Genomic DNA, 115343 nt, shown 5'->3' with positions numbered 1-115343 from the left:
CAACTGATGCTTACGGCCAGTTTTGGGCTTCAGTTCCAACAAACTAAACCGTGATGTCGGATAACGCCCAATTTCAACCGGACATTCGACTTTCGCTAATGCACGGTAATAAGTAATTGCTGATTGTGCTTCCCTATCCGTATCAGCAAACTTATCCGCAATTTTATCCAACTCTTCCATTAATGCGTAGTCAATAATATCTTGCCCTTCGACATAACCACGCACAACCGCATGATAGGTTTTTTGTATCTGCTGGTATTCAAATTGTTGAGAAAGTGTTCTTGCCACTTCGCTTGACAGTCCCATCAACAAAACGCCCGATGTCGGTCTATCCAACCGATGAACAGGAAAAACATACTGCCCCAGTTGATCACGTAATGTCTGCATGACAAACACGGTTTCATGACGAGCCAACCAGCTACGATGAACCAACCAGCCCGCAGGTTTATTCACAGCAACAATGTGTTCATCCTGATAAATAATCTCCAGCATATCAACTATTCCGTGTCACTATTCTGGGTAAAATGTTCCTGTACAAATAGCTTGTCCAATTCGCGCAGGTGCTCAAGCAACGGCAAATAATGTTTGGTTTCTTCCTTATATACCTCTTCAAAATAAGGGGCGATAACAAACACCGTCGGTAGACAGGCTTTCTGTTCAATCAAAGCACACATTCTCGGAATAAGCACCCACTGGAGCCACTCTTCAGCAGCCATAGTATCAATTGAAAAAGGTTCTGTGCTTTCAAACGCTTCTGGTTTAGGAGGATAGCTCTGCCATAAACCAACGGTTTTCATAGTGGCTTCAATAAGCTGTAATTTATGTAGAATTTGTTTCTCGATACTCATAGTTTTTATCTTATCTTAGTTGTGCTGATGACTGCTGTTCTGATGACAGAAGTTGCCATCACGTCATTAGACCGTAAGAGTACCATTGTTCAATTTCAGCGGAAAATTTGTGGCAAGATAAAGTGTCATAACAAGATAAAATGTCATAATAAGAGGGGGAGACAAAATCTCCCCCTCTTATTTGATTGTCATAGCAATCCTGCTAAATTAGTCGCTTCCTGCTCATTCCCTGACAAAATACGTCCCTGTCAGTTATTCCTTAAAAGATCATTATACTGATAGTATCCGACAAACCTGCCTATACTTTATTCGTCCCTGAGCCACCTTCCTGATGGTTCGGTTCCTTAATGATTTTTTTGCTATGATTCCTAACGGAACAACAAAAGGATCTATTATTCGGTGGCCCGAAACAAGCTATCTGAATCAGCAGAAGAAGAACATTATAAGAAAGATATCGTGATAATAATTTGCATATTATTGATATAAAATAAAAATAATATTTATCAAAGATATTCATTATATGATTATGAGATATATCTTACATTCTATGTAAGATATATCTCACAAAAGATTAAACCGATATCTGCATCTACAAAACTGTCACAGGACTGATACTGTCACAGGGCTGATAGTAGAAAGAAAGGTCGCTAAATCAGTAGATATGATGGTTCGTTCATGGCTGCCAAACTGTTCAAGTATCACCTGCCCCGTCAGATTACATACAGAAACCAGTTGCATCTCTGTATCCGTTGTTCCGATAAATGCCGTAGGTGGAAGTTTCAGCCGTTTCTGCGTCACAAGATGGCCTATCAGATTTTCCTGCAATCGGATGAAGTCATCTTCACTCCATACCTGAATCAAATTGAGAAATTGCTCCTCAAGGTTGACAGTCATATCACCAGCAAACTGCGTGACATAGTAATCATGGATTGAGTCTTGCAAACGGATCTCCAGCGCATTTTCTACCTTACTGAGTTTTTCCCGGACAGAAAATGGCTTGGGAAGCCAGTGTACTACATTATCTCCCGTCCGTTCGATACAAGGTGAAGGTACACCATACAGCTCGCTGCTGGCGGGCGGTAACCCTGTTTCTTTCTGCCACAGTTCAACATAGCGTTTGGTAAAGTCAGAAAGTGTCTCTGTTACATTGAAGGTCATATGATTATTTCTTCCATTTTTCAGTCCAATACTGCTGTTTTATCCATTCCTATACGTTTTTCAACGAAATAACAACTATACCCAATAGATTTCTGGCGGCATCACTTCCATAAAGTAATAGTATGAAAAATAATACTATTTATCCGTCATTCCGCACCTAATTCAGGAATAAACCGCTTTATATTGTGAGCCTAATAAACTCAATAGCTCATGGTGGTAAGATTGCATTCCTGTCACCATTTTATGTTCTTGAAATTCAAAGGGGCTGATCCCTTCAAAGGCCAGAAACACTCAACGCGCGGTGGGGGATTGTGTCGGTTTGTTTTTCATATCAGGGAAAAACGGCATACTTTGTTTCAATTCATGGCGAATTTTATGCTCCAGTGCTGCATAGACCATGAGACAATCTGTCATCACCATTAACAGCGCTTCTATCCGTTGCAAATTGAGTGCGCCTATGATGTTGAAGCGGGTACGGCTGCCTGTAGTTTCGACCACTTGACATGCTCTCTTCCGCGTTTCATCCAACCATAACTTAATTTTGTGGTCTGAGTAGGATGCCTGGCATCAATAAACAAAATAGGCTCATGTTGGCCACATTCAGCTTTCAGCGCGTTGTAGGTCTCAACAAACTGTTACTGTTTATCCGCATCGAAGTTATGAGGCGTCCCCATCGGCATCTTGTTTGTAGCTGAACCCCTGACGGTAGAGCCATTTTGTCATCCCGGCCACAGTGAAAGTCACCTACCAGTGCGTCTAGACACAAGCAACAATTTGCGCGGTATTCAGGACAATCCCTTGTGAGATCTTTCAGTTCTCCTGCCGATATTGAAGCCATTTACCGCTTCAATCGTAATCAATCTGTTTCTCTTCAGGCCATTGCTAACGCAGGTTTTGCTGCCATAGAGGCACACGCTAATGCCTATGATTGCCTACTGGCCTTAGAAGACACCACGTCTCTGGCATTTTTCCCCATAACATCATGGTGTCTGATTAAGAGACAGGAATTCAACGGATTTCTAAAACATTATTTAATGCTTTGCACCCAACTCTGCATCCGGTGAAGCGGAATTGCCATGCCGACAACGCGGCAGGAGAATAAATCTATCACAGTTGCCAGATAGCACCAGCCGTCATGAATTCGAATATACGTAATATCACTACACCACTGAAGATTCGGGGTTTCGGGCGAAAACTGCTGCTTTAACAGGTGGGGGAGGCCGGCGCCGCTTCCCCTACCGAACGAAGATGTACTCCCGAAATTCAGTGCATCGGCATCAATTCAAGAGTGTGTTTTTGGCCTAATGTTAGATGAATCTCCATAAGAATTAAGCATGTTTTGAATGAAGAATCAAACATTGTCAATGACGATTGATATATTAATACGGTGCCTTTATGCATGTGTTTAAATTACATCTATAAAAATAAAATTCATTTAATATCAATAAAATAATGTATGTAGCCTCTTCGAAATGAGCGAAAACCTATACATATTTAGACAACTAAGTAATAGTTAAATTAAATACATGGTTAGTAAAACTCAATTTATGATTTAAATAAAATCGCTTTATATTTAAATATTATATGTGATATGTTAATTTTTAATTTACAACAATTAGTTAGTTTTTTATCGAAAAAATAAAAAAACAAGAAATTACTCTGCTATACAAAGTAATTTATACGCTAAACCAATATGAATTTAATTCTATAAAAAAATTTACTTATGTTATTTAAAGTGACAAATACAACTAAAATTAATTTTTTAATTTAATTGTTTTAAAAAGAGATGAGACAATGGAAAAAGTTATTGTTCTAGATATCATTGGGATTGGCTTTGGTCCTTCAAATATATCTTTAGCTATAGTATTAGAAGAAGAGTTTCCAAATTTAAAAGCAATATTTTTCGAGCAAGAAGAAACTTCACAATGGCAAGCGGGGCTTTTATTAGATAATTCCGACATACAAAATCACCCACTGAGGGATTTAGCAACCCCACGTAATCCAAGAAGTTACTATTCATTCACCAATTATTTATTTGAAAAAGGAAGGTTATTCGAACATCTGAATTTAGGGCTTCATTTTCCATATCGATATGAATATAAAGATTATATTAAATGGGCTGCCGATCACTTTGAACATCAGGTAAAGTATGCAACCAGAGTAATCTCAATTGAAATCCTCCGCCATGAAATCACAGGGGAAGATATCATTGAAGTAACAACCGATAAAAACGGAAAATACAGATGTAAAAACCTCATTATAGGAACGGGGAGGACACCTTACATTCCAGATATTTTATCAAGACTGGAAAGTTCTTATATTATTCATGGAGTTAAATTTAACAAAGTCATTAATCAAATAGAAAAAGGCGAAATAAAAAGCATTGCCGTTGTTGGCGGCAGCCAGTCAGCTATTGAGATATTAGTCTACTTATCAGAACGATTCCCTCATCTGAAGATTCATGGCATTTCCAGAAAGTATGGCTATCGGCTAAAAGATACTTCACCTTTCACCGGAGAAGTATATTTCCCAGAGTTTATTGATATTTTTTATAACAGTACAAGGGAGAATAAGCAACGGATTAAAAATGATTTAAATCTGACAAACTATGCAGCTTCCGATGCGGATGTATTAGATACCCTCTATCGGAATATTTATCGGGATAAATATTTTGGTGATAAAAAAATAACGATACATAATTCTGTTGATTTAAAAAATGCTACGATTGTTGACGGAAAAGTGCAAATAGTTTTGAAGAATGCATATGAAGATGAGAAAACACAAATAATCACTGTTGACTTAGTCGTTTCTGCGACAGGTTTCCGCGATATTGGCGTCGAAGAAAATCAGGAAAAATACCCCAAAATTTTACAATTGATAAAATCACATTTATTTAATACTGAATCGGATGAAATAAAAATAAATCGAGATTATCGGATAGGTTTTACCGAAGAGAAAAAACTCAATATATACCTTAATGGATTATGTGAAACCTCTCATGGTATGGGAGATGCAGGCTCTATCAGTCTAAATGCCTTTTCAAAATGGTAGGAGTATCAAAGAAACTCAGTCCAATTTTTGCGAATTTTGATTTTCCACAAACAAAAAAGCAAAAAGAAGGACTGAGTTATGCCTATCCTACCACCAATCTCCCGTAATGAACGGCGCCTGATGAAAAAAACGGCACAAAAAACACGTAATAAACAGTACAGCATTCGCATTCTGGCCATTCTTATGGCTTATCAGGGAAAATCGGTCTGCCAAATCGCTGAAGCGCTTTGCGCCGCAGAATCTTCCGTATGGCGCTGGATAAAACGTTTCAAAACTGACGGCTGGATAGGGTTACAAAGTCAGCCTGCGGGACGTCCTCGCCGATGGAACTTAACCTGCCTCCTTCCTTTAATCACCTATTTGTTGACGCTTTCTCCCCAGCAGTTCAAATATATCCGCTCTCGTTGGAGTCTTGAACTTTTTGTCATACAAATCAAAAAAATAGCTAATGTGAAAATTTCAATCAGTACACTTTACCGGTTCTTTTGTCAAAATAAGATCGTTTGGCGGCGGGCTGCCCCGACATTAAACCTGCCTGATCCGGAGTATGAAGAGAAAATGGTGCGTATTAATCAGGCATTATTGCAGGCTTCAAGCGAAAATCCGGTGTTTTATGAAGATGAAGTGGATATCCACTTTAACCCCAAGATGGGTTCAGACTGGTGTTTCAGGGGCCAGCAAAAACGGATTATTACTCCGGGCCAAAATCAAAAATATTACTTTGCGGGTTGTTATCATGTCCAAACCCGAGAAATCGTTTATACCGGTTACGGAAGAAAAAACTCTCAATTATTTATCAATATGTTAGAAAAGTTAAAAGCCCATTATCGTCACGCAAAAACACTGACAATTATTTTAGACAACTACAGAATCCATACCAGTCGGCTAGTTGAAGATTGGTTGTCACAAAATCCAACGGTAACGCTGTTATTTCTTCCGGTATATTCGCCTTGGTTGAATAAAATAGAACGGTTATGGCATTCATTGCATGAAACGGTCACACGAAATCATTGTTGCCAGTACATGTGGCAATTGATCAAAAAAATTAAGATCTTTTTGAATACAGCCTCAGCAAGTAGCTGGAAAGGAATAGGAAATATGGAAGTCTCATAATTATGAAAAGGTATTTAGTTTCATTAAGATCTCAGGAAATTATTAAATCTATTGTACGTCACAAAGGCTAACCAGAATCATTACCAATATTTGATAAAACAGGTCAATAAAAATGGAAAAAATAATCATTAAAACAGATATTCCTGGGCCAAGATCAAAACTCGCTTTACAAAAACAGGCTCAGTGGGAATCAGATGCAATATATTATCCGAAAAAGTTACCCATCGCTTTAGACAGAGCCAGTGGTCCTTACGTACAGGATGTTGATGGCAACGTATTTATCGATTTTCTGTTAGGAGCTGGCTCATTGCCATTGGGGCATTCCCATCCAGAGTTAGTTGATGAAACTTATCAGCAGGCGAAAAAATTATGTCTTGGTTTAGATTTTCCTACCCCTATAAAAGAAGCGTTTACGGAAGCACATTTTAGTATGTTGCCTGAAAAACTACGTGAATCGCATAAGCTGCATTTTTGCGGGCCTACAGGCGCTGATGCTATAGAGGCGGCAATTAAATTAGCAAAAGCATCAACGGGCCATCAGGAAATTATCAGTTTCAGAGGCGGATATCATGGTTGTACGATCGGCGCTTTATCGCTGACAGGTAATCGGCAGATGAAGAAAATTTTTTCGGGGTTAATGCCGGGAGTACATTTTTTTCCGTTCGGTTCAGAATCACAATCTCTATCCAGTTGGGTGATGAACTCACAGCAGATTGATGCAGGACTATTTCTGGAAACGGCATTAAGAGATGCAAATTCAGGTCTTGGAAATATTGCCGCTATTATTCTGGAGTTAGTGCAGGGGGAAGGTGGCCTTTACGTTGCTGAAAAATCTTTTGTATCTAAAGTTTATCAACTAACAAGAGAATTCAACATTCCTCTGATTATTGATGAAGTTCAGACGGGATGCGGCAGAACCGGAACCTGGTATGCGTTTGAGCAATATAATATAGAACCTGATATTTTTGTCACATCGAAAGGTACTAGTGGAATAGGGCTTCCTTCAGCATTAATGTTTTATAAAAAAACGCTTAAAAATTGGGTAGCAGGAAATCATATCGGTACATTCAGAGGAAACCAACTTGCATTTAGTGCCGGTGTAAAAGCGATTCAAATAATTAAGAAGGAAAATATCTTAGATAATGTGAAAAAAATGTCTTCAATTATCATTGAAAAATTGAAAACATTGAAAATTAATTTCCCATTCCTTGGTGAAATTCGCGGAAAAGGTCTGATGTTAGGGGTGGAGATATTAGATCCCGAATTGAAACAGGCCGACGGAAAAGGTGCCAGAGAGATACAAAAACTCGCACTGCAAAATGGGCTTATTACCGAACTCGGTGGCCGTGGTGATACTGTGCTTCGGTTATTACCGCCATTAAACATTAATATCAAAACCCTGGATGAAGCACTGCAAATTCTTGAGAAAACATTTACTTCTTATAATAAATTAACTCACAAAAAGGGATAATGTCATGACCGTCTTACGAAAAATGAACTGGAATGAATTAAAACACGAATATGATCTTGACGGTTCAAGACTATTGCCTTGGGAAGGTTTACAATCTCCATTTGGTGGTGCCTGGTGTATTGTGCGGGCAGGGACAACTAGCCGCTTGCATGCACACGATGAATTTGAAATGTTTATTGCAATAGAGGGAACAGCTCAGATCAAAGTGGGTAATGATATTTATATGGCAAGTAAAGGTGATCTGATCCGCATTCCATTAGATTTTGAGCATCATGTCATTAATAACAGTAATCAGGATTTCCACTTTTATTCAATATGGTGGAGTCAGGATAGTGCGTCAAAATTTTTGGCAGAAATGAAGGTATAATATGTCATGAATAGCTTTATAGTCACTATAACACCGCCAACACCTAATGGAGATCTCCATGTAGGACATATAGCAGGGCCATTTTTAAATGCAGATATTTTTTCCAGAGCACAAAAAATACAAGGGGCAAAAAGTTATCTTATTTCATATTCAGATGATTACCAATCCTATCTTGAAAGAAAAGCATTGGAAACAGGCCATTCAGCTTCAAAATTAGCAAAAGAAAATGCGAGAAAAATTAATGAATCATTAAAATTAATTGATATCAATTTAGATAATTGGCTTGAATCATATGAAAATCAATATTTCATCAATGAGGTCAGTAAGATATTTGAAAATGCAAGAAATAAAAACTTAATTGCATTCAAAAAAAGTCTTGAACCTTATTGTAGTGATTCGGAAAGATGGGGTTATGAAGCATTTGCAAGAGGCGAATGTAACCATTGTGGGCACAGTTCTGACGCAAGTCAGTGTGAATCTTGTGCCATGCCGCCTGATGCACAGGAAATGAGAAATCTGAAAAATGTGTTTACTGGAAAAGAGGTGATTTTCAAAGAAATACAAAGAGCATACTTCCTGCTGTCAAAAATACAGAATGCATTAAAGGAACGTATTTTGTCCTCTCCAATGAGAAAATCATTGAGAGAGTGGGTTGAAAATATATTTCGTAAGGGTTTAAAAGATTGGGGAATTTCCAGGCCCTATGAATCCGGATTACTGTTAAATTCCAATGAAGAACACCGTGTCCATACATGGTTTATGGGATTAGCTGGGTACTTGGCAACCTTAAAAGAATTATCGCAATTGCGTCACTCTCAGGAACAGATAGAAAATAATATAAATGATACTGATGGTATTTATGATCTGATAAAAGATGAAAATACTTATATGGTGCATTTTCTGGGCATGGATTGCTCATACAGCCATGTGATCGGATATACAGCGCTAGCAATGTCCAATCCTGATTTCAAATATAAAAATGCTTACTATACCAATGCATTTTTGAAATTAGGTGATGAGGATTTTTCCACAAGCAGGGGGAATGCTATTTGGATTAGGGATTTGGCAAATAAAGCATGTCCAGACAGTATTCGTCTATACATATCACTCATATCGCCGGAGGAAACGACGGAAAAATTCGATATAGAGAGCTTTTGGGTATGGAGGAGAGATGTATTTATTAATGTTATAGTCAGAATGGTATTGCAAATTCAGGAAAAATTAATACTGCCAGAAAAAAAATACCATGTATTTAACTCTCTTAATTATGAGGGCATCGTAAAAAAATGGAAAGAGTACTCATCTGTTAATCATTTTTCGGCAAAGAAAATCGCGAATCTGTTAATGGATACAATCAAATTAATTAACAAACAGTTGGAAAAAGGATCTATAGATATAAAGCTGGTTACATTGTTTGCATTGATTTCTGAACCAGTTATACCACGATTATCTTCTAAGCTAAAAAAGATGATGTCCATTAAAGATATTGAAGAGTTCTATTCTTTATTGAAAGCAAGTTAATCTGAGATAAAAAATGAATAAACCCATAAATATAATAATCGTGGGCGGTGGAATTATCGGGGCTACTATTGCTGCAACCTTTGTACAGGACAGGCATAACATTTCGCTTATCGACATGGGGGCCGTTGGAAACAATGGCTCCACCAGATATTCAGGTGCATTGTTCCGTGTTCACGATCCAGATATTGAAATTGCGAAACTGACAAAAAGAAGTGTTGATTTAATGAAATCCACTTATGTAGGAGCAATATTTTCTCATTCATTGAATAAATCAGGGATTATTTATGCGGTAAGAAAAAACAAGGACAACCTTGATTTAATAAACAGAAGCATTAATCAATTTTCTGACGCATCATATCCGATGAATATTATTGATTCTGATAAAGCATTTGAATTTACCAATGGCATTTATTCAAAAAATATTACCAGAGAGATTTTATTTGAGTCTAAAGGTGGATATGGTGATATAAGAAAAACCACACGAGATTTAGCATATTATATTAAAAAAGAAGGAAATTTAGTTCTTGAAAACACCAGGGTTTTAAAAATAGGCAGCCACGTCGGTTCCGCATTTGTTGATTTGGGGGGTGAAAAAATAGAGGCAGATTATGTAATCCTTGCTACAGGAGCCTGGGCAAAACAATTATCTGATAATTTACTAATTGACACAAAAAGTATTCCACTTGGAAATATTAAAGCGCCGAATAGTACTTGTATACCAGTTATTGATACACAATCGGGAACACATCTTGTTCCTCTCAGTGGTAATTTTTATCAAGCAGGTTCAAAAGTGAGGCACTCAGCAATCACGCCAGAACAATTAGGTGATTTTACTGAGGAGGCAAAAACAGATGTACGCGAAAGACTCGGAAAATTTGGTATCGATTGTGATAACACAAACATCATATCAATTGTTTCGGGTTATGATTCCTATACTCCAGATGGCAGGCCAATTATAGATTTTGTCGATTCTCATAAGCGCTTATTTACGGCAACTGGGTTTTGTGGGATTGGTTACAAAATTGCTCTTGCAGTGGCGGAACTAACAGTAAATCAAATCTATTTGAATAACTGCTTGAATGATTCTTTTATTGGCATGAAAGATAAAAATATATTTTCGCTCAGCCGATTCACAGAGTTATAGGAGTAAAAAATAATGGCAAAATTTCGTTGTGCTATTTCAGCTATTTTGGATGAAAAAAAATCTGTACATACTAAGACGGTATTTCGGGCTTTAGATGTATTTAAAGAATCGTTTACATCAGATGAGATTGAATTCATTTTATGTGAAGACTTTGGTTCTCAAGATGGAGGTGCTAAAGTAGCACAATATATTGTTAGGCAGGGAATTGATTGTGTTATCGGACACTATTCAAGCAATTCTGCTCTAGGGGCAGTAGATATTTATGCTGAAAATAATATTCCGTTGTTGCTCCCTGCCGCAACTGACGATTCTCTGACAAGAGGGAGAGAAAACACTTTCAGGATTCCACCTAGTAACAAAAATATTGTCAATACGCTTTGCTCTTTTTTAAAAATTAGGGGCATACGGATATCCGAAGTCATTGCAGACGCTAATTTATATTGTGAAAATTACAAAGAAAAAATAAAAATCACCATTGAGAGAGAATTCGATGAAGGATATCAATATAACATTGATGCCTTAATATATATAGGCACTGCTGATAAAACAGAAAGTTTTATCTTTGATAGAGAGAAAAATAATGACATAAGAATATTTATTATTACTGATGACGCTGCCAATCAATATTTAAAACTTCCTGATAATATTGCTTCTGAAAAAGTAATGGGTATAGGCCTGTCGCCTCTTCAGTTAACGAATCCATCATCAAGCTATTTGTTGAAATACAAAAGGAAATATAATGAAAACCCCGGTGTTTTCTTCAAGGAAACATTAATTGCTTTGGAGATTGTTAATTATCTGAAAAATAAAAATGATAATTTATTGACAATCTTAAATAATGAAATCATTCCCACCACATTAGGCACGGTTAGCTTCACTAAAGGGGAAAATAAAGAAAACAATCTATGCTTATGGATTAATAGGAGAAACAAATCAATACCGGATACACTTTTTCATTTTAAAACAAGGGATTAATATGAAATACAATTCAAATTTTGTCGATATAATAAATATTGGTGCTGGACCTGCTGGCTTAGCATTCGCTTGTATGTTTGATGAAGAAATTAAAAAAAATAAAATAAATTTCATTGGGAAATTTATTTGTTTGGAAAAATATAGAAATAGTGAATGGCATCCGAATCTACTGTTGCAAAATACAGATATTAATCATCATGTTTATCGTGATCTTGTTACCCCACGTAATCCACAAAGTCCGTATAGTTTTGCGATGTATTTAAAGGAAAATAACAGACTATTTAAATTTGGCTTATTAGGTAGGCCAGCAAGCCGTGTTGAATGGTCAGATTATATGAAATGGGCGGCTCAAAAACTAAGCAAATATATAGAATACAATAGGGTGGTTGATTATATTCAGCCTGTTTTAAAAGAAGGAGTCTTAACCAGCATGATAATTGGCGGTAATGGTTTTGAATTTGAAACTAGAAAAATAATACTATCGAATGGTTCAACACCATATATTCCAACGGTATTTAATAAATTTATCGGTGATAGGATTTTTCATACCTCTTCTTACCTTAAAAATTTACAAAATATGAAGCACAACTTGCCGAAACGATGGCTGGTATTGGGGTCGGGACAAAGTGCTGGGGAAGTTGTGATGGATTTAATCGGGAAACATTCTGATATTCATGTTACTTCATTACACCGTTCTATCGGATTTAAAATTGCTCAACAGGGGCAATTTCCAAACTTAGCTTTTTTACCAGAATATACAGATTATTACCGAACTCTGTCTCCGAATAAAAAAGTCGCATTTTTCCAAGACATCAAAGGGACAAACTATTCTGGAATTGATGTGGATGAAAGTCAGCAACTGTACTCGGCGATTTATGAAGATGAGATATTGGGTAGAGAAAGGATCACAATGGAAGTCAATTCGGAAATTAATTCTTTAGACTACATAAATAATGAATATGTTATGGTGATCCAAGATAAATTTACCGGTGTGAAAAAGAGCCTTTTCTTCGATGCTTGTGTCATTGGTACAGGGTACTTTCAGCCAAAAATTCCGGCACTACTTAATCACATGGAAGCATTTTTGGAAAAAGATTACAATGGTGATCTGTTAATTGATGATGAATATCGGATAGCCCTTTCTGGCAAGCCAGATGTTTTTATCTATATTAATGGGTTATCAGAACGCACACATGGTATCAGTAATGCGCAGTCATTTTCTGCTGTAGCATTGCGGGCAGAACAGATCTATCAATCAATAGAGAAACATAATGTTCTTCCTGATAACTATTTTATTTAATGATTAAAAGAAGGTAGATATGAATGAAAATACCAGAGGAAATACCTCTATAAAAAATTCTGTTATTGACTCTTTTTTTCCTGATCCTCATGTGAGGGCTAAAATAATTAATTACGTCAATGAATCGATTAATCATCACCTGATAAATTTAGATGAGGCAAAAGTCAGTCCTGTTTTATCTAAAAATGAGATTAGTGAAATAATATCAAAATATGATTTTAGTAAAGAGACCACACCGGAAGTTGTATTGAGTGACATCTTTGAATTACTGAATAATGGCATCGTGCATGTTACAAGCCCAAATTATTTTGGGCTGTTTAATCCAACCTCTTCTTTTTGGGGAGGTATTGCTGAAACCATAACTTCAATATATAACCCGCAACTGGCAGCATGGAGCCATGCTCCTGCTTGTGTTGATATTGAAAATAAAATAATTAACTATTTTGGTATTACAGTCGGTTATAATGCCAACGAGGTAAACGGTGCCTTTACCTATGGTGGTGCTGAAGCTAATTTCACTTCCCTTATTTGTGCATTAGTTAAAAAATTCCCAAACTATACAAGTACAGGTTTATCAGGAATAAATGGTAATCCGGTGTTCTACATTTCGAGTGATAGCCACTTAGCATGGCTTAAAATCGCGGTTCAAGCAGGTTTAGGAAAAAATTCGGTACGACTTATCGCTGTAGATAGAAATGGAAAAATGGATATTCAGGAATTAAAATTTGCGATTAAAAAAGATAAATCGAATGGAGAACAACCATTTTTTGTCTCTGCTACCGCAGGAACGACAAATGCAGGAACTATTGATCCGCTTGATGATATTGCTGATATTTGTAAAGAATATGATTTATATTACCATGTTGATGCAGCATGGGCCGGGGCAATATTATTCAGCGATAACTATAAACATCTTTTAAAAGGCATTGAGCACAGTGATTCAATAACAATAGATGCCCACAAATGGTTAGCTGCTCCTATGGGGACCGGTATGTTTATTTCTTCCTGTCCGGGTGTTCTTAATACAGCTTTTGCTGTCTCAACAAATTATATGCCGGGCAAACATGAAGATAATCTTGATCCATATACTAATTCTGTTCAGTGGTCACGTAAATTTAATGGCTTGAAGCTATTCATCCCTATGGCAATATTGAGCCATGCTGGGTTCAGAAACATGATTGAATATCAAATTAATTTAGGAAAATATCTCAAGCAACAATTGATCAACGATAATTGGGAAATCATTAATCTTTCAGAGTTGCCTATTGCATGTTTTACCGATAGAGATGGCTACGATCCAGAAAAAATTCTGGAAGCTATTTTAATAGAAAATAATCATTGGCTATCAATAACCAGTTATGCAGGTAGAAAAACATTACGCGCGTGCATCACCAGCTTTCGGACAACTAAAGAGAATATTGACAAACTCATTTCCAGCTTAAACCAAGCAAGGCAATTCGAAAGAGTGAAATGAATGGTGTGATGGGTAAAACTGTACTGATCTTGTGGGTGAAAGTCTCACCGTAGAAAGGATAAACCAGACCACTACATAGCGAGTCTTGTGTTTTCGGAGGTAACAAAGGAGGTGAAGCGCAGACAGCGAAACATTCGAGCCGAAACCAAAGGGTGAACGTGATAGCACTGACATACATCTAATTGTATGTGTGCTGATAGTTTCGTCCAGCTAGCAGGTAGCAGCTTCTGAAGGATCATACTAGCAAATATCCTTTCAGGAGCACACACCGGAGCCGCAGGCGTCGACAAGTTTGTAGAGAACAATGTGGAATCCAGTAAATCCTAATATTTATCAAAGGATTGAGTATTTCAGGCACAAGTGCTAAACACAAGAACGCATCCCAACCCTTTAGCCCTCGGCACAGTGCAGGAATTGAGAGATAGTGGGCAATGAGGTTATTATTGGTGCAGGCGCAAAAATTTTAGGAAATATAAATATTGGAGATAATGTACTTATCGCAGCAGGGGCTATTGTAGTAACAGATATTCCCCCATTTACTACGGCGGTAGGTATCCCTGCAAGAATATTAAAATCACATAGAAACTCGATTCAGTAATAATTAAATGAAGAATTAAATACAAATTAGTGCCTTGTCCTTTGGCACTATTTCTTTACAAGATATTTGCTTCTTCTTTTATCCAATCAATAAATGCCTTAACTTCTAAGCGATTTATTGCTTCCGGTAAAGTTACTGCATAATAGGCAAATTGGGAAGGCCAGGGCCTATCAATAACTTGAATTAACCGACCGGCACGGATTTCCTCTTCAGCATATTCTTGCGCTATCAGAGCAATTCCCTGACCGGCAACAGCGGCGCGGATCAGCAAAACATCGTCCTCAAAACAAGATCCTCGTTCAGCGCGCTCATCAACAGGAGTACCTAGTGCGCTTAGCCACAAACGCCAGTCTGAACGATTGGAATCTTGCAATAACGGATAATTAAGACAATCTAATGGTTCATTAATTGGTTGGTTTTCTTTTATTAATGAATGACTTGCTACGGGTATTAAAATTGGAACCATTAACTGCGCAACATATAATTCAGGGTAATTTCCAAGCCCGTGGCGAAGTGCTATATCAATTTTGTCCCGTTTTAAATCGCTTAAATTAGGTGATGTCCGGATTTTTATTTCAATTTGCGGGTATTGTTTCTTAAAATTACCTAGACGTGGAACAAGCCAGCAAGCTGCAAATGTGGATATGGTATCTATTGTCAACGTTTGCCTTGATTTAGACTTTTCTAATTTAGTATAAGCCGTTTCAAGATGTTCGAATGCACTAAGTAGTAATGGATAAACATTTTCTCCAGCCTCGGTCATTCGCACACCATGTCTTTCACGTGTAAATAGTTCAATACCTACTCGTTTTTCCAGCAATCGAATTTGCTGGCTGATAGCACCTGGAGTGACATTTAAGGAATGTGCGGCTGCCTTGATGCTCTTGCTTTGACCAACTTCAACAAAAGCGCGCAACGCAAGCAATGGGAGTGATTTGGCCATAATTTAATTTTTCTAAACTCTTGAGGTAAAAAATATCGTTTCACGTTTTCAATAAAAACGTGGATTATTCAACAATAATAACATCGAAGGTACTACTAATAATATTTAATTTCAAGGCTAATTCAAATGATTATCACGTATAAAATATTTTATTTTTAATACTGAATAGATTTACAAATAAGATCTTTTCATTATTTAAAAAATTTCAAATTGAAACTAATTTATTTGAGATAATTACCAGTATGACATCAGAGCAAAAAAAGCGATAACTGCTATAGTTTTTATAGCATATATCCTAATTTAAGGTTACTCACATTTTACCATAACCTATGCTCAGCCAAGCAGGAAAATTCAATGATTAGCTTGTATACAGATAGCTCTCCTAACGGATTTAAAATTACGATTGCTCTGGAGGAGTTTAATCTTCCTTATATATTAAAACATGTTCAGATCGATAAAGGTGAAAATTTATTGCCCGAATTTTTACAACTTAATCCTCACGGCCGTATACCTGTTTTAACGGATAGTGACACAAATACGACTATTTTCGAATCTGCGGCAATTCTTCTTTATCTAGCGAATAAGACGGATAAATTACTCCCTTATGAATTCAATGCCCGTTGGCAGGCGATTCAATGGTTGATTTTTCATGCGTCCAGCGTTGGGCCTATTATTGGGCAAAGAGTTTATTTTGAGATTTTTGATTCTGCTAAAAATACAGAGGCTACAGAACGATACAAAAAACTCACTGATCAAGCTTTTGCAACAATGAATAATCATTTAGCAAAAAATGCATATTTTGGAGGAAAAGAGTACTCAATAGCGGATATAGCCAATTTTGGCTGGACCCATATAGCACGCATTATCGATTTTGATTTTCATCACCATAAGCACCTAAGCGAATGGCATGACAGAATAGCAACCAGACCAGCAGTGCAGCGTGGAATTTCAATTCCTGAACCTGCTACTGGCCCCTAAAATAGAATATGGAAAAAGAAAAATGAACCAAATGACATCTGTGCATTCAAATACGGCACATAGTGCGCCATCACATCTTTTCTCTGACCATGCCGGTTATCAACGAATGTTTCGTCAGAATGAACTGACAATTGGGGTTTTTATGCCTCAGAGATTCTATCAAGGAAATATGCAGGTATTAGAAGGCCAATCAGATTTAGTGAGTCAGGCTGATAAATACGGATTTGCAGCAGTGTGGGTCCGTGATGTGCCTTTATTCGATCCTTCATTTGGCGATGCTGGTCAGCTTTTCGATCCATTCACATATTTAGCGTTTCTTAGTGCGAAAACAAAATCTATCGCTTTAGTGACAGGAAGCGCAATTTTCTCGTTACGCCACCCGCTCGATCTTGCTAAGGCCGCCACCACGATTGACAGGCTTTCTGGCGGGCGTTTAGTCCTTGGGATAGCATCTGGTGACAGGCCGATTGAATTCCCAGCATATGGAATCGAATATGACCAACGTGGCAAACGTTTTGCCGAAGCTGTCATTTATTTTCGTCAGTTAATGAAGGAAGGTTATCTCAACATTCATTCTCTTCTCGGTAATTTTGATGGAGCTGAATTTCTTCCCAAACCTACTTTTGGCGCAATCCCACTTATTGTGACTGGTTCTTCACGTCAACCTTTGGATTGGATAGCAGAGCATGCCGATGGTTGGCTAACATATCCTGAATCAACTTATAACAAATCAGGCCCATTAAGGTTAGCTGAAAAAATTAAGGCTTGGAGGCGTTTGATTCCTAACAACGAATTTCGCCCACATATGACAAATGAGTGGATTGATTTAGCCGATGATCCAAATTACCCAAGAACGCCATTACGTGGTGGTTACATACTAAAAACGGGACGAAATGGCCTTATTGCATTGCTGGAAGAATGGAAGGATGCCGGCGTAAACCATGCTGCAATAGGAGTACATTTTTCGGAAAGACCGGCACCAGAAGTACTGCAAGAACTGGCTGAATATGTGCTCCCATATTTCCCTTCTCACACAGAAATACAGCCCGCTAAAGTAAACTGGTAAACGAATTACGAGTGAATACAAAAGATAATAGGATAGAACTATACCGCATTTGAGCAATCAGGCATTGGGATTAAGTGGAAGCAGTCGCGCCGGAACGAAACAGGCGATCTCTGATATCACATTTCAGTATGTTTATCAGAAGGCACTTGAACATGATGCTGGATTTGCTATCACACTGAAGCTAGCCCGCTTGCTGGAGTCACGTTCTCAGGAAGCGGTGCAATGTGGTACTTCATTGAAAAGCTGGCGGAAACAGTTAGCGTAAATTCGATTTTAAAAAGACTTATCGTTGTGGGGTAAATTAGTGACCCCACAACGCCTTTCTCTTGTTTCACTTCTTACTTGTCCCTAGGGGCTGTTGACGTTTTGTGAAGGGAATTTGAACGGCATGATGATCTGGTATCCTTGTTTTCGCCAAAAAACCGTTACCTTGAGAACCTCATGCCGAGAACTATGTTACCAGCTCTTTTGTGGAATAAGCTATTTTTATTCATGCAACAAAATGGACTTGTCTACAACAAAGAAGAACACTGACTCACTCTCGAAGGCATCCTTTACCGTATGAAAACAGGTATTCCATGGCGTGAATTGCCTGATGAATTTGGCAAATGGAACACGGTCTTTAGACGTTTTAATGCTTGGTCAAAAAAAGGCATTTTTGGTTTTTTATTCAAAATGCCGATAAGGGTTACGATAGCGAAGCCTTCAGGGAAGCCATCAAACGAGAAGGGGCGACACCGGTCATTCCGTACCGGAAAAACAGCCGAAAATCGGATAAGCAGATTGATAACGGTTTATACCGTTATCGTCATTTAGTGGAAAATGAGTTTGCGAGAATCAAACATTTTCGTGCAATAGCAACAAGATACGATAAATTAGTACAAAATTACGCCAGTATGTTGACACTGGCGTTTATCATCGTCTGGCTACCCATGTGGACAGAATGAATAATGAATGCAAAACGTCAACAAGCCCTAATAAAAATAATTCTAATAAATGAATATCTTATATTATCAGAAAAGCGTTTTGTTTTTGTAATGACGATCATTAATATGAAAAAGGCTTCAGGATATTGTGATGCAAGGAGAATATCGGCATCGGTTGGTGGCTTTAGTGAGCAGGATAATGAAACGATTGAGGTGAAGGAAGGTTTTGACGGTTTTAGTAATTTATTGAAAAAAGAAAGGTTTTTGGGTTCAAAAAATAATCAATAAGAAAACATTTCCAACTGGATAATTTGGGTTCAGAATGGTATGAAATGTCACCATTCATGAAATGTTAATAAAAAATGGCTTATTGCCATTATTTCAGCTTTCAATTTCGGCGTACTGCGTTTATTATGCGCGCTTCGTAATTTCAACCGGCGCCACTGGCTTTGAGCTTCAGCGGAGAAATGATGTCTCCTGCTAGCTGACACAGTCTTTTCCCGTGGCGGTTCTATCTGCATTATTCCAAGGGATAGATGATAGCATAAATGACTGAGAATACCTCTCTGATACCGCTCGTTGAACTAAAAGCCTTGAGTAAGGGCTTCGACGGCAAACAAGTTATTTCACAGCTCGATCTGACAATCAATGATGGCGAGTTCTTGACCATTCTTGGGCCATCCGGTTGTGGCAAAACCACAGTACTTCGTCTGATTGCCGGGCTGGAAGATGCCGACAGCGGCAAAATTTTACTGGAAGGGCAGGATATTACCGATATTCCGGCGGAGCATCGTCACGTTAATACGGTCTTCCAGAGTTATGCCCTGTTCCCCCACATGACCGTATTTGAAAATGTTGCCTTTGGGCTACGTATGCAAAAAACACCGGAAAAAGAGATTGCTCCGCGTGTTGAAGAAGCATTACGCATGGTTCAGCTTGAAGAGTTTGCTCAGCGTAAACCTGCTCAGCTTTCCGGCGGGCAGCAGCAACGTGTGGCGATTGCCCGTGCGGTTGTTAACAAACCGAAGGTTCTTCTGCTGGATGAATCGCTGTCGGCGCTCGATTATAAGCTGCGTAAGCAGATGCAGAACGAGTTGAAAGCGCTCCAGCGTAAACTGGGTATCACCTTTATTTTCGTGACGCATGATCAGGAAGAAGCGCTGGTGATGTCTGACCGTATTGTGGTTATGCGTGATGGACGTATTGAACAGGATGGCACACCCAGAGAGATCTATGAAGAGCCGAAGAATCTGTTTGTTGCCCGTTTTATTGGTGAAATCAATATCTTTGATGCCAAAGTGTTGCATCGTGTTGATGAGCAACGCATACGCGCTGACGTGGAAGGCCATGAATGTGACATCTTCACGCCTCTGTCAGTAACTGCCGGACAAACGTTGAAGGTACTGCTACGCCCGGAAGATTTGCGTGTAGAGGAGATCAACAATGGTGAGCAGGTATCAGGTCTGATTGGTTATGTCCGTGAACGTAACTACAAAGGCATGACGCTGGATTCCGTGGTTGAGATGGAAAACGGCAAAATGGTTATGGTGAGTGAGTTCTTCAATGAAGATGATCCCGATGTTGACCATTCCTTGAATCAGAAGATTGCTGTCACTTGGGTAGAAAGCTGGGAGGTTGTGCTGGTCGATGAAGAAGACGCGTAAACTATTCCAGAATATTGTCATTACAGGCATGGTTTTTTGGCTGATGCTGTTTGTTTTTCTGCCGAATTTGATGATTATCGGAACCAGCTTTCTGACTCGTGATGATGCTAATCTGGTGCAGATGGTTTTTTCGCTGGATAACTATACCCGCTTGTTCGATCCGCTATACGCCGAGGTGCTGATACACTCGCTGAATATGGCTATCGTTGCAACGTTGTGTTGTCTGGTGATTGGTTATCCATTTGCCTTTTTTATGGCGCGGATGCCGAAAAAGCTGCGCCCGCTGCTATTGTTCCTGCTTATCCTGCCATTCTGGACGAATTCTTTAATTCGTATTTATGGTTTGAAGATGTTTCTCAGTACCCGCGGTTATATGAATGATTTTCTGCTGTGGACTGGGATTATCGATAAACCGCTGCGCCTTATGTATACCCCCGAAGCTGTGGTGTTGGGTCTGGTTTATATTCTACTGCCATTTATGGTGATGCCTCTCTATTCCAGCATTGAGAAGCTGGATAAATCTTGTCTGGAAGCGGCACGTGATCTGGGAGCAGGGAAATTGCCGACTTTTGTCCGCATCATCATACCGCTGACTATGCCGGGTATTATTGCTGGCTGCCTGTTAGTGCTGCTGCCTGCGATGGGGCTGTTCTATGTGGCTGATCTGATGGGGGGGGCGAAAAACCTGTTGATCGGTAATGTGATTAAAAGTCAGTTCCTCAACATTCGCGACTGGCCGTTTGGTGCGGCAACCAGTATTTGTCTGACGCTGGTTATGGGGTTGATGTTATGGATTTACTATCGTGCGGCTAAGCTGCTGAACAAGAAGGTGGAACTGGAATGATCGGACGCCTGTTGCGCGGTGGTTTTATGACCATCGTTTACGCTTACCTGTATATCCCGATTATTATTCTGCTGGTAAGTTCGTTTAACCAGTCACGCTTTGGCATTAGTTGGCAGGGGTTCACGACAGAGTGGTACAGTCTGTTATTCAGTAATGACAGCCTGTTGCAAGCCGCAGGGCATTCTCTGACAATGGCGATTGTTTCTGCCACATTTGCCACAATGATTGGTTCATTAACCGCGGTTGCCCTGTATCGTTATTCATTCCGTGGCAAAAAGTTTGTTAGCGGTATGCTGTTTGTGGTGATGATGTCGCCGGATATTGTGATGGCGATTTCGTTGCTGGTGCTGTTCATGCTGCTGGGCGTTTCACTGGGATTCTGGTCACTCCTGTTTTCTCACATCACTTTTTGTTTACCGTTTGTGGTGGTAACTGTCTATTCTCGTCTGAAAGATTTTGATGTCAAAATGCTGGAAGCAGCCCGCGATTTGGGAGCAAGTGAACTGACTATCCTGCGTAAGATCATCCTGCCGCTGGCGATGCCGGCAGTCATGGCGGGATGGTTGCTGAGTTTTACCCTGTCGATGGATGATGTAGTTGTTTCTTCATTTGTGACGGGGCCGAGTTATGAAATCCTGCCGCTTAAGATTTATTCAATGGTAAAAGTGGGAGTTTCACCGGAAGTAAACGCATTAGCTGCTATTTTATTGGCTATGTCACTGGTATTAGTGCTGATTAGCCAATTTGTGATGCGTGATCGTACAGGGAAGTCTTAACTTTAATTTAAGCGTAGTCACAAGTTGGCTGCGCTCTTACTTCACTAATAACCTCATTTTTATCCCAATTAACCAGAATTTCTTTCCCAATCTCCAATTTAACAAGGAATAAGTGGCTTTACCCCATGAAATGACGCTCTTATAATAGCCATTTTTTTGGGGTAGGTTCATGTCGAACCTGCTATATACGGTAATAACGCGATAATTACGCACCAACTGCGGGGAAACACTACATGAAAAACAGCATGAAAAAGTGGTTCTATCTGTTAGCCGCTGGGATGATGGCATTAAGCATTGGTTCGGTGAATGCTGCTGTCGCTGATGATGGCAAAACACTCTATTTCTACAACTGGACTGAATATGTTCCGCCTGGTCTGCTCAACCAGTTCACTAAAGAAACTGGGATCAAGGTGATTTATTCCACCTATGAATCTAATGAGAGTATGTATACCAAGCTGAAGACTTATAAAGATGGGGCTTATGATTTAGTTGTGCCATCCACTTATTTTATCTCCAAAATGAGTAAAGAAGGGATGTTGCAAAAAATCGATACAAGCAAACTCAGCAACTTCCATAATCTTGATCCTAATCTGCTGCATAAGTCTTTTGATCCGAAAAACGAATATTCCATCCCTTATATTTGGGGAGCGACTGCTATTGGTGTCAACAGCGACAGTATCGATCCCAAAACCATTACTTCCTGGGCTGATTTCTGGAAGCCTGAGTATAAAAATAGTTTGGTATTGACGGATGATGCTCGTGAAGTTTTCCAGATCGCGCTGTTAAAACTGGGCTACTCCGGTAATACAACCGATCCGAAAGAAATTGAGGCGGCGTATAATGAACTGCAAAAGCTAATGCCCAATGTACTGGCATTCAATTCTGATAACCCTGCTAATCCTTTTATGGAAGGTGAAGTTGATGTCGGCATGATGTGGACAGGTTCTGCTTATGTTGCGCGTCAGGCTGGAACACCTATCGATATTATCTGGCCGAAAGAAGGCGGAATTTTTTGGATGGATAGTCTAGCTATTCCGGCAAATGCTAAGAATGTCGATGGCGCGATGAAGCTGATTAACTTCCTGCTGCGCCCTGAGATTGCGGCGCAGGTTGCCGAAAAAATTGGCTACCCGACACCCAATCTGGCTGCGAAGAAACTGCTGCCAGCGGCTGTGTCAGGGGATAAGTCACTGTATCCTGATGAAGCAGTGATCCAAAAAGGGGAATGGCAGAGCGACGTTGGCAATGCTAATGTCCTGTATGAAAACTATTTCCAAAAACTGAAAGCGGGTCAGTGATCTGAGATTTAATGAGAATGAAAGGGAGTGTCTGGCTCCCTTTTTAATTCTTGAGAATTACTGTTTAAAGACCTAGTTAACCTGAATTCTGGATAAGAAATTGACGAGAGGCCTGTTCCAGGAGCAAAGTTTTGGTGAAAGCCTAAAACGACTCCGGGGAGGAACAGGCCATGGACAAGTTAGTTGAAATTTTCTGCGATGTCGACGACTTTTGTCGTCTTTTCATCCCCCAGTGGGCGCAGTTTTGTCTCGATAACGGATACCGCCTGCGCCGCAGACAAGGCCGCATGTATCCCAGTGAAATCATGACAATTTTAATCCTCTTTCAGCGGTCGCATTACCGTGATTTTAAAAACTTTTATTTGGAGCATATCTGGCAATACCATCACCGCGACTTCCCCTCCTTGCTCAGTTATACCCGTTTTATCAGCGTTGCCCCGTCCGTTTTGGTCCCCTTATCCAGTTATCTGACTCAATTAAAAGGAAAACCGACAGGCATTGCTTTTATCGACTCCACGAGTTTGCGCGTTTGTCATAACATCCGTATTCCTCGTCATAAGGTCTTTCAGGGCATAGCGCAACGCGGAAAAACCTCAATGGGATGGTTCTATGGGTTCAAATTACACCTGATTATTAACCATCTGGGCGAAATTTTAGCGCTTAAAGTGACCCCGGGTAATGTGGATGATAGGGAGCCTGTACGCGAATTATCAAAAGATCTCACGGGTTCTCTTTACGGCGACAAAGGATATCTGAGTCAGGAATTGGCGGATGATTTAGCTAAAACGGATATCACCTTTATCACGAAAAAGCGCCGCAACATGAAAGCGCTTGCACTGGCTGAGTGGGATAAGGTTATGCTTAAAAAGCGTTTTATCATTGAAACGATTAATGGACAATTAAAAAACGGCTCTCAATTAGAACATTCTCGTCACCGAAGTATAACCGGTTTTTTGTTAACCATTTTAACGGGATTGATTGCTTACTGCCTTAAAGAGAAAAAGCCATCACTGAAAATTTTCTACTCAGAAGAAGATATTTCAGTAATAGCTTAAGCGGAATTGGGGTTAGTTACGATGCCAGTTAATGAAGCTTTCCAAGAGGTAATAGTCTCTGTTTTGAGGAAGTAATATTGGCTGTTTTGCAAAATTCCAGAAAAGTTGCTTAACCATCGGGCCACCATTAATACTTTCTGAAACCAGTAACTGCATATTATCGTCAATACTGATAGACCCCATATCGAATGCAGAATGGTGTAATGAACATAAGGCAAGCCCGTTGTTTATGGTACATGGTCCACCATATTGCTTCCATTTGATGTGTGCGGCTTCCAGACCAACAGGTGTATCGTCATGCCGTAGGTTGTAGCCACATATTGCACACTCGTAGTTATAGACGCGCAGTATCTGCTGACGGAAATGGGGATCACGCAGTCGCCAGAAAAGTAAGGTGGGATAGTGATTTTTACGTCTTGGACCAAAATGATTAAGGAGATTCAGTAATGGCTGGTGGATCTCCTCTCCATAATCAAACAGTCGTTCATGGCCTTTCTGGTATTGAGAGAGGACATACAACAACAATAACGGCTTATGTGGGGCACGTTGATCCCCTTTGCGCCATACAGAAAGGTTTGAGATCGCAACTTGTAGTTCTTTGATTGTAGGCATGTAAGTTGTTTGATTAAGGGATAAAGGTATAGGTATAAAGGTATTGCGATCATGCTCGCAAAAGTGGTGAAGGGCAAGGTGTTAGTTGAATGAGTAATACTATCTGGTATTCGATGGAACTAAGACAAATCAAGCAATGTATATCTCATTTCCTGAGCAGGGAATAAACTTCCACCGTATAGACAAAGGCTGGTTTTGACCAGCCTTATTATTTAGATTCGCTACTTTTTCAATTCAAAGCCCTGCGCGCGTATCAATTGGTTCATTGATTTCAAATCAGCCATTAGATCATCGACATTGTTACTCAACAAATTTTGGTGCATTTCACTAAACGCAACACTCATTTCCTGCAAGCTCTGTATGGTCAATAAATTAGCTTCTTGGAATTGAGAGCTGCTAGCCTGATGTTGTTTGAGTGTTGCGAAAGATTCCACGGCATTCTTAATCATAGGTAAGTAGCGGTTAAGAAATGTTGTTCCCTGTGGGATATCCCGTTCATCTTCTTTCATACAATCAATGATTGCTCGAGTTTTTTCTTCTATTTTCCCAAGATATGGCCACATTTCGTCCGAAACATTAGGCTGGTAGGCCATGATTAAAGCTAATTGATGATAATATTCTCTAAACGCATCTGATGTATTTTCTTTTTCCTGCTCATGGTTTTTGACGATTGTTTTTCTTGTAGTCTCTTCTGCTGCACTTTTTATCTCATCCTCAACTTTTTTTATTTCTTCATTGAGTTTTCTTTGCTCAAAATTACAGGCTACAAAAAGTAGAGCAGCATAAGTGATACAGAACCAGATTGGAAATAGTTGAAAATATTGTATCAATGCTGATACGAGTATAAGACATCCTATTATCAATAGAACAAACCGCCCACCTTTTACTGATTGCTTACCAATAGATTTGATAAGCAACATAGCAAGACCTGTAAGTAGAATGAACAAAGGTAATAAGTTAGCAAACGTACACAATATTAACAGTAATACGATAATGAAAGATTGCCGAACATTGGAACTATGCTCATTACGAGGAGGCCAAAGAGCAACCATGCCAATATAATTAGAGAGAACAATGAGTCCTTTAATAGATGAGCTATGAATCCCTTCCCAAAGTTTCCAATTCGTTGTTATACCAATGACTATAGAGCTAGTAAACAGCCCTATAAAATGAATTAACAAACGCTTAATAAATGCTTTTATGGTATCCACAATAAAGCCATTCCTTAAAAGCCTTCCCGTAAGAGGAAAGCTCTTATTTAAAAAATTAACACGTCTTTATGAACAAGCCGATTATTGATATTTCGTCACTGCGGTATTTAAACGCTGGCGTAGATTTTCTTCCATATTGGCAAGTTCAACCTCCACCTGAGCACGCTTGCTTTTCGCATCAGAAGCAATGCGCATAGTCTCTTCAATTGTATTGACCAGACGGTCTTGTACTTCACGTAAGGTTTCCGCATCAATAATGGAACGTTCAACTTCTGTCGCTACGGCAATACTGTTCTGTTGCAGAATTTCGGCATTTTTGCGCAGTAATTCATTAGTGGTATCGCTAACTTCTTTCTGCAATTTGGCTGCCTTGCCTTGTGCATTCAGAGACAATTGCAATACTAACTGACTCTTCCAGATTGGCAGAGTAGTCAGGATACTGCTTTGGATTTTTTCAGCCAGTTGCTGGTTATTGCTTTGTACAATACGGATTTGCGGGGCAGTCTGAACCGCTACAGCTTTTGACAGTTCCAAGTCATGAATACGGCGTTCAAAGCGGGTGATGTTTTCCATCAGATCTTTCACACTCTGTGCATCCATCATATCTTTGGACATTTCTGCTTTCATGCGCAGTTCAGGCAGAAGTTCGTTTTTTACCTGTTCCAGCTTCTGTTTACCGGCTTCAACATAGAGTGCAATGTCTTTATAAAAACCCAAATTGCGGGTATAGAGCTGTTCCAGTACATTAATATCCCGAACCAGCGTAGTCATTGCATTATCAAGATGGACGGTAATTGCATCCACCTGTTGAGTTAAAGTTCTGCTATCAATAACTGCGCGCTCTGCTTTTTTGAACAGGCCACCAATCAGAGGAAGGTTTCTAAAAAAACTACTTGTTTTTTCTTCTTCAGTCAGTGCACCATTCTCACGTACAAACATGACCAGATCAGATAATTTCTTACCGACAGCGCCGGCTTCTTTTGAACGAACATTCTCCAGTAAAGAATCAGCAAAGCGGGCAATTTCACCCATAGGTTTAGCGCCATAGCTAATGACCGCAGTTGGTTGGAAAATATCAATTTTCTCTATCAGAGCGTTGACTTTTTCCTGATCAAACCGATCCGCGAGTTGGGTAGAGTTGGTTTGGCGATCGAACGATGGTATAGGCATAGATTCCGTATTCATGAAGTAGTCCAATTGTAAAATGAATGTATATCCGTTGTTTTTCAAGTGGTAGCTTTGTGGGCGGGTTAAGTTCCTTTACCATCGCGCTATATCTTGAAATCCATAGGGCATAACTAGGTATAATATAAAGAATATTATACGATTTTCTCTGTTTGTTTAAAACCAATTCACTTAAGAATATGATATTTCGATTTAATAGATAAACATAATAATTTTTTGATTTAAAATTTGGGGGCCATTTCAGGGGTTATTGATGTTAAAGTTATTTTTAGTCAGATGATTGTTCTTGGAGAGTCCTGTGCTTAGTCTTTAGCTTTGGTTTTTTGTGGTAATCCTTCACAGTATTTATCCGTTTAAATAAAATATATACCAAGCTCCATTTTGGCTTGTTTTAATCGTTGGTCGAGACGTGAATACATTATGGAGATTCGGGCACATCATTCTTTTATTTTTATTACTTCCATTTAATCAATAGATTTATCCGGTAGAAATAAAACTGAACTGATATCAGTTTTAAATTTTATGATTCAATGAAGTTGGTTTAAGGAGTATTATTGCTAAATACAGCATAATTAGAAAGCTGTTTTTATGAGTCTTCAAAATGATAATTGATGTTTATATCAAAATTGTAATCGCATCATTCAACGCTATACTCCAAACTACAAGAGTTGATTTCGGGTTAAATACTCTAACCAGAGGATACATATTATGAAAAGCTTGAAGTTATCAGTTGCAGCATTACTGGTGTTGTTTTCAAGTGCAGTAATTGCGGCGCCCACGGTATCAACAGATCACACTGCCAAAACTGGCACAACAGTGGAAAAGAGTGTCAAAACAACCAAAAATAAAATGAGTTCGTTAGAAAAGAAAGCAGGTGAAAACAGCAAGAAATCAACGAAGAAAGGAAAAACTAAAGCTAAAAAAGGTGTGAATACTGCCCTTTGTAAAGACGGAACTTATAGTAAGAGTAAATCGCGTAAAGGTGCATGCTCACGCCACGGTGGTGTAGCCAAATGGTTATAGTTTTCCGATGACTTTTCATTATGTCTAATTAGGGGGCTTAGGCCCCCTAATTACTTTCCAATAAGAATCTCTTTTTTAAATTTTTACGCTTCATATATCCGTTATTGTGAGAGTAATATTATTTTTAATATTGTGTCCTTATTTATTTAATCTAACTATTAAAACATGATTAACCACTAAAATAGATAACTAAAAATAGATAAAATTATATCTAATGATTCACATAACTAAATTAATTTCTGTATTGATAATTTAAGATGGGTGCGAAATGATTTTTTCATTAAAAATAAATAAGTTAATCATAATATCGTGAATCAAATATTCTTTATTTTAGATAAAAATAGTCGAAAAATATGTGATGAATAACACTATTTGCCAGATAAAATCCCAATAATTATTACACTTATTTACGGTATTAAGTAAAAAATATAGATTATTATCAGTAACGTGCTAATATTCGTTACGTAATTAACCTTACGAAGCACGAATAAAGATAGCTATATATTGATTGCTTTGTTAATATTCGTGTGTTTTTTATCCAGAGTAATAAAACGAGGAGAAGCAAATGCCCTCTCGAATGATGATGAGGACAACTGCGGTCTTCGCTTTCTTTCTCTCTTTAATCTTTACTGGATTGAGCAATGCTTCAACCAATAGCTCAAAAGTGAAAGAGTATTCTCACAGTGGCATAAAGTATCATTTGCCTGATTTGCGAAAATACCCTTCAGGTATACCCAGGAAGAAAGCGTTTTTAGATATTGTTGTCCCTGTAATTGATAAGCATAATCAACAGATTATGCAAGACCGCACATGGCTCCTGTCGCACTATAAATCACATAAATGGTCTGCACAGGATATCAGACGATTGCAGAGGATCTGCATGGATTACAAAATGACTTGTACCTCACCAAAACGGGTCGATTGGCATAATTTGTTAAGTAGGGTTGATATTATTCCGACCCATTTTGTTGTTACTCAGGCTGCCGCAGAATCAGGATGGGGAACATCAAAACTGGTGCAGAAAAACAATAACCTGTTTGGAATGCGTTGTCGCTCATGCGGCAAAGCTAAAGGGAAAATTAAAGGTTATTCAGTTTATGATTCGATTGAAGACTCTGTTGTCGCCTATATGAAGAATATGAATACGCATCGTGCTTATGAGTCACTGCGTACTTCACGTGCAAGGCAGAGAATAGCACAGGTGCCACTTAATACCAGCAAACTGATCGATCATCTTAAAGGTTATTCCGAATTAGGTGCTGGTTATAATCGTTATTTACATAAAGTATTTAATGGCAATAAGGAATTGATTTCACAAGTACAGGAATACGGGAAGTGATTGCCAATAAATACGAGTAAATATGGTTATTCTTTAATAATCCGCACTGTATTAATTACAATGTGGATTATTTTTTTATCATGATAGTCTAAAAAACCGTTAGCACATCATAGCATCGCGAAATAGATCATGCCGACAATTGCTCCTGTTGTACCTAAAATAGTTTCCATGATTGTCCATGTTTTTAAGGTCTGTCCTTCTGTTGCCCCGGTAAATTTACCGAACAACCAGAAACCAGAATCATTGACATGGCTGAAGATCAATGAGCCACCAGCGATACATACAGAGAGTGCTGCCATTTGTGCACCGGAATAACCCAATTCACCGATAACAGGCAGTATCAGGCCGACAGTGGTCAGGCAGGCAACAGTGGCTGAACCTTGTATCACACGTACAGCACCAGCCAGAATAAAACATGCCAATGCGATTGGCAGGCCGGCACCGACCAATGCGTTACCCAACGCAGGCCCTACACCGGAATCAATCAACACTTGCTTGAAGACACCACCCGCCCCTGTAACCAGTAAGATAATTCCCGCTGGTTGGATTGCCGCAGAGCAGACATCCATTACTTTTTCTTTGCTCATGCCACGACGAATTGCCAGGCCATAAATCGCCACCAGGCAAGCAATTAAAATCGCGGTGAAAGGATGACCGATAAATTCCAGCCACTGATACAGTACAGATTGTTTATCAACAAAACGGGCGCCAATAGTTTTCAATCCGACTAATACTAATGGAAATAGCACCAGCACCAGACTGAACGCAAAAGAAGGCATCTGGTTCTTACCAATGCTTGGTGTGCCCAGATCTTTGGGTAAATCCAGAGTGACATACTTGCTGATGAAATTACCGTATGCGGGGCCAGCCAGTAACATACCGGGAATTGCCGCACTCAGGCCAATCAGGATCATCCAGCCAAAATCCGCACCCATTTGAGACGCCAGCATCATTGGCGTTGGCCCCGGCACCAGAAATGCCGCCGCTGCTGCCACCCCGGCAAACAATGGAACTGCCAGTTTTACCACATTACCGCCAGTCCGACGTGCAACAGCAAAAACCACGCCGATCAACAGTACAATCGCTACATCAAAAAACAGGGGTAATGCACAGATAAGGCCTGCAATGCCTAGCGCATAATTAGCCCGTTTTTCACCGAAGCTGCCCAGTAACTTCACGGCGATTTGATCTAGTGCGCCTGTTTCATGCAGGATTTTGCCAAACATGGCCCCTAATGCGACTACAATAGCAAGGAAGCCCAATGTGCCTGACATACCGTTTTGCATAGTTTGAGCGATTTTTTCTAATGGCATCCCGGAAAAAATACCGGCTCCCATTGAAACCAACATCAAGGCGATAAAGGCGTGCATTCGGGCCTTCATCACCAAAAATAGCAGCAGAAGAACAGAGCCGACGGCTGTCAGCACCAGCGTTAATGTACTCATTAAGGCGCCTCAGTAATATGGTGGATTGTTCTAATTGTGTTTTTAATTACTTCATCAAGAGCTGGTTTGATATCAATAACATGAACATCTTTTTCGTCCCTCGTCGGTTCTTCTAATGCCTCGAATTGGGAGATCAGCATTTGTGGTTTGAAAAAATGACCTTTACGTGCTTTCAGACGGCCTTCAATTAATTCAAAATCCCCCTGCATATACAGGAATGACAAGTTCTTGTTACCGTTACGTAGGATATCGCGGTAGCGTTTTTTCAGGGCAGAACATACCAGCAAAGAGATGTTATTGGTACGTTGCATGGCAAAAATGGCATCATTAAGCGCTTCCAGCCATGGTTGACGATCATCATCATTCAAGGCATGGCCTTCTGCCATCTTCTTGATATTGGCGCGGGGATGAAGGAAATCTCCATCTAAAAATGCAGCATCCAGTTTACGGGTAATACCATTGGCAACGGCAGATTTACCACTGCCGGATACCCCCATCAATATAAAAACATGGTTTGGCTGCCGGGTATCGTTCATCATCAAACTCCTTTATGCAGATTTTGTCACTTGGTCATCCTTGTGATTGAACTGCAATATTTTCTTTGTGAAATATTATCTGTGAAATGTTACCGGTAACTATTTATTAGAAACATTATCAGTAGCAAAGGATAGGGAGCAATTAATCAAGATTGCTAAAAAAGGAAAATGTGAGGACTATCGCAATTGAAGAAGGGAAAATATCATTTTAAGCTACAAAAATTAAACACTTTCACCTAATGAAAGTGTAAATCCAACGTCAATAAGGGTTCGCTCTGGTTTTTCGCCCTTCAGGCGGGTAAGCAATGCTTCTGCTGCCTTGCGTCCCATTTGGTTACGGGGAGTCAGTACGCTGGCAAGTTTGGGAGTCATTACCTGGCCGACATCATGTCCATGGAAACCCGCTACAGCGATGTCTCCCGGTACTTTGATCCCCTGACGCTGACATTCAAATATTGCTCCAATCGCGATATCGTCATTGGTACAAAACAGGCCGTCGACATCTGGATATTTCAGGTAAGTTTCCTGTAAGAGTTGGGCACCCAATGAGTAAGATGAGCTGGCAGACGTCATCATTTTTCTTGGTTGTAACCCTGCATTACGCATTGCCATTTCATATCCTTCCAAACGGATCAATGCCCTTTCATCTTGTCGGGCGCCGAGGTAGACAACATTCTGGCAACCACGTCCAAGCATGGATTCTGTCATCTGACGTGCTGCTTCAAAATTATCAATACCAACAGCGACATCAAGGCAGGGCGATACACTGTCCATCAGTTCTACAACGGGGATACCCGTGGTTTCCAATACTTTCAGGGTCTTGGGAGTATGTGTTCGTTCGGCCAAGATCAGTCCATCAATATTATAGGAAAGCAGGGAGAGCAGACGCTCTTCTTCTTTCTGTGCTGAGTAGCCGTAATGCGCGAGCATAGTCTGATAGCCATGACAATCTGTCACATGTTCAATACCGCGGATAACTTCGGCGAATACCTGATTGGTTAATGAAGGAAGCAATACCCCGATTGTCCGGCTGGTGGAATTGGAAAGAATATCCGGTACACGATTAGGAATGTAGCCCAGTTGATCCAAAGCCGCAGCAATCCGTTTCCCTAAGGCTTCGGAAACCTGATTTGGATGACGTAAGAAACGGCTGACCGTCATTTTTGTGACTCCAACGAGGTCTGCAACATCTTGTAAAACGGGGCGTTTTTTCTTCATTTTCAATGCGGTGCAATCAATATGAGAGGAGTAAGCTAATCAAGTGTGGTTTTAACACGTTTAGACACCAAAATAATACGATTTTTAGCAAAAAATTCTGGTTGACTCACATTCCATGGAGACTGCACTTATTCGTCAACTGCCATAAAATTTTTTCTGATATAGATATCAGGAACAGTTACTTACTCCGATCCAGTTAATTTATCGAGAGCATATAGAAATTATCAGAGTAAAAAAATAATCAGCCTGAAATTATTTATACAAAAGTCACTCATTAAAATATTTTCTATAATTTATTAATTTGTAAGCATTTTTTGATAATGGTGCATAAGGTGGATCATGCTAGTCTGCCGAGTCTTTCATTTTTCTTTGAGTGTATTATGACCTTAACTAACTTCAGTAAATTGTTAGCTGCTACATTCTGCCTTGCAACTTCATACAGTTATGCAGGAAATGAGCGCCCACTGTTTTCATTGACGATGACTGAATCTGGTGTACCGCAAACGAATAGCGATGGTAGTTTGTCCCACTCTGCAAAATCAGAATCGCATGTTCTGCCGATTTGGAGGGATAAAGCTCAAGCCAAAGGCTATGATCTTCCTGAGCCATTTGGTGTCAGTTATGGTTATATGAACCTGCGCCAGGATGTTATTGTGGATAGTATTAAGTTTGAATTTACTAATCCAAAGGTGAATGAGAACTGGAAAGATAAGATCATTGTTAATGCAGGTGATACACGTAGCAAAAATGAAACCCAATTATTGAAGCTGGATACATGGGTTCTTCCTTTCCTAAATGTATATGGTGTTTATGGAAAGACTAAAGGCAAATCTAATACAAACCTGGACAATATTTTTGTTTTTGATGATACCGATACTTATAAAAATATTCCTTTCGAGCTAAATTTTAAAGGAAAAAGCTATGGCGGAGGTGCAACATTTGCTGGTGGATATAATCAATTCTTTGCCACTTTAGATGCTAACTATACACGTACTAATCTGGATGTTTTAGACGGTGATATTAGTGCTTTTGTTGTCACACCACGTGTCGGTTATGAGTTTGTTTTCAACCCCTTATTTACTGGTCAGGGAAATAGTAAAGTTCAGGTATGGGTTGGTGCTATGTATCAGGATATCACTCAGCGTTTTAAAGGAGATGTAAGCAACCTCAATTTACCATCTGAAATTGAATTCTTATTTAATATGCTTAAATACCAGTCAGATGTTAAATTCGACGTCAAACAACATCTTGCCCATAAATGGAATAACACTGTCGGTGCTCGTTTCGAAGTTACCCGTAATTTCAATATATTATCTGAAGTTGGCTTTGGTAACCGAAACAGCTTCTACATTTCTGGTGAGTTCCGTTTTTAATGTTGGTCCTTAAGACGATCAAAAGGCTGGTAATATCCAGCCTTCTTATTTTTATAGTCACATCAGCTTATGCGGATATCTTGCCTGATCGGCAAAAAATTGATGGCTGGCTTGAAGAGTTAGGCGGCAGTAATCAATTCGATGCCAGCAAGAAAATTGACTGGGGTGTATTGCCTGGTCCTTTTTATACACCTGAAATGGGCGTGGGGATTGGTGTGGCGGTGGTCGGGCTTTATCGCCCTGACAGTAACGATCATATCAGTCAGAATTCTTCTCTGGGGCTCAGTGGTTTTGGCTCATCCACGGGCGCATTTGGCCTGAATTTCACCAATTATAATTTTCTTGCTAATGATCAGTGGCGGTTATTTATTTCTGGTACGCTCAATAACATCCCTACCTATTATTGGGGGCAAGGTTATCGTGCTGGGAAAGAGAATCGCAATAAAGAAAGCTATCGCTCGCAGGAGTTTGATATTCGCCCCCATGTGCTTTATCGCGTTGCGGATGCAACCTACATGGGATTAGGCTGGAATTTCTCATCCGTCAATGCCAGTGACACCGATGCCAAGGCGAAGAAATATTTTGCACAGTCCGTTGGTGGTCCTTCTGTCATAAGTTCTGGTGTAAGTGCATATTTCAGTTATGACACACGGGATTTTCTGCCTAACCCTCAACATGGTCAAACTGTTGAGCTTATTTATACTTATTTTTCCCCTGAATTAGGGGCAGATCATCATTTTCATATCACTCAATTACAATTTTCGACTTATCACCAGCTATCTGAAAAAACTGTGCTAGCCTTTGATAATTATGCCCGTTTTAGTGCAGGTGATGTACCGTGGAACCAATTATCCCTGTTGGGGAATAGTCGGCGTATGCGTGGCTACTATGAAGGGCGTTATCGCGACAAAAACATCTTCACCACTCAATTGGAATTAAGGCATAAGCTGGACTGGCGCCACGGTATTGTTGGTTGGATAGGTACGGGAACATTGAGTGATACCCCTTCAAAATTGGGTGACAGGCATTGGCTCCCTTCAATTGGTGTGGGCTATCGTTTTGAGTTTAAACCACGTATGAACGTCAGGTTAGATTTTGGTATCGGAAAAGACAGTATCGGGTTCTATTTTCAGGTTGGAGAAGCATTTTGAAGCATTGGGTAACATTGTTTCTAGCAACATTGTGTTTAAGTTTTCTGTTGATAGCATGCCAAAGTAAATCAGCCCCTATTACACCTATTGAGCCGATGCTCAGAAGTGACACATATGAACAGACGGAAAATGATTGGCCAGTTCTGAGTCCTCTTGAACCTCCTGAGGGGTTAAGAGCGTGCTGTGTATTCGGTTACAACCTTAAAGCAGAGGCATTGGGGGTCTCTATGCCTCTCTATAGCATCGACAATATTGTTGAAGCTGAAAAACTGGGAGAGCATCACTATAACGATAGTATTTTGGGAGCGAGTGCTGCGTTATTAGGGATCAGTAATGAAAAAATCGGTTTGCTATATACCGAGAAAGGCGGGTTTATTGATATTTCTCATGTAAGGGATACCGCAGACTATACCCTTTATTTCTTTAGCCAGATTTATGCTCACCTTGGGCAAGAGTGGGTGCTGACACTGGATAATGAGCTTGCGGCGCGTAAGATCCACTTTTTTGCATTTACACCGCCAGAAGATCCCGCTGAACGTTATACGTTGAGTGCTTATCTGGCTGCAAAACTGGCCTTTCAGTTAGCTGCCTGGCATGAAATTGCCCAATGGTACGGCTATCAGTCTATTCCCGGATTCTCAGAAGCTGTTTCGGCGTTTTCCCCGGAAGACCTCTATTCCAATCTGTTGGGCGCGAGATTGGCACTGACGCTGATTTTGCACGGTCAGGCATCTTCCGTAAGTCAGTTTTCTGCTGCCATCGCAAATATTTTACCAATCGCATTACATGAACTGGGTGCTTACAATAGATCAGGCACAAAAGAGATGTTTGATAAGGTTGATGGTATATGGTGGAACAGTTATCAGCGTATTCCCCAAAAATTTCTGCTGCTGCGCAGGAACTATGAAACCCAGGATGATCGCTATCCATTAATGCCATTTGATAAAGAGAAGTCTGCTTTGCGTCTCTCTTTGCCTGAATATTATCAACATTTTTCGCTGGATAAGTTGGCTGAATTCCAGTTATGGCCAACAGATAAGATGAAAAACTTACCTGTGCCACAACGCTATTGGACAGTGAAAGATTTTCCCATGCTGGCGGAAAAAGCTGAAAAGCAGGACACGAAGCAGTTGTTGAATAATAAATAGCTGTTTGTGTCTTATCCCCCTCGGCTAGATAAAATTAAATACTATTTAAGGTTAAGTACTAATTCTCAGGCGCTGTAATGCCTAAAAGCCAATTTTGGACAACCTCAAGACGGGGATTGAGCAGGAGTGTAGTTTAACTACGCTCCTGCTATATCAATTATGCTGACAAGACAATTTTCAATGCCCTTTCTTGCGCTGCATTATTAAATACGTCATAAGCGGTTTCTATTTCATTCAATGGATAATAATGAGTGACCAGCTTTTCAGGTGCGATTCGGCCGGATTGAACGCTTTTCAGTAGCATGGGAGTACTGCTTGTATTGACTAGCCCAGTGGTAATAGTGATGTTTTTGATCCAGAGATTTTCAAGATGTAAATTGACAGATTTACCGTGGACTCCCACATTAGCAATAAATCCACCCGCTGCAATGATGTCCTGACACATTTTGAAAGTTACAGGGATACCCACACACTCAATGGCAACGTCTACTCCAAGACCATTAGTCAGCTTGTTGATAATTTCTGCTACGTTTTGTCGTGTCGGATTGATAATTGTGTTAGCGCCGAGCTGCTGAGCGACGCGAAGACGGTTATCATCAGTATCGATCATGATGATCTGTGCCGGAGAGTAAAATTGTGATGCCAGCAGTGCTGATAGTCCGACAGGCCCCGCGCCAATCAAAGCGATAGTATTTCCGGGCTGAACTCTGCCATTAATAACACCAATTTCAAAGCCTGTTGGCAGGATGTCACTCAGCATTAAGGCAGCTTCTTCATCGACACCATCTGGCAGGAGATGAAGACTATTATCAGCATGGGGAATACGTACTTTTTCTGCCTGTGTACCATCAATTTTATGCCCCAGGATCCAGCCACCATCTTCACAGTGGGCATAAAGCTGACGTTTACAATGAAGACAACTACCGCAGACGGTGATGCAGGAAATAATCACCTTATCACCGACCTTAATGTTGCGGACTGATTCTCCAACTGACTCAACGATCCCAATGCCTTCATGTCCTAATGTCCGGCCTTGCTCGACAGTAGGAACGTCTCCTTTAAGGATATGCAGATCTGTGCCACAGATTGTTGTTTTGACGATGCGGATGATAGCATCTGTTGGTTCGATAAGTTGGGGTGGCGCTTTTTCTTCCCAGAGTTTTTTTCCGGCTCCGTGATAAACAAGTGCTTTCATATAACCCCCTTCACAGGTGATGGTTGTCACTTACGTTATTAGTTGTTTGAAGTTTAGCAGATAGATAACGTTCTTGATCTTCGGGGCGTTTCCTGAGCCAAACACATACAGGTTGGCCCTTGGTGTTATCTTTGGACGGAGTGAAACAGGACAGAAACAGCCCCTTGTTGGGGCTGTATGTATCACTCGTCTTGTTGTTGTTCTTCTTTAGCTGCCTGGAGTTTCTCTTTATCTGTCATTTCCTGTTTCTTTTTCAGTTTTTGCCAGATGCGGCTTTCCTGACCTCGCCAGAGACGTTGGATGTTATCATGGTGCCGCATAAGTATCAGACATGAAAGCATTGCGACAGGAAAGGTGAATTCTGGTTTGAACCACCAGACGTAGAAAGGCACGACGAGAGCACCGATGATTGCGCCTAATGAGGAGTAGCCGCTCAATAATACGGTCAGCGCCCATGTCCCGGCAACCAACCCCATTAAATCCCAGCCAATGGCCGCAATAGAGCCGAATGCGGTGGCAACACCTTTGCCTCCTTTGAAATGGAAAAATATTGGGTAAATATGTCCTAAACAGGCAGCGATGGCGATAATGCCTAAATAAAAAGGTTGAATGTCGAGTTTATATGCCAGCCAAACAGGGATCATGCCTTTCAGTACATCGCAGATCAATACTGCCAGCGCGGCAGCTTTGCCGCCAATACGCAGTACATTTGTTGCTCCCGGATTACCGGAACCATGCTGGCGGGGATCGGGTAATCCTGCCAGACGACAGATCAATATCGCGCTGGATATAGAGCCACACAGATACGCGAAGATGATCATACCAAGCGCGATAGCACTCATAAGATATCTCCAATGAATAAAGGTCGTTTTCTTTACTATAACAATGGATAATACGCACATTTAGCCGGAAGTGGTATCCGGTGAACCGAAAAACGGAGAAACGGCGTGATGGATATCGTATTTATTGAACAATTAAGCGTCATTACTACCATTGGCGTATATGATTGGGAACAAACAATTAAGCAAAAGCTGGTGTTTGATATCGAAATAGGTTGGGACAATAAACGTGCAGCTTCCAGTGATGATGTTGAGCATTGTCTGGACTATGCCAAAATCAGTGAAGCAGTGATCCAGCATGTGGAAAATCAGCGATTTGCTTTAGTTGAACGTGTGGCAGAAGAAGTGGCCAATATTTTGCTGGAGCAGTTTAAGGCGCCGTGGGTCAGAATTAAAGTCAGTAAACCAGGCGCAGTAGTACAAGCAAAAAGTGTCGGTGTCATGATTGAACGCAGAGCGAGTTAATGCTGATTTTGTTGCCAGTTGGTAATGGCGAGTTGGCGTTGTCGTTCTAACTCTGTACGGATTTCAGCCCCCTGAAAACCACGGGCAATGATCTGCTGAACATTAACCTGACTGGCAATCGCAAAAGCTTCCCGCAAATATTTTTCAGGTGGATAAACAGATGTTTTTAGCCCTGTACAGGCAAAGGCATCGGCTTTGCTACAGATAACTAATTGCTCGATACGTTGAGGTTTTCGCCATGCGTCAATGGCATTGAACAGTATTAGCAATTTTTCTGCCGGTAACTGCTCGGCAGTGTGTACCCAATTGTAATATTGCGCCACGATACCAGCAAGGTCACGTACTGAATTAGGTACGCGTAACCGTTCGCACATTTGCTTAATCTGTTTGTTTCCGGTGTGAGTGCAAAGTGAAGCGAAGCGGATATCGATATCAGTACTTAGTTGAGTGGACATTTGCAGGATATTCAGAGAATGAACCCCCATATCCTTCGTCATGGAAGTCACACCAAACAGATTATCGATTTCAGGGAAAAGAAGCACCAAAGCACCACAGTCACGTAAGACCTGGAAATAAACGTGTGGAGATTGTGAGGCGAGTGCTTTTTCAGTCTCCCGCCAAACCCGTTCAGGTGTTAACGATGATAATTCACCGCTCGCTGTCATTTCAGAGATCAGCGCTTGTGTTTCTTTAGCAATGGAAAAGCCTAAATGAGCAAATCGGGCAGCAAAACGTGCCAGACGCAGTACACGTAGTGGGTCTTCTGAAAATGCTTCCGAAACATGACGCAAGATACGATATTTAAGATCTTCTATACCGTGATAAGGGTCGATCAATTCACCTTCAGGAGTCTGTGCAATGGCATTAATGGTCAGATCCCGACGTAACAGATCTTCTTCCAAAGTAACATCGGGAGCCGAGTAACAGGTAAAGCCGGTATACCCCTGACCGGATTTTCTCTCTGTCCGTGCCAGTGCATACTCTTCATGAGTCTTGGGATGCAGAAAAACTGGAAAATCTTTTCCAACCTGTTGGTATCCCTGAGATAACAGTTCTTCCGGGTTGCCACCAACGACAACCCAGTCTCTTTCTGTAATCGGCAGATCCAGCAGTTGATCACGAACGGCACCACCCACCAAATAAACTTTCACTCTTGTGTCCTTAAACTTACCGCCTTTAAATCAGCTCATCCAACGATCTTTGCGTTTACGACGTGGAACGATATGTGGCAGTACAAGACCCAACAGTAAGCCAATACCTGCAACTGCACCACCATACATGAACCACTGCAAAATAATGGCTCTTTGCTTATCATCCAGTTGTAAGTTGGCAATTTCGACTTTTTTCTCCGCTACAGTCAGCTTGCTCTGGAGCTTCTCATTCTCTGTTTTTAAATCATTGATGATTTTATCGCTGGCCGCCACTTTGTTCTGCATCTCTGCGGTGCGTTGATTCCAGCTATTATCAATATTAGCTAATTGTTCAGTCAGAGTTTTGATCTTCTGCTCCATGGAGGGAATGCGTTCACGCAGGCTGGGAATAGCGCTGAGCTCACTGGTTAAGATCCAGCTTGTACGCCCTTTACTATCTCTTATTTGTGAATAGCCATTCTCTGATTTTGGATTGACCAGAACAACCTCAGCACCGGCATTCAATGAACCCATAATGCGATGTTGATTACTGGGGCCGCTGCGAATATAAGCTGATAATTCATCAGAGACATAACGTTTTTCCTCAGCATACACGGATAATGAAAGTGTAAGACCGAGTAATAAAATAAGTAATCGATGTAATTTTTGCATTCTGTCTTCTACTGTTTTTGGTGTATGGGTTACAAACTGATAGGGTTGCAAACTGATAGTAAAGAGTAAAGTTTGCGGGTGCAATCAGTAAACCAGAATGAATCCTCATTTAACTGACCGAATACAGACATTGTTAGTGTTTTTTTGGCGGAGTAATACGATTACTTGGCGATATCACACAATGATTGTTGAGATAACACACAGTTGTGGTTTATTTTTCCTGTTCCTGAAAAAAGTTGTGGTTAGGGTTAAATATGATCCGCCCTGGGTTAATTGAGAGAGAAAAAATATGCGTTCTGTAGAGGTAGAGTTGAAACTGTCTGTAAAACCCGAAGCGATATTGGCAATTCGCAACCAGTTGTTTCAGCTTCCTAATCATTACTCTTCACCACAACATTTAACTAATATTTACTTTGAAACACAGAATAATCAATTGCGCTGTTGGGATATGGGATTGCGTATCCGTGGTTTCGATGAACAGTATGAAATGACTATCAAAACAGCGGGGCGAGTTATCGGAGGTCTCCATCAGCGGCCGGAATTTAATGTTCCTCTTCAGCAGCCAAAACTGGATTTAGCCCGCTTTCCTGCTGAAATCTGGCCTGAGAATACTGACCTTACCCGATTGCAGGCTCAATTGACTGCGCTGTTCAGTACAAATTTTTGCCGTGAAAAATGGGTTGTGAATTATGGTCAGAGTGAAATTGAAGTTGCGCTGGATCAGGGGGAAATCCGGGCTGGAGAGAGAACCTCGCCAATTTGTGAGTTTGAACTGGAGTTGAAAACAGGCAGTGTGTCAGATGTGTTGTCATTAGCAGAGGAACTGGCAACACAGGATGGTTTGCGGCTGGCGAACAAGAGTAAAGCTGCGCGGGGGTATGCTCTTGCCAGTAATAGATCTCCTGCCAAGTTGGTGGAAGGAAAGGCATCTGAAACACTCGAATGGCAGCAACCCTTATCTGTTCTTCTTGCCGGAATTCTGGAGCAGTGGCAGGCGCAGGAAGAAGAGTGGCTGGCAGGAATAGCCGCGGGAAAAACAGGATTAAAACAGACTCTGCAATGGGTAAAACTTCTGACTGAAAAGCAGGGAGAAATGACTCCGGCACTGGGTTTATTATCTGAATTAAAAGAGGCGCTTTCTACAGGTGATGCAGAAGTATTGTGTTACAGCGCAAAATGGCTGCAATGCAAACTGGCGTTGACTCAGTGGTTGATGGCTCAATAACAATTAAAAAAGGGAAACCTGACTTATGTTGCCACTCTCATCAATTTTAACTCACCGATTACAACAGGTTATTGCGAACTTCCAGCAAGCGACAGAAACAACAGAAGTTTTTGCACCTCATGAACAGACAGTATTGGTACTGAGTGATTTTGTTGCAGAAAACATACTGTCACGTCCTGCATGGTTGGTTGAAATTCGTCAGAATCCCCCTCAGCCTGATGAGTGGCAACACTACGCAGATTGGTTGAATCAGTCTCTGTCAGTGGTTGGTGATGAAAATTCACTGATGCGGGCTCTGCGTCTTTTTCGCCACAAGATGCTGGTGAGAATTGCATGGCTGCAAGCGCTGCAAATAAGCACGACAGAGCAAACGCTGCAACAGTTAAGTGTGTTAGCTGAAAGCCTGATTATCGCTGCCCGCGATTGGTTGTATCGGCATTGTTGTCAGGATTGGGGAACACCGACTGATCAAGCGGGTGTAGCACAGCCGTTGTTGATCCTCGGCATGGGGAAACTGGGAGGAGGAGAACTTAATTTTTCCTCTGATATCGATCTGATTTTTGCGTATCCAGAAAATGGTGTGACACAAGGTGGTCGCCGTGAGATGGATAACTCCCAGTTTTTTACCCGATTGGGGCAGAAACTTATCAAGGTATTGGATCAACAGACGGTGGATGGTTTTGTTTATCGTGTTGATATGCGATTGCGTCCGTTTGGTGACAGTGGGCCGTTGGTGTTCAGCTTTCCGGCGCTGGAGGATTATTATCAGGAACAGGGACGGGACTGGGAACGTTATGCCTTGATAAAAGCCCGGATTTTAGGGCCTGATGATCAGGCATATTGTTATGAATTACGCCAGATGTTGAGGCCATTTATATTTCGTCGTTACATTGATTTCAGCGTGATCCAATCTTTACGCAATATGAAAGGCATGATTGAGCGGGAAGTGCGCCGACGGGGTTTAAAAGACAATATTAAACTGGGGGCAGGAGGGATCCGGGAAATTGAATTTATCACGCAGGTATTTCAATTGATCCGTGGAGGTCGAGAACCAAGCCTGCAATCTTGCTCATTATTGCTGACACTGAAATCCATCGAAACATTGGCGTTATTGACTCCAGAACAGGTCAGGCAACTGGAAGAAAGTTACCTGTTTTTGCGTCGGTTGGAGAATCTGCTGCAATCCATTCGTGATCAACAGACACAAACTTTACCGGAAAATGAGCTGGACCGTGCCCGTTTATCCTGGGGCATGGGATTTGCTGACTGGAATGATTTAGTAGTGGAAGCAGCGAAAAAAATGTCTGCCGTCCGGGACATTTTTCAGCACCTGATAGGAGATGAAGCGGAAGAAAATAATGAGGAAGCTGCACATGTACCGTTTAAAAGTTTATGGCAGGAAAGCCTGAACAGGGATGAGCTGATGGCGCTTGTTCCTCATCTGAATGCGTCTGAAGCCCAGAAAATGCTCGATATGGTTGCATTGTTACGTCACGACATCAGTAAGCGCACCATTGGCCCACGGGGGCGTGATGTGCTGGATCATTTGATGCCGCGCCTTTTGGTAAAGATCGCTACAAAGAAAATGGGGGCAAGGGAAGATACAAATACTGTGCTGGAGCGGATTATTCCTTTGCTGCTCAGTATTGTCAGCCGAACAACTTATCTGGAGTTGATGCTGGAATCAGAACAGGTGATGACCCACGTTATCCGTCTGTGTGCTGCTTCTCCGATGATTGCCAGCCAGCTTAGCCGTCATCCTTTATTATTAGATGAATTACTCGATCCTACGTCGTTGTACGAGCCTTTGCCTCTGGAGGCTTATCGGGATGAACTGTATCAATATTTATTGCGCGTCCCTGAAGATGATGAGGAGCAATTGCTGGAGGCGTTGAGGCAATTCAAACAGGCGCAATTATTGCGGATAGCCGCAGAAGACATAGCAGGAGCCTTGCCGATTATGAAAGTCAGTGATCACCTGACTTATCTGGCAGAAGCGATTATTGGTGCGGTAGTCCAACAGGCCTGGCATCAGATGGTAAAACGTTATGGTGTACCAACACATTTATCTCAGCGTCAGGGGCTTGGTTTTGCCATTATTGGTTATGGTAAATTGGGCGGTTGGGAACTGGGTTATGGTTCTGATTTGGATCTGGTATTTTTACTGGATTGTCCGATGGGTGTAATGACTGATGGCGCTCGTTCCATTGATGCCCGTCAATTCTATTTGCGTCTTGCTCAGCGCATTATTCACTTGTTCAGTACCCGAACGGCTTCGGGCGTATTGTATGAAGTCGATGCCCGTTTGCGTCCGTCCGGTGAATCAGGGATGTTGGTCAGTACCCTTGAGGCTTTTGATGATTATCAGAAAAACGAAGCGTGGACATGGGAGCATCAGGCATTGATTCGGGCCCGTATGGTATTTGGCGATGAAAAAATGCGGGCGGATTTTGAACGCATTCGTCGGGAAACATTATGTATGCCGCGTGATCCTGATCTACTGCGTCAACAGGTACGTGAGATGCGCGAAAAAATGTACCGACATTTGGGAAGTCATCAACATGACCAGTTTGATATTAAAGCCGATCCCGGTGGGATCACCGATATTGAATTTATCGCTCAATATCAGGTACTGCGTTATGCACAAGAAAATGCCAAATTGACCCGCTGGTCTGATAATGTTCGCATTTTTGAACTCATGGCTGAACACAATATTATGGATGAACAGGAAGCAGTGGCATTAACACAGGCTTATATCAGCTTGCGCAATGAACTGCATCATCTTACTTTGCAGGCGTTATCCAATCGTGTCTCTGTTGAACGTTTCAGCCAGCAGAAAACACTGGTGCACAATAGCTGGCAGAAGTGGCTTGGTGCTAATCGGGCAGAATAAGCCAGAGAGAAATAGGCTTTTTCTGAGGTTCTTGCTGGTATTTAGGTTGGTTATGGTAATATCCGCAACAATTTATTTTGAGATTTGGAGCATGGGATGAACGTAGCACTCCCTGATTTTCACCGCGCAGGTGTTTTGGTTGTTGGCGATGTCATGTTAGATCGTTATTGGTACGGCCCAACCAGCCGCATTTCACCGGAAGCTCCGGTTCCTGTCGTTAAGGTCGATACCATTGAAGAGCGTCCGGGAGGAGCGGCTAACGTCGCCATGAATATCGCGTCACTGGGTGCCCATTCACATTTGGTGGGATTGACGGGTATTGATGATGCAGCACGGGCATTGAACGAAAAACTCAGCAGCGTGAAAGTTCAGTGTGATTTTGTTTCTGTGGCAACGCATCCAACCATCACGAAGCTACGTATTTTATCCCGTAATCAGCAACTGATCCGTCTGGATTTTGAAGAAGGGTTCCAGAACGTAGACGCACAGCCAATGTTGGAAAAAATCCAGCAATCCTTACCAAATATCGGAGCACTGGTGCTTTCAGATTATGCTAAGGGAGCGTTGAATCAGGTTCAGGCAATGATCAAATTGGCGAATGAAGCAGATGTTCCTGTTTTGATCGACCCCAAAGGCAACGATTTTGAACGTTACCGTGGTGCAACATTGCTGACACCGAATATGTCAGAATTTGAAGCCGTGGTTGGTCATTGCAAAGATGATGACGATCTGGTGCAGAAAGGCACGCAACTGTTGCAAGATCTGGAACTGAAAGCCCTGTTGATCACCCGCTCTGAACGAGGCATGAGCCTGCTATGTGTGGGGCAACCACCGCTGCATTTGCCAACGCAGGCACAAGAAGTTTTTGATGTAACGGGGGCGGGTGACACCGTGATTGGTGTTTTGGCAGCGGCAATCGCAGCAGGAAAACCATTGGCGGAGGCCTGTTATCTTGCTAATGCAGCCGCCGGGGTCGTGGTTGGAAAATTGGGAACATCTACTGTTTCTCAGGTAGAGCTAGAAAACGCAGTACGTGGTCGTGCAGAAACGGGCTTTGGGGTGATGAGTGAATCACGTTTGAAAGATGTCGTCGAACAGGCGCGACAGCGCGGTGAACGTATCGTGATGACTAATGGTTGTTTTGATATTCTCCATGCGGGGCATGTATCTTATTTGTCCAATGCCCGTAAACTGGGCGATCGTCTGATCGTGGCGGTGAACAGTGATGCGTCAACCAAGCGCCTGAAAGGGGAAACACGGCCAGTGAATCCACTGGAACAACGGATGCTCGTATTGTCTGCGCTGGAATCGGTGGATTGGGTCGTGGCATTTGAAGAAGATACACCACAGCGCTTAATTGCGGGAATTTTGCCTGATATCCTGGTCAAAGGCGGGGATTATAAGCCAGAAGAGATTGCCGGTAGCAAAGAAGTCTGGGCGGCTGGTGGAGAAGTGAAGGTATTAAACTTTGAAGATGGGATCTCAACGACCAATATCATCAAAATAATTAAAAATCAGTAAGTTTACCTGCATCATAATGCCGTTATGTTCCTTGCGTGATTTAACTTGTGACATAAACGGCATTGCCTGAATGAGCAGGAGAATTGTCTCTTGTCGCAATTCTCCTTAATACCGTTATTCCGCTTTCTTTTCAGCACTTGGTTGTTGGCTTTCAAGACGGGCTTCCAGTTCACTCAGGCGCTGTTCCATACTAACCAATTTTTCACGGGTACGCAGTAATACCTGAGTCTGGATATCAAACTCTTCACGATTGACGAGATCCAGTTTACTCAGTTGGGATTGCAATATAGTACGCAATTTTTTCTCTACATCATCACTGAACTCTTTTACGCCTTTCGGCATAGCACTGTGGATCTGGCGGGCAATTTGTTCAATTTTTTTGGGATCGAGCATGATGATCATCCTTTTAATGGCTGCGCTGTTTAAATGACAGGGCTGTTAAATGAATAACAAAACTGTGTGTTGTTGCTATTTTAATACCTGATGACAAAAGCACAATTGATTGAGAGATCAGTTTTATATTTGCTTTTGTCGATTGCTCTGATGAATTATAAACGTTATAGTCAAATTGTTTATCTCAGGGCAGGGTGAAAGTCCCTACCGGCGGTAAAGTGAAATGACTTCTGGTGATTTCATGAAGCCCGCGAGCGCTCTGTTTGTCATTATCCTTTTTTGATAGAAACGTGTTGTCAAAAATTGGTTGTCAGAAACTAATGAGGATAAAAACAGAGGTCAGCAGATCCAGTGTGATTCTGGAGCCGACGGTGATAGTCCGGATGGGAGAGAATAACAGTATCAACCGGGCGCTTGCGCTCGTCTGTTGTTTTTATTGCTGTATTTTTAAGCAATATCAACTCCTCAAAATCGCCCTGATTCTGGTAATCCATACATTTTAAAAGAGGTTTTTTTACCATGAATCAGACGCTACTTTCTTCTTATGGTACTCCATTTGAACGTATCGAACGTGCGATAGCTGCTTTGCGTGCAGGCCATGGCGTAATGGTGCTGGATGATGAAAATCGTGAAAATGAAGGTGATATGATTTTCGTTGCCGAAACGATGACCGTGGAACAAATGGCATTAACTATCCGTCATGGCAGTGGGATTGTGTGCCTTTGTATGACGGAAAAACGCCGTCAGCAATTGCAGTTACCTATGATGGTCGAAAACAACTCCAGCCAATATCAGACAGCTTTCACTGTCACTATTGAAGCTGCACAGGGAGTAACAACCGGCGTTTCTGCCGCAGATCGTATTACAACCATTCGTGCAGCCATAGCAGATGACGCGCAACCAAATGATCTGAATCGCCCTGGGCATGTTTTCCCTCTGCGGGCACAGAATGGCGGGGTGTTAGCTCGCCGTGGTCATACCGAAGCGACGATTGATTTGGTGAAACTTGCGGGTTTCAGACCAGCAGGGGTGTTGTGTGAACTGACAAATGATGATGGCTCAATGGCCAGAGCGCCTGAGGTTATTGAGTTTGCAAAACAGCACGATATGCCAGTGGTCACCATCGACGATCTGGTTGATTATCGTATTAAGATGGAAAAAGCGGTTAGCTGACTCAGCATAGTTGTTTTTTTCTACTGAAATTTTCTTCCATTAGCATGGAATACCCCATAATCCTCAATACACAGGCAATAAAACTGCAAATTGAAGGATGAAGGGTAAAAATAGTTCGGCATAAAGGACCGGACGGGGTAGAATATATCAGTTACATCGCATGTACGCTTGTAAGGCCGCAGTCCACACCCTGTGGCCTTTCAGTATTTTTGAAGTGCTCCATTATTTTTTGATTGGTCACATTCAAGGAAGAAGCTTCATAATCTTGCCATAATTTTTTTGTCATTATCATAACTATCATGTTTGATTTGCCGCATGAGGGACGAAAATGAGTCTCCTGAGAATACCCGCATTATTCATTGGTCATGGTAGTCCAGTGAATGCCATTGAAGACAACTGTTATTCACATGCCTGGTTCGAATTGGGACAAAAGTTACCCAGACCAAGAGCAATTCTGGTGATTTCTGCGCATTGGTATACAGACGGTACTGTTGTGACGGCAATGGCCCAACCAAGAACTATCCATGATTTTGGCAACTTCCCCAGAGAATTACATGAGAAACAGTATTCAGCGAAAGGTTTTCCTGAACTGGCTGTATTAGTACAGGATATTCTTGAACCCATTGAGGTCGAAACTGATTTTGAAGAATGGGGATTAGATCACGGCGCCTGGGGAATATTAGCTAAAATGTATCCTGATGCGGATATTCCTGTTATCCAACTGAGTATAGATCGTAATCAATCCACTTCTTTCTATTATGAGATGGGTAAGAAATTATCTATGCTCCGTGATGAAGGCGTTATGATCATAGGAAGTGGGAATGTCGTGCATAACCAGCTTGCAGAACAGATGGGAGCTGAGCCTTATTCGTGGGCTCTGTCTTTTGAACAGTTTGTGCGCGAGAATTTGACCAGCCTTGAGGAACCACATCCTTTATTGCAGGCCCTGGACAGGGAAGATGGTAAGTTATCTCACCCGACATCAGAACATTTTCTGCCACTTTTCTATGTGTTGGGAACATGGGATAAAAAAGAGCCAATTTCAACGCCTGTTGAAGGTATTGAAGACGGCTCTTTGAGTATGTTGACAATCCAATTCGGATAAATAACTTAATCCAGAATAATGTGCGGGTAGAAACGGGACAGATCTTGTGTGATTAATTCACGATCTTCACGAATACAGATACCCGCCGCTTGATCATTGACTAACCAGCTACCTACCAGCGCATGACTATCGCCGAATTTCGGCAAGGAATGGAACTGCTGAACGATCATACCTTCTTCACCATATGGACCATCGGCATTGGCAATTTCCCGGCCATTTTCGATAATACGAATATTGGCCCCTTCACGGGAGAAGAAAGGCTTAATTACATAGCTGTTCATCTCTGCTGGACGTTCATCGGCAAAATAAGCAGGCAACAGATTGGGGTGATCCGGGAACATCTTCCACAACATTGGCAGTAACGCTTTGTTGGAAATAATGCTTTTCCATGCAGGTTCCAGCCAACGGACGCCCGCATCAGCCAGTTTGGTCGAGAAGATTTCACGCAGCATGAATTCCCATGGATACAACTTAAACAGATTGCTGATCACTTGATCCTGCAAATCCGTAAACTGCCCTTTTTCACCAAGACCAATATCTTCAATAAACAGGAATTCCGTTGCAATGCCCGCTTCTGAAGCACAATCCTGTAGATATTGGATTGTGCCACGATCTTCTTCGCTATCCTGACAACACGCCATATGCAGCAGGCCAAACCCGTGTTTTTCACGTAACTGTTCAAAACGCTCAATCAGTTTTTCTTGCAAGCTATTGAACTGATCTGCATTTGAGGGCAGATTGCCGGCATTCATCTGGTCTTCCAACCAGATCCATTGGAAGAAAGCAGATTCATACAGCGATGTCGGGGTATCTGCATTGTTTTCCAGCAATTTTGGTGGATTCTGGCCATCATAGACTAAATCCAGGCGGGAATAGAGTGAAGGTTGGCTGGTTACCCATGAAGTACGGACAAATTCCCAACAATGCTTAGGGATCTGAAATTTTGTCAGTAGTTCTTCACTGTTGACGACTTTTTCCACAACCTGCAAACACATCTGATGCAGTTCTTCGGTGACGCCTTCAATTTCTTCAATCTGGTTCAGACTGAATTGATAATAAGCCTCTTCACTCCAGTAGGGCTGGCCATACATGGTGTGGAAATTGAAACCATATTCTGTTGCTTTTTCGCGCCAGTCCGGGCGCTCATTAATATTAATGCGTTTCATCTTTATTTAATCACTCACCTTGACTTAACCGCCCATTGAACGGGAAGAGCTGGAGCTTGAACCAGCAGATGAACGCTGCATACTGGATTGTTTTGCTACTGTATCACCGAACCCACCACGCGTAATGGTCGTTGTGGTTGCTGGTTTTGGTGCCATTGCTGTTTTGGGTACAGACATGGTACGACCGCCAGCCGTAGCCGGGCCATAACTCTTACCTGTTGCATCTACAAACTTGCCATTAGCTGGACTACTGGCAGATTTTGATGAGAACAGCGGTTGTGAAGGAGCTGAGTTACCGCCCATCAAACGACCCATCATGTAACCTGCCATCAACGGCATCCAGAAGCTACCGCTGCTGCTTTGTGCCTGAGCCTGATTACCAACACCTGCCTGTGCAGGGGCCTGAGTACATTGTTGTTCACCAAACTCAGCCACACAGTCTTCACGGGTTGCATATTTCGGTGCCGTTTTTTCTGCTTCTTTCAGAGCATTGTTATAAGCGATAGTGCATTGTTCACTTTGAGAAGGATTTGCCTTGGAACACTCATCGGCATTGGTATAAAGCGATACCGTTTCATCGTTCTGTTCACAGGCAGAAAGCATGAAAACCGCACTGACAGCGAGTGCCACAGGTGCAAGACGATAATTTCGCCATGCTTTACGAAAATTATCACGGTTAATCTCTTTTGTCCGTTTCATTGTCATAGGGGGCATCCATCTTAAAGGTATCAGATTAAGAGCGAATCCCACCAATGATGCGCAATGGGACAGCTCCTAGGGATCTTATTAAAAAATAGCCCACACAACGGCGGGCTGCTTTATTAGTATAGCGTCTTTAATATAACGTTTTTTAATTGAAAACGATAGCGCATTAATTCATCGAATTGATGGCGTTTTCATCTCTTTAATAATACTGCTAGCGGAAGTTGGAACCTGTGCACCTAACAGGTTATTCAGTGCCGCCAGATCCTCTTCATTTAAAGTACCGCGGGCCTGCTTATTAATTAACAGATTGAGCAGATAATCATAACGTGCTTTAGAGAGAATCCGCTTTGTCTCGTACAGCTTAGAGGTGGAATTCAGTACATCAACGATGGTACGGGTTCCTACATGATAACCTGCCTCTGTGGAGTGTAATGAGCTTTCGGCAGAGAGCACAGCTTGTTTGTTAGCTTCAATACTACTGATAGAGGCTGCAATATTATTGGTAGAAGAACGTACATCCTGAATTACTTTGCGGTAAGTATTTTCCAGTTCTTGGCTACTGGCGACAAAATCATATTTGGCCTGTTCAACTTGAGAACTGGTTGCTCCGCCACTATAAAGTGGCAGATTTAAGGTTACACCGACAGAATTGCTTCCAGAATATTGATTGTTGTATGCTCCGTTACGGTAATGTTTATTACTGACCCCTGTACTTGCCGATAATTTGATGGTTGGCATATAGCCGGTTTGTGCGTCTTTAATTTGCTCGCGTTTCAAATCTTGCGTCAAACGTGCGGATAACAAGCTCAGATTGTGAGCTTCAGCTTCTTTTAGTATAACTTCGGCCGGTTCAGGCTTATTTGTCTTGAAGCGTTCAATATTTAATGCAGCCAACTGTGGATAATAAACACCGGTAATCAGACGTAATTTTTCCAGAGAATTGTCCAGGTTGTTACGATCAGAAACTTCCTGTGCCAGAATGCTGTCATATTGGGCACGGGAGTTCTGCACGTCAGTAATGGCAGCCAGCCCTACATTGAAGCGTTGAGTTATTTGATCTAATTGTCGATACAGTGAGGCTTTCTGGGCGTCGGTATAGGTCAGAGAATCAATCTTATTCAGAACATCAAAATAGGCACTGGCAGTATCCAGAATTAATTGCTGCTGGGTTTTTTGGTAAGTAATATCGGCAATTCCTGCATTCTTTTCAGCCTGACTCAGCTTGTTCCATGTGGACATATTGAAAATTGTCTGGCTCAGAGTTAACTGCGCATTAGGACCATAGTTTTCTTGTTTGTCATTGCGAAAATTTTTGTCATAGTTAACTCCCGCCCCCAGTTCTAATTGAGGTAACAAAGGACTACGGGCTATATTAATTCCTTCAAAAACCGAATTGCGGTCAGCCAGTGCCTTAAGCAATTCAGGATTAGTTTCTTTTGCTTGTTTGTAAATTTGCAATAGATCTTCTGCATGGCTTGAGGTACTGAAACCTACCAAATTTATAGCGATAAAAAGAGATAGCAATTTTTTCATTTGCGTTCCTTGTTGTGCAGCTATTTTGCCTAAGTTGCCTCTGCATAAAAAACAATATTACAGATTCTAGCAGAGAATACTTGCAGGATAGGGTGGCTGTTTGTGCCATATTGCCTTATTTTCTGGTCTGTTTGTATCTTCAAAATGAATTTATTTAGACCAATATGACAAAATACATTTTAATAATAGGTTAATAAAAGGATAACAATCAGGAGTCTTTATGCGTGAAGATTTTGCCTCACAGCTTGTTCCTACAAAACCACGTACTTTTACGAAACAAGATGTTGAAGTTATTTCCCGCAAGCCGCTCTACCGTGGTTTTTTTAAAATGACGGAATATCAATTCAGACACCGTCTGTTTTGTGGAGGATGGAGTGAAACCATTAAACGTGAAGTGTTTGAGCGAGGTCATGCAGGCATTTTGTTACCTTATGATCCGATACGTGATGAAGTGGTTCTGATTGAACAAATCCGCATTCCGGCAATTGAAACCAGTCAAACACCGTGGTTGCTGGAAGTGATTGCAGGCATGATCGAAGAAGGGGAAATTGCCGAACAGGTTGTTCGCCGTGAGGCGATGGAGGAAGCGGGTATTGAGGTCAAACGTTGTCAACCGGCATTGAGTTATCTTTCAAGTCCCGGAGGAACAACCGAGCGTATGCATATTTTTGTTGGGGAGGTCGATTCTTCTACTGCTTTTGGTATTCATGGTCTGGAAGATGAAAATGAAGATATCCGGGTGCTGGCTGTCAGTCGCGAACAGGCTTACCAATGGGTAGAGGAGGGAATTATCGATAATGCGGCTTCAGTTATTGCAATACAGTGGCTGACGTTGCACCATGAAAAACTTAAAAAAGCGTGGTTGGAGAGATAATCTCTAATTTGCCTTGGGAAACGTGAAGTGTGCCCCAGTCAGCAGATCTTATGTGAAAAAGCACGTTAGAATAATCCCCTATGATCGACAGGAAAAGGAAACCATTTGGAAAGCCTGCTTGAAATACCTGTGGCAAAAGGCGCCACAGCAAGAATATTGCAAATCACCGACATGCACCTTTTCGCCAATAAAGGTGACTCACTGCTAGGCGTTAATACCTACCGCAGTTATCATGCTGTGCTGGATGCGATCCTTGAGCAGAATCTCGATATCGATTTGGTAGTTGCTACAGGTGATTTGGTTCAGGATCAAACTACCGGTGCTTATCAACATTTTGTTGAAGGCGTTGCCCGTTTGCCTGCCCCTTGCGTTTGGTTGCCTGGTAATCATGATTATCAACCTGCGATGGTTGATGTCTTGACAGCCGCGGAGCTCCCTCTTTCTAAGCAAATATTCATTGGTCAGCACTGGCAATTGATCATGCTGGATAGTCAAGTGCAGGGAGTTCCACACGGTGAATTAACGGATTATCAGCTTGAGTGGATGACAAAATGTCTGGATGAGCACAGTGATCGTTACGCGATGGTCATGTTGCACCACCATCCTGTACCATCGGGTTGCACCTGGTTGGATCAACACTGTTTACGTAATGCTCCTGCATTAGCAGAATTCTTGAAAGATAAACCGCAGGTGAAAACAATACTGTGTGGGCATATTCATCAGGAGCTGGATGATATGTGGAATGGTATTCGTGTTATGGCGACGCCATCAACGTGTGTGCAATTTAAACCACATTGTACTAATTTTATGCTTGATACAGTGGCCCCGGGTTGGCGTTATCTTGAATTGTCTGTGACTGGCGAGGGAGAAGCGAAATTACAAACGCAGCTTCACAGGCTCAAGAGTAATGAATTTTGCCCGGATTTAGATTCGGACGGGTATTAATGTCAACATTACTTTATCTACATGGTTTTAACAGTTCACCACAATCAGAGAAAGCCAATACGCTGAAAACATGGCTGCACCAACAGCATCCTGAAATAGATATGTTGGTGCCACAATTACCTCCTTATCCTGAAGATGCAGCCGCCTTGTTGGAAGAACTGGTAATAAGTCGTGCCGGAGAACACATTGGTTTGGTCGGTTCTTCACTCGGTGGCTATTTGGCTATTTGGCTTTCACAATGTTTTGGCCTGCCAGCCGTAGTCGTCAATCCTGCGGTTCGTCCATTCGATATTCTTCAGGATTATCTGGGGGAAAATATGAACCCCTATACTAAAGAGCGGTATACTCTTGAACAAAGCCACATCTATGATCTCAAAGTGATGCACATTGACCCGTTGGAGTCACCGGATCTTATCTGGTTATTGCAACAAACCGGGGACGAAGTGCTGGATTACCGTCAGGCGGTTGCATATCTGATGCAGTGCAGGCAGACGGTCGAATCAGGTGGGAATCATGCTTTTATTGGTTTCGAATACTATTTCCCTCAAATCATTGACTTCTTGGGGCTAACCAGTGGCGATAGTAAAAAAATTGCCAAAAACAAGTAAGTGACTGGTATTATCAACAGTATCTACCCAATGGATTTTCGGGTGAGGCCGCAACCCATAAATCGGTAACCCGGGAAACGCAGGGTAATCAATACTGATTGACCCTCTTTAAATCATGAAGCAACCGACAGAATTACAACATGACTCAATCTAGTTATAACGCAGAGGCCATTGAAGTCCTCAGTGGCCTGGAGCCAGTTCGTCGTCGTCCAGGAATGTATACCGACACAGCCCGCCCGAATCATCTGGCACAGGAAGTGATCGATAATAGTGTGGACGAAGCGTTAGCTGGTCACGCGAAGCATATTGAAGTGATCCTCCACAGCGATCAGTCTCTGGAAGTGATAGATGATGGCCGTGGTATGCCGGTTGATATCCATCCTGAAGAAAAAGTATCAGCAGTTGAGTTGATCCTGACCCGCCTACATGCAGGTGGTAAATTTTCCAATAAAAACTACCAATTTTCCGGTGGATTGCATGGCGTGGGGATTTCAGTAGTTAATGCCCTGTCCAAACGAGTCGAAGTGACCGTTCGTCGTGATAGCCAGGTTCATCAGATCGCTTTTGAAAATGGCGATAAGGTGCAGGAGCTGGAAGTTATCGGGAGCTGCGGAAAACGTAATACAGGCACTAGTGTTCATTTCTGGCCGGATGAAAGTTATTTCGATACTCCTCGCTTCTCGACTTCGCGCTTGACCCACCTTCTGAAAGCGAAGGCGGTCTTGTGTCCGGGCGTGGAGATTGTCTTTAAGGACAAACTGGCAGGAACAGCACAAAAATGGTGTTATGCCGATGGCCTGACAGATTACTTGCTGGAAGCCGTCAATGGGCTGGTGACATTACCGCAATCGCCATTTGTGGGCACTCTCAGCGGTGAAACCGAAGCGGTTGACTGGGCATTGCTCTGGCTGCCGGAAGGTGGCGAATTGTTGGGAGAAAGCTATGTTAACCTGATCCCGACGATACAAGGTGGAACCCATGTTAATGGCTTGCGTCAAGGGTTGTTGGATGCAATGCGTGAGTTCTGTGAATTCCGCAATATACTGCCTCGCGGTGTTAAACTTTCCGCAGATGATATCTGGGATCGCTGTGCCTACGTGTTATCCCTCAAAATGCAGGATCCACAATTTGCCGGACAGACCAAAGAGCGTTTATCATCGCGCCAGTCTGCGGCCTTTGTTTCCGGTGTTGTCAAAGATGCTTTCAGTCTGTGGTTGAACCAGCATATTCAGGAAGCTGAACAATTGGCTGAAATGGCAATTGCCAGTGCACAGCGCCGTATGCGTGCAGCAAAGAAAGTCGTGCGTAAAAAACTGACTAATGGCCCTGCACTGCCGGGTAAACTGGCAGACTGTACGTCACAGGATCTGAATGTCACCGAACTGTTTTTGGTGGAAGGGGATTCCGCAGGCGGTTCTGCCAAACAAGCTCGTGATCGTGAGTTTCAGGCGATTATGCCTCTGCGTGGTAAGATCCTGAACACATGGGAAGTCTCTTCAGATGAGGTACTGGCTTCACAGGAAGTGCATGATATTTCCGTAGCCATCGGTATTGATCCTGACAGTGAAGATGTCAGCCAACTACGTTACGGTAAAATTTGTATTCTGGCGGATGCGGATTCTGATGGCTTGCATATTGCAACACTTTTGTGCGCCTTGTTTGTCCGCCATTTCCCGACATTAGTAAAACGTGGTCATGTTTATATGGCAATGCCACCATTGTATCGCATTGATCTTGGTAAAGAGGTGCACTATGCGCTGGATGAAGGTGAAAAGAGCGCGATATTAGACCGCCTGAGCCGCAAGCGTGGCAAACCGAATGTTCAGCGCTTCAAAGGGTTAGGTGAAATGAACCCAATGCAATTACGTGAAACCACATTAGACCCCAATACTCGCCGTCTGGTGCAATTGACTATCAACGATGAGAATTATCAGGAAACCCTCTCCGTTATGGATATGCTTCTGGCGAAAAAACGCTCGGAAGATCGCCGTAATTGGTTGCAAGAAAAGGGTGATGCCATCGAGATTGAGTTATAGCGCAACCCAGTTATAACGCATTTAGTTATCACACTGCTTGGTTATGACACAGTTTGTATAACACAAATTAGGTGTAACCAACATTGGGTGTAACTAACAGAAGCATAGCGCACGGTAGTCAAGACAGATTCTGAGGAAATTAATACATGAGTGAGATAACTCACGATGGTGTAGAGCGTCAACCACTCCACACATTCACTGAAAACGCCTATTTGAACTATTCCATGTACGTCATCATGGACAGGGCGCTGCCTTTTATCGGTGATGGCTTAAAGCCTGTTCAGCGCCGTATTGTCTATGCGATGTCAGAACTTGGGCTGAATAACAGTGCAAAATTCAAAAAATCGGCCCGTACTGTTGGTGATGTACTGGGTAAATACCATCCACATGGAGATGGTGCCTGTTATGAAGCAATGGTCTTGATGGCGCAGCCTTTCTCCTACCGTTATCCATTGGTGGATGGTCAGGGGAACTGGGGGGCTCCAGATGATCCAAAATCTTTTGCAGCGATGCGTTATACCGAATCCCGCCTGTCTAAGTATGCAGAATTACTGCTGAGTGAACTTGGCCACGGTACGGTAGATTGGGTGCCAAACTTTGATGGTACGTTGCAGGAACCCAAAATGCTGCCTGCACGCCTGCCGAATATCCTGTTAAACGGAACTACGGGTATTGCTGTTGGTATGGCGACCGATATACCTCCACACAATACGCGTGAAGTAGCAAACGCGCTGATCGCTATGTTGGATAAACCTGAATGTTCACTTGATGAAGTCATGGAGTATGTGAAGGGACCGGATTATCCAACAGAAGCGGAAATCATCACTTCAAAAGAAGATATCCGTAAAATCTACAAAAATGGCCGCGGTTCAATACGTATGCGTGCCGTGTGGTCAAAAGAAGAGGGCAATGTTGTTATTACTGCTCTGCCACATCAAGTATCCGGTGCGAAAGTGTTGGAACAGATTGCAAGCCAGATGCGTTCAAAGAAACTGCCGATGGTAGATGATCTACGTGATGAATCCGATCATGAAAACCCGATACGTTTGGTGATTGTGCCAAGAACGAATCGTGTGGATGTTGAGCAGGTCATGAATCATCTGTTTGCAACTACCGATCTGGAAAAAAGCTATCGTGTTAACCTCAACATGATTGGTCTGGATAATCGTCCAAGTGTAAAAGGTCTGGTCGAAATCCTCAGTGAGTGGTTGGTTTTCCGGCGTGAAACGGTGCGTAACCGCCTGAATCATCGTCTGGAAAAAGTACTTAAGCGTCTGCACATTCTGGAAGGTTTGCTGACAGCGTATCTCAACATTGATGAAGTTATCCATATCATCCGTAGTGAAGATGAACCAAAACCAGTACTGATGCAGCGTTTTGGATTAACGGAAACACAGGCAGAAGCGATTCTGGAGCTGAAACTGCGTCATTTGGCGAAGCTGGAAGAAGTTAAAATCCGTGGTGAGCAGGATGGGCTGGCAAAAGAGCGGGATAAACTTCAGGCTATCCTTGGTTCTGAGCGTAAGCTGAATACCCTGCTGAAAAAAGAAATTATTGCGGATGCGGCAAACTATGGCGACGAGCGCCGTTCTCCGCTGAAAGAGCGTTCAGAAGCAAAGGCCATGAGCGATCACGATATCCTGCCATCTGAGCCGATCACTGTTGTCATGTCCCAAATGGGTTGGGTACGTAGTGCGAAAGGGCATGAAATCGATCCTGCGGGTTTGAATTACAAATCCGGTGACAGCTTCCGTAGTGCTGTGCGTGGTAAGAGTAATCAGCCAGTGGTCTTTATTGATAGTACGGGGCGTAGTTATTCCGTTGACCCATTGGACTTGCCATCTGCCAGAGGGCAGGGGGAACCTTTGACCGGCAAACTGGCATTACCGGCAGGGGCGTCTGTTGAACATCTGCTAATGGCGAAAGACGATCAGAGATTTTTGATGGCATCTGATGCAGGTTATGGCTTCATCTGTACTTCCAATGACCTGATTGCTAAAAACAGGGCGGGGAAGGCACTGATTACGTTGCCACAGAATGCTAAGGTCATGCCACCATTGGAGATCATCAATGAGCAGGATGATATGTTACTGGCGATCACTAAGGCAGGTCGTATGTTGATGTTCCCGGTCGCAGATCTTCCACAGCTTTCAAAAGGCAAAGGTAACAAAATTGTTTCCATTACCGCCTCTCAGGCCGCTTCAGGAGAAGATATGTTGAGCTGGTTGCTGGTATTGTCTCCGAAATCCTCAATTACACTTTATTTCGGTAAACGCAAATTGCAGCTTCACCCAGAGGATTTGCAGAAATTCCGGGCAGAGAGAGGACGCAAAGGAACTTCACTGCCACGCGGATTACAGCGTGTTGAACGTGTAGAAGTGTTGAGTGTGTAATAAATAAAAACATCTTAAATAACCTTAATAGCGGGTCAGCGTGGCGCTGGCCTGCCTTGCTACAGGAAACCGCAAGAGAAAACTATGTTAACCATTATTCGTGGGATCATTGTTATTTTATTCACCATTTTGATCTGTATATTTGGTGGAATTTACTGTTTATTTAGTCCGCGCGATCCGCGACATGTGATGACCTTTGGCCGGGCATTTGGCAAGCTACACAAAATATTCGGTATCACATTGATAGAGCGTATTCCTGAAGATTCTTCTCAATATGGTGCGAGCATCTATATTGGTAATCACCAGAATAACTACGACATGATCACTATGTCGAATGCTGTACAGCCACGCACGGTGACTGTTGGTAAGAAGAGTCTGCTCTTTATCCCTTTCTTTGGTCAGTTGTACTGGCTGACGGGGAATATCCTGATTGACAGGGAAAACCGGACAAAAGCGCACGGAACAATTTCACAAGTTGTGGATCAGATCAAAAAGAATCGAGTTTCTGTCTGGATGTTCCCGGAAGGTACTCGCAGTCGTGGGCGTGGTTTACTGCCGTTTAAAACCGGTGCTTTTCATGCGGCCATTGCGGCTGGTGTACCGATTGTGCCTGTTTGCGTCTCCTCAACCCATGACAGAATAAAACTCAATCGTTGGAATAATGGTGTTGTTATTGTTGAGATGTTGCCTCCCATTGATACGGCAAAATATACCAAAGAGCAGGTGCGTGAATTGGCTGAATATTGCCGCCAAATGATGCAAGCCAAGATTGAAGAGCTGGATAAAGAAGTAGACGAACTTAACAAACGTAGTCAGTTGAATTAAAAATAAATATTCTAGCATTACAGCCCCTTTCTTTCTGGTTTGGGGATGAATTCTGACTATAAGTTTAAGATAGTTTTAGAATTTATCCCCTATTCGCGATATGATTGTTTTTTAATAAGTTAACGTTTTTATTAAATGCAATTGATAACGCATAATCAATAGAACGTAATTCGACAGAATAATAAATCCTAATATCCCCACATTGGGGAGTTCATTCACTTACCACCGCGATGTAACTCGAAATTTATTGAGTGTGCATAAGCAATCAATTTGGGATGCTATTCTTTCTTGTCGTGGAGATTATTCCTGCCGTGGAGAAAATATGTCACTGAGTCGGCGCCAATTTATTCAGGCATCTGGTTTGGCAATGTGTTTAGGGGCGCTCCCTTTTGCGGTTCGAGCTAATAAAGATCAACAAACGGCATTGCCTGTTCCCCCTTTGCTGGAGCCCCGTAGCGGACAGCCTCTGTTTTTGGCTCTACAGAAATCCAACTGGTCTTTTGATGGAAAAAATAAGGCTTCGGTATGGGGTATCAATGGGCTTTACTTGGGGCCGACTATTCGTGTCCGTAAAGGAGATAACGTTAAGCTGATATATAGCAACCGCTTGCCAGAGCCTGTTTCAATGACGGTGAGTGGGTTGCAAGTCCCCGGAACATTAATGGGTGGAGCAACACGTTTGATCCCCTCTAACGGAAATTGGTCGCCCGTCATTCCCATTGAGCAGCCGGCAGCGACATGCTGGTATCACGCGAATACACCACACCGAATGGCGAGACAGGTTTATGCAGGACTAGCGGGAATGTGGTTGGTAGACGATGAAAGCAGCCGTAACTTACCTTTGCCTAAACATTATGGGGTTGATGATTTCCCCATTATTCTGCAAGACAAACGGTTGGACAATTTTGGTACTCCCCGGTATGACAAAGCCTCTGCCGCTCAGGGCTTTCTTGGTGATACATTAGTTGTTAATGGTGTGGAAGATCCTTTTATTGAAGTTGCCAAGGGCTGGATCAGACTGCGTTTATTGAATGCAGCCAATGCTCGCCGCTTCCAATTGCAACTCAGTGATGGTAGCCCTTTTTATATGGTTGCGACCGATCAGGGCCTGCTGCCTGCGCCAGTTGCAGTGCAGACGCTTTTTCTTGCACCGGGAGAACGTCGTGAAGTACTGGTGGATATGTCAAAAGTGGATAGCGTGGTTATTAGCGCAGGTGAATCTGCTGGCATGATTGATCGCCTGAAAGGGCTATTTGAACCCTCCAACAAATTACGTTCAACGAATGTTCTGACAATTAAATCGGGGGGATTATTACCTTTGGTCACGGAAGCGTTACCCGCTCAGCTTGTAGTGGATATGGCGGAAATTAATACTTCGATTCGCAATCGGCAGATCGTTTTAGGGGATAAAACACAAGGGATCAATGGCGCATTATTACATTCAGGCCGTATCGATATAACCAGCCACCAGGGGGCGTGGGAACGTTGGGTAGTCACTACCTCGGTTCCACAACCTTTCCATATTGAAGGTGCCAGATTTAAGGTCATCAACCACAACGGTATGCGGCCAGAGCCTCAGGATTATGGCTGGAAAGATACTGTCTGGGTTGATGGCAGAACAGAGTTGCTGGTAAATATGATGCAGCCATCGTATGAACATTACCCTTTTATGTATTACAGCCAGATATTGGAAATGGCGGATCATGGGGTGGCAGGGCAATTGGTTGTTAGTCCGGCGGGGATGTAAGGTCTCTTATGAGACCTTTTTTACGGTTGTTAGCATGTCTGATTTGAAGGAGAAATAAAGAAAACGGGTATTAATAATAATCAGTAAACTGTATTATCCAAATCTTTCTTATGAAAATATTTTCGGTTTAGATAAATAAATACGGCTGTAACACTAATAATAACAATATTTATCACTTACACGGTTAAGATTAATATCTATCAATAAATGTTCTCTGTATCTGCTTATTGAATTATACACTTAAATAAGTAATATAATTTTTAAGCTGAGTTGCCAATTTTTATATTTTATACTGCTTACTAATATGTTTAGAATACCCGCGGCAAAAACATATAGGTTCAATATATCCATTAATAAAATAAACGATTATCTGTAAGGAGAAACTATTCATAATTATAGATAACCCTATAATGATATATAAAGATCATGAAAATAAAAATAGTTAATATTCTACAAACGAGAAATTATATTCTAACCACTCATTAACAATAGGAAAGGATTTTATGATCACAATAAATATAAATACAAACGGTGTTAATGGTATTACAATTACAAATAGTAATAATGAACCTACTCCAGTACCGGCAACTTATGGTCCAAATACACCAGCATCAGAACCCACTACAGTCAGTAATTATAGTGATATAACCATAGAACCACATTCTTCTGTACAGGCAACAAGAATTGATACGCCTATTATTCCTGAAGCACGTCCCGATTACTATGTAGCCAACTCCGGCCCTGCACCAACAGTTAGGGCTGTTTTTTATTGGTCTCATTCTTTCACATCAGAATGGTTCGAATCTTCTTCTATCACAGTGAACGCAGGAGAGGATGGAATATTAAAAGCACCTGGTAACTCTTTATATTACAGCAAAGTCGTAATTTATAATGACACAGATAAGCGAGCCTTTGTTACTGGATATAATAAATAATGATATAAAATCTATTTATAATCAATGGATTTTAATTTGAGAAATATCCAATTAATTTATTGTTTAACTACAGATTAATTAAGGTATTAAGGTAAAATAATATTATGAATACCACACCTATTACTATATCTACAAATGAAACATCGCCTTTACTGACTGACGTAATGCCCATGGATCTTTATGCAGTGTCCACGCCTGATTATGAATGGGATATGTCGTCAATCATAAAGGATGCTATTATTGGTGGTATAGGATTTATTCCAGGTCCGGGCCCGGCATTATCCTTCCTGTTAGGACTATTTTGGCCTCAACAAAAAGACAATACTTGGGAGCAAATTCTCCAAAAAGTAGAGCAGATGATAGAGGATGCTGTTCTGCAAACCATTAAAGGAATACTTAATGGAGAAGTACAAGAGATCAAAGGGAAAATGGAACATGTAGAATCTATGCTGAAAAACTCGCCTGGGAGTCAGGAAAGTCATGATGCATATATGTTCCTGGCAAGATATCTGGTGAGTATAGATGAAAGATTCAAATCTTTTGATAATAGAACAAATTACCAGATTCTCCCAATGTATACTAACACTATTATGTTACAGATCCCTTATTGGAAAATGGGAATAGAGAAGAAAAAAGATATTGGGCTGACAGATATTGAAGTTAATGAATTAAAAGAACTTATCGACAAATTAGTGGGTAAGGCCAAGAACTATATTCATACGATGTATACTAATGAATATAACGATGCTATAAACACATCAACAGCAGGGAGTGTCACTAATAATTTATTATCTGTAAGAGGATATTGTTTATTACACGGTTTAGAGTGTATTGAATTAATTGAGCATATACAGAATAATAGCCTTGAAAGTGGTTTCTATCCTAAAACTATCAGTTATTCGACTGTGTTTGATCGTCCGACTAACAAAATGAGAATTCAGGCTCTTACAGAAGACGATGCAATGCAGGAGCCTTTCAAGCCATCTTTAATTAATGGGAAATACAATAAAATACAATCCATAATTGGATATGTACAAAGAATTGGGAATGCACCTAGAGTTGGTGGTATTAAAATTACATTTACCAACGGCTCATATTATACACTTGGTACGGTGACCTCAGAAACGAATTCGATTGAACTAAATGATAGTGTGATCGAAAGCTTGGAAGTATGGGGAAATGGTGCTGTTGATGAGGCATTATTTAAGTTAAGTGATGGGCGTTTATTACGTATTGGTGAGCGTTACGCGAAAAAATACAGAAAATATGCTGTTGATCATCACTATATTGCGGGGATTTACTTGGCCAGCGATGAGCCTTCACTTGCTGGTCAAGCCGCAGGTATTGCCGTTTCATATCATATGATGGCTGACAAAAAATAATATTTGCTAATAGAATTAGAATACTAGTTTGGTTGTAATTTATTGTTAATTTCAAGTTGTTGTTTAGTTGCAAAGAATCCCCCTGGTCACATAGTGATTGATGTGACCAGAGGTAATCTTTTCTACTCTAAACAAAGGTAATTGACTTTATTGTTGTTGCGTTGCAATCTGAAATCTATTAGACGTATAGGCTAATTATTTGTTCTGAATAAATTGCTAATCTTATCGACTGTCACAACCCCTTTCCGTATAGTGTCCACAGTTTTTATACTACATGCCTGTAAGGTGACTTAATGAATATCAGCTTGATTGCTGCGATGGCTATGGATCGAGTTATTGGTATGGAAAATACCATGCCGTGGACTCTGCCGGGCGATTTAGCCTGGTTTAAACGTAATACACTGGGAAAACCAATCGTAATGGGAAGGGTAACTTATGAATCGATTGGTCGTCCTTTACCGGGGCGGCTGAACATCATAATCAGCCGTCAGCCAGCCAGTGACGATCGCGTAACTTGGGTAAGCTCAGTCGAAGAAGCATTGGCCGCGGCAGGTGATGTTGAGGAAGTGATGGTGGTAGGCGGAGGTAAAATTTATGAACAATTTATTCCTCTGGCTAACCGCATGTATCTGACACATATTGATGCAGAAGTGATTGGTGATACTCATTTCCCTGATTATGAACCAGATGAATGGAACTCGATCTTTACCGAATACCATGACGCAGATGAACATAACTCACATGGCTACTGTTTTGAGATTCTAGAACGGCGCAAGTGATCTTATTTGCCAATCAGATTTGAGATACGGAGTGTCAAAAGACACTCCGGCATTACCTAAATATCACGAATCTAATCAATCTGAAGCTATAACTAAGGCGGGTTGGCTAAAATATTGCTTATCTTCCCAACGCAAAAGAGTCAGTTTGCCTCCCCAGCAACAACCTGTATCCAAAGCATAGATACCAGCAGGCGTGCCCTGACCTTCCAGCGCTGCCCAGTGACCGAACGCAATGGAATAATCCTCAGGGATATTGCGTGGTAATTCAAACCAGGGTTTCAGTGGAGCAGGCGCATTTTCAGGTTTGGACTTGCAAATCATATCTAGCTGGCCATTCGGGAAACAATAGCGCATCCGTGTTAATACGTTAGTACTGTAGCGCAACCGTGCTAATCCACTTAATTTGGGTGACCAGCTATTGGGTATATCACCATACATAGCGTTAAGAAACAGGGGATAACTGTCACTGCGCAGAATCACTTCTACTTCACGGGCACACATTTTGGCTGTATCCAGATCCCATTGCGGGGTTAGCCCTGCATGTGTCATGACCAACTTCAGTTCATCATCGATCTGTAATACCGGCTGTTTTCTGAGCCAATTAACTAACTCATCGACATCTGGAGCAGCAAGCAACTCATCCAATTGATCTTTGGGTTTATTGCGGCTGATCTTGTTATACACAGCCAGCAAATGCAGATCATGATTGCCTAAAACCAGCTTAACGGCGGAACCAAGCTGTTTAACATAGCGCAGAACAGCCAGTGAATCAGGGCCACGGGCGACTAAATCCCCCGTTAGCCACAACGTATCTTTGTCAGGATGAAAATCGACCTGTTGTAAGAGCGCAATCAGCTCACGATAACAGCCGTGAATATCGCCGATAAGGTATGTAGCCATAGTTAATTTATCAGTGTTGGAATAGCCAATCGGAACACCGGAATAATCGCACGAAACGGATGGCCACTGTGATCAATCATCTCATAGTAACCTTCCATGGTCCCCAAAGGGGTTTCAAGAACAGTTCCGCTGTTATAGCGATATTCCGTTCCGGGTGGGATTACAGGTTGTTTTCCCACAACCCCTTCCCCCTGAACTTCTGTTTGGTGACCATTACTGTTGGTAATACGCCAGTAACGACTAATGAGTTGCACCGGGGAATGCCCAAGATTGCGAATTGATATTGTATAAGCAAACACAAAACGTTGTCGTTCCGGCTCTGATTGGCTTTCTACGTAAGTGCTTTGAACTTGAATATAAACTCTTGGTTCGTTGAGCATAGCTGCCTCCTGTTACTGCAACGGATGTTCGGTAATTAGACCGTTTCAGGTTGAGACGATAACCAGTTAGCCATCTTACAGTATTGTTCGACCGAAATATTTTCAGCGCGTGTGCTCGGATCGATTCCCAACTCAGATAGCTGTTCAACTGAAAATAGGTCACTCAGGCTATTACGGATAGTTTTGCGTCGTTGATTAAATGCTTGGGTGGTGATCCGGGCTAACTTGCGAATATCCTGAACCGGATAAGGTATAAACTTATGAGGGATTAATCGCACGATGGCTGAATCGACTTTCGGAGCCGGGGTAAATGCTGTAGGTGGTACTTCAAGAACAGGGATTATGTGGCAGTAGTACTGCGCCATTACACTTAAACGCCCGTAGGCTTTACTACCAGGCCCTGCAACAAGACGATTCACCACTTCTTTTTGCAACATAAAATTCATATCAGCGATAGCATCAGTATAGCTGAAAAGATGAAACATCAACGGAGTAGAGATGTTATAGGGCAAGTTACCAAATACACGCAGAGGCTGTCCTTGCGCTTTAGCAATCTGACCAAAATCAACGGTCATGGCATCTTGCTGAATAATAGTCAGCTTGTCTTTCAATTTGGGATGGACGTGTAGACGAGCCGCCAGATCACGGTCAAGTTCGACGACAGTCAATTTATCCATACGCTCGCCAACCGGTTCGGTCAGGGCTCCCAGACCCGGCCCAATCTCTACCATAGCCTGTTCAGGCTGTGGATCCATAGCATCGACAATGCTATCAATAATAAATTGATCGGTTAAGAAATTTTGCCCAAAGCGTTTACGGGCATGATGCCCTTGGTGGACTTTATTATTCATTACTGTTTTGTATCATTTTAATTGCTAGATTCAATGCGGTGATAAAACTTCCCACATCAGCTTGACCTGTCCCCGCCAGCTCCAATGCTGTGCCATGATCGACAGAAGTTCGGATGAATGGCAGCCCCAAAGTGATATTCACGGCTTTGCCAAAACCCTGGTATTTTAACACGGGCAGCCCCTGATCGTGATACATAGAAAGCACAGCGTCAGCATGATCCAGATATTTTGCCTGAAACAAGGTATCAGCAGGCAATGGGCCTTCCAGCCAAATACCTTCTTTCCTTAAGCTGTCTAATGCCGGAATAATTACATCTATTTCTTCACGCCCCATATGCCCACCTTCACCAGCGTGAGGATTTAAGCCACAAACATAAATATGAGGGCGCTGTATACCGAATTTGGTCTTCAGGTCATGGTTGAGGATAGTCACTACTTCCCGCAGAGAATCAAAGGTAATCGCTTTAGGAACGTCCAAAATGGGCAAATGTGTTGTCGCTAGTGCTACCCGTAATTCTTCTGTTGCCAACATCATAACGACTTTTGAACATTGGCTAAGATCAGCAAAAAATTCAGTATGCCCGGTGAAGGCTATCCCTGCATCATTGATAACGCCTTTATGAACAGGGCCTGTTACCAGTGCTGAAAAATCACCGTTCAAGCAACCATCGCAGGCTTTTTCCAGTGTTTCTGTGACATAACTACCATTTTCTCGGTTTAATTCGCCAGCGATAGCCGGAGTATGGAGAGAAACGGGCAGAATCGTCAGTGTTCCGGCAGCCTGTGAGGAAGATGGGTGTTCAGGAGAATAAGGTTGTAATTGCAGTGGAAGATTTAGTTGCCTGGCACGAGAAAGCATAAGCTCAGGATCGGCGCACACAACCAGTTGGATAGGCCATTCAAATTGTGCAAGGGCAATAACTAAATCAGGACCAACCCCGGCTGGTTCGCCGGGGGTAATAATAATGGGTTTATTATTGTGCATCGCTACCATCTAAAATTTTCACATAAGCGGAGGCGCGTAATTCCTGAAGCCAGGTTTGCGCTTCTTCACTGAATTTACGGTTGAATAGTAATCGGTAGGCGCGATCTTTTTGTGCAGCATCAGTTTTGTCTACTTTGCGGGTATCCAGCAATTGGATCAAATGCCAGCCGAAAGAAGAGTGAACGGGTTGGCTGATTTCACCTTTCTGGAGTTTAACCAAAGCATCGCGGAAAGCAGGGGCATAGGTACTTGGTAAATTCCAGCCTAGTTCACCGCCACGCAGGGCAGAACTCGGATCTTCAGAATACTCTTTTGCTGCTTTTTCGAAGGTAATTTTGCCGCTTAAGATCTCTTCCCGGATCTGTCTCAATTTATCGCGGGCCTGATCATCATTCATAACAGGTGATGTTTTTAGCAGGATATGACGAGCATTAACTTCAGTAACTGCAACGGATGCACTGCCGCCACGGATATCATTAACTTTCAGAATGTGAAAACCAACACCGGAACGGATTGGACCAATCACCTGTCCTCTCTGAGCTGACTGGAGTTTTTCAGCAAATAGTGACGGCAGCTCTTGTAATTTGCTCCAGCCCATATTGCCGCCTTTTAAGGCTTGTGTATCGCTGGAGTAGGTGATAGCCAGTTTACCGAAATCGCTGCCATTTTTAAGTTCAGACAAGATTTTGTTTACAGTAGCTTCTGCTTTTTCGACCTGAGCAGGCGTCGGATTTTCTGGCAGAGGGATCAAAATCTGGCTGATATTCAATTCAGTATTCTGATGATCATGGCTACTGAGCTGATTAGCTATAGAGTCAACTTCTTGTGGCAGGATAGAAACACGACGGCGTACTTCGTTGTTACGCACTTCTGCAATCAGCATCTCTTTGCGGATTTGATTGCGGTAGGTATCGAAATTCATGCCGTCCGCAGCCAGACGTTGTTTCAGTTGAGCAACGCTCAGATGATTCTGCGCAGCAATATTTTCGATAGCAGAATCCACATCCTTCTCAGGGACAGAGAGCTGCATCCGTGCTGCCATTTGCAGAATGATGTCATCCATAATCAGACGTTCAAGGATCTGGTGACGCAATGTTTTCGCATCTGGCATTTGTTGACCAGCTTGTTTTGCGTTGATTTTAACGGATTCTAAAAGGTTGTTGACGTCACTTTCCAGTACGACATCGTTATTAACAATGGCAGCAACCTTATTGAGTTCTTGCGGAGCTGCAACTGCGGCAGTGTTCATTGCAAACATCAACCCGAGAATAATCGTTCTCCAGTTCTTCATATGTTTCCCATCATATCAATCCCGCCATAAGGCGGGGTTATTGTGTTTACATTGTGTTTAATTGGTATCAGAAAGCACGTTGATAAGGCAAAATACCTTGTTGCAGCATCTTCAGGCTACCTAAACTGTAATTATTGCTTAAGCCACGGAGTTCAACATTGAGTGACCATTTGTTGTCATATTCACTTTGGTTGTTTTTCCAGTTTACGATCTTACGCTCGTAACCGACATTCACAGCCCAACAACAGGTACTATATTGCATGCCAACCATCTTGCTGGCAGGTTGCTTTTCTTTGGTATCGTAGTAATACGCTCCCACGAGCGCCCAACGATCACCTAACGGCCAACTTCCTACCATACCTACCTGAGAAATGCCTTGCTGGTATGCCGGAGCACTTCTAAGGGTGGCCTGGATATAATCGCGATCAACAAAGCGATAGTTTAATTGTATCAGACGGTCAGCGTCACGTCGGTACTCCACTACCGAATTACCCATTGCGACTTTGCTCAGGCGGGTATCATACTGAACTCCACCTTTGAATCCCCATGATGAGCTGATCTTCCATTCAACATCACCGGCCCAGGTTGTAGACCCTGTTCTTTTCTTAGTACCAACGGTACTTTGGTTTGTCTGAGTAGGCTCTATATCTTCAACACGCGGAGCTTCAAAGTAATAGATTTGACCTACAGACAAGCTAAAACGTTCAACTAAATCTTCATCATAGATGCGGGTAGTGATACCGCTTGTAAACTGATTGGCTGATGAAATGCGATCCAGACCACTGTAAAAACGGTCACGGAACAAGCCAGTATAGTTGGCTTGCAGCAAAGAAGAATCGTAGTTGTAAATGTTATTCTGGCTCTTATAAGGAACGTAGAGATACTGGATGCGCGGTTCCAGTGTCTGGGTATAAGCCGGATTAAAAGACATGGCGCGTTCAAATACCATCTTCGCATCTGATTTAAATTGTGGCAGAACGCGATTTGCTGATTTTTCTAATTGAGAATTTTTTTGAGCAGCAGGAATATCCTGCTGATAATAGGTTGCCATCAACTTAACTTCATTATTGAGGCTCGCCCAGTGATTGGAAAGCGGCAGATTAATGGATGGCTCCAGATGCCAGCGAACTGCGTTTGGCTGATCTTTACCTACGCTGGTAAATTTAGCAAATTGCGCATAAGTGCGGAAATCAAATGGCCCCAAATCATTCTTATAATAATTCAGATCCAACTGAGGTGTCGCACGGTAAGCTTTTCTGCCATCACTGACGGTAAAAATTTGAAATTGCTTGGTTGTTAAGGTTGCATTCCAGTTCTGTTGCGCATAACCAATACTGAATTTTTGTGTCGCATAGCCATCAGTACTAGTACCGTATTGAGAGGTGAAATCAGTAAAATAATGAGGATCGCTGACCTTAGTATATTCGGCACTGAAACGCCAAACCTGGTTCATGACACCGCTGTGGTTCCAGTAGAATAACCAGCGGTTGTTGCTATCCCGTTCAGGTCTGAGATTGAATTTTTTATCATCTGCATACAGGCGGTCATTACCAATCCAATCCAATGCGACAGTTCCCAAACCTGCTTTTGTTAAGTAACGGAATTCATTATTAAATTTAAGCCCACGTTTGCTGATCAGATGTGGAGTAATGGTAGCATCATAATTAGGGGCAATGTTCCAGTAGTAGGGTAACAAGAACTGGATGCCGTTTTTATTGGAAAAACTGGCATTAGGGATCAAAAAACCAGAGCGGCGTTTATCACCAATCGGCAGTTGCAGGTAAGGGGTATAAAACACGGGGACATTGGCGATTCTGAATCGGGCATTCCAAATCTCTGCCACTTCTTCCTGACGATCCAGAATGACTTCTGAACCTACAACGCTCCAGCTATCATTACCCGGTAGACAGGAAGTGAACACTCCATTATTTAAAATGGTATAGCGGTTTTCATTGCGTAGCATCATCTTATCAGCGTTGCCACGCCCCTGACGACCGACCATTTGGTACTTGCCTTGTTCCACGTCTGTGTCTTTAGTGGTTAAGTTAGACCAGGCCCGTGGCCCTTTCAGGATAATTTGGGGGTCATCATATCTGACATTCCCTGTGGCGGTAATAGTCCGTACCGGAATTGAATCTTCTGTTTGTTCGAATCTGACTTTGTCGGCTGTCAGCGTTTTGTTGCCTTGTTGGATATTTACATTGCCGACAAATTCAACCGCAGTGGGATATTCACCATGTGTATCATCAGACTGAATATGAATCGGGAGTTTATTAGGGTCCCCTGTAATAATGGGTTTGTCATAAACAGGGACGCCCAGCATACACTGTGCTGCAAGGTCAGCGTGTGCTTGCTGACTGTAAAGTGCTGCCCATACCATAGTGGCTAGCAAAGTGGGGTAACTTTTATTCATAGATGCTTATGCGGTTCCATCATCAGTGGCATCACGCCGACAAACGCTGAGAGACTAACGCACTTGATAGATATGCGCCAGAGTAAAGTTAAATTTCACTAATCTTGCTGTTAGGCACAGAGCTTAATGAATAGTATGATAATGATGAACAGTATGATAATGCAAAATTTCGCTCAGGGCATTGAGGAATTGAAGAGTATATGCAGTATTGGGGAAAATTATTAGGGTTAATATTTGGTATTGCGTCTGGTGCCGGCTTCTGGGGCATTGTTATTGGGATATTGCTAGGGCACATTCTTGACAAAATCAGAATACGCAATCAGGGAACGCCAGCCAAAAATCCATCCCGACAAGCGCTGTTTTTCCGTAGTACCTTTCAGATATTAGGGCATCTGACCAAATCGAAAGGTCGGGTGACTGAAACGGATATCCAGCTAGCCAGTCAGCTTATGGATAGAATGCAACTGCATGGTGAGGCACGAATTGCAGCACAGCGGGCATTTCGTGAAGGTAAACATCCTGAATTTCCACTGCGTGAGACATTGAAACAACTTCGTCGAGCCTGCTTTGGACGCTTTGATCTGGTCAGAATGTTTCTCGAAATTCAGCTTCAGGCAGCATTTGCTGATGGCGAGCTGCATCCGAATGAAAGAAGAGTGCTGTTTGTGATCGCGGAAGAACTGGGAATTTCCCGCATTCAATTTGAACAATTTCTTGCCATGATGGAAGGGGGGCGCCATTTCGGTGGACAATACCAGCAGCATGGTCATTATCAGGGGCCTGGTCAACAACGGGCGACGTTGGAAGATGCGTGTAAGGTGTTGGGTGTTAAGCAAAATGATGATGCTACAACGATTAAACGGGCTTATCGGAAACTGATGAGTGAACACCATCCCGATAAGCTGGTGGCAAAAGGTTTACCACCAGAAATGATGGAAATTGCCAAACAAAAAGCACAGTCTATTCAATCCGCTTACGATTTGATTAAAAAAGAAAAAGGCTTCAAATAATAGTAATTGCCAACAAAAAATAAATAGTAGTAATTAATGAAACGTAGTAATTGCAGATAAATAGTCGCAATCAGAAGTCTGCCTTACACTCAAAATGCATTGGAGAGCCGTAGGCCGGATGAGTGATCGATAACTCCTGAGCATGTAATTGCAGGCGGGGTGCCAGTTCCCTGGCCTGCTGATGGGCATAGAACCGATCTCCCAGAATGGGATTTCCCAGTGCCAACATATGTACGCGAAGCTGATGGGAGCGTCCGGTGATAGGAGCCAGCCTGACGCGGGTTGCCTGAGCTTCATATTCAAGTACCTGATATTCTGTCTGTGCCGATTTTCCCGTTTCAAAGCAGACTTTTTGTTTTGGTCGGTTTGGCCAGTCGCAGATCAGCGGTAAATCAACCAACCCTTGTTCCTGTTCCAATTTCCCCCAAATGCGTGCGATATAGACTTTTTTCGGTTCACGCTCACGGAATTGCCGTTTGAGTTCACGCTCTGCCGCTTTGGTTAATGCGACCACCATGACACCACTGGTTGCCATATCCAATCGGTGAACAGATTCCGCGGTTGGAAATTCAGCCTGGATCCTCGTCATGATACTGTCTTTGTGCTCTTCTGCTTTACCCGGCACAGAAAGCAATCCGCTCGGTTTATTGACAACCATAATGTGTTCATCTTGATAAAGCACATGTAACCAAGGGTCAGTCGGGGGATTATAAGACTCCAGCATAGTAGCTCCAATGGATTCGGAAAAAATTTGCTCAGAAAAATAACGGGGCGCATTCTAGCAGTATATGATTGAGGGTGTGAGATCAAAATAACGTACATTGATCAAGATAAAACGGATAAGACAAAAGTAAGTAAAAAAACCAAGGGATATCTCTTTGAGAATATCCCTTAGTTGCCAGATAAGTGTTATTGATAACGACTTATTGATGAGCAGTGATTGATCGTCAGTTGCCAGTCAATAGTGATTTACTGGTGAGAAACTATGACCAAGCGGATAGCATCCAGACGCCAGTTTGCCTGATCAAGGTTTAGCAGTAAATGTTTATGCTCAGACTCAATCGCTTCCAGCTCATCATCACGGATGTTCGGGTTAACCGCTTTTAATGCTTCCAGACGTGACAACTCAGCGGACAATACTTCATCAGCTTCTTTTTTCGCTTTTTCGATCAATTCACGCGCTTGTTGCTCAATCAAGGGTTCAGATTGCTGCAAGATAGCATGGACTTCTTTTTGGACTGCATTAACCAACTTGCTGGCATTATGGCGGTTAATGGCATTCAACTGACGGTTGAAACCTTCAAACTCTACCTGAGAAGCCAGATTGGTGCCTTTCAGATCCATCAACAAGCGTAATGGTGTTGGTGGCAGGAAGCGGGTTAATTGCAGGTGTTTCGGTGCCTGAGCTTCGACAACATAAATTAACTCAACCAACAGGGTGCCGACTGGCAGTGCTTTGTTTTTCAGAATAGAAACAGCACAGCTTCCGGTATCTCCTGACAGAATAAGATCCAAACCATTACGGATGATTGGGTGTTCCCAGCTTAGGAATTGCGTATCTTCACGGGACAGTGCTTTTTCACGATCAAATGTGACAGAACAACCATCCTGCGGTAACCCTGGGAAATCAGGCACCAACATGTGATCAGATGGATTGAGGACGATAATATTATCGTTGCGGTCTTCCTGATTAATACCAATAATATCAAACAGATTCAGAGCAAAATTCACCAGATCGGTATTATTATCCTGTGCGGCAATAACTTCAGCCAGTTTTTGCCCTTGTTCGCCACCGTTGGAATTCATCTCCAGCAAACGGTCACGGCCTTGCTCCAATTGTTGTCTGAGTTTCTCGTGGTGTTCGCGACATTCGGTAATAAATTCCTGGAAGCCTGTTTGCTCATTGGGTTTGGCAAGGAAGTTCAATAGCGTTTCATAATATTTGTCATAGATGGAACGACCTGTCGGACAAGTATGTTCAAAAGCATCCAGACCTTCGTGATACCAGCTTAGCAGGACAGATTGCGCGGTGCTTTCCAGATAAGGAACGCTGATCTTGATATTGCGGCTTTGACCAATACGATCCAGACGACCGATACGTTGTTCCAGCAAATCAGGATTGAAAGGCAGATCGAACATCACGAGCTGATTAGCGAACTGGAAGTTACGGCCTTCGGAACCGATTTCAGAACAGAGCAACACTTGTGCTCCTTCTTCTTCAGAAGCGAAGTAAGCAGCGGCACGGTCGCGCTCCAGCAGGGAGAGTCCTTCATGAAATACTGCACTGCGGATACCTTCACGCTCACGCAGAACCTGTTCTAATTGCAGAGCGGTTTGTGCTTTGGCGCAGATCACCAGCACTTTTTCATCGCGATTTGCCAGCAGGAAGCCAAGCAGCCATTCCACACGAGGGTCAAAGTTCCACCAGGTCGCGTTTTCGCCTTCAAACTCCTGATAGATCCGCTCAGGATAGAGCATATCTTTGGCGCGGGCTTCTACCGATTTTTTTGCTCCCATAATTTCAGATACTTTAATGGCAGTCTGATATTGGGCTGGCAATGGCAGCTTAATTTCGTGCAGTTCACGGTGCGGGAAGCCTTTCACACCACCACGGGTATTACGAAACAGCAGCCGGCTGGTGCCGTGGCGATCCATCAACATAGAGATCAATTCACGGCGGGCGTTCTCACTCTCTTCATCTTGATTACTGTTAGCCGCTTTCAGCAGAGGTTCAATATCTTGTTCACTGATCAGTTCAACAATCAGGTTTTGCTGGTCATTGCCCAGTGTCTCGCCGGATAGTAACAGAGTTACCGCATCAGCAACTGGGCGGTACTTTTGTTGTTCATCGATAAAAGCCTGATAATCGTGAAAACGATTCGGATCGAGGAGACGCAAACGGGCAAAATGGCTTTCCTGCCCCAATTGCTCTGGAGTGGCGGTCAGCAGCAGTACAGATGGAATTTGCTCTGACAATTGCTCGATAACATGATATTCACGGCTTGGCGCTTGCTCACTCCATGCCAGATGATGGGCCTCATCTACGACCAGCAAATCCCAGCTTGCTTCCAGCAGATGTTCAAACCGCTGTTTGTTGCGGCGAACAAAATCCAGAGAGCAGATAACCAATTGTTCTGTTTCAAATGGATTATCGCTATCGTGCAGGGCTTCGGCATAACGATCATCATCAAATAGGGAGAAACGCAGATTGAAACGGCGCAGCATTTCCACCAGCCATTGATGCTGGAGGCTGTCTGGCACGATGATCAATACACGTTCTGCACGGCCAGCCATCAACTGTTGATGAATAATCATCCCGGCTTCGATGGTTTTACCCAAGCCGACCTCATCTGCCAATAATACGCGGGGAGCGTGACGCTTGCCGACTTCGTTGGCAATATGTAACTGATGAGGAATCAAGCTGGCGCGAATACCACGCAGTCCACTCTCTGCCAGACGAAATTGTTCGCTTTGATGCTTACGGGCACGGAAGCGCAACGCAAAGCGATCCATTCGGTCAATCTGACCGGCAAACAGGCGATCTTGTGGCTTGTTAAACGTCAGTTTACTATCCAGCAACACTTCCCGCAGGCTGACATTTTCTTCTTCAGTATCTAAACGAGTACCGACATAGATCAGCAGGCCATTCTCTTGCTGAATTTCATCGATCTTGAGTTTCCAGCCTTCGTGACTGGTCACGGTATCACCTGCATTAAACATAACACGGGTAATAGGGGAATCATTGCGTGAGTAGAGGCGGTTTTCTCCGCTGGCTGGAAAAAGCAGCGTTACCATGCGCGCGTCAAGCGCCACGACTGTACCTAATCCAAGTTCGCTTTCTGTATCGCTTATCCAGCGTTGACCAAGAGTAAATGGCATAAATTTTGGCTCAGTTTTCTGTTAGATAATGTTATTTATGGTTGCAGGGTGGCTGCTTTTGTTGGATATCGATCATCATTGGTTATCGATAGGGTTAGTTTTTATGACTAGCTTTTCTGACTCGTTTCAGTGACACCTTTCATCACTTTTTTCGGAAAAAATAGGTCATAAAAGGGTCATTTCCCTTTAGAGGGACGTTATGTTAATTCAAGCTGAGCAAGTCGTCACCTGCAAAAATATCAATTAATCAAAAGACAGGTTCATTTGCCCCGCCAACAGCGTTATAAAATCATCCTGAAGAAATGGCAAGATAGCATTAGCAATCGGCATAACCTGTTTATTGATGTAGTGTTCATAATCTGGCGGTGAAGTCAGGTTTTCCAGTGGTTGAGGCCCGGATTGCGTGATGATATAGCTGATCCAACCGCCATTTTGATACTGCAATGGGCGATTTTTCCGCTGATTATACTCATCAGCCAGACGTGCTGCCCTGACATGAGGAGGAACATTGCGCTGATAGTAGCCAGCTTTCGACGTAGCCGTTTTCGATAAATCAGTCGCTTATCAAATTCACCTGCTAATGTGCGGGCGACATAATCACGAATATAATCCTGATAAGGTTGCTGATGAAAAATCAGGGAATACAGCTCTTGCTGGAATGTTTGTGCTAATAGCGTCCAGTCGCTTCTTACTGTTTCCAATCCTTTGAATACTATCTTGTTGCCACTCAAACCCGCATAACGTTTTTTACTGCCTTCCTCTGTGCCCCTTACTGTCGGCATAAGAAAACGCCGATAGTGAGTTTCAAATTCCAGTTCCAGTGTGCTTTCAAGATTGAGTTGGGTTCTGAGATGATCTTTCCACCACTGATTGACAAACTGTGTCAGCGAGTGACCAATCAGGCTGGCCTCTTTTTCGGAATGAGGGCGTTTCAGCCAGACAAACGTGGAATCCGTATCACCATAAATAACCTGATACCCTTGTGACTCAATCAAGTCGCGGGTTTGGTGCATAATCTGGTGCCCTCGCATCGTAATGGATGATGTCAGGCGTGAATCAAAAAAGTGGCAGCCTGAGGCTCCGAGTACACCATAGAAAGCATTCATAATAATTTTCAGTGCCTGAGCCAGTGGGGCATTCTGCTGTTTTTTTGCTTTATCACGCGCATACCAGATTTGCGTGACAATATCAGGCAGACAGTGCTGTGTACGGGAAAAAAACGCTTGCCGGAAACCGGGCACAGAATGTTTATTATCTGGATGGGCAAGACCTTCGACCATCCCGACGGGATCGATAAGGAAAGTACGGATAATGGAAGGGTAAAGGCTCTTGTAATCCAATACCAGCACCGAATCATACAAGCCCGGAAATGAATCCATCACAAAACCACCCGGACTGTGATCCGTGAAATCCGTTGGCTGAACAGGAGCGACATAGCCAATACGGTGCATTTTCGGCAGATAGAGATGGGTGAATGCGGCAACAGAACCTCCGGCCCGATCCGCAGCCAATCCTGTGACCGTTGCTCGTTCCAGTAAGAATGCGATAAGGTCTGCTTTCTCAAAAATGCGGTTGACCAGAATACAGTCCTGCAAATTGTAATGGGCGAGAGCCGGTTTATCTTCCTGAAAGCGACGGTTAATTTCATCCATCCGATCATAAGGGCTATCAATCGCTTTCCCTTCTCCCAATAACTCCTGAGCAACATATTCAAGACTAAATGAGGGAAAATTCCAGGTGGCTGTTTTCAGTGCATCAATACCATCGATGATTAAACGGCCTTCTGTTGATGCAAAAAAGTGTCCAGACTTAAAACTGTGCTCGCGCCATTCCAGCAAGCTACCACCTCGACCAAATCGCAGAGGAATGTTATAGCGTTCGCTGTGTTGCTGTAGCACCTTTAAATCAAATTGGATCAGGTTCCAACCGATAATGGCATCGGGATCGTAAACTTTTAGCCATTCATTCAGTTTTTCCAACAATTGTGGGCGGCTGGCAACATACTCCAGATTGAAATCCAGTTCTCGCTTTTCACCATTTTCCGGTCCTAGCATAAACACGGTTTTCTCACCACAGCCTGCTAAACCGATAGAATACAATTCTCCATGCTGGCTGGTTTCGATATCCAGAGAAACCCATTTCAAGTTGGGACGATAATCAGGATTCGGTTTCATCTGATAGCTCCCGTCTGGCTTTTGGTGAAACCAGACAGGCGCGGTAATAAAGCGTTCCATCATAAAACGATCCGGAGGTCGGATATCAGTTTCGTAAAGTGGTATTCCCTGCTCCCTGAAGACTTTCTCCCAATGTTGTAATTGACGATATTGCGAACAATACAAGCCGGAGACAGCTTGGCGATTAAAATCTTTCAGTGGTAATGTCTTGAACTCACAAGATCGCTCTTGAGTCAGCAGAGGCTGCGCTTTATGCAAATCACGTTGAGGGATAAAAGCGATGGCTTTTTGGTGAGGAATGATAACACGTCGGCTACCTTTATCTGTGGCTAACCAATACACCAATTCAATACCGGATGGTGTGTCTTTCCAATGACGGGATAGGATGAAGCCTTGTTCAACAGGATATATCTGCATAATATTTTGGTGTTAAGGCAATAACCTGAATTAAGGAAGTCGTGGCACACATAATCAATTATATTATCCCCAAAATCTCTGCTTCAGGCACTTCGCCCTTCACCAGTTTCTCCGTTGCTCCATCATAATGAATGGCTCCATCCACAATCAGCAGAGTGCGTGACGCTATTTTGGCAGCGTCATCAAGATTATGAGACACCATCAGCAAAGTGAGTTTTCGGTCACGACATACCTGATCCAGCAATTCCAGCATTTCATTACGTAAAGCAGGGTCAAGTGCTGAAAAAGGCTCATCCAGTAGTAAAACAGGTTGCTGGCGTACTAAACAGCGAGCCAGGGCTGCGCGTTGGCGCTGTCCACCGGAAAGCTGGACGGGCAGGCGATTCAAATATTCTGTCAGTGAGACTTGCGATGCAATTTGTTGCAACGTTTGTCGTTGTTGGACATTCAATTTAAGGCCGGGGTGTAATCCCAAACCAATATTTTGCTCAATGGTTAAATGGGAAAACAGGTTATTTTCTTGAAATAGCATGGATACCGGACGTTTGGAAGGCGCTGTATTTGTATGATTCTCCTTATCTAACCAGATATCACCACTCTTTGCGAATTGAAAGCCAGCCATTAAACTTAATAACGTGCTTTTGCCCGCCCCGCTAGGACCGAGGATAGCAATACGTTCACCGGCTTCGGCATTGAAGTCGAAACGCATAGCAATCTGCTCATAGGTATAAGTCACATTTTCAAGTTTAATCATGGCGTCGACCCGGTAATCGTTCAAGAACACTAAATAAAATAAAACAGAGAAGTAGTAGCAGGAATGCGGTCACAGCACCATCTTGACTGCGATATGCCCCGATTTGTTGATAAAGGTAGAAGGGCAGGGTACGGAAATTCTCGTCTCCAAATAATGCGACAACACCAAAATCCCCGACTGACAGCACACTGGCGAAAGCCAGTGCCTGCGCTAATGGGATTTTCAGTGCTTTAAGCTCAATCCAACGTAGGCGGTGGAGGCCCTGAATATTGAGAGAGAAGCATAGCGGATTATAGCGTTCAGCCAGATCACGCATTGGATTATCCAGCACTTTTAAAGCATAAGGAATTGCCATCAACGCATTGGTCAGGATAATCAGTTCATAAGGGGAATCCGGCAACCCAATAGTATTATTCAGCAGAATAAAAAAACCTGTCGCAAGGACAATACCGGGCATAGCAAGAATCAATAATCCACTGCTTTCCATTGCTTGTCCCCAACGGGATAAATGACGCAGGCGTAACTCACGGCTGCTCCATAACAGCATCATAGTCAGTAAAACACATAAGAAACCCGCACCTAGCGCGATAATGATGGAGGTTATGAAAGCCCGCCACAAAACGGGTTTACTGAGAACATCAAACACGGCACTGTTCAAACCATCCACAATGACGGCCAGCAAAGGCGGGAGCAAAAACAGTAATGCTGTGGTGATAAGCAATCCGTCACATAGTTTTTTTAGCCATGAATCCTGTGGATTACGCCATTGTTGTTGATGACCGTGCCCCACCGAAAGAACCCCTTTGAGCTTTTGGCTCAGCAAAACCAGACCAAGACAGCAAAAGAGCTGGATCAGCGCGAGCAGAGCAGCTTGACCGAGATCATAGTCATATTTAATCGCCTGATAAATAGCGAGTTCAATTGTTGTTGCAGAAGGACCTCCTCCTAATGCCAGTACCGCAGCAAAACTGGCAAAGCATAGCATGAAAATCAGTGCTGCCGTTGGCAAGATCTGACGGCGTAGATAAGGCCATTCGACAAAGCGAAAATGTTGCCATTCATTCATACCAAGCTGCGCTGCAAGTTGCCGTTGTTCTATTGCGATACCTTCCAGCGACTGAAGCAGTAATCGTGTTGCCATTGGCATATTAAAGAAAATATGCGCCAACAAAATACCTTGCAGGCCGTAAGGGGTAAAACGGTATTCAATTCCTATCCATTGGCAAAGATTAGCCAGCCAGCCAATACGCCCATAAACCGTCAGTATGCCAAACAGGGCGACTAAAACAGGAAGTACCAGCGTCATGGCGCATAGACGTAAAAAAAGCGTTCTGCCCGGAAAATGACGGCGATAGAGCGCCCTTGCCAGAAATATTGCAGGTATGACTGAGAATAAAGCAGACAAAAACGCCTGCCAGAAAGTAAAGCGAATGACATGCCATAGATAGTTGTCACTCAAAAATGTCTGCCAGTGGCTTTCAGGCGCGTTAAACCAAAGTGCCCCGAAAGCTGACAAAGCAATGAGAAGCAGCAAGCCGGAGGCAATTACCCCCGGCAGTAACCAACCCGCAATTAACGGCTTACAGCACTTTGCCATGTACGGATCCATTGTGTACGGTGTTTTGCTACTTCATCTGCATTGAATTGCAGTGATTTCGCAGGCACGGGCAGTTGCTTGAAAACTTCTGGCAGAGGTATGTCAATCACGGGATACATCCACTGGGTGGTCGGAATAGTTTGCTGAAATGCGGGTGAAACCATGAATTGCATGAATCTCTGTGCCAGTTCAGGCTGTTTGCTGGAAGCCAACTGGGCAGCGACTTCAATTTGTAAATAGTGCCCCTCATTGAATACAGCAGCAGCGTAATTATCTTTTTTCTCGGTTACGATGTGATAACCCGGTGATGTAGTATAGCTAAGCACCATATCCCCTTCACCTTTCAGAAATAATCCATAAGCCTCACTCCAGCCTTTGGTGACAGTCAGTGTTTTTTTGGCGATTTTCTGCCACTCCTGTGCAGCATTATCACCATAGATATCCTGTATCCAGAGTAAAAAACCTAACCCAGGAGTACTGGTGCGTGGATCCTGATAAATAATCTTCCAATTCTGGCGGCTGTTAATAAGCTCTTCCATGCTTTTAGGGGGATTAGGCAAGGTATTTTTGTTGTAAATAAAGGCAAAATAACCGAAATCGTAAGGGATAAAGGTGTTGTTATTCCATGTGACAGGCAATTTTAATTTTGTCGTATCAATACGGCTTGCAGTGAATAATCCAGTCTGTTGAGCAGCTTGGAGCAGGTTATTATCTAACCCCAGAACAATATCTGCCGATGCTTTTTTGCCTTCCATTCTTATACGGTTCAGCAAAGATACACCATCTTCCAGGGCGACGAGTTTCAATTCACAATCACATTCCGCTTCAAAAGCTTTTTTAATAATAGGGCCAGGGCCCCACTCAGAAGCGAATGAATCATAAGTGTAAACGGTTAATATGGGCTTTGCTTGTGCTGCCTGAGCAAAAGCACATGCAGAGAACGATAATGCACTTATCGCAATAAATCGCGCGATAAATCGGAAAAATAAATGCTTAAACACTTTGCTCTCCTGTAGTTATCAATAATCGTTATTAAAAATAGTTATTAACAGTAGCTATTAGCGCTCATAATTAAATGCGTTATCAGCAAATTGGTAAAAGATTTGAGAAAGTGCCAGATAAAATGACTATTTATAGAATAGCAACTCAAATCCCTACGCCAGTATCAGCCGGATCAGGTTCTACGGGTTTGTTCTCAGCGATGTTGCCCCGGCAACAATCGCACCCCGTTGAGATGACTGTATTGTAGAGACTTCGGTTGTGACTGCAAAGTCCCATCATAGAGGTTTACCGCTTAAGATGAGTGTGAAACAATTAGCTATCTTTTCAAATTCGTTTTATCGAGAGGTAGTCTGGTGATCGATGATGATGGCTACCGCCCGAATGTAGGAATTGTAATTTGTAATCGTCAAGGGCAGGTTCTGTGGGCCCGTCGTTATGGGCAGCATTCCTGGCAGTTTCCTCAAGGGGGCATCAATCCAGGGGAATCACCAGAACAAGCGATGTATCGTGAGTTGTTCGAAGAAGTTGGTTTAAATCGCAAAGACGTACGGGTTCTTGCCTCCACCCGTAGCTGGTTGCGTTACAAATTACCCAAGCGTTTGGTGCGTTGGGATACAAAGCCCGTTTGTATTGGGCAAAAGCAACGCTGGTTTTTATTGCAGTTGCTTTGTAATGAAACAGATATTAATGTGCAGCGCAGTAGTACACCAGAGTTTGATGGATGGCGTTGGGTGAGCTATTGGTATCCTGTCAGACAAGTTGTTTCTTTTAAACGAGATGTATACCGCCGTGTGATGAAAGAATTTTCTTCCATTGTGATGCCAATGCAGGAATCTACTTCACAACCCTATTCAACCTATATATATCGTCGTAGAAGAAGTTAGATAATTAAATTAGGTAATCGTTATGCTCATGCGCTTACGGGAAATAGTTGAAAAAGTTGCGATGGCAACAAATTTATCGGAAGCGCTTGGAGTATTAGTCAATGAAACCTGTTTAGCAATGAACACGGATGTTTGTTCTATTTATCTGGCAGACCATCAGCGTTGTTGCTATTACCTGATGGCTACTAAGGGGTTGAAAAAGCCAGAAAAACGCGTGATCAGCCTCTCCTTTAATGAAGGCGTTGTGGGTGAAGTTGGGCGTTTGTCGGAATTAATCAACCTTGCTGATGTGCGTGATCATCCTAGTTTCAAATATATTCCTCAAGTAGAAGAAGAAAATCTGCGGGCCTTTTTAGGGGCTCCAATTATTTATCGTCGCCAATTGCAAGGGATTTTGGTCGTTCAACAAAATGAACGCCGATTATTTGATGAAAGTGAAGAGTCCTTTATGGTGACACTTGCTATGCAATTGGCTGCGATCCTTGCTCAAGCGCAGACCCGCGGGCTGTTTGGTCAGTATCGCCAGACACGTATCAAGGCCCTGGCGGTTTCCGATGGCATTGTCATGGCTCAGGGATGGCAGGATTGTTCTCAGCCATCGCTCGAACAAGTATTTGAAGCATCAACACTGAATTATCAGGCTGAACGTTCTCGTTTGACCCAAGCCCTTGAACTGGCAACCACAGAATGTCGTCGAATAAGCAAACGATTTACCGCCAGTTCACAAAAAGAAAGTGCGGCTATTTTTGATCTCTATTCCCATTTACTGAACGATCCCAAACTTAAACAGGATCTGTTTCATTCCGTTGATAGCGGCTTTATCGCAGAATGGGCAGTTAAGACCGTGATTGAGAAATACGCAGAACAATTCGCCAGCCTGCAAGATGCTTATATGCGGGAAAGAGCCGCTGATTTACGCGCACTTGGGCAACGGGTATTGTTCCATCTGGATGATTCTTTTACTGGCAACAGCCAGTGGCCTGAACATTTCATTCTGGTTGCTGATGAACTCAGTGCCAATTTACTGGCCGAAATACCACAGGATAAGCTGGCTGGTGTCATTGTACGGGATGGGGCAACGCACTCTCATTCCGCAATATTGGTCAGGGCAATGGGAATACCTGCGATTATGGGCGCAGACATTCAACCAGAACTACTGCATAACCGGATGTTGATTCTGGATGGTTATCGCGGAGAATTTTTTATTGAACCAGAGCCACTGGTTGTTCAGGAATATCGCCAACTTATTGAAGAAGAGCAGATGCTTAGCGAATTGGCTGAAGGCGAATTGCAACAAAAAGCACGTCTTAAGAACGGGGAAAGAGTATTGGTTCAGCTCAATGCGGGTTTGAGCTTGAAATATGAGCAACAGATGGGCGATAGTATCGACGGTGTCGGGTTGTATCGTACTGAGTTCCCTTTTATGCTGCATAGTGGTTTTCCATCCGAAGATGAACAGAAAAACCGCTACCAAGAAATGCTCGCACTTTTTCCTGATAAGTCAGTCGTATTACGGACGTTGGATGTTGGCGCTGACAAAAACCTTCCTTATATGCCAATCAACGAAGAAAACCCTTGTCTTGGCTGGCGGGGAATTCGCATAACCCTGGATCAACCGGAAATATTTTTGATTCAGCTCAGAGCCATGCTGAAAGCCAATGTACAGACGGAAAACCTGAAAATATTGCTGCCGATGGTGAGCAGTATTGAAGAGATTGATGAAGCCAGGAAGTTGATCGACAGGGCAAAAGCAGAAGTTGAACGATCAGTGGCGACAACTATTGCGATGCCACAAGTCGGGATCATGGTAGAAGTTCCTTCCCTGATACTGCTGCTGCCACAATTGAAGAAACGGGTTGATTTTATCTCTATCGGTACAAACGACTTAACCCAGTATTTACTTGCGGTGGATCGTAATAATACACATGTCGCTTCTCTGTATGACAACCTACATCCGGCAGTAATCAGAGCCTTAAAACAGATTATTGATGAAAGCCGGCGTATTGGCTTACCCGTTAGTGTTTGTGGTGAAATGGCCGGTTTGCCAATGGGGGCGCTGATTCTGATAGGTCTTGGTTATCGTAGCCTAAGTATGAGTGGTCGAAGTATTCCGCGTATCAAGTACTTGCTGCATCATTTAGATTCGGACGAACTCAATCATTTTGTTAAAGAAATATTGGAGGCGGAAACCAGCCAACAGGTGAGAGAGATTTCCTCTGTATTTATGGAAACCCACGGTCTTGGTGGGTTGGTGCGTGGTGGCATTTAAGCACCCATGCTATTATTTACGATTATTTGTCTTAGGGCATTAACACACAAATTTATTCACACAACATATTATTAGTGGGGAACGATGAGCACTAGCTACCTGGCATTTCCTAATATTGACCCTGTCATATTTTCAATCGGTCCCGTATCTCTCCACTGGTACGGTCTTATGTATCTGGTTGGTTTTGTTTTTGCTATGTGGTTAGCAAATCGTCGTGCGGCAAAACCAAACAGTGGCTGGAATAAGAACGAAGTAGAAAACTTGCTGTATGCCGGTTTTGCCGGGGTATTCATCGGTGGACGCCTCGGTTATGTTCTGTTCTATAATCTGCCGATGTTCCTGAATAATCCTTTATATTTGTTTAAGGTCTGGGACGGCGGTATGTCTTTCCACGGAGGATTGGTTGGCGTCATTTGTGCAATGTGGTGGTTCTCGCGCAGAACTAAACGTCACTTCCTGCAAACTGCTGATTTTGTTGCGCCATTAGTTCCCTTTGGCTTAGGTATGGGGCGTATCGGTAACTTTATTAATGGCGAGTTGTGGGGGCGTGTCACGCTTGATACACCGTGGGCAATGCTGTTCCCAGGTTCTCGCAGTGAAGATATTGCACTGGCAACCACTAATTCCTCGCTATGGCCTATTTTGGAAAAGTATGGTGTCCTGCCGCGCCATCCTTCACAACTGTATGAAATGGTGTTGGAAGGTATTGTACTGTTTATCATCCTGAATTTATTTATTCGTAAGCCACGCCCGATGGGAAGTGTCTCAGGGTTATTCCTGATTGGTTACGGTGTATTTCGTATCATCGTTGAATTTTTCCGTCAGCCTGATGCTCAACTTGGATTATTTGAAGGGATCAGTATGGGGCAAATCCTTTCCATGCCAATGATTTTAGCGGGGATTCTGATGATAGTATGGGCATATAAGTGTTCCCGCAACAACAATTCTCGTAATAATACGCGAAACGATAAGGTACAAGAGGCAAAATGAAACAGTATCTGGATTTAATGAAAAAAGTGCTGGAAGAGGGCACAGCAAAAGATGACCGTACAGGCACAGGGACACTTTCAATCTTTGGTCATCAGATGCGTTTCAATTTGCAAGAAGGTTTTCCGCTGGTAACAACCAAACGCTGCCATCTCCGCTCTATTATTCATGAACTGTTGTGGTTTCTGAAGGGTGATACCAATATTCAGTACCTGCATGATAATAGCGTTACTATCTGGGACGAGTGGGCTGACGAAAATGGTGACTTAGGGCCAGTTTATGGTAAACAATGGCGCGCCTGGGGAGCAGCAGATGGTCGTCAGATTGATCAGCTAACCCATGTTATTGAACAATTAAAGAGTGATCCTGACTCCCGCCGGATCATTGTTTCTGCGTGGAATGTTGGCGAATTGGACAAAATGGCTTTGGCGCCATGTCACGCATTTTTCCAATTTTACGTGGCAAATGGCAAACTATCCTGCCAGCTTTACCAGCGTTCCTGTGATGTATTTTTAGGGTTACCCTTTAACATTGCGAGTTATGCTTTGTTAGTTCACATGATGGCTCAGCAATGTGATCTGGACGTGGGGGATTTCGTCTGGACTGGCGGCGATACCCATCTTTACAGCAATCATATGGCGCAGACGAAACTGCAATTGAGCCGTGAACCCAGAGCATTGCCAACGTTGGTTATTAAGCGTAAGCCTGCATCTCTGTTCGATTATCGATTCGAAGACTTTGAAATTGTAGATTATGATCCGCATCCAGGTATTAAAGCCCCGGTAGCGATTTAATTCTGCATTATTTTTTCCATCCCCTATTTGGGGATGGAAATATTAAATCGTTAATTTGTATAAATTTCAATCTTGTTGGTCATATTGTTGGGCTGGCTCGCAAATAGAATGTAACAGAGCAATATACTGATATTTCTCTTCAAATCCCCTCGCATAAATAAAAAATTACGCTTTTTATTTTCTCTCAAATTGAAGATATTTCCGCCAGCGAGAATTGAAACCAGTAAACAGAGAGATAGGCTGGATGCTGATGAGCGATAAATACACTAACAGGCAAAGCGGATTTACATTGTTAGAGTTAATGATAGCAATGATATTAATTTCAATAAGTTTGCTCTACGGATTGCATAGTTGGGTAAATTACCAGAGTGGCTTGCATTTGCAATCAGCCGTGCAGAATGTGTTGTCTTTTATGGAAAGGCAACAGGCTCTGGCGAATTATAGGAATCAGGAACGAACATTGTGGCTGGTGACAGGGCAATCTTGGTGTCTTGTTTCCTCAATTACCGTGAGCACAAATTGCAATGAAGGAGAACGGGTCAGTTCACCATATGATGATGTGTCTCTGGTATCAACAACCAGTAAGCGAATTGATTTTTATGGTGTCAGAAATACCGCGATGCCAGCCAGCTTTGTACTGGCAAATTCTGCCGGAGAAATAAGTATTGTCATTTCAGGGAGAGGGAGAATCAGGACATGCAGTAATCATCTAAATCAACTTCCTGATTGTGGGGGCATCAAAAACTCATGATATGGGCTATAAGTTGTTTCAGGCGAAACTGTTTCAGAGAAAATCAGTCAGGTTTTTCCCTGTTGGAAGTTCTGGTTGCTATGTTGATTGGCAGTGTGATTTTTATTGCGATGGCAAAGACCTATCCTGTTTTATCCGGCCAGATACTCGATCTCTATCGCCAATACCGTCTCCACTATCTGGTGAATCGGGTAGCTCATATGATGGAAAAAGATCTCAGGCGGGCAGGCTATTGTCAGGACAGTAAACGATGTAAAGGAGAAGCATTGGTAATTCAAAATAAAAATACCGAAGCCACCCATTCTTGTTTTATTGTCGCCTTCGATCTTAATTTAAATAATCAATGGGAAGAACCTGAACATGTTGCCTCTGAATTCTTTGGTTACCGATTAAATAATCGTGCTCTTGAATGGAAAAGAGGAGCAGGAAATTGTCAGGAAAATAACTGGGAACGGCTTTTTGATCCCAATGAAGTCACTATTGACGCTTTTCACCTTGAAAAATCACAGTCAAAAAATAGGCTGATATTTATAACATTGTCCATCAAAGCCAGTTGGATGAAATCTCCTTCTGTTGTTTATCACTACCAAACCACAATTCGGTTGCGCAACATAAGGAAATCACCTGGTGCATAACTTAAGGCAACAGCATAAAAACCAAAGAGGTCATGCTCTGTTAGTATCGATTCTTATGATGCTGACATTAAGTTTAATGATGCTGAAGGCACTGCATTACCAGCAAGAAAATGCCCTGTTGATGATGTTTGATGAACAGAAATATCTGAATGCTTTTCAACAGGCAGAGTCATCATTGGCATGGGGTTCAGTACAGTCATGGCCGCTTCATTCACGGGAGTTGGGGAGTTGGATCTGTTTACAGAAATCAGGATCTTATTTGCAAAGTTGCCTCAGGCGCTATCAGGATGATCTTTTCCTATTAAAGGGAATAGCATCGTTTTCTGCCGGAGAACATCTTGAACTTTATCAATGGATGAAACAGATGAAAGGTTCAAATCAGGATACACTTACTCCTGTTATAAGTGGTTGGTTGGATTTTTGTCCTGTTATACCAGTTGAATTTTGTTTATGAAAATATTTCGCAGGCATAAGCAGCAGAATGGCATTAGTTTGCCGGAAGTCATGGTGGCATCTGTCGTGTTTGCTGTCTCTCTGTTAGGTTTAATGCGTTACCATCAGGCACTGTTATCAAATTTCCAGCAGTATTGGTTACAACTTAAGGCAGTAAAACTGGCACATGAGCAGTTGGAACAATATGAGCCATTAAAAGGAAAGATGATTGGAGGTGAAAAGGGATCACAACAAGGGTGGGAAACTGAGTTTCGACAGGAATTTCATCCATTGGGGTGTTATCAGATAACGGTAACTGTGACAAAAAGCTATAATCCTTCAGGTAAATTAGAACGCTGGTTTTGTGCAAGCGGGAGCATTGATGTTTAAAGTTTATCATTCAAATCAACTCGATATTCTGAAAGAGTTGATGACGATAATTATCAGGGAAAACCCCCTCGCTAACCCATTTGACAAAGAAGTGATCCTGGTTCAAAGCCCCGGTATGTCACAGTGGCTGCAAATTCAACTGGCAGAGAAATTAGGGATTGCTGCAAACATGGAATTTCCTTTGCCGGCAACGTTTATCTGGCAGATGTTTACACAGGTATTGCCTGATGTTCCCAGAGAAGGGGCATTCAGCAAAGATGCTATGAAATGGAAACTGATGACACTTCTCCCCAACCTGTTAACTGAGCCTGAGTTTGTGGCACTCAGACATTATCTCGATCAGGATAATGATAAGCGTAAGATCCACCAGTTGGCTGGCAGGGTTGCTGACCTGTTTGACCAATATCTGGTTTATCGCCCTCAATGGCTGGAGAGCTGGGAAAGTGGGCAACTCGTTGATGGTCTAAGTGCGAATCAGGAATGGCAGAAACGGCTATGGATCGAGTTGACAGCGTACACGCATCAACTACAGCAACCTCTGTGGCATCGTGCTAACTTATATCACCGCTTTATTTCAACATTGGAAGGTGGAAATTTTCCACAGGAAAAACTGCCTTCCCGGATCTTTATTTGTGGCATATCTTCTTTACCTCCCACTTACCTGCAAGTATTCAAAGCACTGGGTAAGCAGATTGATATCCACCTGATGTTCACTAACCCGTGCCAATATTATTGGGGTGATATCCAGAATTACGCATTTCTTGCTAAGTTGAACAGCCGTAAACCCAGACATTACCGCAGCCAGCAATCGTTAGAACGGTTCAGAGATCCAGATAATGCGCAATCCCTTTTTAATGAAGAAGGGGAACAGAATCTGAGTAACCCTTTACTGGCTTCATGGGGAAAATTAGGCAGAGATAATCTTTACCTGTTGTCCCAGTTAGAACCGGATGCTGACATCCATGCTTTTGTTGAACTGGAGCCAGATTGCATTCTGCATCAACTCCAGCGGGATATCTTACATCTTGAAGATCATGCTCAAATTGGCTCTACCGAAAGCACATTTAAAAACAGTTTGAAGAAACGACAGATTGTCTGGGAAGATCGTTCTCTGTCTTTTCATTCGTGCCACAGTCCGCAGAGAGAAGTCGAGGTTTTGCAGGATCAAATACTGCGTCTGTTAGATGATAATCCTTCTCTGACACCGAGGGACATTATCGTCATGATGGCTGATATCGACAATTATACGCCCTATATTCAGGCCGTATTCGGTAACGCGCCGGATGAACGTTATATTCCTTTTGCCATTTCTGATCGTAAAGCTCGTCAGGCACACCCGGTATTACAGGCTTTTATTACCCTACTGGATTTACCTCAGAGCCGTTTTACAGCCGAGCAGGTATTAGCATTATTGGAAGTGCCTTCTCTGGCTGGTAAATTCGCAATTCAGGAAGATGGGCTACGTTTATTGCGGCGTTGGGTAAAGGAATCCGGTATCCGTTGGGGGCTGGATGATGACAATATTGAAGCGCTGTCATTGCCTGCCACCGGGCAGAATACCTGGCATTTTGGTCTGACACGCATGTTGCTAGGTTATGCAATGGATAGCCACGCAGGCCCGTGGAACGAAGTTTTACCTTATGATGAATCCAGTGGCCTTGCCGCAGAGCTGGCCGGGCAACTGGCTGAGTTTTTAATGGAATTAAATCGCTGGCGCAGGATCCTGAGTGAAGAGCAATCATTGACGGACTGGCTTAGTATTTGTCCACAATTGCTGGAAACCTTTTTTATTGCGGATAATGAAACCGAACTGGTATTGGCATTAATCACCCAGCAATGGCAGAAGGTGATTGAGAATGGTCTGCATGCACATTATGACAAAAAGATCCCCCTGATCTTACTGCGTGATGAGTTAGCTCTTCGTTTTGATGATGAGAAAATCAGCCAACGTTTTCTGGCGGGTTCCCTGAATTTCTGTACTCTGATGCCAATGCGCTCTATTCCCTTTAAAGTTGTTTGTTTGTTGGGAATGAATGATGGTATTTATCCACGAACAATCCCACCCCTTGGCTTTGATCTGATGACAGAAAAAAGCCAGAGAGGGGACAGGAAACGGCGTGACGATGACCGTTATCTGTTTCTGGAAGCACTGATATCAGCGGAAGAGTATTTGTATATCAGTTACATTGGTAAATCAATTCGCGATGATACAGAATGTAACCCTTCCGTATTGGTTAACGAACTGCTGGATTATGTTTGCCAGAGTTTCTGCTTGCCGGGGGATGAGATGCTCAATGTGGATGACAGTGCAAAAAAAGTCAGAAATCATCTGTTGCGGCAACATACGCGTGTCCCTTTTGCCACGGAAAACTTTCAACCCGATCATGAGCTACAAAGTTATGCGGTTGAATGGCTACCGGCAGCCAGTTTGCAAGGCATTTCCCCCGTTAATTTTGGTCAGCCGTTAGATTGCGATACTCGTGAGATAACAGAAGTGGCGTTGGATGATCTGGTTCGTTTTTATCGCCATCCGGTCAGGGCATTTTTTCAGCAAAAATTGAAAGTCCATTTTGTTATTGAAGAAACAGAATTACCTGAGGAAGAACCCTTTGTATTGGATCATTTGCAGCGTTATCAATTCAACCAATTATTATTAAATATTTTGCTTGAGCAGGGGCAACCTGAATCATTGTTTTATCACCTCCGTGCATCAGGTGGGTTGCCACACGGTGCATTTGGTGAAGTATATTGGCTGAATCAGCTTGAGGCGATGCAGCCGTTGGCAGATAAGGTACGAGAAGAGAGAATGGATCCTTCTTTCATAGCATTACACCATGAATTAGATGCTGTTACTCTGACCGGAAAAATTAACCAAGTTCAATCTGATGGAATTTTATGTTGGCGTCCGGCGAACTTAACTGCCAATGATGGTATCCAACTATGGATTGAACATCTTGCCTACTGCTTCTCAGGAGGAGAAGGTGAAAGTCGCATGTATGGGAGGGAAAACAGTGTATGGCATTTTTCACCATTGACAACCGATGAAGCTAAGAATCATCTGAATCAGTTGGTTGCAGGCTATTTTCAAGGAATGTCCGAGCCTCTTCCTCTGTTTTGCCGAAGCGGTTGGGCATGGCTGGAGGCTTGTTACGACAAGGAAAGCCAGCAGATCAATTTTAGTGAGGAAGCTCAGCAAAAAGCGGAAAGCAAATTAATGCAGCAATGGCTGGGAACACAAGGAAAAAAGGGTGAATTTAATGATGCTTATACTCAAAGGGCTTTCAGGCAGGTGGATCAATCATTTTGGGTACGCATGAAACGCGAAGTACAAAACTACTTGTTGCCTATGGCGTACTATTTAAAGAAGAAATAGCTTAAAGAAGAAATAGGGAGAATATTAGGTTATGCCTAAATATGTTATTCGCATCATGATGATGCTTTTTCTACTTTTCTGGGGAGAAACAATATATGCCGAATCGCTTTGGCAACCGTTACCGGAAACCATTCACAAAAGTGAGCGTGATTTCCGTGAATATAAAGCTATCCAACTGAAAAATGACATGACAGTTCTGCTGGTTTCAGATGAAAAAGCAGTTAAATCATTGGCGGCTGTGGCAATCCCAGTTGGTCATATGCAGAATCCAGATAATCAGCTTGGACTGGCACATTATTTGGAACACATGGTATTTATGGGGTCTAAACGCTATCCTCAGCCCGGCAGTTTTGATGGTTTTTTACAGAAACATGGAGGAAGCAGCAATGCCAGCACTTCACCCAACCGTACAGCCTTTTATCTGGAAGTTGATAATGGTTCTTTGGCAGAGGCGACCGATCGTCTGGCCGATGCACTTGCAGAGCCTTTGTTAGATCCTGAGAGTACTGATTGGGAGCGCCATGCCGTTGATAACGAAATGACCATTGCTCGTGCTGGAGAAGAGCACCGCATCTGGCAGATCCGTTCAGAAACCTTGAATCCGGCTCATCCGAATTCCCGTTTTGCAGGGGGAAATCTGGAAACCCTGAAAGATAAACCAGACAGTAAGTTACAGACTGCGCTGATTGATTTTTATCAGCATTATTACTCTGGCAATTTGATGAAAGGCGTCCTGTATGGCAATCAGCCGATAGAAAAATTAGCTCAGATTGCAGTGGATACTTTTGGCCGTATTCCGAATCGACAGGCTTCCGTCTCTGCTATTACGGTTCCGGCGATAACAGATAAAGAAAGAAATGTCATTATCCATTATGTGCCATTTAAACCTTATAAATCGTTGCAACTGGAATTCAGCATTGCGGATAACAGCGCTGATTTTCGTAGTAAAACCGATGCCTATATTGGCTATCTGATTGGTAACCGCAGTGAGAATACCCTATCTGACTGGTTACTGAAACAGGGGCTGGCCGAAGGGATCAGTGCCAGTGCCAGTCCGAAAACAGATGGTAATTCTGGTTCATTCAGTATTTATGTCACATTGACAGACAAAGGGCTTGAGCGGCGTGATCAAGTTATTGCGGCTATCTTTTCTTACATTAACCTGCTGAAGCAAAAAGGCATTCAAAAAAGCTATTTTGATGAAATGGCTAAAGTATTCAATTTATCATTCCAGTATGCCTCAATCGTACGGGATATGAACTATATTCAGTCGTTAGTTGATGCCATGTTACAGGTGCCTGTTTCCCATGTGGTGGATGCTTGCTATCTTGCGGATGAATACAACCCTCAGGCTATTGCCAGCCGTTTGGCTCAATTGACACCTGAAAATGCTCGCATTTGGTTTATCAGCCCGAAAGAGCCACATAACAAAGAGGCTTATTTTGTTCAGGCACCTTATCAGGTTAATAAAATCACTCAACAACAGCGTAATGAGTGGCAAAAACTGGAAAAAGGTATTTCATTCTCTTTACCAGAACTGAACCCTTATATTCCTGATAATTTGTCCCTGATTAAGACATCTGGCAGCCAGAAACATCCCAAAATGATTTTGGAACAGTCGAGTGTTCGTCTGCTGTATATGCCAAGTCAATATTTTGCCGATGAACCGAAAGCAAGCATCGCATTGGATCTGCGCAATGCTGATGGAGTGAAGAGCGCCAAAGAACAGGTGAGTTACGCGCTGTTGTCTTATTTGTCTTCTCTTGCACTGGATCAGCTTGGTTATCAGGCATCCGTCGGAGGTCTGACGATTACAACCGAATATACTGATGGGTTGCAAATCGGGGCATATGGTTATACCCAACATTTACCTAAATTGTTAACTTCTGCTATCAGCCAGTATATAGCATTTACACCAACTCCGGCTGAACTGAAACAAGCCAAGTCTTGGTATCGTAACCAATTGGAAATTGCTAATGAAGGCAAAGCCTATGAAATGGCAATGCAGCCAGTTTCTCGTTTATCCAATGTTCCTTATATTGAGCAGGCTGAACGCTTAAAGGCGTTGGATAGCATCAATGTTGATGATATTGTCAAATACCGTCATAAACTGATCCAGCGCTCTGCTTTACAGGCGGTAGTTTTCGGTAATCTAACCGAAAAACAGAGTATTGATATTGTTACATCCGCGCATCAGCAGCTCGCCAACCAGGGTACTGTGTGGTGGAGTGGTGAAAATGTCGAATTGAAGCGTAATTATGCCGTTAACTTTGAAGGCACTGCCAGTAGCACTGATAACGCGCTGGCGGAAGTCTACATTCCGACGGGATATGATCGCATTAACGGATATGCCTATTCTAATCTGCTGAGTAGTATTTTATCGCCTTGGTTCTATTATCAATTAAGAACAATAGAGCAATTGGGTTATGCGGTTTTCGCCTTCAATACAAGGGTAGGAGAACAATGGGGACTCGGCTTCCTGTTGCAGAGTAACAGCGAACAGCCTGATTACCTGCATCAGCGTTACCAGAGTTTCTATCAGCAAACGAAGAAAAAATTGCAGGCAATGTCTGATGCAAATTTTGAGCAGTATAAAACAGTATTGCTGACAGAGCTGCGCCAACCACCACAAACGTTTTCTGAGGAAGCATCCCGTTACGGCAGTGATTTTGGCCGTAATAACTTCAAATTTGATTCAAGAGAGAAAATGATTGCTTCCCTTGAAAAAGTGACGAAAGCACAATTAATCGAATTTTATGACAAAGCAGTCATGAAACATCAGGGTTTAGCACTGATTTCACAAATTACAGGGAAGAAAGGCTCTCTTCATCAATATGCAGAGTTGAAAGACTGGAAGACTTACCCGAATGTATCCGCTTTTCAGAAACAATTACCGGTTAAGGTGAATGCTCAGTGAGCACAGAAATACCCCGTAACATAACGTCTCATAAACTTAACCCGTTAACATTGCCGTTGCATGGTCAACGGCTGATTGAGGCTTCAGCAGGTACGGGAAAAACCTACACGATAGGTTTACTCTACCTGCGTTTGTTACTCGGATTGGGCGGCAATGCCGCCTTTTCCCGTCCGCTTAATGTTGAAGAGATCTTGGTTGTAACATTTACCGAGGCAGCAACGGATGAATTGCGTGGGCGTATTCGTGAAAATATCCACCAGTTGCGACTGGCATGCATTCGGCAGGATAACGCGGTGAATGATCCGGTTTATCAGCAATTGCTGGCAGAGATCCCCGACAGGCAAAGTGCGGCGAATTGGTTACTGGCTGCTGAACGTCAAATGGACGAAGCGGCAATTTACACCATTCATGGCTTCTGCCAGCGCATGTTGGTGCACAATGCGTTTGAATCCGGCATTTTATTTGAGCAAACGTTGATTCAGGATGAATACCCACTTCGAAAGCAAAGTTGTGCTGATTTCTGGCGGCGTCACTGTTATCCGTTATCGCTATCAATGGCGACGGTGATCAGTCAGGAATGGAGCGGGCCAGAAGCCCTGTTGGAAGATATATCTGATCATCTGCGAGGGGATATTCCATATATCATCAACGCGCCAGACGGTGATGAAACCTTAGTCAGCCGCCATGAAAGGATCATTGCTTTGATCGACGGGGTCAAACAGCAGTGGAATGAGGCTATACAGGATTTACAAGCGTTGATTGATAATTCTGGGGTAGATAAGCGTAGTTACAGTAAGAAGTATTTACCTAATTGGCTGAATAGTATTTCTGAGTGGGCTAAATCGCAAACCAGAGATTATCAACTTCCTAAAGACTTGGATAAATTTTGCCAGTCAAGATTGGAAGAAAAAACCAAAAAGGGTGAAGTTCCCCGACATCCCGTGTTTACGGCCATTGATGATTTATATCAACAACCCCTGACCTTACGCGACATCATCATCTCCAAAGCGATTGTTGAAGTACGCCAGTCCATCAATCAGGAAAAGCTGATGCGTGGGCATATGGGCTTTGACGACTTACTGACGCGATTGGATATCGCTTTAAAACGCGAAGGTGGAGAAAAACTGGCGGAAACCATCCGGCAACGTTACCCCGTTGCGATGATCGATGAGTTTCAGGACACTGACCCGCAGCAATACCGAATTTTTCAGGCCATATATCGCCATCAAGCGGAAAATGGTTTGTTGTTCATTGGTGACCCCAAACAAGCAATTTATGCATTTCGCGGGGCGGATATTTTCACCTACATTCAGGCGCGTGCCCAAGTGAGTGCGCATTACACGTTGGAAACTAACTGGCGTTCTTCCGCTCCGATGGTACAAGCGGTCAATAAGTTATTTTCCCATACCGATCGTCCGTTTCTGTTTGACCAAATTCCGTTTATTCACGTCAACTCAGCAGAGAAAAATCACGACCTGAAATTCTTGCTCCATGAGCAGGAACAAACAGCCTTGCAGTTCTGGTTCCAGTCTGGAGAGGGGGTTTCAAAAAGGGATTACGAACAGGGCATGGCACGATTGTGTGCTGCCCAAATCAGAGATTGGTTACTGGCAGGGCAGGAAGGGGGTGCACTATTGCAGCAGGGCGAAAAAAATCGGCCTGTTACGGCGGCAGATATTACGGTACTGGTGCGTAATCGCCGTGAAGCCGCACTGATTCGTGATGAGTTGAATGAATTACAGATCCCGTCTGTCTTCCTTTCTAATCGAGAGAATGTATTTGATACACCGGAAGCTAAAGACGTGCTTTGGCTTCTGCAAGCAGTGTTATCACCAGAAAAGGAACGTGTACTGAGAAGTGCATTAGCCAGTAGTTTATTTGGCTTAAGTGCCAGGCAGATTGATCAGCTAAACCATGATGAAACGGCATGGAATAAGTTGGTGGATGAGTTTGACGGTTATGCCCGGTTGTGGCGCTCACGGGGTGTTTTGCCGATGTTACGGGCAGTCATGGGGAAATACCGAATTGCAGAGAATCTGTTGGCAGGATATGACGGTGAGCGTCGTCTGACTGATATTATGCATATTAGTGAACTGTTGCAGGAAGAATCGTTGCAATTGGATAGTGAACATTCAGTAGTTCGCTGGCTGGCACAGCAGATTTCCCGCCCTGATCCACAGTTAGAAAATCAGCAAATGCGTCTGGAAAGTGATAAACATCTGGTTCAGATTTGTACCATCCACAAATCAAAGGGGCTGGAATATCCTTTGGTCTGGCTGCCTTTTATTTGCAGCTTCAAAAAACAGGAACGGGCCATCTATCACGATCGGCAGAATTTTAAAACCCATTTCAGTATCTTTGAGGATAGTGAAAAGCTGGCATTAGCCGATGAAGAACGGTTGGCGGAAGATTTGCGCCTGCTCTATGTGGCCTTAACGCGAGCGGTATATCACTGTAGTGTCGGTGTTGCACCATTGATTCAGGGTAATAAGAAAAAAACTGGGGATACGGATTTACATCTTTCCGCCCTTGGTTATTTGGTGCAAAAAGGGCAGAAAGGTGATGCTGAGTTACTAGAATGTAGCTTAAATGAACTCAAAGATGACAATATTCAGGTGATACCGATAAAAGATATTGGAGATGAAAGATGGGAGCCCAAAAGTGAAGATATGCTATTGCTGGCTGCCAGAAAATTCCGGCGTTCCATTCGTGATGACTGGCGGGTAACCAGTTATTCCGGCTTACAGAGTTCGGTGTCTCATAATTACATCAGATCTCAGGCTCATATCAGTGCGTTTGGCGAATCGGTAGAAGTGATTGTCCAATCCATTGCACCGAAACTTGATATTGACGTTCGTGGTGAAAAACAAGTTGAACCATCATTATTGATGACACCACATACTTTTCCGCGCGGAGCATCGGCCGGGACATTCTTGCATTCCGTTCTGGAAGATCTGGATTTCAGTTCCCCGCCGGATCAGATTTGGCTGGCGGAAAAGCTGACAACCGCAGGTTTTGATGAGCGCTGGGCATCAGTATTGCAGCAATGGATGACGGATATCCAGACCGCAGAGTTAAATGAACAGGGGATGCGGCTTGCTGATGTTCCACATTATCATCAACAAAACGAAATGCAGTTTTATCTGCCGGTTGATAATTTATTGCGTTCCAACGCATTAGATGCCTTAACTCATCGTTATGATCCCTTGTCAGCACAGTGCGCTCCTTTATCCTTCCATCAGGTCAAAGGCATGTTGAAAGGGTTTATTGATTTAGTATTTTGCTGGCAGGATAAGTTTTACTTGGTGGATTACAAATCGAACTGGTTGGGAGAGAGCAGCGAATCATACACTCAGGAAGCTATGGCCTCAGCCATGATAGAGCATCGGTATGATTTGCAGTACCAACTCTATACGCTGGCACTGCATCGTTATTTACGCCATCGGTTGGCGGACTATGATTATCGGCAGCATTTTGGCGGGGTGATATATTTGTTTCTGCGTGGCATTGATAACAATAATCCGGGACATGGTATTTATCGCTATCTGCCACCCGTTGAATTTGTTGATGCATTGGATGTGCTCTTTAGTACCGTCGATTGTCCTGTTGACTGTATAAACGACGACTGTGCAACTGATGAGGAACAAAGTGCATGAGTGCAGTCATGAACATAATGCCATTATTGCAACAAGCTGTTGCTCAAAAATTGCTGCGTCCGTTAGATGTACAGTTTGCCTATGCGATGATCGAAGATGAAAATCCATTGTTACTGCTGATTACTGCCTATTTGAGTGCAGAAGCGGGGGCGGGTCATGTTTGCCTGCCTTTGAACAGGATCTCACCTGAACATTTATTTGAAGGGCGACATCCTGAGTTAGTGGCATCACTGTGGGCTTTCGTAGGTGAACCCAGTCAACAACAAATGATTGCTGTTTTGCAAGCATGCCCGGCAATAGGCGATGGGCAATCTCCCACACCGATAATACTTTCTGGTTATCGCCTTTACTTGCAGCGGATGTGGCAAAGTGAACGTCGGATAGCCGCGTTTTTTGCTGATGTGGCATTGGCTGATGATATTGATGAAATACAGCTACGGAACATTTTAGATGAGCTTTTTGGTGTCGCTATTGAAGGTGGTGAAATCGATTGGCAGAAAGTGGCAGCAGCAGTTGCTGTCACCAGTCGTATTTCTGTTATTTCTGGCGGGCCGGGAACCGGAAAAACAACGACAGTAGCGAAGTTGCTGGCTGCATTGATTAAATTGAATGAAGGAAATCCATTGAGTATTCAACTGGCGGCTCCTACAGGGAAAGCGGCGGCCAGATTGACTGAATCGCTTGGTGAGGCTATCAACAAACTTGCTTTGACAGATGAACAGCGGCGGAATATCCCTGAGCAGGCACAAACCATCCATCGCTTGCTGGGAGCACAGCCTGAAAGCCAAAAACTCCGTTATCATCGTGATAATCCGCTTACCCTTGATATCCTGATTGTTGATGAAGCCTCCATGGTGGATTTACCAATGATGGCGCGTTTGATTGATGCTTTGCCAGCAAAAGCAAAAGTGATTTTTCTGGGAGATAAAGATCAGTTGGCTTCTGTAGAAGCGGGAACGGTATTGGGAGATATCTGTCGTTTTGCTGAACAAGGATACAGTATCGATCGCGCAAACCAACTAACGAAGTTAACGGGTTGTCAGTTAGTGTCATATTCAATGTCTGAGCCAGAAGATATCACTCTGGCAGTACGGGATTGTTTATGTTTGCTGCGTAAAAGCTATCGTTTTAATGCTGCCTCTGGTATAGGGCAACTCGCTTCAGCAGTCAATCAGGGGGACAGTAAGCGTGTTGCTGCTGTATTAAGGCAATCTCTGCCTGATGTGGACTTTAATCCCCTTGCAAAAGACGAAGACTATCAACGTTTGTTGATTGAAACCACAGAAAGTTATTACCACTATTTGGCGCTGGTGAACGAAAAGGCATCTGAAAAGGCTATTCTGGCCGAATTTAATCGTTTCAGGTTGTTATGTGCTTTAAGAGAAGGGCCGTTTGGTGTCAGTGGATTGAACCAGCGCGTGGAACAATTGCTGCATCGTAAGGGAATGATTGCTTTACCCAAATATACGGGAAATCAGTTTATGGAGAATCGAGGCTATGCCGGACGGCCAATCATGATCTTGCGCAATGACAGTACATTGGGACTGTTTAATGGTGATATCGGTATTATGCTGAAGGATCAGAATAATGAGTTGAAAGCCTATTTCCAGTTATCTGACGGGCAGATAAAACCTTTTCAGCCAAGCCGTTTGCCTCTGCATGAAACGGCTTATGTAATGACAGTGCACAAATCACAAGGCTCTGAGTTTGAGCATACAGCATTAGTGTTGCCAACCCAGTTTTCTCCTGTTGTGAGCCGGGAGCTGGTTTATACGGCTTTGACCCGCGCCCGTGAGAAATTGACGCTATATGCACATAAGGTCGTTTTGTCTAAGGCTGTTGCGACACCCACTCAAAGGCGGAGTGGGTTAGTAGAATGGTTTAAGGCATAAGTCCTCAAGATATAAACCTTCACCTATATATGATTTTACCTATATATGGGGGAGGTTATGTAGATCCAACATCAAGATCTTGGAACGGCGTTGGTAATTATACAGCGCCTGTTTTTCCACTGGTAACATAGTAATTTCTGCGGGTTCAAAACCTTTCTCCTGAAACCAGTGAATACTTTGAGTCGTAAGGACAAATAATTTTTCCAGTCCGATTTGTTTGGCCTGATTAATAATAGCGCCTAATAACACCTCGCCACGTGAAGAATTTTGGTAATCCGGGTGTACGGCAACACAGGCCATTTCACCGATTTTTTCCGCAGGATAAGAGTACAGGGCAGCACAGGCGATAGTGACATTATCGAGCTCTATCAGGGTAAACTTATCGATCTCCATTTCCAGTTGTTCCCGTGAGCGGCGAACCAGGACCCCATTCTGTTCCAGAGGATAGATTAGTTCGAGAATGCCTCCTATGTCGTTGATATTGGCGCGACGGATCTGTTCAGAACGCTCCATAACAATTTGGGTTCCGATGCCTTCACGGGAGAATAATTCCTGAATTAGAGAACCATCCTCCTGATAACTGATCAAATGACTGCGCCGAACTCCACGGCGGCAGGCTTTAATAGCGCCACGTAAAAAACGTACTGTCCCGGAGGAGTAATCTCCGGTACTCTCTAGTTTACTCAATAGTATTTCCCCCTCATTGGGGAAAATTTCTGATAAAGTATTCCCTTCCGTATCGGTGACGCCTTGTGATGAACAGAACCCTATCAGCTTTTCGGCTTTTAATTTAATCGCCAGTTGTGAAGCAATTTCTTCGGTTGTCAGGTTGAAACTTTCGCCAGTAACGGAAACAGCAACAGGTCCGATTAATACAATAGAATGGTTATCTAGCTGCTGATTTATGGCTTCATCGTTAATCCGGCGAACTTTTCCACTGTGGCAATAATCAATACCATCATCGATCCCTAAAGGTTGAGCAGTGATAAAGTTACCGCTGACCACATTAATATGGGCACCTTGCAGTGGTGTATTACTGAGGCTCATGGAAAGCCGGGCTGTAATATCAAGTTGTAACAAACCCGCGGACTGTTTGATCAAATTCAGCGTTTTAACATCAGTTACCCTAGTGTATTTATGATAAATCGGTTGATAATGATGTTGGGTGAGGTTCTGATCGATTTGTGGCCGGGCACCGTACACAACAACCAAACGAATGCCGAGACTGTATAATAAACCGATGTCATTAATAATATTAGGAAAGTTTTCATGAGCGATAGCTTCACCACCCAACATAATGACAAAAGTTTTGTTACGATGTGCATTAATATAAGGAACCGAATGCCGGAAAATTTCAACTAATTCGGTACGGCGTTCTTTCATGATATTCCCCTCAATTGCATTTTTATTCGTATTTTTTATATTTTTATTCTTTGGGAGAGAAATGGCAAGAGGGAATATGGATAAAAACAAAGCTATTATTTATATTGATATTTATATTTGTTATCTCTTAGGCTGTGGCTTTGTTGGCTACGCTGCATCCTGAAATTCATAGAGTATAGCTGTTCAGATAGCAGAAAATGCTTTTTTTGATGACAGTCCCTTTATAATTAATTAGAGTCTTCCACCTAACTGTCTCTTGGATAAAAATTACTGTCTGGTTGTTTTTAAATGGAATAAATAATGAGTCATTCAGACCATAATTCTTCACGTCGCCGTTTACTGAAAGGAGCAGCAGCTTTTTGGTTGTTAAGTATTAGCCCAATAGGCTATGCAGCAACGTCACAAGTGATTGCTGTACGCATTTGGCCTGCATCAAGTTATACCAGGGTGACGCTGGAGTCTAATATTCCGCTTAAATACCGCCAATTTTCACTTTCAAATCCTAACCGGATTGTTATTGATTTGCAGGGTATTCAGCTCAATAGTGTCCTGAGTAGTATGGGATCGCAAGTTCAGCAACGTGATCCTTATCTGAAACTGGTACGAGCCGGGCAATTTGATCCCAAAACTGTGCGTTTGGTGTTTGAAATTAAGCAGCCAGTTGCACCACATATTTTTACTTTGCCACCTATTGCGAAATTCAAACATCGTTTGGTGTTAGATTTCTATCCAAAAATAGCGAAAGACAATGATGATCCTTTGCTGACACTGCTTGAAGAGTACAACAGCGGCAATCTGGAAAAGCATATGCCACCGACAGAAAGGAAAAAAACAGGCAAGGCTGGGAAGAACAGGCCAATTGTGATTATGCTTGATCCCGGTCATGGTGGTGAAGATCCTGGCGCTATCGGGAAATACAAAACCCGTGAGAAAGATGTTGTTTTACAGATTGCCCGCCGTCTGCAAGCCCTTATTAAACGCCAGCCGGGGATGAAAGTGTATATGACCCGTAATGAAGATATTTTTATTCCGTTGACAGTCAGGGTAGCAAAAGCACGTAAAATGCAGGCGGATCTGTTTATTTCCATCCATGCTGATGCCTTTACTAATCGTGCCGCTAGAGGGTCTTCTGTATTTGCTTTGTCAACGAAAGGGGCAACCAGTAATGCAGCCCGTTTTCTAGCTCAAACGCAGAATGAAGCTGACTTGATTGGTGGGGTGAGTAAAAGCGGTGATAAATATCTGGATCACACTATGCTGGATTTGGTTCAAACTGCGACGATTAATGACAGTCTGAAATTTGGGGATGAAGTGCTTAAGCGAATGGGTAAAGTAAATAAACTGCATAAAAACAGTGTCGATCAGGCGGGATTTGCCGTATTAAAAGCACCGGATATTCCTTCTATTCTGGTTGAAACTGCATTCATCAGTAACTTGGAAGAAGAACGCAAACTACGTACTGCGAAATTCCAGCAGCAAGTGGCTGAATCTATTTTTGCCGGTATTAAAGCCTATTTTAAAAATGGAGCAGAATTAGCACGGCGGTGAAATATCCACTCCAAATAAAATAGGGAAAACATTATGGTATGTTAAATAATCTGGAAAATACCTCAGAATTATCGTGGTATACATATCTCGTCCAGTCAATCGATCCTAATCTCGTCCAGGGTGGGGATCAGGTTTATATCATCAAGAATGAAATGTATATGCATATGACTGACTAATCTACTTTTGTTCATGCTTATCCACGATAAACCTCCTTTACATTTTCTCCCCAAAGATAGGTTATTATCTTTTAGTCGGTTATTTTTGAGCGCAAGATGATATTTATTATGTTCCTTTAGATGAGCGAAAAAATTATTTTTGTATTTTTGATAATTCGGTGGTTTGATATAATTAAATCTTTCGTAGTAATCTATTATTTTTCTACTATCCCTGGCTTTTTCATCGGGATCTATCCAATTATTTCTTGTAGTTCTTTCAATATAATAAATTGTAAATTCTTTTATATTTTTCTATCGGTAGGAGTTAAATAATTATCAATGACTACAGGTGGATAACGTTTTTTATTATGGTGATTTTTAGCAAATTGCAAAGTGGGAATAATTTTCAATATATTTAGTCCTCTGTTCATTTAAACCATATATTAAATCACCTATAAAAAAACTTTCCCTAAAAGGAGGTCGAAACGGCATGATTTTATCCTTATTTTAAAAGTTTTTAATATTTCATTTTATAACTTAATTTGTTAAGGTTGTATGTTTTATTTGTATCGTTATTTAAATTATTTTGACAGGAATGACGGTTTTTATTTGAAATGTATATACCAATCGTCATTGAAGATGCTTGATTTCTTATCCGAATCAGATCATGCTTGCAACCATGAAAATTCATCTGACACCAGAACAAAAACACGCCCTTGAATTGATGCATGATACCACTCGCGACAGCCGAGTCTGTGATCGCATTAAGGCCGTGCTTTTGGCCTCAGAAGGTTGGACTGCTCAGATGATTGCACAGGCCTTGCGTATTCATGAAAGTACGGTCAGCCGTCACCTGAAAGCCATCTCTCTGCCAAACAAACCGCCGACCTGATTGATTATTTGACGACAAATTTGGTGCATACCACCGCCCAAATTGTGGCCTATGTTCGAGTACGTTGGCAGGTGTCTTTCAGTGTGGGAGGAATGACAAAATGGCTTCACCGCCAGGGTTTCAGCTACAAAAAGCCAAAGGGAGTTCCTCATAAATTCGATGCGGATAAACAGCAACAGTTTATTAATGACTATCAGGCGCTGAAAGACGGAGTGAATCAGAATGAGCCGAGCCTATTTATTGATGCGGTGCATCCTTCACAGTCCACAAAGCTCAGCTATGGCTGGATGAAAGCAGGAAAAAAGCAGGTAAAAGTCGTCGAAACTACCGGCAGTCGTACCCGGCTCAATATTCTGGGTGCCCTCAATTTACAACGAATCGAAGACACCGTGATCAAGGAATATCCGCGCATCAATGCCGAAAACATCGCGTATTTCTTCGGCGTGATCCGGGAAACTTACCCCCTTTCGCAAAAAATCCATATTATTCTGGATGGGGCGGGCTACCACCGAGCCGGGTTGGTGAAAGAGATGGCGTATGTCCTTAATATTGAATTGCATTATCTCCCGCCTTACAACCCAAACCTCAATCCAATAGAACGATTGTGGAAGTCTATGAATGAGCAGGTGCGTAACAATGTCTATTTTCCGAATGCGAAGACGTTCCGTGAAACCCTTCATCATTTTTTCCATGTCACGTTGCCAGAAAAAGCGAAAGAACTGACGGCTCGACTGACTGACAATTTTCAGATTTTAAAACCCGCATCTTCAAGTTAGATTGGTATAGAATAGAATATTTTTTAAATTTATTGTTATGTTATTCGTTTTTTGTAGAGTAATTACAGCAATATGACTAAACAATGAGGAAATAAAGAGGAAGGGTATATAAGAAAGTGTAACTAAACGAGTCGGGAATCTAAGAATAAGGAATTTTTCAATCAGGAAATTGGTTGCGGGGGCCGGATTTGAACCGACGACCTTCGGGTTATGAGCCCGACGAGCTACCAGGCTGCTCCACCCCGCGTCCGTCTGCTTGCAAATGCTACATTATATCGATAAAAAACAGTATCGGTAAGAATGATACCGAACTGGTTGCGGGGGCCGGATTTGAACCGACGACCTTCGGGTTATGAGCCCGACGAGCTACCAGGCTGCTCCACCCCGCGTCCGTCTGCTTGCAAATGCTACATCATATCGATAAAAAACAGTATCGGTAGAAATGATACCGAACTGGTTGCGGGGGCCGGATTTGAACCGACGACCTTCGGGTTATGAGCCCGACGAGCTACCAGGCTGCTCCACCCCGCGTCTGATGTCGGCACACTATACTCTGGATCGATTCCGTTGCAAGCTTTTTTGTTGATATTTACCAATTTTGTTTGTTTTTTGCTTAAAAATAAAGCTTGTTGTTTTATTTTTGTTCTCTTGTGATTTAAGCAGAGTAATCTATTTTTTTCTAACTACATTTTATTATTTATTGGGGTTTGATATTGTTTGCTGTCGGAACGTAATGGCGGGAGATAGAGCATTATATGAAACTTTGGAGCAAATATTTTTTATGCAGCGCTGTCGTTTTTCTGCTATCTGCTTGTCATTTGCGTCCGACGGAGCAAGGTCAGCAGTATAAAGATGGTCATCTTACCCAAGACTTCCAGCTTGTTAATACGCCAAACGCACAAGGCTCTCCCGTCAATGCTGGAGATTTTGTCACTCAGGTCAAATTAATCAGCGAGTCTTCTCCCCAATTATATGCCAATCAACGTGCTACCTTTAATGCCATCGAAAACTGGATGCAGTATGGTGGAAATATTCGCAATTTAGCTCAGTTTGGTTTGCTCGCTTACCAGATGGAAGGCGAAGATAATTACGGTAATGTCAAATTTACCGGTTACTATACCCCTATATTGCAGGCTCGCCATATTAAACAAGGTGAATTTAGATATCCTCTGTACCAAATGCCAGATAAACCGTATTCCCGCTTGCCGGATCGTGCGGCTATATATGATGGGGCGCTTGATAAAAAGTGGATCATTGGCTACAGCAACTCTCTGATAGATAATTTTTTGATGGAAGTACAAGGGAGTGGTTATGTGGATTTTGGTGACGACAAACCATTAACCTTTTTTGGTTATGGTGGAAAGAATGGCCATGCTTATCGCAGTATAGGTAAGGTGTTAATCGATAGTGGAAAAATTCCCCAGGAAGCAATATCGATGAAAGCCATTCGGCAGTGGGCTGAAAAGCATAATGAATCTGAAGTTCGGCAAGTTCTGGAACAGAATCCTTCTTTCGTATTTTTTAAGCCTGAACCTTATACCGCAGTGCGGGGAGCCAGTGCAGTGCCTTTGGTTGCAAAAGCATCGGTAGCATCGGATAAGGCATTAGTTCCTCCCGGAACAGTGTTGCTGGCGGAAGTACCGGTATTGGATAACTTCGGCAAGTTTACCGGACAGTACCGAATGCGTCTGATGGTGGCACTGGATGTCGGTGGAGCAATCAAAGGACATCATTTCGATATTTATCATGGTGTTGGCAGTCGTGCCGGAGAAATGGCTGGTTTTTATAACCACTATGGACGTGTTTGGATATTGAAGAAAGCATTATCTGGCTTTTTGACGGTAAACCAGTAAGATCCTGCTCAATTCAAACAATTGATGACTTATCTTTACCTGATATTTTCGCGCGAAACTGCCACTAATGAATCAAAGAGGCGACGCGGAAATATAAAGTGTATCTGATGGTATAGGTTTTATTCAGGATTTATTATTGATGCAAGTTTCTCTCTCTGATGCTTATCTTCAGCGTTTCGCTGGTACTGCACGATTATATGGCCAGAAAGCGCTTTCATTATTCGCCCGTTCACACGTTTGTGTGGTTGGCATCGGTGGTGTCGGTTCATGGGCAGCGGAAGCGTTAGCCCGCACGGGTATTGGGGTGATTACGCTGATTGATATGGATGATGTCTGCATTACCAATACCAATCGTCAACTACATACATTAGTGCAAAATGTGGGATTACCAAAAACGGAAGTGATAGCAGAGCGGATACGGGCGATTAATCCTGAATGTCAGGTCACTTGTATTGATGATTTTGTGACGCCCGACAATGTTGCTGACTTGATATCAATGGATTTTAACTATGTCATTGATGCGATTGACAGCGTTCGTCCGAAAGCTGCTCTGCTGGCTTATTGTCGCCGTTATAAGATCCCTGTGGTAACAACGGGAGGCGCGGGTGGGCAGCTTGATCCAACCCAGATTCAGGTCGTGGATTTGGCCAAAACAGTGCAGGACCCTTTAGCCGCCAAATTGAAAGAACGCCTGAAATCTGATTATCGGGTCGTGAAGAACGGTAAAGGAAAATTGGGTATCGATTGTGTTTTCTCAACGGAACAACTGGTGTATCCACAATCTGATGGTACGGTTTGTGCAGCCAAAAGCACGGCTGATGGTTCAAAACGGATGGATTGTGCCTCTGGTTTTGGTGCCGCAACGATGGTTACGGCGACTTTTGGCTTCGTTGCTGTATCTCACGCATTGAAAAAAATGGTGGCTAAAGCAGAACGGGAAAGCTGTCTTTAGTTTTGGTATGAACAATCTTAGTACGAGCGGGCAATTTCCTGCACGGCCTTAATCAAGGATTTTACACCGTTGAGCCGCGATCCACTTAATTGTTGTTCGAGGCCTGCTTGCTGAAATAACTCGGTTAATGGCGTTTGTAAAACCTGTTCCGCTGTTTTTCCTTCTACTGTGGTCAGGACAAATGCTAATAAGCCTTTCACGATGCGCCCTTCACTGTCACCATAAAAATGCAGGCGGTTTTCAGCAAGCAATTGATGCCCTAACCAAACCCGGTTTTCACAGCCGGAAATCTCAATCTGCTGTTGTTTTAACTCATCGGGTAGGTTCGGTAGCTTTTTAGCGAGCCCGATGAGTTGCCGATAGCGATCTTCCCACAACCGGCATTGCTTAAACTTTTCAATCAGTTGTTGCTCCGTAATTTCTGTACCAAACGGATGTGGGGCAAGGATAGGAGTTGGCAGTGATGTCATTGGTGATTTATTCCTCAAGCAGTGACAGGGCAAATTTTATTGCACTGACTAATTTATCTGCATCTTGTTGGGTGTTATAAGGCATAAAAGAAGCCCGCAGGCAACCGTTGATCCCCAAAGCATCAAGCAGAGGTTGGGCGCAGTGCTGCCCTGAACGCAGGGAAATATTCTGTTCAGCGAGCAGCGTTGCCAGATCATTATGATGTATGCCTGCAAAGTTAAAGGCCAATAGGCTGGCTCCTGTCGCACGATAACTGATAAAGCCCGGTATCGCGCTGAGTTGCTGCTCAGCATAATCTGTCAGGGCAACAGCATAGGATTCGGCAAGTGAAATATCGAGTGTTTTTAACCATTCCAATGTAGCAGCAAACCCGATGACTCCGGCAACGTTCGGTGTTCCGGCTTCAAAACGATAAGGTACTGCTTCTGGTGTAAAACTGTCGAAGGAGACCTGCGTCAGCATTTTCCCGCCCCCTTGCCACGGAGACATGGCATCCAGCAGTGATCCTTTTCCATACAATACTCCCAACCCATTAGGCCCATAGAGCTTATGTGCAGAGAAAGCATAAAAATCGATATCTAACTGTTGTACATCGACGGGAGCGTGAACAATGCCTTGAGCTCCATCAACCAGTACCAGACAGTTATATTGATGGGCGAGAGCTGTGATTTGTGTTAAATCAGCAGTAGCTCCGGTTACATTTGACATTTGGCTGATAGCAACCAATCGGCTTTTTTCATTGAGCAGTTCTGCCAGCGTCTCAATTTCTGGTTGATACTGTTTTTGTTGATATCGTTTTCCAATCGGCCATTTAACGAGCTTAGCACCGGTTTGTTCTGCCAAAATCAGCCACGGTAGTAGATTGGAGTGATGCTCTTGTTCACTGACGATAATTTCATCATCAGCAGATAAGCGAGAACGAAAATACCCTTGTGCAACCAGATTAATGGCTTCGCTGGTGCCTTTTGTCCAGATAATATTTTCAGGTTGCGGTGCATTGAGCAATTCAGCGACTAAACAACGGGCTTGTTCATAACGTGCGGTCATTGCTTGTGCCGCCGCGTGTTGACTGCGATGAACAGTTGCACTGTGATTCTGGTAATAGCGTTGAGTCGCCTCAATCATACATGTGGGTTTGAGAGAAGTCGCTGCGCTATCCAGAAACACAGTAGGTTTTGGATATTCAGAGGATGGTTGTAACGCAGGAAATTGTTGGCGAAATTTTTCTGAATCAAAGGCTTTCATAAATGATGTTAATTTGAATGCTATGTCGTATACCTTTCGTTCAACAGTCCAGAAGGTATAAAAGAATAAATTTTTCTTTAATCAAGTTTGAGGGATTTTACAGCAAAGCAAAGAAAAAAAGCACCGCAATTGCGGTGCATTAAAAAATCACTATGGACAGACAGGGTAAATGTACAGAAAGTGAAAAAAACAGTAGCATATGCTACAAAGCCTGGTTTCCCAGACAACTTGCAAACACAACATCACAACCACAAAGCCAAAAGTATCTATGTGCTTTTACAAATTTGTATCATTCCAAATTTGCCTCGCGACAAAGTTACTTTTCGTTCCGGCTTAGGAAGTGCGCACACTATAGGGATTTGCTGGTATATCATCAATGGACAAATTATAATGATTCGGATTATAAAAACTAATATCTGAACGAAAAGAGTTACCGGTATCGTAACCATCATATAAGAAATCAACATGTCCAAACGTCTACCACCACTCAATGCGTTACGAGTTTTTGACGCTGCCGCTCGTCATTTAAGTTTTACTAAAGCGGCAGAAGAATTATTTGTCACTCAAGCTGCGGTCAGCCACCAGATGAAAAGTCTGGAGGATTTTTTGGGACTGAAGCTGTTTCGTCGTCGTAACCGTTCTTTGTTGCTGACGGAAGATGGGCAAAGTTACTATCTGGATATTAAAGAAATCTTCACCGCTATCAATGAAGCTACCCGAAAACTTCAAGCACGTAGTGCCAAGGGTGCATTGACGGTAAGTTTATCCCCCAGCTTTGCGATTCAATGGTTAGTACCGCGGCTTTCTGGTTTTAATCAGAGTTTTCCGGGTATTGATGTCAGAATTCAGGCTGTGGATCGGGAAGAAGATAAGCTGGCAGATGATGTTGATGTGGCGATTTTTTATGGTCGGGGTAATTGGCCGGGGTTGCGGACAGACCGTCTTTATCCTGAATATTTGCTGCCTGTATGTTCTCCTTCTTTGTTAATGGGGGAGCGCCCACTGAAAACACCGGCGGATCTCGCCAACCACACTTTATTGCATGATTCTTCCAGACGGGATTGGCAAGCCTATGTTCGCCAACTTGATATACAGCAATTGATCAATGTGCAACAAGGTCCGATATTCAGCCATAGTGCAATGGTCATTCAGGCTGCGGTACACGGGCAGGGCATAGCACTTGCGAATAATGTGATGGCACAGAATGAGATTGATGCAGGTCGTCTTGTTTGTCCGTTCAATGATGTCCTGGTCAGTAAGAATGCATTTTATTTAGTTTGCCATGATAATCAGGCAGAATTAGGCAAGATAGCGGCTTTCCGTAAATGGATTCTTACACAGGCTGCAAGTGAGCAGGAAAGATTAGGTTTTATTACTAATGAATGACATTAACGAATGAGAGTAGGAGCAGAGCGATGAACAGCCGTGCGATGCTTATTTTTTCCGGGATCAGCGGTTTCTTCTATGTAGCTTTTGGTGCAATAGGTGCCCATCTTCTGGCATCGGTATTGCGGCCACAGCAAATGGAATGGCTCCAGACAGGTTTGCAATATCAAGGACTACATACACTGGCTATGATGGCTCTGGCGGCTATATTGATATGGCAGCCATCGGTGCAATTCAGCCGGGCAGGAATATTTTTTGTAATAGGGATCGTATTGTTTAGTGGCAGTCTTTATTGTCTGGCCTTTTTACCGCTAAAATTTTTGGTTTATCTGACACCTATCGGTGGATTGAGTTTCCTCATCGGTTGGTTGTGTGTATTAATTGGCGCTTTGCGTCTAAGGAAATCGGCGCCTAGCCATGAATAAAGTTGCTTTGTATTGCCGCCCTGGGTTTGAAAAAGAGTGTGCGGCAGAAATTACAGATAAAGCGAGTAAGAAAGAAATTTATGGTTTCGCTCGTGTGAAAGAAAACAGTGGTTATGTGCTGTTTGAGTGTTATCAGCATGATGATGCTGATCGTCTTATTCGTGAAATTCCTTTCCGTGAATTGATTTTTGCCCGCCAAATGTTGGTTGTCGGTGAGCTGCTGAAAGATTTACCACAGGAAGATCGTATTACACCGATCATTGGGATGCTGAGCAGCGTCATTGAGCGCGCTGGTGAACTGCGCGTGGAAGTGCCGGATACCAATGAAAGCAAGGAACTGATGAAATTCTGTCGCAAGTTTACAGTTCCTTTGCGTAATGCCATGCGGCAGGAAAAGATCTTGCTGGTTAAGGAAAACTATACCCGTCCAGTGGTTCATGTGTTTTTTATTGCCCCCGGATGCTGCTATGTAGGGTATTCCTACAGTAATAATAATTCCCGTTTTTACATGGGGATCCCGCGTCTGAAATTCCCGTCAGATGCTCCGAGCCGTTCGACACTGAAGCTGGAAGAAGCTTTCCATATCTTTATTCCTTATGACGAATGGGAAGAGCGTCTCGATAGTGGCCTGTATGCCGTAGACCTGGGTGCTTGTCCGGGGGGATGGACTTACCAGCTAGTGAAGCGCAGTATGATCGTTCACGCGGTAGATAATGGGCCGATGGCTGATAGCCTGATGGATACTGGTCAGGTGAAGCATCATCGTGTGGATGGCTTTAAGTTTGAACCACCGGTAAAAAATATTTATTGGTTAGTGTGCGATATGGTCGAGAAGCCAGCTAAAGTTGCACAGCTTATGACGGATTGGTTGGTTAAAAGCTGGTGTCGGGAAGCTATTTTCAACCTCAAGTTGCCAATGAAAAAACGTTACGAAGAAGTTACTAATATTTTGCAAAAAATTGAACAAGAATTGAAAGAAAATGGAGTTAATGCCAAAATTCAGGCGAAACATTTGTATCATGACCGTGAAGAGGTAACCGTACACGTTCAACGTATCTGGTCTGTTTATGCCATAAACCGCGATTATTGATTATTGTTTGGTATATCCGTTGTCTTTCAAGCTGCATCTTAAAATCCATAGGGTATATACTCTTCTTTATTTTTCCTGCCGTTGTTGCTGAAAGTCATCTGAAAATGCCCCGGTTATCGAATTTCTTGCGTAACCGGGGCATTTATTTATTTTTTCTTTTATTAAAATAAAACTAATTAGAGATATTACCTTTAAAATAATTCTTTATTTAAATTAATTTTAGTTTGGTAAGAATTAATTTGTGTATTGTCAAGAAAATATATTTTTTTGTGAACGTAAACGTTTAATCATAAATTAATAATTAGACATACAAATTAATTTTGTTTAATGTATTTTTTAAAATGATATCTTAATCATTTTTACATGGCCAAAAACTGACGTTATTTTATTCAAGGGTTTTATTTCTAATACCTTGCTTAGGAAGAATAAAAAAACTCAAGTACCCGTTATATCTGATATATCGGGTCTGAGATTATGAGTCTTTTTTATAGGAGATTTACATGACCTCAAAGAAAAAATATACCTATACGGGGTTATCTGACTCTAACTCTGTTCAGGATGTGAAAGCACTACTCTCAGCCTATGTTCCAAACTCTGATATGAATATTCGTGTCATACATAAGCCTTTGGGGGATAAGGCCTCCAATGAACTTTTGCGGACTGATTTTCATTGGCAGGACAGTAAAATCGGGCCTTCTGGCACGCTGGAATTGTCTTATCATTTTTTAAAAACTGCACCTGCTTTAATAATGTCGAAATTTGGTATTGCAGGTTTCAGTGCTTTTAATGAGGAACAAAAAGAAGCCGCAAGATTTTCATTACAGTCTTGGTCTGATGTTGCAAATATAAAATTTACTGAAGTCAGTTCACGTTCCGATGCCAATATTACTTTTGGCTTTTTTGATTATAGTGAGACTGATGATTATGCATTCGCAACTTTGCCGAGAGGACAAAAAACAACGTACTCTTGGTATCATGCTAAAGACGAAACTTTCAAAACAAATGATATTGGTGTGAATGGTTATGGACGGCAGACGTTTGTTCATGAAATAGGGCACACTCTGGGTCTGGAACATCCTGCTGAATATGACGCTTCCGATGTCGTAAGACCAAGTTATGTCACTGTCGGTGAGTATTTCGAAGATAGCCGTGCTTATACCGTGATGAGTTATTTCAACGAGAAA

At 42.6% G+C, this 115343-nt stretch carries 91 protein-coding genes, 3 tRNA genes, 8 pseudogenes and 2 riboswitches (2 of these 104 running past the window's edge); of the genes and pseudogenes, 63 read left to right on the top strand and 39 right to left on the bottom strand.

Annotated elements, in window-relative coordinates:
- The 5 genes and pseudogenes from truC to AAC852_RS10150 all read right to left on the bottom strand — a co-directional run.
- Positions 1 to 492 carry the 5' portion of a tRNA pseudouridine(65) synthase TruC gene (truC, locus tag AAC852_RS10170; protein ID WP_340620928.1) on the bottom strand. Its footprint begins 270 nt before the window's first position, so only the first 492 of its 762 coding nucleotides appear in the window; it begins with the start codon at positions 490 to 492; its stop codon lies beyond the left edge, outside the window.
- 5 nt (positions 493 to 497) lie between these two features.
- Positions 498 to 848, bottom strand: coding sequence for a YqcC family protein (locus tag AAC852_RS10165; protein WP_340620927.1), 351 nt, complete (start codon positions 846 to 848; stop codon positions 498 to 500).
- A 600-nt stretch (positions 849 to 1448) separates the two neighbouring features.
- Positions 1449 to 2006: a SecY-interacting protein gene (gene syd / locus AAC852_RS10160; protein WP_340620926.1), complete on the bottom strand. Its 558-nt coding sequence runs from the start codon at positions 2004 to 2006 to the stop codon at positions 1449 to 1451.
- 162 nt (positions 2007 to 2168) lie between these two features.
- Positions 2169 to 2447 (bottom strand): annotated as a pseudogene (locus AAC852_RS10155) (IS1634 family transposase); the annotation flags it as partial.
- A pseudogene (locus AAC852_RS10150) lies at positions 2439 to 2750 on the bottom strand (winged helix-turn-helix domain-containing protein); the annotation flags it as partial. The pseudogenes AAC852_RS10155 and AAC852_RS10150, both read right to left, overlap by 9 nt.
- Before the next feature lie 32 nt (positions 2751 to 2782).
- Between AAC852_RS10150 and AAC852_RS10145 the strand changes: the two are divergent.
- Positions 2783 to 2974 (top strand): annotated as a pseudogene (locus tag AAC852_RS10145) (transposase DNA-binding-containing protein); the annotation flags it as partial.
- Between the two features lie 59 nt (positions 2975 to 3033).
- Here AAC852_RS10145 and AAC852_RS19990 read toward each other — a convergent pair.
- Positions 3034 to 3147: a hypothetical protein gene (locus AAC852_RS19990; protein WP_422824283.1), complete on the bottom strand. Its 114-nt coding sequence runs from the start codon at positions 3145 to 3147 to the stop codon at positions 3034 to 3036.
- Between the two features lie 653 nt (positions 3148 to 3800).
- Here AAC852_RS19990 and AAC852_RS10135 point away from each other — a divergent pair.
- From AAC852_RS10135 to cysE, 10 genes and pseudogenes are all read left to right on the top strand, one after another.
- The gene (locus AAC852_RS10135) at positions 3801 to 5057 is read left to right on the top strand and encodes a SidA/IucD/PvdA family monooxygenase (RefSeq protein WP_340620925.1); all 1257 of its coding nucleotides are present in this window, start codon (positions 3801 to 3803) and stop codon (positions 5055 to 5057) included.
- A gap of 78 nt (positions 5058 to 5135) precedes the next feature.
- Entirely contained in the window at positions 5136 to 6170 is a 1035-nt protein-coding gene (locus AAC852_RS10130) for an IS630 family transposase (protein ID WP_340620924.1), read from the top strand.
- A gap of 112 nt (positions 6171 to 6282) precedes the next feature.
- A complete protein-coding gene (locus AAC852_RS10125) occupies positions 6283 to 7641 on the top strand; it encodes an aspartate aminotransferase family protein (RefSeq protein ID WP_340620923.1) in 1359 nt (452 codons plus the stop codon).
- 4 nt (positions 7642 to 7645) lie between these two features.
- Positions 7646 to 8008, top strand: a complete 363-nt coding sequence (locus tag AAC852_RS10120) for a cupin domain-containing protein (protein WP_340620922.1) — start codon at positions 7646 to 7648, stop codon at positions 8006 to 8008.
- A 6-nt stretch (positions 8009 to 8014) separates the two neighbouring features.
- Positions 8015 to 9529: a methionine--tRNA ligase gene (locus AAC852_RS10115; RefSeq protein WP_340620921.1), complete on the top strand. Its 1515-nt coding sequence runs from the start codon at positions 8015 to 8017 to the stop codon at positions 9527 to 9529.
- 13 nt (positions 9530 to 9542) lie between these two features.
- Complete coding sequence (locus AAC852_RS10110) at positions 9543 to 10673, top strand: NAD(P)/FAD-dependent oxidoreductase (RefSeq protein ID WP_340620920.1); 1131 nt, start codon at positions 9543 to 9545, stop codon at positions 10671 to 10673.
- A gap of 12 nt (positions 10674 to 10685) precedes the next feature.
- Positions 10686 to 11648, top strand: coding sequence for an ABC transporter substrate-binding protein (locus AAC852_RS10105; RefSeq protein WP_340620919.1), 963 nt, complete (start codon positions 10686 to 10688; stop codon positions 11646 to 11648).
- Position 11649: 1 nt separating this feature from the next.
- The gene (locus AAC852_RS10100) at positions 11650 to 12948 is read left to right on the top strand and encodes a SidA/IucD/PvdA family monooxygenase (RefSeq protein WP_340620918.1); all 1299 of its coding nucleotides are present in this window, start codon (positions 11650 to 11652) and stop codon (positions 12946 to 12948) included.
- 19 nt (positions 12949 to 12967) lie between these two features.
- A complete protein-coding gene (locus tag AAC852_RS10095; RefSeq protein ID WP_340620917.1) occupies positions 12968 to 14422 on the top strand; it encodes a pyridoxal phosphate-dependent decarboxylase family protein in 1455 nt (484 codons plus the stop codon).
- Between the two features lie 421 nt (positions 14423 to 14843).
- Positions 14844 to 14993 (top strand): annotated as a pseudogene (gene cysE / locus AAC852_RS10090) (serine O-acetyltransferase); the annotation flags it as partial.
- Positions 14994 to 15075: 82 nt separating this feature from the next.
- Here the strand turns inward: cysE and AAC852_RS10085 are convergent.
- Positions 15076 to 15963, bottom strand: a complete 888-nt coding sequence (locus AAC852_RS10085) for a LysR substrate-binding domain-containing protein (protein WP_340620916.1) — start codon at positions 15961 to 15963, stop codon at positions 15076 to 15078.
- A 354-nt stretch (positions 15964 to 16317) separates the two neighbouring features.
- On the opposite strand from AAC852_RS10085, the gene AAC852_RS10080 reads away from it, so the two are divergent.
- The 10 genes and pseudogenes from AAC852_RS10080 to AAC852_RS10035 all read left to right on the top strand — a co-directional run bounded on the left by AAC852_RS10080 (position 16318) and on the right by AAC852_RS10035 (position 24570).
- Complete coding sequence (locus AAC852_RS10080) at positions 16318 to 16941, top strand: glutathione S-transferase family protein (protein ID WP_340620915.1); 624 nt, start codon at positions 16318 to 16320, stop codon at positions 16939 to 16941.
- A 22-nt stretch (positions 16942 to 16963) separates the two neighbouring features.
- On the top strand, positions 16964 to 18007 hold the full coding sequence (locus tag AAC852_RS10075) for an LLM class oxidoreductase (RefSeq protein ID WP_340620914.1): 1044 nt from the start codon (positions 16964 to 16966) through the stop codon (positions 18005 to 18007).
- Positions 18008 to 18044: 37 nt separating this feature from the next.
- Positions 18045 to 18266 (top strand): annotated as a pseudogene (locus tag AAC852_RS10070) (integrase domain-containing protein); the annotation flags it as partial.
- A 182-nt stretch (positions 18267 to 18448) separates the two neighbouring features.
- Positions 18449 to 18954: pseudogene (locus AAC852_RS10065) on the top strand (transposase).
- A 3-nt stretch (positions 18955 to 18957) separates the two neighbouring features.
- Positions 18958 to 19221, top strand: coding sequence for a hypothetical protein (locus tag AAC852_RS10060; protein ID WP_340620913.1), 264 nt, complete (start codon positions 18958 to 18960; stop codon positions 19219 to 19221).
- Positions 19222 to 19481: 260 nt separating this feature from the next.
- On the top strand, positions 19482 to 20597 hold the full coding sequence (potA, locus tag AAC852_RS10055; RefSeq protein ID WP_340620912.1) for a spermidine/putrescine ABC transporter ATP-binding protein PotA: 1116 nt from the start codon (positions 19482 to 19484) through the stop codon (positions 20595 to 20597).
- Positions 20581 to 21441: a spermidine/putrescine ABC transporter permease PotB gene (gene potB, locus AAC852_RS10050; RefSeq protein ID WP_340620911.1), complete on the top strand. Its 861-nt coding sequence runs from the start codon at positions 20581 to 20583 to the stop codon at positions 21439 to 21441. Before potA ends, potB begins: the two co-directional genes overlap by 17 nt.
- Positions 21438 to 22217, top strand: coding sequence for a spermidine/putrescine ABC transporter permease PotC (gene potC, locus AAC852_RS10045; RefSeq protein ID WP_340620910.1), 780 nt, complete (start codon positions 21438 to 21440; stop codon positions 22215 to 22217). Before potB ends, potC begins: the two co-directional genes overlap by 4 nt.
- A 245-nt stretch (positions 22218 to 22462) precedes the next feature.
- Positions 22463 to 23515, top strand: a complete 1053-nt coding sequence (gene potD, locus AAC852_RS10040) for a spermidine/putrescine ABC transporter substrate-binding protein PotD (RefSeq protein ID WP_340620966.1) — start codon at positions 22463 to 22465, stop codon at positions 23513 to 23515.
- 170 nt (positions 23516 to 23685) lie between these two features.
- Entirely contained in the window at positions 23686 to 24570 is an 885-nt protein-coding gene (locus tag AAC852_RS10035) for an IS982 family transposase (RefSeq protein WP_340619422.1), read from the top strand.
- A 12-nt stretch (positions 24571 to 24582) separates the two neighbouring features.
- On the opposite strand, the gene AAC852_RS10030 is transcribed toward AAC852_RS10035, so the two are convergent.
- From AAC852_RS10030 to AAC852_RS10020, 3 genes are all read right to left on the bottom strand, one after another.
- Positions 24583 to 25182 carry a phosphorothioated DNA-binding restriction endonuclease gene (locus AAC852_RS10030; protein ID WP_340620909.1) on the bottom strand — a complete coding sequence of 200 codons (600 nt, stop codon included), beginning with the start codon at positions 25180 to 25182 and terminating at the stop codon, positions 24583 to 24585.
- Between the two features lie 221 nt (positions 25183 to 25403).
- On the bottom strand, positions 25404 to 26393 hold the full coding sequence (locus tag AAC852_RS10025; protein WP_340620908.1) for a 5-bromo-4-chloroindolyl phosphate hydrolysis family protein: 990 nt from the start codon (positions 26391 to 26393) through the stop codon (positions 25404 to 25406).
- A gap of 81 nt (positions 26394 to 26474) precedes the next feature.
- Positions 26475 to 27578 carry a toxic anion resistance protein gene (locus AAC852_RS10020; protein ID WP_340620907.1) on the bottom strand — a complete coding sequence of 368 codons (1104 nt, stop codon included), beginning with the start codon at positions 27576 to 27578 and terminating at the stop codon, positions 26475 to 26477.
- A gap of 708 nt (positions 27579 to 28286) precedes the next feature.
- Here AAC852_RS10020 and AAC852_RS10015 point away from each other — a divergent pair.
- Both AAC852_RS10015 and AAC852_RS10010 read left to right on the top strand, forming a co-directional pair.
- A complete protein-coding gene (locus AAC852_RS10015) occupies positions 28287 to 28601 on the top strand; it encodes a DUF3761 domain-containing protein (RefSeq protein ID WP_340620906.1) in 315 nt (104 codons plus the stop codon).
- Positions 28602 to 29166: 565 nt separating this feature from the next.
- Positions 29167 to 29940 (top strand): protein bax, encoded by a 774-nt coding sequence (locus tag AAC852_RS10010; protein WP_340620905.1) that lies wholly within the window; start codon positions 29167 to 29169, stop codon positions 29938 to 29940.
- Between the two features lie 107 nt (positions 29941 to 30047).
- Here the strand turns inward: AAC852_RS10010 and gntU are convergent, their stop codons facing one another.
- From gntU to gntR, 3 genes are all read right to left on the bottom strand, one after another.
- Positions 30048 to 31385 (bottom strand): gluconate transporter, encoded by a 1338-nt coding sequence (gntU, locus tag AAC852_RS10005; RefSeq protein ID WP_340620904.1) that lies wholly within the window; start codon positions 31383 to 31385, stop codon positions 30048 to 30050.
- The gene (gene gntK, locus AAC852_RS10000) at positions 31385 to 31921 is read right to left on the bottom strand and encodes a gluconokinase (RefSeq protein ID WP_340620903.1); all 537 of its coding nucleotides are present in this window, start codon (positions 31919 to 31921) and stop codon (positions 31385 to 31387) included. The genes gntU and gntK overlap by 1 nt, the downstream gene beginning before the upstream one ends.
- A gap of 222 nt (positions 31922 to 32143) precedes the next feature.
- Positions 32144 to 33139 (bottom strand): gluconate operon transcriptional repressor GntR, encoded by a 996-nt coding sequence (gene gntR, locus AAC852_RS09995; protein WP_340620902.1) that lies wholly within the window; start codon positions 33137 to 33139, stop codon positions 32144 to 32146.
- A 380-nt stretch (positions 33140 to 33519) separates the two neighbouring features.
- Between gntR and AAC852_RS09990 the strand changes: the two genes are divergently transcribed.
- From AAC852_RS09990 to AAC852_RS09980, 3 genes are read left to right on the top strand one after another with little or no spacing between them, the layout of a single operon-like run.
- Positions 33520 to 34512, top strand: a complete 993-nt coding sequence (locus tag AAC852_RS09990; protein WP_340620901.1) for a hypothetical protein — start codon at positions 33520 to 33522, stop codon at positions 34510 to 34512.
- Positions 34512 to 35663 carry a BamA/TamA family outer membrane protein gene (locus AAC852_RS09985; RefSeq protein ID WP_340620900.1) on the top strand — a complete coding sequence of 384 codons (1152 nt, stop codon included), beginning with the start codon at positions 34512 to 34514 and terminating at the stop codon, positions 35661 to 35663. Before AAC852_RS09990 ends, AAC852_RS09985 begins: the two co-directional genes overlap by 1 nt.
- Positions 35660 to 36811, top strand: a complete 1152-nt coding sequence (locus AAC852_RS09980; protein WP_340620899.1) for a DUF4056 domain-containing protein — start codon at positions 35660 to 35662, stop codon at positions 36809 to 36811. Before AAC852_RS09985 ends, AAC852_RS09980 begins: the two co-directional genes overlap by 4 nt.
- Positions 36812 to 36968: 157 nt before the next feature.
- Here the strand turns inward: AAC852_RS09980 and AAC852_RS09975 are convergent, their stop codons facing one another.
- Positions 36969 to 38006, bottom strand: coding sequence for a zinc-dependent alcohol dehydrogenase family protein (locus AAC852_RS09975; RefSeq protein WP_340620898.1), 1038 nt, complete (start codon positions 38004 to 38006; stop codon positions 36969 to 36971).
- 182 nt (positions 38007 to 38188) lie between these two features.
- Complete coding sequence (gene plsY / locus AAC852_RS09970) at positions 38189 to 38848, bottom strand: glycerol-3-phosphate 1-O-acyltransferase PlsY (protein ID WP_340620897.1); 660 nt, start codon at positions 38846 to 38848, stop codon at positions 38189 to 38191.
- A gap of 108 nt (positions 38849 to 38956) precedes the next feature.
- Here plsY and folB point away from each other — a divergent pair, with 108 nt between their 5' ends.
- The gene (folB, locus tag AAC852_RS09965) at positions 38957 to 39310 is read left to right on the top strand and encodes a bifunctional dihydroneopterin aldolase/7,8-dihydroneopterin epimerase (protein WP_340620965.1); all 354 of its coding nucleotides are present in this window, start codon (positions 38957 to 38959) and stop codon (positions 39308 to 39310) included.
- On the opposite strand, the gene AAC852_RS09960 is transcribed toward folB, so the two are convergent.
- Both AAC852_RS09960 and AAC852_RS09955 read right to left on the bottom strand, forming a co-directional pair.
- The gene (locus AAC852_RS09960; RefSeq protein ID WP_340620896.1) at positions 39307 to 40461 is read right to left on the bottom strand and encodes a multifunctional CCA addition/repair protein; all 1155 of its coding nucleotides are present in this window, start codon (positions 40459 to 40461) and stop codon (positions 39307 to 39309) included. The genes folB and AAC852_RS09960 overlap by 4 nt on opposite strands.
- A 30-nt stretch (positions 40462 to 40491) precedes the next feature.
- Positions 40492 to 41112: a TIGR04211 family SH3 domain-containing protein gene (locus AAC852_RS09955; protein WP_340620895.1), complete on the bottom strand. Its 621-nt coding sequence runs from the start codon at positions 41110 to 41112 to the stop codon at positions 40492 to 40494.
- Between the two features lie 289 nt (positions 41113 to 41401).
- Here AAC852_RS09955 and AAC852_RS09950 point away from each other — a divergent pair, with 289 nt between their 5' ends.
- The 3 genes from AAC852_RS09950 to hldE all read left to right on the top strand — a co-directional run bounded on the left by AAC852_RS09950 (position 41402) and on the right by hldE (position 46751).
- Positions 41402 to 42337, top strand: coding sequence for a CYTH domain-containing protein (locus AAC852_RS09950; RefSeq protein WP_340620894.1), 936 nt, complete (start codon positions 41402 to 41404; stop codon positions 42335 to 42337).
- Between the two features lie 25 nt (positions 42338 to 42362).
- Positions 42363 to 45230: a bifunctional [glutamate--ammonia ligase]-adenylyl-L-tyrosine phosphorylase/[glutamate--ammonia-ligase] adenylyltransferase gene (glnE, locus tag AAC852_RS09945; protein ID WP_340620893.1), complete on the top strand. Its 2868-nt coding sequence runs from the start codon at positions 42363 to 42365 to the stop codon at positions 45228 to 45230.
- Positions 45231 to 45326: 96 nt separating this feature from the next.
- A complete protein-coding gene (gene hldE / locus AAC852_RS09940; RefSeq protein WP_340620892.1) occupies positions 45327 to 46751 on the top strand; it encodes a bifunctional D-glycero-beta-D-manno-heptose-7-phosphate kinase/D-glycero-beta-D-manno-heptose 1-phosphate adenylyltransferase HldE in 1425 nt (474 codons plus the stop codon).
- A 114-nt stretch (positions 46752 to 46865) separates the two neighbouring features.
- On the opposite strand, the gene ubiK is transcribed toward hldE, so the two are convergent.
- Entirely contained in the window at positions 46866 to 47144 is a 279-nt protein-coding gene (ubiK, locus tag AAC852_RS09935; protein ID WP_340620891.1) for a ubiquinone biosynthesis accessory factor UbiK, read from the bottom strand.
- Between the two features lie 176 nt (positions 47145 to 47320).
- Positions 47321 to 47543: riboswitch (FMN riboswitch) on the top strand.
- 120 nt (positions 47544 to 47663) lie between these two features.
- Here ubiK and ribB point away from each other — a divergent pair.
- The gene (gene ribB / locus AAC852_RS09930) at positions 47664 to 48317 is read left to right on the top strand and encodes a 3,4-dihydroxy-2-butanone-4-phosphate synthase (protein ID WP_340620890.1); all 654 of its coding nucleotides are present in this window, start codon (positions 47664 to 47666) and stop codon (positions 48315 to 48317) included.
- Positions 48318 to 48645: 328 nt separating this feature from the next.
- Complete coding sequence (gene ygiD, locus AAC852_RS09925; RefSeq protein ID WP_340620889.1) at positions 48646 to 49422, top strand: 4,5-DOPA-extradiol-dioxygenase; 777 nt, start codon at positions 48646 to 48648, stop codon at positions 49420 to 49422.
- 5 nt (positions 49423 to 49427) lie between these two features.
- Here ygiD and AAC852_RS09920 read toward each other — a convergent pair whose 3' ends face one another.
- From AAC852_RS09920 to tolC, 3 genes are all read right to left on the bottom strand, one after another.
- The gene (locus AAC852_RS09920; protein WP_340620888.1) at positions 49428 to 50588 is read right to left on the bottom strand and encodes a glutathionylspermidine synthase family protein; all 1161 of its coding nucleotides are present in this window, start codon (positions 50586 to 50588) and stop codon (positions 49428 to 49430) included.
- 24 nt (positions 50589 to 50612) lie between these two features.
- Positions 50613 to 51287 (bottom strand): DUF1190 family protein, encoded by a 675-nt coding sequence (locus tag AAC852_RS09915; protein WP_340620964.1) that lies wholly within the window; start codon positions 51285 to 51287, stop codon positions 50613 to 50615.
- Between the two features lie 177 nt (positions 51288 to 51464).
- Positions 51465 to 52826 (bottom strand): outer membrane channel protein TolC, encoded by a 1362-nt coding sequence (gene tolC / locus AAC852_RS09910; protein ID WP_340620887.1) that lies wholly within the window; start codon positions 52824 to 52826, stop codon positions 51465 to 51467.
- A 220-nt stretch (positions 52827 to 53046) separates the two neighbouring features.
- Between tolC and nudF the strand changes: the two genes are divergently transcribed.
- The 10 genes from nudF (at position 53047) to folA (ending at position 65350) form a co-directional block, all read left to right on the top strand.
- Positions 53047 to 53700 carry an ADP-ribose diphosphatase gene (gene nudF / locus AAC852_RS09905; protein ID WP_340620886.1) on the top strand — a complete coding sequence of 218 codons (654 nt, stop codon included), beginning with the start codon at positions 53047 to 53049 and terminating at the stop codon, positions 53698 to 53700.
- 105 nt (positions 53701 to 53805) lie between these two features.
- Positions 53806 to 54645, top strand: a complete 840-nt coding sequence (gene cpdA / locus AAC852_RS09900) for a 3',5'-cyclic-AMP phosphodiesterase (RefSeq protein WP_340620885.1) — start codon at positions 53806 to 53808, stop codon at positions 54643 to 54645.
- Positions 54645 to 55253 carry an esterase YqiA gene (yqiA, locus tag AAC852_RS09895; RefSeq protein WP_340620884.1) on the top strand — a complete coding sequence of 203 codons (609 nt, stop codon included), beginning with the start codon at positions 54645 to 54647 and terminating at the stop codon, positions 55251 to 55253. Before cpdA ends, yqiA begins: the two co-directional genes overlap by 1 nt.
- A gap of 140 nt (positions 55254 to 55393) precedes the next feature.
- Entirely contained in the window at positions 55394 to 57289 is a 1896-nt protein-coding gene (parE, locus tag AAC852_RS09890; protein WP_340620883.1) for a DNA topoisomerase IV subunit B, read from the top strand.
- Positions 57290 to 57435: 146 nt separating this feature from the next.
- Positions 57436 to 59682, top strand: coding sequence for a DNA topoisomerase IV subunit A (gene parC, locus AAC852_RS09885; RefSeq protein WP_340620882.1), 2247 nt, complete (start codon positions 57436 to 57438; stop codon positions 59680 to 59682).
- A gap of 84 nt (positions 59683 to 59766) precedes the next feature.
- Positions 59767 to 60507, top strand: a complete 741-nt coding sequence (locus AAC852_RS09880; protein WP_340620881.1) for a 1-acylglycerol-3-phosphate O-acyltransferase — start codon at positions 59767 to 59769, stop codon at positions 60505 to 60507.
- 322 nt (positions 60508 to 60829) lie between these two features.
- The gene (ftsP, locus tag AAC852_RS09875) at positions 60830 to 62254 is read left to right on the top strand and encodes a cell division protein FtsP (protein ID WP_340620880.1); all 1425 of its coding nucleotides are present in this window, start codon (positions 60830 to 60832) and stop codon (positions 62252 to 62254) included.
- Between the two features lie 503 nt (positions 62255 to 62757).
- Positions 62758 to 63189 (top strand): JHE-like toxin PirA, encoded by a 432-nt coding sequence (locus AAC852_RS09870; protein ID WP_340620879.1) that lies wholly within the window; start codon positions 62758 to 62760, stop codon positions 63187 to 63189.
- Positions 63190 to 63293: 104 nt separating this feature from the next.
- Complete coding sequence (locus tag AAC852_RS09865; RefSeq protein ID WP_340620878.1) at positions 63294 to 64571, top strand: insecticidal delta-endotoxin Cry8Ea1 family protein; 1278 nt, start codon at positions 63294 to 63296, stop codon at positions 64569 to 64571.
- A 293-nt stretch (positions 64572 to 64864) separates the two neighbouring features.
- The gene (gene folA / locus AAC852_RS09860; protein ID WP_340620877.1) at positions 64865 to 65350 is read left to right on the top strand and encodes a type 3 dihydrofolate reductase; all 486 of its coding nucleotides are present in this window, start codon (positions 64865 to 64867) and stop codon (positions 65348 to 65350) included.
- 75 nt (positions 65351 to 65425) lie between these two features.
- On the opposite strand, the gene apaH is transcribed toward folA, so the two are convergent.
- The 6 genes from apaH to lptD all read right to left on the bottom strand — a co-directional run bounded on the left by apaH (position 65426) and on the right by lptD (position 72170).
- On the bottom strand, positions 65426 to 66250 hold the full coding sequence (apaH, locus tag AAC852_RS09855; protein ID WP_340620876.1) for a bis(5'-nucleosyl)-tetraphosphatase (symmetrical) ApaH: 825 nt from the start codon (positions 66248 to 66250) through the stop codon (positions 65426 to 65428).
- Positions 66251 to 66252: 2 nt separating this feature from the next.
- Entirely contained in the window at positions 66253 to 66630 is a 378-nt protein-coding gene (gene apaG, locus AAC852_RS09850; protein WP_340620875.1) for a Co2+/Mg2+ efflux protein ApaG, read from the bottom strand.
- A 35-nt stretch (positions 66631 to 66665) separates the two neighbouring features.
- Complete coding sequence (gene rsmA / locus AAC852_RS09845) at positions 66666 to 67481, bottom strand: 16S rRNA (adenine(1518)-N(6)/adenine(1519)-N(6))-dimethyltransferase RsmA (RefSeq protein ID WP_340620874.1); 816 nt, start codon at positions 67479 to 67481, stop codon at positions 66666 to 66668.
- On the bottom strand, positions 67474 to 68466 hold the full coding sequence (gene pdxA / locus AAC852_RS09840) for a 4-hydroxythreonine-4-phosphate dehydrogenase PdxA (RefSeq protein ID WP_340620873.1): 993 nt from the start codon (positions 68464 to 68466) through the stop codon (positions 67474 to 67476). Before pdxA ends, rsmA begins: the two co-directional genes overlap by 8 nt.
- A complete protein-coding gene (gene surA, locus AAC852_RS09835) occupies positions 68456 to 69757 on the bottom strand; it encodes a peptidylprolyl isomerase SurA (RefSeq protein WP_340620872.1) in 1302 nt (433 codons plus the stop codon). Before surA ends, pdxA begins: the two co-directional genes overlap by 11 nt.
- Before the next feature lie 67 nt (positions 69758 to 69824).
- Positions 69825 to 72170, bottom strand: a complete 2346-nt coding sequence (gene lptD / locus AAC852_RS09830; RefSeq protein ID WP_340620871.1) for an LPS assembly protein LptD — start codon at positions 72168 to 72170, stop codon at positions 69825 to 69827.
- Positions 72171 to 72370: 200 nt separating this feature from the next.
- On the opposite strand from lptD, the gene djlA reads away from it, so the two are divergent.
- Positions 72371 to 73180: a co-chaperone DjlA gene (djlA, locus tag AAC852_RS09825; protein WP_340620870.1), complete on the top strand. Its 810-nt coding sequence runs from the start codon at positions 72371 to 72373 to the stop codon at positions 73178 to 73180.
- Between the two features lie 70 nt (positions 73181 to 73250).
- Here djlA and rluA read toward each other — a convergent pair whose 3' ends face one another.
- From rluA to thiB, 6 genes and pseudogenes are all read right to left on the bottom strand, one after another.
- The gene (gene rluA, locus AAC852_RS09820; RefSeq protein ID WP_340620869.1) at positions 73251 to 73904 is read right to left on the bottom strand and encodes a bifunctional tRNA pseudouridine(32) synthase/23S rRNA pseudouridine(746) synthase RluA; all 654 of its coding nucleotides are present in this window, start codon (positions 73902 to 73904) and stop codon (positions 73251 to 73253) included.
- A 245-nt stretch (positions 73905 to 74149) separates the two neighbouring features.
- Positions 74150 to 77059 carry an RNA polymerase-associated protein RapA gene (rapA, locus tag AAC852_RS09815; RefSeq protein ID WP_340620868.1) on the bottom strand — a complete coding sequence of 970 codons (2910 nt, stop codon included), beginning with the start codon at positions 77057 to 77059 and terminating at the stop codon, positions 74150 to 74152.
- A 243-nt stretch (positions 77060 to 77302) separates the two neighbouring features.
- Positions 77303 to 79650: pseudogene (locus AAC852_RS09810) on the bottom strand (DNA polymerase II).
- 58 nt (positions 79651 to 79708) lie between these two features.
- Entirely contained in the window at positions 79709 to 80404 is a 696-nt protein-coding gene (gene thiQ / locus AAC852_RS09805) for a thiamine ABC transporter ATP-binding protein ThiQ (protein WP_340620867.1), read from the bottom strand.
- Positions 80397 to 82001: a thiamine/thiamine pyrophosphate ABC transporter permease ThiP gene (gene thiP / locus AAC852_RS09800; protein ID WP_340620866.1), complete on the bottom strand. Its 1605-nt coding sequence runs from the start codon at positions 81999 to 82001 to the stop codon at positions 80397 to 80399. The genes thiQ and thiP overlap by 8 nt, the downstream gene beginning before the upstream one ends.
- Entirely contained in the window at positions 81977 to 83002 is a 1026-nt protein-coding gene (gene thiB, locus AAC852_RS09795) for a thiamine ABC transporter substrate binding subunit (protein WP_422824282.1), read from the bottom strand. The genes thiP and thiB overlap by 25 nt, the downstream gene beginning before the upstream one ends.
- A 132-nt stretch (positions 83003 to 83134) precedes the next feature.
- Positions 83135 to 83240, bottom strand: a riboswitch (TPP riboswitch).
- A 116-nt stretch (positions 83241 to 83356) separates the two neighbouring features.
- On the opposite strand from thiB, the gene rppH reads away from it, so the two are divergent.
- The 12 genes from rppH to recD all read left to right on the top strand — a co-directional run bounded on the left by rppH (position 83357) and on the right by recD (position 101983).
- Complete coding sequence (gene rppH, locus AAC852_RS09790) at positions 83357 to 83887, top strand: RNA pyrophosphohydrolase (protein WP_038259852.1); 531 nt, start codon at positions 83357 to 83359, stop codon at positions 83885 to 83887.
- Between the two features lie 22 nt (positions 83888 to 83909).
- Positions 83910 to 86156, top strand: a complete 2247-nt coding sequence (gene ptsP, locus AAC852_RS09785; RefSeq protein ID WP_340620865.1) for a phosphoenolpyruvate--protein phosphotransferase — start codon at positions 83910 to 83912, stop codon at positions 86154 to 86156.
- Positions 86157 to 86240: 84 nt separating this feature from the next.
- The gene (lgt, locus tag AAC852_RS09780; RefSeq protein ID WP_340620864.1) at positions 86241 to 87146 is read left to right on the top strand and encodes a prolipoprotein diacylglyceryl transferase; all 906 of its coding nucleotides are present in this window, start codon (positions 86241 to 86243) and stop codon (positions 87144 to 87146) included.
- Positions 87143 to 87937 carry a thymidylate synthase gene (thyA, locus tag AAC852_RS09775; protein ID WP_340620863.1) on the top strand — a complete coding sequence of 265 codons (795 nt, stop codon included), beginning with the start codon at positions 87143 to 87145 and terminating at the stop codon, positions 87935 to 87937. Before lgt ends, thyA begins: the two co-directional genes overlap by 4 nt.
- Positions 87938 to 88187: 250 nt before the next feature.
- A complete protein-coding gene (locus AAC852_RS09770; RefSeq protein WP_340620862.1) occupies positions 88188 to 88688 on the top strand; it encodes a prepilin peptidase-dependent protein in 501 nt (166 codons plus the stop codon).
- On the top strand, positions 88685 to 89323 hold the full coding sequence (locus AAC852_RS09765) for a prepilin peptidase-dependent protein (protein WP_340620861.1): 639 nt from the start codon (positions 88685 to 88687) through the stop codon (positions 89321 to 89323). The genes AAC852_RS09770 and AAC852_RS09765 overlap by 4 nt, the downstream gene beginning before the upstream one ends.
- Positions 89316 to 89777 carry a YgdB family protein gene (locus AAC852_RS09760; protein WP_340620860.1) on the top strand — a complete coding sequence of 154 codons (462 nt, stop codon included), beginning with the start codon at positions 89316 to 89318 and terminating at the stop codon, positions 89775 to 89777. Before AAC852_RS09765 ends, AAC852_RS09760 begins: the two co-directional genes overlap by 8 nt.
- Positions 89774 to 90145, top strand: coding sequence for a prepilin-type N-terminal cleavage/methylation domain-containing protein (locus AAC852_RS09755; protein WP_340620859.1), 372 nt, complete (start codon positions 89774 to 89776; stop codon positions 90143 to 90145). The genes AAC852_RS09760 and AAC852_RS09755 overlap by 4 nt, the downstream gene beginning before the upstream one ends.
- Positions 90138 to 93518 (top strand): exodeoxyribonuclease V subunit gamma, encoded by a 3381-nt coding sequence (recC, locus tag AAC852_RS09750; protein ID WP_340620858.1) that lies wholly within the window; start codon positions 90138 to 90140, stop codon positions 93516 to 93518. Before AAC852_RS09755 ends, recC begins: the two co-directional genes overlap by 8 nt.
- Positions 93519 to 93549: 31 nt before the next feature.
- A complete protein-coding gene (gene ptrA / locus AAC852_RS09745; protein ID WP_340620857.1) occupies positions 93550 to 96435 on the top strand; it encodes a pitrilysin in 2886 nt (961 codons plus the stop codon).
- Positions 96432 to 100091 carry an exodeoxyribonuclease V subunit beta gene (recB, locus tag AAC852_RS09740; RefSeq protein ID WP_340620856.1) on the top strand — a complete coding sequence of 1220 codons (3660 nt, stop codon included), beginning with the start codon at positions 96432 to 96434 and terminating at the stop codon, positions 100089 to 100091. Before ptrA ends, recB begins: the two co-directional genes overlap by 4 nt.
- A gap of 14 nt (positions 100092 to 100105) precedes the next feature.
- Positions 100106 to 101983, top strand: coding sequence for an exodeoxyribonuclease V subunit alpha (recD, locus tag AAC852_RS09735; RefSeq protein ID WP_340620962.1), 1878 nt, complete (start codon positions 100106 to 100108; stop codon positions 101981 to 101983).
- Positions 101984 to 102022: 39 nt separating this feature from the next.
- Here the strand turns inward: recD and argA are convergent, their stop codons facing one another.
- The gene (gene argA / locus AAC852_RS09730; RefSeq protein WP_340620855.1) at positions 102023 to 103366 is read right to left on the bottom strand and encodes an amino-acid N-acetyltransferase; all 1344 of its coding nucleotides are present in this window, start codon (positions 103364 to 103366) and stop codon (positions 102023 to 102025) included.
- 300 nt (positions 103367 to 103666) lie between these two features.
- On the opposite strand from argA, the gene amiC reads away from it, so the two are divergent.
- Together amiC and AAC852_RS09720 are read left to right on the top strand one after the other, a co-directional pair.
- On the top strand, positions 103667 to 104914 hold the full coding sequence (amiC, locus tag AAC852_RS09725; protein ID WP_340620854.1) for an N-acetylmuramoyl-L-alanine amidase AmiC: 1248 nt from the start codon (positions 103667 to 103669) through the stop codon (positions 104912 to 104914).
- Between the two features lie 834 nt (positions 104915 to 105748).
- Positions 105749 to 106737 (top strand): annotated as a pseudogene (locus AAC852_RS09720) (IS630 family transposase).
- Between the two features lie 170 nt (positions 106738 to 106907).
- On the opposite strand, the gene AAC852_RS09715 reads toward AAC852_RS09720, so the two are convergent.
- The 3 genes from AAC852_RS09715 to AAC852_RS09705 form a co-directional block, all read right to left on the bottom strand.
- Positions 106908 to 106984: transfer RNA gene (locus AAC852_RS09715), tRNA-Met, on the bottom strand.
- A 65-nt stretch (positions 106985 to 107049) separates the two neighbouring features.
- Positions 107050 to 107126, bottom strand: a tRNA-Met gene (locus AAC852_RS09710).
- 65 nt (positions 107127 to 107191) lie between these two features.
- Positions 107192 to 107268, bottom strand: a tRNA-Met gene (locus AAC852_RS09705).
- A gap of 224 nt (positions 107269 to 107492) precedes the next feature.
- On the opposite strand from AAC852_RS09705, the gene mltA reads away from it, so the two are divergent.
- Together mltA and tcdA are read left to right on the top strand one after the other, a co-directional pair.
- The gene (gene mltA, locus AAC852_RS09700; protein WP_340620853.1) at positions 107493 to 108590 is read left to right on the top strand and encodes a murein transglycosylase A; all 1098 of its coding nucleotides are present in this window, start codon (positions 107493 to 107495) and stop codon (positions 108588 to 108590) included.
- Between the two features lie 139 nt (positions 108591 to 108729).
- Positions 108730 to 109542 carry a tRNA cyclic N6-threonylcarbamoyladenosine(37) synthase TcdA gene (gene tcdA / locus AAC852_RS09695; protein ID WP_340620852.1) on the top strand — a complete coding sequence of 271 codons (813 nt, stop codon included), beginning with the start codon at positions 108730 to 108732 and terminating at the stop codon, positions 109540 to 109542.
- A 17-nt stretch (positions 109543 to 109559) separates the two neighbouring features.
- Here tcdA and csdE read toward each other — a convergent pair whose 3' ends face one another.
- Both csdE and csdA read right to left on the bottom strand, forming a co-directional pair.
- A complete protein-coding gene (gene csdE / locus AAC852_RS09690) occupies positions 109560 to 110012 on the bottom strand; it encodes a cysteine desulfurase sulfur acceptor subunit CsdE (RefSeq protein ID WP_340620851.1) in 453 nt (150 codons plus the stop codon).
- A gap of 7 nt (positions 110013 to 110019) precedes the next feature.
- On the bottom strand, positions 110020 to 111258 hold the full coding sequence (gene csdA, locus AAC852_RS09685) for a cysteine desulfurase CsdA (RefSeq protein WP_340620850.1): 1239 nt from the start codon (positions 111256 to 111258) through the stop codon (positions 110020 to 110022).
- A 465-nt stretch (positions 111259 to 111723) separates the two neighbouring features.
- Here csdA and AAC852_RS09680 point away from each other — a divergent pair, with 465 nt between their 5' ends.
- The 4 genes from AAC852_RS09680 to AAC852_RS09665 all read left to right on the top strand — a co-directional run.
- Positions 111724 to 112644 carry a transcriptional regulator GcvA gene (locus AAC852_RS09680; protein WP_340620849.1) on the top strand — a complete coding sequence of 307 codons (921 nt, stop codon included), beginning with the start codon at positions 111724 to 111726 and terminating at the stop codon, positions 112642 to 112644.
- A 29-nt stretch (positions 112645 to 112673) separates the two neighbouring features.
- A complete protein-coding gene (locus tag AAC852_RS09675; protein ID WP_340620848.1) occupies positions 112674 to 113069 on the top strand; it encodes a DUF423 domain-containing protein in 396 nt (131 codons plus the stop codon).
- Positions 113062 to 114159 carry a 23S rRNA (cytidine(2498)-2'-O)-methyltransferase RlmM gene (rlmM, locus tag AAC852_RS09670; protein ID WP_340620847.1) on the top strand — a complete coding sequence of 366 codons (1098 nt, stop codon included), beginning with the start codon at positions 113062 to 113064 and terminating at the stop codon, positions 114157 to 114159. Before AAC852_RS09675 ends, rlmM begins: the two co-directional genes overlap by 8 nt.
- Before the next feature lie 500 nt (positions 114160 to 114659).
- Positions 114660 to 115343: the 5' end (the start) of a serralysin family metalloprotease gene (locus AAC852_RS09665; RefSeq protein ID WP_340620846.1), read on the top strand. 753 nt of this gene lie beyond the right edge of the window; only the first 684 of its 1437 coding nucleotides appear in the window; it begins with the start codon at positions 114660 to 114662; the stop codon falls past the right edge of the window.

Source organism: Xenorhabdus siamensis (assembly GCF_037996745.1).
GTDB lineage: Bacteria > Pseudomonadota > Gammaproteobacteria > Enterobacterales > Enterobacteriaceae > Xenorhabdus > Xenorhabdus indica.
This window is presented reverse-complemented; position numbering and strand designations above follow the sequence as displayed.

Bases quoted from the DNA above. Each gene is read 5' to 3' on its own strand.
- AAC852_RS10165 (WP_340620927.1), bottom strand. From the start codon at position 848: ATGAGTATCGAGAAACAAATTCTACATAAATTACAGCTTATTGAAGCC.
- syd (WP_340620926.1), bottom strand. From the start codon at position 2,006: ATGACCTTCAATGTAACAGAGACACTTTCTGACTTTACCAAACGCTAT.
- AAC852_RS10135 (WP_340620925.1), top strand. From the start codon at position 3,801: ATGGAAAAAGTTATTGTTCTAGATATCATTGGGATTGGCTTTGGTCCT.
- AAC852_RS10130 (WP_340620924.1), top strand. From the start codon at position 5,136: ATGCCTATCCTACCACCAATCTCCCGTAATGAACGGCGCCTGATGAAA.
- AAC852_RS10125 (WP_340620923.1), top strand. From the start codon at position 6,283: ATGGAAAAAATAATCATTAAAACAGATATTCCTGGGCCAAGATCAAAA.
- AAC852_RS10120 (WP_340620922.1), top strand. From the start codon at position 7,646: ATGACCGTCTTACGAAAAATGAACTGGAATGAATTAAAACACGAATAT.
- AAC852_RS10115 (WP_340620921.1), top strand. From the start codon at position 8,015: ATGAATAGCTTTATAGTCACTATAACACCGCCAACACCTAATGGAGAT.
- AAC852_RS10110 (WP_340620920.1), top strand. From the start codon at position 9,543: ATGAATAAACCCATAAATATAATAATCGTGGGCGGTGGAATTATCGGG.
- AAC852_RS10105 (WP_340620919.1), top strand. From the start codon at position 10,686: ATGGCAAAATTTCGTTGTGCTATTTCAGCTATTTTGGATGAAAAAAAA.
- AAC852_RS10100 (WP_340620918.1), top strand. From the start codon at position 11,650: ATGAAATACAATTCAAATTTTGTCGATATAATAAATATTGGTGCTGGA.
- AAC852_RS10095 (WP_340620917.1), top strand. From the start codon at position 12,968: ATGAATGAAAATACCAGAGGAAATACCTCTATAAAAAATTCTGTTATT.
- AAC852_RS10085 (WP_340620916.1), bottom strand. From the start codon at position 15,963: ATGGCCAAATCACTCCCATTGCTTGCGTTGCGCGCTTTTGTTGAAGTT.
- AAC852_RS10080 (WP_340620915.1), top strand. From the start codon at position 16,318: ATGATTAGCTTGTATACAGATAGCTCTCCTAACGGATTTAAAATTACG.
- AAC852_RS10075 (WP_340620914.1), top strand. From the start codon at position 16,964: ATGAACCAAATGACATCTGTGCATTCAAATACGGCACATAGTGCGCCA.
- AAC852_RS10060 (WP_340620913.1), top strand. From the start codon at position 18,958: ATGAATGCAAAACGTCAACAAGCCCTAATAAAAATAATTCTAATAAAT.
- potA (WP_340620912.1), top strand. From the start codon at position 19,482: ATGACTGAGAATACCTCTCTGATACCGCTCGTTGAACTAAAAGCCTTG.
- potB (WP_340620911.1), top strand. From the start codon at position 20,581: ATGAAGAAGACGCGTAAACTATTCCAGAATATTGTCATTACAGGCATG.
- potC (WP_340620910.1), top strand. From the start codon at position 21,438: ATGATCGGACGCCTGTTGCGCGGTGGTTTTATGACCATCGTTTACGCT.
- potD (WP_340620966.1), top strand. From the start codon at position 22,463: ATGAAAAAGTGGTTCTATCTGTTAGCCGCTGGGATGATGGCATTAAGC.
- AAC852_RS10035 (WP_340619422.1), top strand. From the start codon at position 23,686: ATGGACAAGTTAGTTGAAATTTTCTGCGATGTCGACGACTTTTGTCGT.
- AAC852_RS10030 (WP_340620909.1), bottom strand. From the start codon at position 25,182: ATGCCTACAATCAAAGAACTACAAGTTGCGATCTCAAACCTTTCTGTA.
- AAC852_RS10020 (WP_340620907.1), bottom strand. From the start codon at position 27,578: ATGAATACGGAATCTATGCCTATACCATCGTTCGATCGCCAAACCAAC.
- AAC852_RS10015 (WP_340620906.1), top strand. From the start codon at position 28,287: ATGAAAAGCTTGAAGTTATCAGTTGCAGCATTACTGGTGTTGTTTTCA.
- AAC852_RS10010 (WP_340620905.1), top strand. From the start codon at position 29,167: ATGCCCTCTCGAATGATGATGAGGACAACTGCGGTCTTCGCTTTCTTT.
- gntU (WP_340620904.1), bottom strand. From the start codon at position 31,385: ATGAGTACATTAACGCTGGTGCTGACAGCCGTCGGCTCTGTTCTTCTG.
- gntK (WP_340620903.1), bottom strand. From the start codon at position 31,921: ATGAACGATACCCGGCAGCCAAACCATGTTTTTATATTGATGGGGGTA.
- gntR (WP_340620902.1), bottom strand. From the start codon at position 33,139: ATGAAGAAAAAACGCCCCGTTTTACAAGATGTTGCAGACCTCGTTGGA.
- AAC852_RS09990 (WP_340620901.1), top strand. From the start codon at position 33,520: ATGACCTTAACTAACTTCAGTAAATTGTTAGCTGCTACATTCTGCCTT.
- AAC852_RS09985 (WP_340620900.1), top strand. From the start codon at position 34,512: ATGTTGGTCCTTAAGACGATCAAAAGGCTGGTAATATCCAGCCTTCTT.
- AAC852_RS09975 (WP_340620898.1), bottom strand. From the start codon at position 38,006: ATGAAAGCACTTGTTTATCACGGAGCCGGAAAAAAACTCTGGGAAGAA.
- plsY (WP_340620897.1), bottom strand. From the start codon at position 38,848: ATGAGTGCTATCGCGCTTGGTATGATCATCTTCGCGTATCTGTGTGGC.
- folB (WP_340620965.1), top strand. From the start codon at position 38,957: ATGGATATCGTATTTATTGAACAATTAAGCGTCATTACTACCATTGGC.
- AAC852_RS09955 (WP_340620895.1), bottom strand. From the start codon at position 41,112: ATGCAAAAATTACATCGATTACTTATTTTATTACTCGGTCTTACACTT.
- AAC852_RS09950 (WP_340620894.1), top strand. From the start codon at position 41,402: ATGCGTTCTGTAGAGGTAGAGTTGAAACTGTCTGTAAAACCCGAAGCG.
- glnE (WP_340620893.1), top strand. From the start codon at position 42,363: ATGTTGCCACTCTCATCAATTTTAACTCACCGATTACAACAGGTTATT.
- hldE (WP_340620892.1), top strand. From the start codon at position 45,327: ATGAACGTAGCACTCCCTGATTTTCACCGCGCAGGTGTTTTGGTTGTT.
- ubiK (WP_340620891.1), bottom strand. From the start codon at position 47,144: ATGCTCGATCCCAAAAAAATTGAACAAATTGCCCGCCAGATCCACAGT.
- ribB (WP_340620890.1), top strand. From the start codon at position 47,664: ATGAATCAGACGCTACTTTCTTCTTATGGTACTCCATTTGAACGTATC.
- ygiD (WP_340620889.1), top strand. From the start codon at position 48,646: ATGAGTCTCCTGAGAATACCCGCATTATTCATTGGTCATGGTAGTCCA.
- AAC852_RS09920 (WP_340620888.1), bottom strand. From the start codon at position 50,588: ATGAAACGCATTAATATTAATGAGCGCCCGGACTGGCGCGAAAAAGCA.
- AAC852_RS09915 (WP_340620964.1), bottom strand. From the start codon at position 51,287: ATGAAACGGACAAAAGAGATTAACCGTGATAATTTTCGTAAAGCATGG.
- tolC (WP_340620887.1), bottom strand. From the start codon at position 52,826: ATGAAAAAATTGCTATCTCTTTTTATCGCTATAAATTTGGTAGGTTTC.
- nudF (WP_340620886.1), top strand. From the start codon at position 53,047: ATGCGTGAAGATTTTGCCTCACAGCTTGTTCCTACAAAACCACGTACT.
- yqiA (WP_340620884.1), top strand. From the start codon at position 54,645: ATGTCAACATTACTTTATCTACATGGTTTTAACAGTTCACCACAATCA.
- parE (WP_340620883.1), top strand. From the start codon at position 55,394: ATGACTCAATCTAGTTATAACGCAGAGGCCATTGAAGTCCTCAGTGGC.
- parC (WP_340620882.1), top strand. From the start codon at position 57,436: ATGAGTGAGATAACTCACGATGGTGTAGAGCGTCAACCACTCCACACA.
- AAC852_RS09880 (WP_340620881.1), top strand. From the start codon at position 59,767: ATGTTAACCATTATTCGTGGGATCATTGTTATTTTATTCACCATTTTG.
- ftsP (WP_340620880.1), top strand. From the start codon at position 60,830: ATGTCACTGAGTCGGCGCCAATTTATTCAGGCATCTGGTTTGGCAATG.
- AAC852_RS09870 (WP_340620879.1), top strand. From the start codon at position 62,758: ATGATCACAATAAATATAAATACAAACGGTGTTAATGGTATTACAATT.
- AAC852_RS09865 (WP_340620878.1), top strand. From the start codon at position 63,294: ATGAATACCACACCTATTACTATATCTACAAATGAAACATCGCCTTTA.
- folA (WP_340620877.1), top strand. From the start codon at position 64,865: ATGAATATCAGCTTGATTGCTGCGATGGCTATGGATCGAGTTATTGGT.
- apaH (WP_340620876.1), bottom strand. From the start codon at position 66,250: ATGGCTACATACCTTATCGGCGATATTCACGGCTGTTATCGTGAGCTG.
- apaG (WP_340620875.1), bottom strand. From the start codon at position 66,630: ATGCTCAACGAACCAAGAGTTTATATTCAAGTTCAAAGCACTTACGTA.
- rsmA (WP_340620874.1), bottom strand. From the start codon at position 67,481: ATGAATAATAAAGTCCACCAAGGGCATCATGCCCGTAAACGCTTTGGG.
- pdxA (WP_340620873.1), bottom strand. From the start codon at position 68,466: ATGCACAATAATAAACCCATTATTATTACCCCCGGCGAACCAGCCGGG.
- surA (WP_340620872.1), bottom strand. From the start codon at position 69,757: ATGAAGAACTGGAGAACGATTATTCTCGGGTTGATGTTTGCAATGAAC.
- lptD (WP_340620871.1), bottom strand. From the start codon at position 72,170: ATGAATAAAAGTTACCCCACTTTGCTAGCCACTATGGTATGGGCAGCA.
- djlA (WP_340620870.1), top strand. From the start codon at position 72,371: ATGCAGTATTGGGGAAAATTATTAGGGTTAATATTTGGTATTGCGTCT.
- rluA (WP_340620869.1), bottom strand. From the start codon at position 73,904: ATGCTGGAGTCTTATAATCCCCCGACTGACCCTTGGTTACATGTGCTT.
- rapA (WP_340620868.1), bottom strand. From the start codon at position 77,059: ATGCCATTTACTCTTGGTCAACGCTGGATAAGCGATACAGAAAGCGAA.
- thiQ (WP_340620867.1), bottom strand. From the start codon at position 80,404: ATGATTAAACTTGAAAATGTGACTTATACCTATGAGCAGATTGCTATG.
- thiP (WP_340620866.1), bottom strand. From the start codon at position 82,001: ATGGCAAAGTGCTGTAAGCCGTTAATTGCGGGTTGGTTACTGCCGGGG.
- ptsP (WP_340620865.1), top strand. From the start codon at position 83,910: ATGCTCATGCGCTTACGGGAAATAGTTGAAAAAGTTGCGATGGCAACA.
- lgt (WP_340620864.1), top strand. From the start codon at position 86,241: ATGAGCACTAGCTACCTGGCATTTCCTAATATTGACCCTGTCATATTT.
- thyA (WP_340620863.1), top strand. From the start codon at position 87,143: ATGAAACAGTATCTGGATTTAATGAAAAAAGTGCTGGAAGAGGGCACA.
- AAC852_RS09770 (WP_340620862.1), top strand. From the start codon at position 88,188: ATGAGCGATAAATACACTAACAGGCAAAGCGGATTTACATTGTTAGAG.
- AAC852_RS09765 (WP_340620861.1), top strand. From the start codon at position 88,685: ATGATATGGGCTATAAGTTGTTTCAGGCGAAACTGTTTCAGAGAAAAT.
- AAC852_RS09755 (WP_340620859.1), top strand. From the start codon at position 89,774: ATGAAAATATTTCGCAGGCATAAGCAGCAGAATGGCATTAGTTTGCCG.
- recC (WP_340620858.1), top strand. From the start codon at position 90,138: ATGTTTAAAGTTTATCATTCAAATCAACTCGATATTCTGAAAGAGTTG.
- ptrA (WP_340620857.1), top strand. From the start codon at position 93,550: ATGCCTAAATATGTTATTCGCATCATGATGATGCTTTTTCTACTTTTC.
- argA (WP_340620855.1), bottom strand. From the start codon at position 103,366: ATGAAAGAACGCCGTACCGAATTAGTTGAAATTTTCCGGCATTCGGTT.
- amiC (WP_340620854.1), top strand. From the start codon at position 103,667: ATGAGTCATTCAGACCATAATTCTTCACGTCGCCGTTTACTGAAAGGA.
- mltA (WP_340620853.1), top strand. From the start codon at position 107,493: ATGAAACTTTGGAGCAAATATTTTTTATGCAGCGCTGTCGTTTTTCTG.
- tcdA (WP_340620852.1), top strand. From the start codon at position 108,730: ATGCAAGTTTCTCTCTCTGATGCTTATCTTCAGCGTTTCGCTGGTACT.
- csdE (WP_340620851.1), bottom strand. From the start codon at position 110,012: ATGACATCACTGCCAACTCCTATCCTTGCCCCACATCCGTTTGGTACA.
- csdA (WP_340620850.1), bottom strand. From the start codon at position 111,258: ATGAAAGCCTTTGATTCAGAAAAATTTCGCCAACAATTTCCTGCGTTA.
- AAC852_RS09680 (WP_340620849.1), top strand. From the start codon at position 111,724: ATGTCCAAACGTCTACCACCACTCAATGCGTTACGAGTTTTTGACGCT.
- AAC852_RS09675 (WP_340620848.1), top strand. From the start codon at position 112,674: ATGAACAGCCGTGCGATGCTTATTTTTTCCGGGATCAGCGGTTTCTTC.
- rlmM (WP_340620847.1), top strand. From the start codon at position 113,062: ATGAATAAAGTTGCTTTGTATTGCCGCCCTGGGTTTGAAAAAGAGTGT.